The sequence below is a fragment of the Chloroflexota bacterium genome, assembly GCA_026708035.1.
Taxonomy (GTDB): domain Bacteria; phylum Chloroflexota; class UBA11872; order UBA11872; family UBA11872; genus JAJECS01.
Genome location: JAPOVQ010000010.1, coordinates 1 through 115,343, shown reverse-complemented (window position 1 = coordinate 115,343; position 115,343 = coordinate 1). Strand labels below are relative to the sequence as shown.

Here is a 115,343-nt window from a genome sequence, read left to right as displayed (position 1 = left end):
CCACGCCGCGTGCAACACCGACACCAGCCGCTCAGGCAACCACGGCGGTGGCAACCGCGACGCCCACACTCGAGCCGTGTGCGCCAACGCCACGCGAGATGATCGTCCCGGTCGAGCGGGTGATCGATGGCGACACCTTCGTGGTGACGCATGATGGTCGATCCGAGCGAGTGCGACTGCTGGACGTGTGGGCACCGGAGCTGAACGAGCCGGGCGGCGACTTCGCGAAGAGCTTCGCTCAGTCGCTGGTGGATGGACATTGGGTGCGGCTGGTGATCACGGCTGAAGGCAACGGGCGAGATAGCTTCGGTCGGTTCCTGGCGCACGTCTACCTGGCGGATGCTCGGCACGTGAGTGCGCTGATTGTCGGGCGGACGGACGCGACCGCGACGAAGGACGGTTAGCCGGCGGCCAGGTGCGCGTGATACCTTATGGGTATGCCTGCGACGAATATCGATTTGATTGTGGCCGCCAACATCAAGGTGGCCCTGACGCGACGCGGACGGTCCGCCTATGCCGTGTCGGTGGCCCTTGGGCACGCGCCAAATTGGCTGGGGCGTGTGGTCAACGGAGAGCGGGGCATCACGTACGCTGGTCTCCGCAGTGTTGCGGCTGAGCTTGGCGTATCGGCTGGGTCGTTGGTTAACCCGTGAGGCGCTAGCTGGCGGCCAGGCCCTCGGTGCGGTTGTGGCGGGCGGACCGCTTCCGAATGGTGGGGCGCAGGCTGGGCTCAGCCTCGTTGGCGGGCTCGGTCGTCTTGGGCTCTGGCACCGGCTTTTCGGCCGTGGCCGCCTGCACGATTTTAAACGCCAGCACGTTGATGTCCGGCTCGGGCTGCCGCATGACGTGTCCCCACGCGCCTACGTGACGCCATGCTAGCATCGCCCGCGCGAAGACCCGGGAGGCGAGCGGCCTTCATCGGTTGATGGGAGCATCCGATGGCGGCTAATGTGACCGTGGAATAAATCGTGCAGGGTCTGGACGACAGGTTTGTGCCGAGGGACGAGTTCGTTCACCTGAGCCATGTCATCTATTTCATTGCTGGCATGGCACTCGTGAACGCAGTCATGACGGCCGTCGTTCTGATCGTCCTGCTGGCCCGCTGGTCCGGGCGGTGTCCGGCGGTCGCGTGAGGGATGCCTCGATCTCTTGAGCGTCTTTCAGGAGCATGAGCAGAAGCGGGTGGTCCTGCTCGCGTAGGTGGTCGCGAATCCGCTGGTCGGTCTCCCGGAGTTTGCGCTCAAGCTCGTCGATTGAGCGCTGGTCGAGATTCCGATCGTGCGTTAGCATAAGGCATCTCCTAGGTAGAGACGCAGCACTCGCCGGAACCTCGCCTAGCGTCACTGCCGAGAGCCAGCCGGAGCTGATGACACCGAGTAGCAAGGTTCGATCGCGAGGGTAGCACCGCCCATCCGGGCGGTGCTGCTTATGCCGGCTGTTCGGGCATAATGTGAACCGAAAATCCGAGGGCGTACGACATCTATCGGCTGGACCGAAAAACGCGTGCGCACGTGCTCTCGCCTATGGCCGAGGGTATGGCCGTTTGGGCAATCTGCCGGGTGACGGGCGTGTCCAAGCCGACCGTGCTGAAGCTGCTCACGGACGTGGGCCCCGCGGCCGCCGAATTCCAGGGAAACGTCCTGCGAGATCTCTCGCGTGAGCGCATCCAGGTGGATGAGATCTGGAGCTATGTGGGCAGGAAGGCCTGGTAGGTCCCGCAGGAGCGCCAGGGCGAGTTCGGCATCGGTGATGTCTGGACGCTCACGCCGATGTGTCCCGACACGAAGCTGACACCCACCTGGCTGGTCGGGTGCCGGGACGGTGAGAACGCGCGGCGCTTCCTCGTGGACATCGCCCGCCGCATGCGAGGGCGCATCCAGCTGACGACGGATGGTGCTGAGATCTACCGCGAGGCCGCGTGGGACGCATTCACTGGCTTCGTGGACTACGCGATGCTGCAGAAGCTCTACGCCTCGCCGAAGGAGGCCGGGCGACGGTACAGCCCGCCCGTCTGCGTCGGGACCCAGACGGAGGTCCTTCAGGGCGAGCCGGATCCCGCGCACATCAGCGCGTCGCACGTTGAGCGCCAGAACCTGACCATGCGGATGAGCATGCGGCGGTTCACGCGCCTGACGAACGCGTTCAGCAAGAAGGTCTACAACCTGAGCTGCGCGGTGGCGCTGCATTTCATGGTGACGAGTTTCGTGCGGCCGCACGGCACGCTGACGGCGGCAGCGAACGGGCGCCCGACCACGCCGGCGATGGCCGCGGGCGTGGTGACGCGCCCGTGGACGCTCGAGGATGTGGTCGAGCCGTTAGAGGCCCGTGAGGAGACAGCCGTCGACGTCTCCAAGCGACGCCGAAACTTTCGCTGATCAAACTTGCCCAGTACCAGCAGCGCCACCTGCTTGACCCAGGCGGGTCGTGCCCGTACTCTTCTCATGCGGTTGAGAGCACACGATGACAATGGCACAAAGGCTCCTCTGTAGGACGACTATGTTGCAAAGGCGAGCCAGGGGAGTTGCCCTTTGGACACTGCTGTGGGCGTTAGTTGCCGGAGTGGCACTGGCTGTGGCGACAAGCGAGGCTGGTGCGCAAAGTTGTCCAGACGGGCAACGCTACGACTACTGGAAGAAGACCTGTGTAAACAGGAGTAACGGGCAGCCTGCACCCGCCGCTACACCCAGGCCCGCCACTACGCCCCAACCGAGGACGGCGCCGACGTCTTGCCCAGCCGGGCAACGCGTGGATTACTATAAGAAGAAGTGTGTGGATGACGGGTCCGTGCCCGAAGACAACCAACCTGCACCGACCGGATCAAATCCGACGCCTGTTCGAGGGAACAAGTGTGACGATCATGTCGTTACAAAGCGCGTAGGCGAAGGGAACTATAGGCTGCATCTAAAATCCAGTACTGAGTTTTGCTACTCCGGCGGCCTCATTGTCAAGAAACCTGTAGTCAAGACGACTTGCAAGACTGATCTAAAAGATCAATTCCCAAATCAATGCAAGACTGCTTACTTTCACAATGGTGACGTTAATGAGCTTCACGAAGTCGAGATAACGTCACACGGAATCAGATCGTTCGGGTGGCGTAATGGCAGCAGGATTCACGTCGACAAGACTACGTACACGCTAGTGCTCATCAAGAAAATAAGGTTCAACCCGGCTTGTGACTCCGTGCCTGATACGGATCTTCCTATTGGTGTGGACCAACGCACTCCAAATGCCCGAGAAGCTTGTAGAGCAGCCTTGACACACCACTCGACTACTGTAACGCACGTATCCTTCTACAAGTGGCAGAGGGGATCTGGCCAAAAGCATCCGGATTGACGCGCAGCACAACAGAGCTAATGAGGTCATGACGAGACGATGGCTTGCCTGAGCCGCTCCGATGGATGATGGCAAGCTGGCTGTTGATAGTTCCTGTGCTGCAATGGTGCACATGGTCGTCTGGTTCGCAAATGTCCGAGGTCGGGATCCTATGAAACCCCTGAACAACTGGTGTGCATGAGTACCGTGCGTTGGTACTGTGCCGGGATCATCGGTTGGGGTGCCGCGCCGGCTCGATCTGCTCTTCAAACCCGTCGCCGGGGCTTGATCGTCTCTCGAGCGGGGCGCGTTGCGCTCGCTTACGCCGGCTCGGCACTCGCCGCCAGAATCAGATTGGCAAGTCCGAACAACAGGTACAGCCGGGTGCGATGCTTGGCCAACCCCCGATACGGCACCTGCGCCTAGCCGAAGTGCCGCTTCAAATAGAGGAACGGATGCTTCACTTTCGCTCGGATAGACGCCTTGCGCTGCCACGGCCGCAGGGCCACCTGCCATTCGGTCGCCCGGTGTGTCCGGTGACCCAATTAGGGTTCGAGGGGCCGTCCCATGGCTGACCTCGACTCGACCGAGCTGCACATCCGTGACACGCCGCAGTATTTCTTCGACACCGGGATGATCGAGGAGATCCAGAACATCACCCGCACCGTGCATACGCCGGCGATGTTCGAGGGCAACCCGCTCCTGGTCCAAGACAAGCCGTGGGAGCATCACGTCAATTTGCATGCCGACGACTACAAGGTCTGGCGTGACGACGACGGCGTCTTCCACCTCCTCTATTCCGACTTTGACATCGACCAGGAGAAAGCCGTCCGCATGGGAGGCACTCTGATCGACTACGACATATCCCGCTTTCGAGTCTGCTACGCGCGCTCGGAAGACGGATACACCTGGGTGAAGCCGCCCATGGGGATCACGCACGAAGACGGCCACGACACCAATATCGTGATGGGCGACCGAACCCACGGCAACGTTTGGGGACTGGCGCCGCTGGACGACCCGCTGGAGACGGATCCGGTGCGCCGCTACAAGGCGATCTACGAGATTGGGCCGCCGGGCTTTCGGGTGGCGGACGAGCTTCCGGGGGCCAACGTGCGGCGGGCCTATTCGGCGGACAGCATCCACTGGACGACGTATGACGAGCCGCCCATGTTCGAGGGCTTGGGCGCGAAGCAGGGCGACAGCATCTATCCCTTCTTCGACCCCGAGACGCGGACTTACAACATCCTGACGCGGCACCCGTGGCTGGAAATGGCGCCGCGTCCTCGCATGGGACTGGTGGAGCGGGCCATCGCCGGCGGCTCGACCACGGACCCGGCGCACGGGTTGCCGAATCGCCGCGGAATGCGCCGCATATTCCAGGCGCAGAGCCGGGACTTTCACCACTGGAGCGAGCCGCGGCTGGCGCTGGCGCCGGACCCAGAGCTGGACAATCTGGACGACTCGTTCTACAGCATGCGGCCCTACCGTCTGGGGAGCCACTGGGTGGCGTTTCTGGGAGTGCTCGCCATGACGGAGTACAAGCTGCATCCGCAGTTGGCCTTCAGCCGGGATGCGCGCAACTGGGACCGCCTGCGGCCGAGTCACACGTGGATTCCCGGCGGAGGGCCCGGCGCGTTCGACGAACTGGTCGTGGCGGCGCCACACATGGTGGACGTGGGCGATGAGTCGTGGTTCTACTTCGGGGGCGCCGGCGCCCTATCCGCGCGGGATCGCAGCCCCTACGCGCTAGGATTGGGCAAACTGCGGCGGCATGGCTTCGTGTCGGTCGGGACGAACGACAAGCACGTGGGCATGCTGCTGACGGAGGCGTTCATCGCGCCGGGCGACCGGCTGGTAATCAACGCTTCCTGCGGGCCGCAGGGCTATATCAAGGCGGAGGCGGCGGACGTAGCCTACCGGGTGGTGGAGGGCCGATCCGCGGATGACTGCGACATCTTCACGGGAGACTCAATCTCCCACGTCGTGACCTGGGGCGGCGATGCGACCCTGCCGCTGCCGGAGGGGACCGACTCGGGGACGGTGTATTCGACCTTTATCCCGCACCGGCACCTGCGATTCTACATGCACGACGCGCAACTCTACTCGTTTCAGATTACCAGCTCCGACGGCTGAGCCGCCGCCGGCGCTGACGAACTCGTGACCAGCGAACGGTTTGTCTGGATCGCCTGGGGGTTCGTAGCCGCGGCGATCGCCGTGCTGCTGACGTTTGGCGTACGTTCGGCCGGCTGGGTCGTGCCAATCTTCCTGATCGTGACCGGGCTGGTTGGGATGATCCTGGCCGTGGGCGTGGCGAGGCGTCTGCGGGCTTCATGGCCACTTCACGTGGTGACGGGAGTCTTGGGCGCTGCAATTGGTCTAGCGGTGCCGCTGGCCTTCTTCGTGACAATCGACACCGATCACCCCGAGCGAACCATCTGGGGGCGCGGCTGGTATCAGAACATCTTCGGTTCGCGGTCCGAGTACGTCGTGACGGCCAAGCGCATCCATCCGCACGACGAGGATCTTGGGTGCGTGAGCTATCGCATAGCGCCCGACGAGGAAACCGAGACCTGCTTCCGCCTGCAAGAAGACCTCGCGGGCTTCGCGGACAACCAGCCACTCCCCACGGACTTCCTCTCGTGCCATGGCTGGTCGCGGGGCGTATACCTCGGTTCGGTAATGCGACGGCGGAGCACATACGACGCGATCAACGTCGGAGATTCCCTTCCCGACTGTTGGCGGCAGGGCATTGCCGGCGGGTAGGTCCGGGTCTGCATTGCCCCAGCCGGGGCGCGGCGCCTTCGAAATCGCGCTATGTTCGATGCCCAGCCGCCGCGCAGCCGGGCCATAGGAAATCGAGTTCGCCATGACCATCACCGCCGTCAAGACTTGTCTGCCCTGGGGGCGGGCCGCGCGCCGAGACCATCGTCAAGGTCGAGACCGACTCGGGCCTCGCGGGCTGGGGTTGCTCCGGCATGTCGGCGCGCGAGTGGGCGGTCGAGGGTGCCGTGAGGCACAACCGCGACTTTCTGGTCGGGCGAGATCCGATGCAGATCGGCGCTCTGTGGCAGGGGCTCTATCGCAGCCAGCATTTAGAGAGCAGGCGGGTGCTAACCGCGGTGACCTCGGCGATCGACATCGCCCCGTACGACCTCTAGGAAACCTCCGATTTAGTCGCGGGTCGCGGCCCGTGGGCGGGGCCTATGCTCAGGGGTGACGGATAGCCGGTGAGGGCCCCGATGCACCCAAAACACACATTTGCCGACGTGGAGTATGACGGGCAGCCGCGCCAGACGCGGCGGGAGCGCTTTCTCCAGCGCATGGACGCGCTTCTGCCGTGGGCGCGGCTGGAAGAGCGCATCCGCCCCGTCTATCCCACCGGCGAGCGTGGGCGGCCGCCCTACCCGCTGGCCCTGCTGCTGCGGTTTCACTGCGTGCAGCTGTTCTACAACCTGAGCGACCCGGCGATGGAAGACGCGCTCTACGACAGCGTGTCGGTGCAGCGGTTCGTGGGACTGACGGCGCGAGACCCGCGGCCCGATGAGACCACCATCCTCCATTTTCGGCACCTGCTGGAACGGCACGACCTGGGTGCGGGGCTGCTGGCGGAGATCACCCAGCACCTGGCGTCCCAGGGGCTGCGGCTGCGCGAAGGGACGATCGTGGACGCGACGATTCTTGACGCGCCGGCGTCGACGAAGAACCGCGCGCAGGCGCGGGACCCGGAGATGCATCAGGTGAAGAAGGGGAAACAGTGGTACTTCGGGATGAAGGCGCACATCGGGGTGGACGCCGAGACGGGACTGGTGCACAGCGTGGCGACGACGGCGGCCAACGTGGCGGACATCACGCAAGTGCCCCAGCTCCTGCACGGCGCCGAGACGCGCGTGTGGGGCGCTGCGGGCTACGAGGGGGTCGCCCGGCGTCCGGAGCATCGGGGGCGGGCGATCGATTGGCAGGTGGCGGTACGCGGGGGGCAGCGGCGGCGCTTGCCGCCCGGCAGCGCTGCCGCCCAGGCGGAGCAGCGCAAGGCCTCCATCCGGGCCAAGGTGGAGCATCCGTTTCTTTATGTGAAGCGGCACTTCGGCTACGGGCAGGTGCGGTATCGCGGGCTGGCCAAGAACCGGACCCGCCTGTGCCTGTTGTTCGGGTTTGCCAGTCTGCTCCTGGCGGCCCGCGCCGCACCCGTGTAAGTGGGCGATCTGCGCCCGGCGCAGGGACGATCACGCCCCCGCGACAGGATTGAAGAGCAAATCGAGCTGGCGCGTCGCCCCCGGCAGCGATTCCGGCCCCGCCCAAGCGCCCCGGCGCTCAGGCACCCCAGTTGTTCAGAGGTTTCCTAGGGCAAGGCGCTCAGCGTGCCCGTATATGAGCTCCTGGGAGGAAAGCATCGCGATTTCGTCCCCGGTTTCGCCACCGCTTCCGCGCCGTACGGCCCCAAGCTGGTCGAAGACTTGCTGCACCTGCATGCGGACGGTTGGCCGGCGATTCGCCTGGGCCTTGACACCGCGGATGCCGGTGAGGACGGGCGGCTCTTCGAGCCGCGCGAATCAATCGGCCTGACGGCGGAGTGGGTGATTCGCGTGCGCGAGGCCCTGAGGCAGTTACAGGTGCTGGGTCTCGACTACCACCACCGCCAGACAGTGGACGAAGCGGCGTCATTCCATCAGCGTCCGACCCGCGCCGCGCTCGACTCTCCGGAGGAGCCGATCCGCGACCAGACGCCCGAAGCCTACGAGACGCTGCGCTCCATGACGAGGTGCCCTTCGCCATCGGCGAGGAGTTCGAGAGCAAGTTGCAGGCGCTGTCCTAAATCGAGCGCGGGCTGGCGAACTTCATGCGCATCGACATCTGCAACGTCGGCGGATTCACGGAAGCGATGAAGGTCGCCGCCTGGTGCTAAGCGCACTACATTGACGTAATGCCACATAACCCGGTCGGCCCGCTGTGCACGGCCGCGTCGGTGCACTTTCTGGCGGCCATTCCCAACTGCGCCTGGCTGGAGGTGCGCACGCCTCCGCGAGCGGCCAGGGGGAACGACAATTCCGACGCGACGCCCGAGCGCCGTGCGATCCATCGCAAGCAGGTCGAGCTGGATGGGACCTGGTATCAGTTGCCCACCGGATCGGGGTTGGGCATCGAGGTTGACGTGGCTATCGCCGGGAGCCAGGAGCTTCGCCCCTGGAATTCGACGCTGCTCCACCGCCGCGACGGCTCATGCACGAGTCTTCTAGGCCGGCGGACGCTTAGGCGGGCTGCGCCCTAGACAGACGCGCGGACGAGCCGGACGCGCGGGTCGATATAGGTGTAGAGGATGTCGACAAGGAGATTCATGAGCGTGTACAGGAGCGCCGCGAGTATCACCAGTCCCTGAACGACCGGATAGTCGCGCTGGGTGATGGCGGAGATGAGCTGGAGCCCAAGTCCTTGCCGGGTAAACACTATCTCGATGACGACCGTGCCGGTGAGCAGGCCGCCAAACGCCAGTCCAGCGACGGTAACCACGGGGATCAGTGCGTTGCGCAGCGCATGCAGCCAGATCACGGCGCGCTCGCGCAGGCCCTTGGCGCGCGCCGTGCGAATGTAGTCTCGCGACAGGACGTCCAGCATGGAGGAGCGCATCAAACGGGCCAGGATCGCCGACGCGGCCGTGCCCAGCGTGATCGAGGGCAAGATGAGCTCCTTGCCGTGGCCGTTGGAGATCACCGGGAGCATGCCTCTGCCTTCTTCCGTTTGCCAGGCAATAGCGAAGATCAGCAGCAGCACGACGCCCAGGAAGAAACTCGGAATCGAGACGCCGAAGACCGCAAAGCCCTGCGACGCGTAGTCGACCCACGTGTGGTGACGTATCGCGGAGATCACGCCGGCGCCAATGCCGATGAGAAACGCAATTCCCATCCCTGCCATCGTGAGTTGAATCGTGGCGGGCCAGTGGTCCGCGATGATTTCGTTGATGGGCCGTTGCGATCGAATCGACTTGCCGAAGTCGAAGCGGACGAAGTCCCAGAGATAGATGAAGAATTGGTGGACGATGTGCTTGTCGAGATTGAATTCTTTGCGCAGGGCGTCGTAGGCGCTCTGTTGCGAGGGCGTGACGACGAACGACACGGTGCCTGACGGATCCTGGCCGCCGAGATAAAACAGATCAACCGGGTCGCCCGGGATCAGGCGCAGGAGGATGAACGTCGTCACCAGCACTCCCAACACGACCGGAATCGTGTAGAGGACGCGTCGGATGATGTAGCCACCCATGCCTGCGCCTGATCCCTTTAGCTACCCAGTTGCGTGCGCCAAGTCCTTTCGGCTAGCCAACCCGCTTGTCGTACCAGTCGCTCCAGATCGGCAACGCGAAGTTCCCGACGTAGAGGTTCCCGCCGACGATGTCGGTGTTGGCGATCCAGCTGAGGAACTCGGTGACGAACGGAATCATCAAGGCGTTGTCCATGATGATGTGGCTCGCACGCTGCCACAGGTCGATCCGCTTGGCCTCGTCGAACTCGACCCGGGCGCCGTCGAGCAGCGCATCCAGCTCCACGCCTGGCGTGGCCTCTCCGGGCGGGTCCGTGTACATCCAGCGCGAGTATGCGCGCCCCGGCAGCCCGTAGACGGAGGTGTGGAAGCGGTCCCACAGCACGTCGCCGTCCGGCCCGCCGACACCCACGTACGCCGCGTGAAAGGCGCCGTTCTGCATCTGCTCGTTGAACGTGCTGCCTTCCATCTTCGGAATCTGCACCGAGATGCCGAGCGACTTCTCGACGTCGAGCTTGAACAGCTCGCGCACCGGAAAGCCGGTGTCCGGGAACACGATCTCGAGCAACTCGCCATCCGAGTTGTAACGGAAGCCGTCGTCGCCCAGCGTCCAACCGGCGGCGTCCAGCCGCGCCTGCGCCTTCTGCACGTCGAAGGTGTAGAGGTTGTTGACCTCCGGGTTGTAGCCCTTGACCGCCTCCGACGTGAGGCAGTTGCTGACGACTACCGGCGGAACGCCGCCGTTGGCGCGCACGGTGACCGTGCGGCGGTCAATGCCTTCGATCATCGCGCGGCGGACCTCGACGTCGTCCGTCGGGAACAGCTGCGTGTTGATCGGCATGTACTGCGGCATGCCCTCGTTCAGGATCCCCAACACCCGGAAGCTCGGGTTGGTCGAGATGCGCTGCACGTGCGGGAACACGAAGTGGAGCAGGAAGCTGACCTCGCCCGCCTCCATCGCGTTGATCCGCGCCGTGCTGTCGTTCGACAGCACCTTGCCGACGGCCCGGTCTGCGTATGCCGGACCCTGGTTGGCGGAGTACCAGGGAGCCCAGCCGTACTTTTCGAATCGCGTGCCGACCAGCTCGACGTTGTCGGTCCAACTCTCGAACTTGAAGGGACCGGTCCCGATCGGGTTGAAGTCGAAGTCTTCGCCCATTTCCTTGGCCACCAATGGCCACGGCCGATAGCCGCGGGTAAGGGGCTTGTGGAAGAGCGCGTTCGGAATCTTGGTGAAAAAGTCGACGGTGAAGTCGTCGACCTTCTCGACCTTGTTGAGCTCGTTGGCGAAGCCGACGATGCCTCCACGCACGATGCTCTCGTCGAAGATTTCTTCGAAGTTCGAGATCACCGTGTCGGCGTTGAACGGCTCGTCGTTGTGGAAGACCACGTCGTTGCGCAGGCGAATGCGCCATTGCGTGCGGTCGTCCTGAACCTCGGAGCCCGCGGCCAGGAGCGGGGCAAAGTCATTGCCCGCGCCGAGCACATAGAGCGGCTCGTGGATCATGTTGCCGATCTCAACCGACGCCCGGCTGGCCGCGCGCAGCGGGTGATAGCTGTTCGCGTTGCCGAACGTCGGGTAGCTCACCTCGCCACCGACCGTTGGGTTGTAGGGGCCCAGCGGAATGACCTCGGGGTAGCTGAAGATGTTGATGCCGGGCACGAGCTCTTGGGCGCGCTCGATCAACTTCTCCTCGACGACGACCTTCTCGACGAAGACCTCTTTGATGACTTCCTTCTCGACGACCTTCTCGACCTCGACCTCTTTGATCGTCTCGACCGGCACTTCCTTGATGGTCTCGACCGGGACTTCCTTGATGACGACCTTCTCGACTTCGACTTCCTTGGTGACCGGAACTTCGACCGGGACTTCCTTGATCACCTCTTTAACTTCGGTGACCGTGACCGTGACCGTCTTCTCGACGACCTCGGCCTCGCCGCACGCGGCCAGCGCGGCCGCGCCGACGCCGCCGGCTAAGGCGGCCAACCCCCCGCGCATGACCTTGCGCCGGGTTACCAATCCACTACTGCCCATCGGACACCTCCCCTGTGCACGACACGTCGTTTACCGGCTGAGAGCGTGATTCAGGCTAAAACCTTTTCGGCGGCGACATTTTAGCGCGCCCACGAGCTTGCCTGCGGGTCGAGCGCCTCGCGCAGGCCGTCGCCAACCATGTTGACCGAGAGGACCGTAACGGCGATGGCCGCCCCGTTGAAGGTGGACACCCACCAGGCGGTGCGCAGGTAGGCGCGCGAGAGATTGAGTTCGCTGCCCCATTCCGGCGTCGGCGGGTCGGCGGCCAGGCCCAGGAAGCCCAGCGCGGAGGCGGCGAGAATGGCGCCCCCGAGGCCCAGGGTCATCATGATCAGAATCGGGCTGAGCACGTTCGGCAGGATGTGGCGCAGCATGATGCGGGTGTCGGACATGCCCACGGCGCGTGCCGCGCGCACGTAGACCAACTCGCGCGCGGCCAGCGTGGCGCCGCGAACGACGCGCGCATAGCCGGGAATCCCCGCCAGCCCCAGGGCCACCATGGCGTTCACAAGACTGGGGCCGAGCGCCGCCAGAATGGCAATCGCGAGCAACAAGTCCGGGAAGGCCAGCATCAGGTCGATGATCCGGCTGATCACCTGATCGACCCAGCCGCCGAAGTAGCCGGCGGCGAGACCGATCAGCGTGCCGGCGATGCCGGCGATGCCAATCGCGAAGAATCCGACGCGCAGCGACACGCGTGAGCCGCGGACTACCCGGCTGAACACGTCACGCCCGATGTCGTCCGTGCCCATGAGGTGGCCGTCGGTCAATGGCGGCAGCCACTTCTTGGTCTGCAACTCATCGAAGCTGTAGAAGGTTTCCTCGGGCTCGATGGCGATCACGTCGGCGAAGATGGCGCCGATGCTGATGATGACCAGGATCGTGAGCCCGAGCACGGCTGCTTTGTGGCGCCAAAAGCGGCGAAAGGCCATTTGCCACTCGCTGCGCGGCGGCCGCAGTTCAAGTGGGTCTTGCGCTGTCGCGCTGGTCGGCTCACTTAGGGCGCCCGTCGACACACCGGCTCTCCCCGCCTGTCTACGCAGGTGGGCTTCGCCTCGGATACCATCAACGGTTCCGGCTGGCTCGGGCAGGGCAACGCCACGGATGCACCGATAAGCGAAATACACCCGATCGACTCGCCGAAGGCGAGCCGTCACCTCAGGGCGGAACGTAAGCCATGGCGTGCCGTCGTGTCAATCTGGCAGGCGGTGCGCTTGCGCGGGTGACCGGCTATCTGGAATGCCGAACCCTCTACGCCGGACCGGATACGTTCCTGCCCGAACGGGCGCTTCTCATCGATGCAAGCGTGAATCGTCACGCGGTATTGCGGTTCGAAGATGTTTGGTGGCAGCCGTATCTGTGGAAACAGCGCCATGTGAAGCGAAGAAGAATCCAACGGGAATCGCACACTTGAAGGTCATATACGGGAGTTGACAAACGGGGCGGATGGTGCGGCACTTCGCCTATCGAACGGGAGGACGACCGATTGCAACCAACACACCAGGCAAGGCCCACCGCGAAGACATCACGCTGATGCAACTCGCCGAGATGTTTCCCGATGAAGATTCGGCCCGTGAGTGGTTCGAGTCCCGCGTGTGGCCGGATGGTCGGCGCTGCCCGCGCTGCGGCAGCACGCGCACGCGCGAGGCGTCCCGCCCAACCATGCCCTACTGGTGCTCCGACTGCCGCAGCTACTTCAGCATCAAGGTCGGGACGGTGCTGGAGAATTCCCTCGTCCCGCTCCGCAAGTGGACGAGACGCACGTCTGCGGCAAGCGCCGGAACATGCCCAAGGCGACGCGCGCGCAGCTTACGGGCCGCGGGCCGGTCAACATGACGGCCGTCGTGGGCGCGAAGGATCGCCCGTCCAACCGCGTGCGAGCGCAAGTGGTGGCGCACACCGACGCGGTGACGCTTCAAGGCTTTGTCGACGCGGTCGCCGCCCCTGGCGCGACGGTCGACACCGACGAGGCGCCCGCCTACGGGGCCTGCCGTTCCCCCACGAAACCGTCAAGCATTCAGCCGCCGAGTACGTGCGCGACATGGCGCACACGAACGGCGTTGAGAGCTTCTGGGCCACGCTGAAGCGGGCGCACAAGGGCGTCTATCACGAGGTCAGCCCCAAGCACCTGCATCGGTATGTGGCCGACTTCGCGGGCAAGCACAACCGGCGCGAGCTCGACACAATGGCGCAGATGGGCGAGATGGTCACTGGCCTGCTGGGCAAGCGGTTGCGCTTCGCGACGCTGATTGCGCCCAACGGGCTGCCCAGCGGGGCACGGAGCTGGGGAGATGGGGGCTAAGCAACCGGAGCGGTCGGTCACCGGTTGGACATTTGATCCCGATACTGAAAGACGAGCCAGTCGAGCATTTGCACAAGTACTCGCATCGCTTGTTCCTCGTGTAGGAGCATCTGTGGCAGGTCGCGCCACGGGCTCTCCACGAACCAGTGTACGCGAGCCAAAGCGTTCTCGGTCGTCCTCTGATCCATAGGCAAGCTGTCGAGTTTGGCGAGCGTCGCGCCTTGCGCCGTGAGCATGGCCGTCCATGCGAGAAGTGGGACTTGCCCTTCGTCGGTGTAGTCGATCTCGAACACTGCGGCCCCCTTCCCGTCGCCAAATGGCCGAGCTTCGCGTTCTGCCGCCGCAGCCCTGAGAGCGTGTACTGGATCGACATGAGCCGATTGCACGGGCCGCAGAGCAAAATCCGGTTGGTGACGTGGTTCAGCCCGCCGTCGGATCGCGGCGTGTTGTGGTCGAGTTCGAGGTAGCGAGGGTCATCGAACGTATGATCGCAGCCCTGGCACGTCGGCCCGTGCTGGTCGAGCAGGTGCGCGTACATCTCGGCGCGCGACCAGCGCGGCCCCTCCGGTTCCGGCACCCGCAACTTGACGCGCAGGTAGGGTGCGGCCGTCGCGCCGTCCCAAGTGTCCATGCGGATCCAGCGGCGGCCCAAGCGTTCGGCGGCGACCGGCGTGGTGGCGCACCCAGCGAACGGGTCAAGCACGATATCACCCTCGTTCGAGGATGCTTGGATTATCCGCTCGTAGAGGGTGATCGGCCTTTGCGTCGGCCAGCCGATCCATTCTGAGTGGCTGGGCGAGAGTGTGGGAATATCCCACACCGTGTCAGACGGCTTGCCGCCCTTGAGGTAGTAGCGCTTGCCGTTGGACCGCATGTAGCGGCACCCCCCCGTCGTTACGGTGGCTGTACTTCGCCAGCATCGCGTTGCTCCGCTGGACATTGAATGTGCCCCCCATGTACGCAAAAGAGCAGGACATCGTGCTTCGCGTTGAATCGCCGTGACTTGGACGTCATGCCGCGATAGCACCAGACGATCTCGTTCCTGAATCTCCGCCACCCAAAGATCGCGTCCATGACGGCCTTGAGGTGGTGGGAGGTCGTGGGGTTGCAATGCAGGTAGATCGAGCCGGTCGGTTCTAGCACCCGGTGCATCGCCAGCAGCCGCACGGCCATGAAGCACATGTACGCGCCCATGCCGTCTGAGTGCGCGTAGCGAACCGGCTCGATGGCCTCTATTAGGCATGGGGCAATCGTCGGTGAGCTGGTCGACACAGTCGGGGTGCACGTCGCGCTCCCATGACCACCGGTCCTGGAACTTCGCACCGGCGGACAGGCTATCGGGCGTCGCGTGGAAGTCGCGACCCTTGTAGAACGGCGGGTCCGTGGCGATCAGGTCCACGGTCTCGGAGTTCATGGCACGGAGAGACGCCAGATTGTCGCCGTGGTAGAGTGCGTGACTTGAGAAGTTAGGGGCGGGCATGGTGGCGGAGGCGTCGTACGCTTACCGGCCCATGTCAACTCCCGTATGAGATTTCCCCACGCAAGATCAGCTCGGCTGGGGAGTTCTCGCGCTCGCCGCTGGCCAAGTGCCGGGACCTCCAGTCGCTGGGTCGGACGCAGTTCGCAGACCGGGCATTCCCTGAGGGCTGGGCGGTCCAAGCCGTGCTGCGCCTCGCCTGCACCCGCGTAGCCAATGCCCTCGATCCCCGCAAGGGCGAGTTCCTGCAGCGCTGGGTGGCCGGCGAGTCCATCGCGCGCATCGCCGCGTCGGCCGGTATGGGTCGCCGCCACCTGTCGCGACGCTGGCGACCGCAGGTGCTGGCGGCCCTCGATGCCGAGATTGCCAATTTGCTGCGCGAGCTGCGCGCCACTGGCGGGCAACTGGAGCACGAGGCATCCGAGAGCATCCAGGGCCCTCCGGCGGCCGCCGGTGACCTCCCCCGGGGTCGACGGTGGATCGGGACGCGGCGCGAGTACTCGCGCCGCTCGCACTCGCAATTCACGGCAACAGGCGACGCCACAGTCCGCGACCCATCCGGACTAGCTAGACTTAGCCGGAATTCACGGCGCGACGTGTACCACGAACTCCCCTAGCCTGGCTGGTTTGTCCCACAGGGGCGCGGAGACCGAGTAAGGCCCTCCTCTGCGAGTGGTGCCGAGGGCCGGACTCCAACCCGCACAGTCCGGAGACCACTAGCCCCTCAAGTCTGGGCGCGCACTGCTATGCCCATCGGTAGCTCTACATCCGCCAGCTGGGATGGCTTCGTAGACCGGGATTGGTAGCGCACCGAAACGAACGTGCGAGTTCCCGGCGGTCGAGCCATTACCCAACACGCATGACTGGCAAGCCAACTCCTTCACACTACGCCATGCTTATCGAGGTCAGGTGTGCCTGACAGCATCTCTGCGGGGAATCCTCGCCCAGATCCGAAAGATCCTCTCGCCTGCACGTCACCAGCAGTAGCCGCCGCGTCGCATAGCGAATACTGATTGGATGGGGGGCACGGCTGCTGTTCCGGCTGCTCGGTCTCCTCGGCGGCCTTGCCGCCCCGTCTCTCCACGTTTACGGAAACCTGGATAGGCGTTCCGGAACATCCCGGGCACGCTTTCCCTGTCGCGACACCCGCGCAACGCAAAACCGCCGCGGGCCCGCGACACGGATTGATGGGACCGGGTGCCGGGAGGTCGCCCGGTCCGAGTGAGTAGGACGCCGGAGCGCCGGGAGGTCGCCCCGGGCGTCGAAGTTTGAGGTCGGCGTATTGAGGCGCCGGCGGGACGGCCACGGGAGGGTGGCCCACGGCCCGCCGGCGATGGGATCCGGCGGGTCTTCGTGCCCTCAATGGGCAAAGGAGAAGCGTCATGATCCCAGGTTTAGGGCGTCTGCTGCCTCAGGCAGCACGGCGCATGGGGCGGCGTGGCGGGCCGGTGACGGCCCCCACGACAGTGTCAAACGCGGTCGGCGACTCGATACCGACTGCTGGTCGCGAGCGGCCCGAAGCGAGCCTCGGGCGGCAGGTGCCGTATGGGGAGCGGCCGGCGCGCAACCGGCAGCTGACTCTGCTGGCGGAGCTGCTCGGCGCCGACTGGCGGCGGGAGTTGCCGGTGCGCTTCGGCGTCGCGGTGAGCGATATCACCCGACGGCAGGCGGCGGCTGCGATCCGCCAGTTGACGGGTGGGGTGCGCCCAGCGCACGTCGCGCGCGGCACCTGGCACCGGGTGGCGGTGGATCCGGACTGGATCGATCGCCCACGCGGGGCACGTCGACAGGTGAGCCGTGCGACGGCGCCATTGGCGGCACCGGCTACCGCTTCCGCGACGGCGGACGTGCTTCCCATTCAGGTGAAAGCCCTGCGGTTGCTCGGCGATCGCCTGGGACTGGACGTCGCGACCGCCGCGCCGGCGCGGTACGGCTGCGACCTCCGCCGGCTGGACCGGCGCACCGCGGCCGCGTGGATCGCGGAGCTTACGCAGCGGGCCCTGATGGAACCGGTGGGCGCCGCGCTGAGCTGAGCGCCCGGATTCGATAGGCCCCAAAGGGGCGGCGCCCGCGCGGGTGGTGCCGGCTCTCGGGGCCGGACCCGCGCGGGCGTTCCACGTCCGAGGAGGACGGGAGGTGCCCGATGGGACGTCAACTCAACGTCCATGGCTGGGAGATCAGGGAGCAACTGCTGTACGGCAAGGACGTCACGGCGCTGGCGCCGTGGCTGCACGCGAACGAGCCGTTGCCGGCTCAGGCCCGGAGACGCGACGCCGGCCCGGCGCCGTGCGCGGTGCCGCTGCTGGAGGCCGTCGTGATGGGCCTGCAAGGGGATGTGCTCGAGGCGCGGACGCGGCTGGCCGACGGCGATGGGCTGTGGCTGCGGCGGCGGCCGCGACGGCATACACGGGGTGAGCGGGTCATCAGCTTCGCCGGCCCGGCGCTGGCCGGGCTGCGGCGGGTTGATGCCGATTTGGGGCTGGTGGCGCTGCTGGAGGCGTTCGCCAGCCGCGAGTCCGCGATCGACCTGCTGGACGCCTGGGAGGCCTTGTTGGCGGCCTGGCAAGCCGCCGAGGGCGAGGTGGACGAGTCTCTTGCCGTACCGCTGGCGCGGGTGGCAGATGAGCTCTGGTACTGGCTGCTGTTCCGCGACCAGACGCCGGCGCCGGTCAACGACCGGTTGCACCGGCTGGTGATCGAGGTGGCGTGCGAGGCGCGACCCGACCCGACCTCGGACGACCTGGCGCCGCTGCTAACCGACCCGGAGGCCCTGACCGCCTACCGGGCGACGGGACTGGTCGTGCCCAGCCGGTTGCCCGAGGCTCTGACGCGGCGAGTGGAGGGCGCCACGTTCTGCGGGCCGCAACTCGGCCAATTGGTCCTGGCGGTGGAACGCGGCCTGCACGCCATGCTGGTAGGCCCGCGGGGCACGGGCAAGTCCCTGTGCGCGACCGAGGCCGCGCGCTACGGCCACCGCGAGCTGCGGACCGTCGAAGGCCACGAGGCCATGCAGCCGGTGGACCTGCTGGGCGGCTACGTGCCGGACCGGTCGGCTGAGGCCGACCCATTCACGGTGCAGGCAGAGATCGCCTGTCGCCTGGCGGCGGGCGGCGACCTGGAGACCGGCAGCCCCGCGGCTCGCTATGCCTGGGCCGACGGGCCGTTGACGCAGGCCATGCGGCAGGGGCAGGTGCTCTTCGTGGACGAGGCCAACCGCATGCCCGGCAAGACGCTGAACGTGCTGCTGGGCGCGATCTCGCGCCGGGCGCTGGTGCTGACCGAGCACGGCTCGCACGAGGTGCGGGCGGTGGACGGGTTCATGGTGCTGATGGCCATGAACCAGGGCCAGGGGTACCTGGTGAACCCGATCGACGCGGCGCTGGCGGACCGGTTCCCGGTGACGCTGGAGTTCGACTACCTGGAGCCGAAGGACGAGGCGACGCTGCTGCGCCGGCGCACGGGCCTGCCGGCGGCGGTGGCCACCTGGATGGTGCGGGTGGCCCAGGAGACGCGCGCCCTGCGGCGCACGCGGCAACTGCCGGCGGACATGACGCCGCGGGGATTGCTGGCCTGGGGCGAGCTGGCGCGGGAGCCGCTGCAGGGTCCGGGGGACGCCGGACGCATCCTGGCGGATGCGGCGCTGATGTCCTGGCTCCCCGGAGTGGCCGGTCGCGACTCCGACGGGCGGGTGACGAGCGAGACGCGCGACCTGCTGCTGCAGATGGTGGCCAATCACCGACCGGTGGGCGTCTGACCGAGGCCGCGAACCCCCAAGTGTCCCGAGGCCTGCGCCACGTGCGGCGCGGGCCTCGCACGTTACCCAAGGAGAAGGAGGGAGACCGATGGCGGTGCAGTGGTATCAGTGGCCGAGCATCGAGCGTCAGCTCGTGACCTACGGCAAGTCGTTCCTGGGCCCCTACGCCTTCGCGGTGGAGCTCGAGGACAACCCGATCATCTGCCCGAGCGGCGTGTGCGACTTCGCCCGGCGCACGATCACGGTGAACCCGCGGGCCCACCCGGGCCCGCCGCGGACCCAGTACCTGCTGACGCGCGGCTTGCTGGTGCACGAAGTGGGCCATGCGCGCTACACCACGCCGCGCGACGGCGCCACCCCGGTGGTGCAGCAGGTCACGAACGTGCTGGAGGACGAGCGCATCGAGCGGATCATGGGCGGACAGTTCTGGACGGTGCGCCGGGCGCTGACGGCGCTGACGCGACAGTGCTACGGGCGCGTCCTGCCGCTAGGACAGCCGCGCGGGGAGTTGCAGGACCCGGACGACCCGCGCTGGGTGGTGCTTGCGGCGCTGCAGTGGCGCTGGGCCCGACGGCTGGGGCTGCCGCTGAACGGGCAACTGTCGGCGCTGAACCGGCGGCGCTGGCGCCAGGTGCAGCCGCTGGTGGAGCAGGCGTGGGTGGCGCCGGACACGGGACGGGTCTACGACCTCGCGGAGCAGATCGTGGCCATCCTGGATTTGGAGCAGACACTGCCCGAGCAGGTGCCGCTGCCGGGGGCGCCGAACCGCGGGACGCGGGTCGATCCGGCCGAGCCGCGGCCGGGCGGCGGGACCGACTGGAAGGATCCCGGCAAGTCAGCGGCGGACGACGACGAGCTTCCGGCCGAGGTGGCGACGGCGGGGTTCGGCCCCGAGCGGTTGCTGGCGCCGCCGGGCGCGCTGCTGGCGGCGGCGGAGCCGCTGGCGTCCGAGTTGGTGGCGCGGCTCGCCCTGCCGGAGGTGGCGCGCACGCCGGAGTGGACCGACCGCCATGGGCGGCTGAGCCTGCGGGCGGCGATCCGCAGCCAGGACGCCACGCCCTTCGTGATGCCGGCGGAGCCGGAGCCCGATCCGCAGTCCGTGGCGGTGGGCGTGTTGCTGGACCGGTCAGGTTCCATGGACGGGGCGCGGATGGCGGCGGCCCGGGTGGCGGCGGCCACGCTGCACCTCGCCTGCGCGGAGCTGGACGTCTGGCACGGGGTGGTCGCCTTCGAGGGCGCGGAGTGGATCCTGCGGTCGGGTGACGCGTCGGAGCGGGCGCTGGCCCGGCTGGCGGGACTGCCGGCCAACACCGGCAGCGCCATGAGCCCGGCTTACGAGGCGATCCTCAACGAGATGACCGCGCGTCCCGAGACGCTGAAGGTGCTGGTGATCATCCACGACGGCGAGCCGCACGACCCGCCCGCCGTGCAGCATCTGAACCACTGCGCGGCCGAGGCCCGGATCGAGGTGTTGGGGCTGGGCGTCGAACTGGAGGCCGGCAACCGGCGGGAGATGCGTCGGCTCTTCGGGGAGCGCTTCATCGACTGTCCGTCGGCGGCGGCGCTGGCGCCCCTGCTGGCCGGGGTGGTCAACACCCTCAGGCAACGCTGAGTTGGAGGCCGACGGGTAGCGACGGGCAGCGACGGGTAGCGACGGGTACCGGCGTCCCTGCCGGCGGCACGAGACCCAGCCGAATCAGCCGTCCCCAGGAGGTATCGCATCGCGACGCCCCCCTGGCGCCGTCTTCCCCGGCGGCCGGCCGACGAGGATCACCTTGCCCGGCAAGTGCGACCGCGTGCACCAGGAGCTCGCCGTGGCACCGGCAGCCCCCAGCCCGTGGGCTGCGGCACGGACCATCGACGCCGCGGATCGACCGCACGAACCCCCGGGGATTTCAGCAAATCCTGGCAGCAAGACCCTGCCCGTCAAGACCTGAGGGCTCACCGCTGCACTACCACTGCCACAGCCCGGCGTAGCACGGAGCCGTCTCAGATCTCGGAGGCGGCCCCATTGCTTTATTCAACCCACAGCCAAGGAGGCCGACATGACCGAAATGACGACAGACACCCGCGACGAGATCCTGCTGGACGCGCTCAGATTCAACCTGCGTCTCCTGCGCGAGTTGGCCTTGCGCTACGGCGTAGAGGCCCAGCCGGCACGCAACCAGGACGACCGGCCCACCATTGACGCCCCGATGACGTGCGGCAGCTCCTGGCGCCCGAGATGGCCGGACTGGCCCAGGAGCAGATGCGGGTGCTGCTCCTCGACAGCCGGCGCCACGTGGTCGGCCAGCGCGTCATCTACCAGGGCAATGTCTGCGCCATCATGGTCCGGCCGGCGGAAGTGCTGCGGCCGGCGGTGGTCGCGGCAATTCCCCACCTCATCATCTGCCACAACCATCCCAGCGGTGATCCGACGCCGAGCGCGGACGACACCGCGCTGACCCGAAAGCTGGTGGCGGCGGCCGATCTGCTGGGGATTCAGATCGTGGACCACGTCGTCATCGGCGGTGACCGGGTCGTGAGCCTGAAGGAAGATGGGCTGATGTCCTGACGGCATGTTGCCGAGTTGCCTGCGGCCGAGTGGGCGCCCGGTCCGAGGATCGGGCGCCCAACGGTCGCGTCGGGAGCGCATCGTGCGCGGCGAAGCGTCCGGCGGAGGCATCGGCGCGAGGCTCGGAGGCCGACGGCACCTGTGCACTCCGTCACGTGGGCGAGCCTGCTTGTCCTCGGGTTCTCGGCAGCCGATGTGGTTCCCGCAAGCGCCAGTCCGGGCGGCGCCTACGGCGGGCACGCGCGCTCGTTTTCTTTGTTTGCTCGCCGCGGGCGGTGTCGGCCGCAGTTCGACGCGGCGGTGCCTGCGGGCAAGTCAATCACGCGCGGACCTGCCGGTCGTGGTGAGGCGGTGCTCTACCGACCCCGCGGCGGTCGCGCGTGGCGATGGCTCGGGGGTACCGCGAGGCGCCGGAACCGCTGTGGCACGCGGCCGGCGCCGACGACTGCGGGCTCGGCCCAAGGTAGCCCGAGATCGGCTGGGTGACCGGCTTCCGGTGCGCCGGGTGCGGGTGGCGAGGCGCGAATGCCTCCTCGCAGGCGACGGGCGCCGGTTGAGCGGCCGCCTGCCGCGGATGCCGGGATGACGACCGGCGCCCGAGGCACCGGTTCGACGGCGTGGCCGGCTGCTGGGCAAGCGCCCGCACGTCGCTTTTTCGCATTTCTACGGAAACCTGTGCTGCCCCTCGGGCTGCCGGCCCGCACACTGGTGGGGTGACTGTGGTGCAGCCCACGACATGAGCCGCGGCCCGCCGCCGGACGACGCGGAGCGGCACGGGCGTCCGGCACTAACCGCCGTCCCAGCGGCCGCCCGGGACCGGACGCCGCCCGCGCTACGACGGCGCCGCTGCAGCGGCTGCGGCGAGCTGCTGCTGCCGTCGCAGTGCTGGGTGCGGAAGGCCGACGGCTGGTGGTTTCACTACCAGTGCCACGCGCTGGCGGGCACGACGGGACGGGCGCAGGCGCTGGGGTGGTGAGGCGGCGGCGCTCAGCGCGGCGTCGCACCCAGGCCCAGCCGGTCCAGGGGCGAGAAGTGGGTGTGCCGCTCCTTGATGTGCTGCTCGCCGAACACGTAGCGCAGGCAGGCCTCGATCGAATCCCCCGACTGGTGCCCCAGGATCAGTCGCAGGCTGCGCTCGTCGCCGCCGGCGCGCGGGTAGCTGACGGCGAAGGTGTGGCGGAAGGTGTGCGGCGAGATGCGCCGCCCGCTGACGCCGGCGCGCGCGGCCGGGCGCTCGAGCATGCGCTTGAGCCCGCGGCAGCTCAGTGGCCCGCCCTTCTCGCTCTCGAAGAACCGGGAGCAGATGCCGCGGCGCTCCAGGCCCTGGTAGGCCGCCAGGGCGTCGATCACGCGCGGCCCGATGGCGACGCGCCGCTGGCGCGCGCCCTTGCCCCAGACGCGCACCCAGCCGGCGTCGAGGTCGAGGTCGTCCGGAGTGAGCCGCAGCAGCTCGCCGGCGCGGATGCCGGTGTCGAGCAGCAGCAGGGCGATGGCGAGGTTGCGCCGGCGGCTGCGGGTCCAGCTGGCGGTGGCGCTCACCAGGGCTAAGACCTGGGCGTCGCTGAAGGGCTCGATCTCGGGCTCGGGGGGGCAGCGGCAGGCAGTAGCCGGCGAGCTGGTTGAGGTCGAGATAGCCGTCGGCCACGCACCAGGCGGCGAAGGTCTTCACGGCGGCCACGTTCTTGCGGATGGTGGCGGGGCTGAGCGGCTTGGCGGGGGTGGCGGTGAGCGCGTTGGCGTAGGTCATGGCGCGCATGGCCTCGACGAAGCGGTCGATGGTGCCGGGGCGCAGGGCTTGGTAGAGGGAGGCGTTGAGCGGCTGCGAGGGGCGGCGGCGATCCGGTGGGGCGAGCAGGCCGGCGGCACCGAGCCAGCGGTGGAGGGTGGCCAGGCGCTCCTGGTAGTGCGGCGCGGTGGCCGGGGCGCGGGTGGCGCGACAGTGGCGCAGGAAGAGCCGGATGGCCACGCGGAGGGCGGCTTCGGCGGGTGGGGCGTCCGGGGTTGTCACCTGGCCGGGAAAAGCACAGCGCAAGACAGGACTCGTTCAGAGGAACACCAGAAACTCTGTGTCAGGTGGTCTTTGGTCGGGGCGGTGAGATTTGAACTCGCGACCTCCTGAATCCGAGTCAGGTGCGCACACCACCCCAGGGAGATCCAGCGCAACTCCGACGAAGCCGAGGTGACAATAGCGCGCGATGGAGTCGGGAATTCCAATTGCGGCAAGTCATCGGTCACGCAATGATTGCTGAGTGCGATTCCCGGCTCATGCGGGTCGGCTGAATGAATTTTCGGGCCCGCGGAGCCGACCAATGTGACTGCCGGAAACCCACCACACCATAATTTGATGCGTTTCGCTCGAGGTCTACAGGTGGGTGCCACAGCGCTGACAGCAAAATAGTTGGTAAGGACGAGGTCCCCGGTTCAATTCCGGGTGTGGGCTCCAACGCAGGTTTGCAGGTTTGGGAGCCTTGGTCCTGCGTCTAAGGCGAATCAAGTTGGGCCTGCCACAGCGCTTGGCCACACCATAACTGTGGTACTTCTTTGGTGTCTTCGTTGCCATTCGCGACACTCCGAACCGTGGGCCTTGAGTGGCGGCGCCGGCTGCCGAGAACAAGTCGTCGGGCACGCGCTACACCTACCTGCGGACCGTGCGTCTGTTCGTGCGGATCCTGGAGGGCCGGGACATGCCGCACGACATCGCGGCGATCCGGCGGGGCATTGCGAGGCCTTCGTGCCGGACCAGGTGGGTCGCGCGTCGGGCTCGGCCCCAATGACGACGAGGGTGAGCTCGAGACTCTTTCACCGCCTCGGATGCGCCTGCAGAAGACCTCGGAGCACGTGCCGGACGTCCCCGAGGTGATGGTCCAAGGCGCCCGAGAAACCCGGGCCCAAAAGCCTTGCGGATACTTGGATTGTCGCTTGTTGCACGGTCGCTGATCGTCCGACCGTGCGATGGCTGAACCTCGAGTTCAAAGCAGCGCGTCGGGCTGCCTCGGTATTGCCGCGACGATCGCCGACGTGCCGTGTCTCATTACTGCGGCGGCCGAGACTCGCCATCGAAGCCGGATTCCGCCCGCGTCCCGCCGACGAACCACCGCCACGGATCACGGACCGCAATTCCCCACCGTCACGCAAGTGGCCGATACGCGGCAGTTCCGCACGGGCCGCGTCCGCCGCCTCTGGTGTGTCGGGTTGATCCGACACATCCGCATCCCCAGCCATACGCGGCGGGAAGACCTGCACGTGCTGCTTGATGTCGGGCAGCCGGGGTCGTCCAGCCGCCGAGACGCGACCTGGAACGCTTGATCGGCGATGCGCCGGAGAACTCACTGTGGCTGGGAGGACTCCGCGCACGGCGGCGGTTGCCGTCGTCGGACCCACAGCCCGGATGCTTGGGGTCTCGCGAGCTTTGCCCAGCGGCTGAGAATCCCTGCCGCTCCTGTAATTCGCCGCGCCAAGTGCCACCCCGAATCAGCCACCGGGGCCGAAGGATGGCCCAGATGTTGGCAGGACGTTGGCAGCCTGGGTCGCGTGGAGCGCGGAGCATCCGCTGCAATGCAGCCTGTCGACTGGCCCCAACGAGGAAGAGGGGGAATCGCCGAAGCTGCCATATCCACAGGCCGACAGGGCACACGCAATGAGAACGGCCGTGAGCGCAAGAGTCCAAACTCACCAGCGGCGCTGGTGACGGCTAGGTGGACTGATCATTGGCGGCGTCGCCATTGGAGGATTCAAGGATGAGTGCTTGCGTGGCCGGATGCTGCGTCACTCACACGGCCTCCTGGCGAGATGATCGAACGTCGAATCTAGTACTGAATTCGTCACTCTGCGGTATGCGGATGCCGTCATTTCTCGTCCAAGTCACCACGGCGACTTCACATCGGTGCTGTGCAGATTTGCACGGATCAGCTCGCCTGGGGCCCGGCCCATCGATGCTCGTGACGCCCGAATCAGCAACAAGCTGACAGTGAACGAAATGGCCGGAGAAACCTACAGGTGGAGCAGGCAGTGCAAAGAGGCCGGCGGCCCGAGCGCTGTCAACGCCACTCGGCGGCCCAGGGAAGTAGCGTCGCGCGGCGGAGTCGCCCGGCTGCCAGATCTGTCGGCTCGTGAGCTTTCGGGGTGGCTGATACGAGCCTATTGACACCGCCGAAGCGAACTGAGCCGCGGTGTGCAGAGGGTCACTTTGAGTCCGTGATTTCGGCGAAGAGCCTGCCCACTACTTGATACGGGGCGCGAATCCACCGGGTAAGGCAGCCGACGCTGCGAGGTGCCCGACGGTGGCGGTTCGCCGTGCGGCGCCAAGGTGTCAATATAGCCCGCTTCCGCGTAACGCGGACGTTGACACCGAGTAAGCTTGGTGACAATCTTTCGGCACTCAACGTCTATTGTGAATGAATCTTCGTAATGGAAGCTCAGGCAGAATATCGTGGTGAGCTTCGCTGTACTTTGAAGCGGCCGTGAATTGGGGACCTGGGGCATCGACCGATCTACTGGTTTGGGCATCACGCTGGAGAAGAGGACCTGCGCGGGTGATTGCGCGCAATCAGCTGGCTCCATTCTGCGTTGGCAGCCAAACCCTGGGGCACCGGACGACCAGCCCAAATCGCGGCCCAGCTTTCTTACCAGTCACGGGCATCACCGTTCGATTGGAGAGCAGTTTCGCGGGTGGCTCGCCTGAGAGCCCCGTATCCGTCTTTCAGCCATCTCGCGGGCCCCATGCCGGGGGACGGGGACGTCAGTGCAAGAGACGTTAGCCGACTCGGACTGCGGGATTGCACGTGCGTATCGTGAAGTCGGCGCTGGCTGACATGGAATCGGAGCCTTGCCGCATGCTGGCATCCGCCCGCCGACGGTCTATGGGGCCCGTCCGATGGGTCGCACTTCTCGCAGCGGCCGTGCTGGCTGTTGCGGGCTGTGATGGCTCGCAGGCGACTGGGAATGTGCCCGGCACGTCCACGACCACCGGGCGCGTGGGCGCCGCCACCCATCCGCCGCCACCCGATAGGGCCGTGCTCACCGCCATCTTCGACGCCACCGATGGCCCGAATTGGAGTCGCAAGGACAAGTGGCTGAGCGAGGCGCCAATCGGTGAATGGCACGGCGTCACCACCGACGCCAATGACCGCGTGATCAGCCTGGTACTCCCGACGAACAATCTAAGCGGACCGCTGCCCGCCGAACTGGCCCAGCTCGGCGAACTGCGAGAGATCAGTCTGAGCTTCAACGCCTTGACGGGGGAGATTCCGGCTGAACTAGGGCATCTTGATCGCCTGCTGAAACTCAGACTCCGTGCGAACCAGCTGGCTGGGGAGATTCCGGCAGACCTCGGCCTCCTGAGCAGCCTGCAAGAGCTCGACCTCTCGGGGAACGAGTTGAGCGGACATATCTCGCCCGAGTTAGGCCAACTTGCTCACCTGCAAGAGTTGAATCTCCGCGCGAACGAGTTGAGGGGAGAGATACCCGCGGAGGTAGGCCAACTCGCCAACCTGCAGGTACTCAGCCTTGGCGAGAACTTCCTAAGTGGAGAACTACCAGCCGAGTTGGGCCAACTCTCCAACCTGAGATTCCTGGTTCTTACCAGAAACAAATTGGAGGGCGAGATACCAGACGAATTCGGTCAACTCGCCAACCTCAGAACCCTCCAACTTGGAGGGAACTTCCTGACGGGAGAGATACCAGCGGAATTGGGACGTCTCGCAAGCCTGGAATTGCTCAACCTCTGCGAAAACGATTTGAGTGGCGAGATTCCGGTCGAGCTTGGCCAGCTCGCCAACCTGCTTACGCTGGACCTCTCATTTTGCCGGCTGAGCGGCAAGATTCCCGCCGAGTTAGGTCAGCTCGCCAATCTGCAAACCTTGATGCTCTGGGGAAATAGGCTGAGAGGGACGATACCCGCCGAGTTGGCGCGGCTTGGCAACCTGCAGCTCTTGACCCTCCCCAGCAGCCCTTTGTTGACGGGATGCATCCCGGTGGCGCTGCGAAGGATTCCTGGGAACAACTTTCAATACCTGCCGATCACCTTCTGCGAGTGAGGTGTCGGGATTCTGTCGACGGCGATTGATCTCGTGGTCGCGGCGTCGGAGGGTCTAGTCGAGGGTAGCGGCGAATGTCGAGTGCGCGGACGGGTTCGCAGTCGCATTGCCTACAGAGCTACGGGCGCGATATCGGCGATGCGACTCGCTCCCACGCGGCTGCGGCCACAATGGGAACGTCGCCCATCCATTTGGCAGATTCTGCTTGCGGCCGGAGGCCCGGGCCTCAGCTAGCGCCGCACACGGGCAGACCAAGCTCGCCGAGGTCGTTGGCCTCAACCTCCTGCGACTCGCCGGGGATGCAACCAGAGAGTTGGTTGCTCCCGCCGAGCATCAGCACCACCAGGTTGGAAAGGTAGCCCAACTCAGTTGGGATCTTCCCACTTAGCCGATTGTCGTCGAGCCGCAGCGAACTCAGGAAGGAGGGCCGATTAAGGCGAGAGAGGGACAGGCGACCCAGTTCAGGCGGGATTGCTCCCTGGAGCCGATTGCCATTGAGCCACAGAAATCTCAGGTGGGTCTGTCGGCCCAGCTCGGGCGGGATCGACCCGCTCAACTCGTTATCCGCGAGAATCAGATGGGTCAGGTGGGGCAGGCGCCACAATTCAGATGGTATCTCCCCACTTAACTGATTGCCGGCGAGCAGCAGATATCTCAAGTTGGCAAGACTGCCCAGCTCGGACGGGATTGCTCCGCTCAACTGATTCCTGCTCAGATCCAGCAGCGCCAGGTTGGCAAAGCTGCCCAATTCGGACGGAATCGCTCCAATGAATTGGTTGTCAGCCAACCACAGCTCTTGCAACTCGGAAAGGTTGCCCAGCGCGGATGGGATCTCCCCGAGCAACTGGTTGCCATTGAGAATCAGCCTTGTCAGATTGGATAGGGGATTATATCGGATAGTGCCCACGCCACCTAGCGCACCTGGTCGCGGCGCACGGGGCGCAGCCGCACCGTCCGCGTGACGGCGCGCACCAGGTCCTCCGGCGTCGTGCCCTCGGGGAATGCCAGCAGCTCTTCTTTCTCGGCTTTCGTCGGCTGATACGTCGATTCCACCACGCGGACCACGGGCGGCCGTCGCTTCCGGCGTCGGCGTGTGCTCATGGGCGGACCCCTTGCGCAACGAGCCGTGCGATGAACGCTTCCTGCGACTGCGTGCCCTTCACGGCGTTGCACGCGGCGCATAGCAACTGGAGATTGTCGAGCGCGTCACTGCCGCCCTTGCGGCGCGCGATGATGTGGTCGACGGTGAAATTGCGGAACGGGAACAGCACGAGACAGCCCGCGCACACCCCCTCTTGACGGCCATACAACCGGTGCTTGTGGGTGCGGTAGTTGGGCACGTCGCCTTGATCGGTGCGGCGCGGAATGTCGGTGCGGTGCACCACGTCGTCGAACATCGGGCCGCGGTCATCGCGTAGCCGCTTGAGCACCAGCCGCGCGGCCAGTGGCGACAGGTCAATGCCCACCCACTGCCGATCCAGCCGGTCGGCGGCCACCAGCGCCGTGGCGCAGCCGCAGAACGGGTCGAGCACGACGTCGCCTTCGTTGCTGCTGGCGCGGATGATGCGGTCGAGCAGCGCCAGCGGCTTCTGCGTGGGGTAGCCAACATGCTCCCGCGAGCGATTATTCACGTTCTGGAGGTCACCGATGAAATCGGATACCGCCTCACCCTTCGAGGCGGCCAGATAGCGCTTCAATCGGGGGTAGCCCTCCGAGGTCCAGTCAATCAGCCCCGCGTCCGCGAGGGCATCGAGTCGCTCGTGAATGCCCGCGAGCCGCGCGTATCCAGGGATGACGTGCGCGTCAATCCACGCCGCGTAGCTGCCGGTCTTCGGCACGCTCCAGCATCGCCCGCTCGTGCCCGGATCATACCCGCGCCACGGCTCGCCCGATGGCCCGCGCGATTGGCCGGGGCCGGTGAGGTTGTCAACGCGATAGCGGCCCCGGTCATCGGTATGGCGATAGTCGCGCGCTACGTAGGTCGCGCTGAGCGGGAGATACTGGCGATTCCAGGTCATCGCGTCGCGCCCGTAGAACAGGAGCCGGTCCGAGACGCTGGCGAATCGCTGGGCGTCACTATGCGCACTCGTCCGCTTCCAGACCAACTCATTGCGAAATTGCCCCCCCCGAATATTGCATCCAGAAGTGACTTGAGATAGTGCGAGGCTGTGGGGTCGCAGTGCACATACAGCGAGCCGTTGGCCTTCAGCACGCGCCGCATTTCGAGCAGGCGGGCCGCCATCATGATCAGGTAGGACTTCATGCCCTTGCCGTGGGCCAGCCCTGCCGCGTCGATGATGCGGTAGAGCGCCGGTTCCTGTTCGGCGATCAGCCCATGCCACGCCTCGTCCACGTCGTCCAGCGTCCACGTGTCCTTGAACGCCGCGCCGGCAGCTTCGGAGCCGACAGGCGCGGCATAGTCGGCCTGCGAGTTGAAGGGCGGGTCGGCGTAGATGAGATCCACCGACTCGGAGTTCATCCCCCGCATGATGTCGAGGTTGTCGCCCGTCCACAGCGTCCGATTGCGCCAGTTCGGCGTCATGACCGCCGCGCCCCACTGGACAGCCCGTTCGGGGCGATCAGCGCGTCGTAGGTGAGCCGCCGGCCGTCCATGTCGGCCACCAGCCCGCGCAGCTGGTCGCGCGTGTCCGCGCCGCGCACGTTGTGCTTGCCCGCGAACTCCTGGACGTAGCGGTCGAGGTGCTTCGGGCTCATCTTGTGGAACACGCCGTCGTGCGCCCGCTTGAGCGCGGCCCAGAAGGATTCCAGGCCGTTGGTGTGCGCCTGGTCGCGCACGTACTCGCCGACGCTATGCCGGACGGTCTCATGGTTCGGCAGCCCCGCGTACGCCGTGGCCTCGTCGGTGTAGATCGTCGCGCCAGCCGCCGCGTGCTCGCCGACGAAGCCCTGGAGCGTGGCGCGCGTCGTGTCCGGCACCACCTCGGCGCGGACCTGATTGGTCGCCCGATCCTTGATGCCCGCCACGGCGGTCTTGCCGACGGTGCCGCGGCCAGCGTCCGCGAGTTCGGCGCGTTGCGCGTTCGACATGTTCTTGCGCTTGCCGCCCACGAACGTCTCGTCCACTTCCACCGGGCCGGCCATCGGCTCGTCGGATGCCTGGGCGAACGCTTGCCGCAGCCGGTGGGCCATGTGCCACGCGGACTTCTGGGAGATGTCCAGGTCGCGGTGGAGCTTCATGCTGGACACACTCTTGAGCGACGTGAGGCTCAAGTACATGGCCATCGCCCACTTCTGGTAGCCGATGTTCGAGGCTTCCATGACCGTGCCGGTCTTGACGGAGAACCGCTTGCGGCAGCCCTTGGCGCGGCAGCGGTAGGGCATGGTCTTGTGCTTGGCGCCGGAGAGCACGTTGTCGGAGTCGCAGGCGGGGCAGCGCGGGCCGTCGGGCCAGCGGGTGGATGCGAACCAGGCCTCGGCGGTCGCGTCGTCGGGGAACATCCGCATGATCTCGACCAGGGAAATGCCCTTGCGGTAGTGCTGGCCCGGTGCCTGCTGTGCCATCGCTGCCCTCCTATATCGTGCTAACAGATTACACAATAGTGCCCATGCTGTCAAGGGGATGGGGCTGGTATCCTAGAGCATCATGATGAGCGCCGATGACCGCCAACGGCAGATTGCCGACTGGATCGAACGTCGCAGCCACGCGCTTGACGAGGTCGAAGAGGTCGAGGAGCGCTTGCGGCAGAATCTCGACGTGCTGAAGGGCCTGGTTACGTCGCTACATGACCTCTACGTCGGGCCGGATCGCGTCGTGCTCGACCTGCAATTGCACGCCATCGCGATCAGCGATACGGATATCACCCACGGGAAGCACACGGCCACAACCGATGCATTCGAGTGTGCGCTGGCGGACCTCCGCCGGTTGCAGTGGCTTCGCGAGCACATCGTGTGCATCGAGAAGAACCTCAAGGGGAAGGGCATCAACCACCCGTAGCCGCCCCTCCCCGTGGGCACTATCCGATATAATCCCCATTGGATAGGCGACTCAACTCGGGGGAGATCGCTCCCGTCAGCTGATTCTCATGGAGCAGCAGTTCCTTCAGCTTGGCAAGGCGTCCCAACTCGGCGGGGATCGCCCCGGTCAACTGGTTCCCATAGAGATGCAGCACTCTCAGATGGGAGAGCCGGGCCATTTCGGACGGTAGCTCGCCGCGCAGCCGGTTATCACCGAGCTGCAGCCACGTGACCCGCTCGCCGGCGGTGGTGACTCCATACCAGTCACCGATTGGCGCCTCGCTCAGCCAGTTGTTGTTGTTCGACCAGTTCGGACCGTCGGTTGCGTGGTAGAGCGCGACGAGCACCGTTCGGTCAACCGACGGTGCGGCGGTGGGCGTCTGGGCCGGTGTCGCGATGCTCGAGCTTCCGTTGGCTTCGCAGAATGGCAAACTCAGCGCGTCGAGATCACTGAGCGCTACAACTCTCAGTCGCTTGGGGATACACCCGCTGAGTTGATTCCCAGAGAGCAACAGCCGTGTCAACCTGGCGAGGTTCCTCAACTCGGGCGGGATCGCTCCATCGGGCAACTCGGGCGGAATCGTTCCACCCAACTGATTGTCGCTCAGGTCCAATGCTGTCAGTCTGCCGAGACGGTCCAGTTCGGGGGGGATCGTCCCCGTGATTTGGTTCTCATTGAGCAGCAGACGCGTCAGTTTGGAGAGATGGCCGATTTCGGGCGGAATCGGCCCACGCAACTGGTTGTTTCCGAGATTCAGTATCGCCAAGTTGGTAATGCGACCCAGCTCGGGCGGTATGGGCCCACTCAATTGACTACGCTCAAGCGTCAGGATCTCCAGGTCGGCGAGATCGCCCAACACGGGTGGGATTTCCCCAGTCAATTGATTCCGACCGAGCGCCAGAGTCTTCAAGTTCTTGAGACGCCCGAGTTCGGTCGGAATTTCCCCGCTCAGTCGGTTTGCCTGTATCTGCAGCCTTGCCAGATTGGTGAGGTGTCCCAAACCGGCGGGGATCGTCTCCGTCAACTGGTTTTGCTGAAGATAAAGTACTTCTAGGTCGGAGAGGCGACTCAGCTCGGGCGGGATCGCCCCACTGAGTTGGTTCTCCTGGAGATGTAGACGTCTCAGCCTGGAAAGGTCTCCCAACTCGGCGGGTATCGCTCCGGTCAACTGGTTCCCATAGAGCCACAGGTGCGTCAGGTGCGTAAGTCGGCCCAGTTCAGGCGGGATCTCCCCGCGTAGCTGGTTGCCATAAGGCCACAGCATGCTGACGCGGCCGGTGCGATCGGTGGTGACGCCATGCCATTCGCTGATCGGCGCCTCGCTCAGCCAGTTGTGGTGGTTTGTCCAATTTGCCCCGTCGGTCGCGTTGTAGAGCGCTTCAAGCGCCTCCCGGTCGACGTCGGAGGCGGCGGCCGTGGTCACCTCAGCCGGCGGCGGCTGGGCCGTGCCGCGGTGGCCGGCAGCCGCGTCACACGCCGCCGTCGCGACTGCGACAACGAGAATCAGCATCGCCACGCAGGGACGAAGAGTCATTCGCGACAACTCCTACAGCGATGATCACACGTGAAACCGAGCGCCGGACTTGACGCGCTCCAGTATGGCGATACCAGCATGATTGGCCCAAGCCGCAATGGGCACTTCATATCGAGGCGCTACAGAAGTGCGCGTGCATATCCGCCCTTGGGGCGGACCATGAATGCCCGAGACGTCCAAATCAACCTCTGAGGGGTCGCGCATGAAATGGCCCGCGAACCCTTCGGGTGGAGCAGATTCTGGTGGCCCGGATCCGCGAAGTCTCTTCTGAGGACCAGGCGACCCAGCGACGACCGGCAGGTTCGTGGTGCCGCTGATCCAAGGCGTATTGGAGACGCGGAATGCGCAACCGAAGGCCCCACCTGGGGGCGCATCGCAAACAAGAACTGAGCCGGGGCGGCCGGCGTTGACTGCGGGCCAGCAGCGTGATAATAGCCACTCGCTTCAGTCTATTTGTGAATAATTTTTCGTAATGGAAGCTGGGTTGGCATCCGTGGGCGGCTGCGCAGATTGAGTTTGCGGCAAGCGATGCCAAGGTCGGCGTTCGGATCTGAGAGGGCAGGCGCAGGCAAAGGGTTGACGTCGCGGGTTGACGTCGCCGCGTGCTGGCTCACGCATCTGCCACCCGCGGCAACGATGCCGGGACCTTTGCCATCGACGCTAGCTCGGGCGCCATCACGGTGGACGGCGCGCTGGACTACGAGACCACCACGAGCTACGCGCTGACGGTGACGGCCAGTCACGGGGTGAGCACGTCGACGGTCGCGGTGGCCATCACGGTGGACGACGCGCTGGACTACGAGACCACGACAAGCTACGCGCTGACGGTGACGGCCAGCCACGGGGTGAGCACGTCGACGGTCGCGGTGGCCATCACGGTCACGGACGTCGTGGACACCCGTCCGGCGAAGCCGACGAATCTGACGGCGACGGTGAATACCGCCGGCTCGATCACCTTGAGCTGGGACGACCCCGGTGACGATTCGATTACGGGCTACCAGATCCTTCGGAGAAGGTCCACCGAGGGCGAAAAGACGCTGCTGGTCTACGTGGAGAACACGGGCAGCAGCAGCACCACGTACTCCGACACGAGCGTGACGGATGGCGTGCGCCATGTCTACCGGATCAAGGCGATCAACGCCTTCGGCCTCAGCGAAATCTCCGACTTCGTGCGCGTCGAACCCTAGGTGTAGTGACCCCAGAGCATTAGTGTTGGAGCGTCAAGGGTTAGGCCAAGGTGGGGCCACAGGTGTTCTGGGATTCGCGCAGCGCGTTGCAGAGGATGAGCGCTTGCGGGTGAAGGCGACGAGCGCCACCCAGGGTGACTTGGCGGCCGTGAAGAGGCGAAGTGGACATTCGCACCTGACGGCGGTGGACATACCCACCACAGCGACTCTCCGGTCCGGCGGCGATCGCTGAGCGCGAATTCTGGCCTACGCGGGTCGGCCGAAGGTGTTTTCGCGCCCGGGGAGCCGACCAAAGGGACCACCGGGAACCCACCACACCATAACTGTTCAGGGTGGTCGTTGCCCTCGGAATCGCCCTGGCCGCCGGTCTCGCACGCTGTGGGGCCGTTGCGACGCGGACGGTGGCTACCCGTCGCCGCATGCCGACCGTCAAGAGCGTGCAGGTCGCTCTCGGGCGGCCGGCCGCAGTGGACCAGCCGCATTGCAACCCGGCAAGCCGTTCTGCCGCCGCGATGATCAACAACTCGCCCGAGCTCATCAGCCCCACGGCTGCGGCGCCTCGGGGACGCCGACGCGAGACTCGTGGACACGACCTTCACTGTCGGGAGGCCAGGAGCCTCGGGACTCATTTAGAGCCTCGTTCACCTGAGAAGCGGGCAGCGAGATTTGGGCTCACGGGTCCGCCGGCGACGAGCCGCTTCGCTCGCCGAGTTTGCCCGGCTCACGTATGATATCGGTGGGGAATAGTCTGGGGAGGAATTATTAGTATGCGTAAGCTCAGCCGCAGAAAATTCATGACCATGACCGGCGGGGTCGCCGCGATGTCCGCGTTGGCTGCATGCGGCGAGGCGGAGGTCACCGAGAAGACCGTGACGGTGACGGTCACCGAAGTTAAAGAGGTCATCAAGGAAGTCCCGGTCGAGACCGTGGTGAGGCAAGAGGTCATCAAGGAAGTTCCCATTGAGACGGTGGTGACCAAGGAAATCATCAAGGAAGTCCCCGTAGAGGTCGTCAAGGAGGTTCAGGTCGAGACGGTTGTTACGAAGGAGGTCGTCAAGGAAATCCCCGTCGAGCGCATCGTCATCAAGGAAGTGCCCACGCCATCCCGATTTTCGGAGGCGCCGATGCTGGCGGCCAAGGTCCAGGCGGGCTCCCTGCCCCCCGTCGATAGCCGCCTGCCCAAGGACCCGTGGGTTATCGAGCCGGTCGAGCAAGTCGGGAACTACGGCGGCACGCTGCGGCTGGGCGGCATTCGCCGCTCGATTGAGATTGGCTACGGGGGCGACGCCAGTCTCATGGCCTACGCCATGACGGGAACCGAGCTGTTTCTCGACCTAGCCAAGAACCTCGATGTCTCGAGTGACTTGCAGACGTTCACCTTCGAGATTCGGGAAGGCCACAAGTGGTCCGATGGTGCGCCGTTCACGGCGGACGATTTCATGTTCACTTACGAGGACTACTGGGGCAACGATCTCGCCAACCCGAGCGGTAGTCTCCAGCACGGCGCCGAGAGGATTGGGCTCCGCGAGATCGTCAAGGTCGAGGACACGGTCGTCGAGTTCAAATTCGACCGGCCGGCGCCTCAGTATCTGGATCGCATGGGACGGTACTCCGGTGATCCCTGGGTGTTTTCACCGCGGCACTACCTTGAGCGCTTCCATGAGAAGTACAACTCGGACGCGCAGCGACTCGCCGAGAAAGCCGGTTTTGAAACCTGGGCCGACCATTTCAAGTCCAAGTTCTACTACGGGCCCAGCACTTCGCTGTCGCGAGAGGACGCAGCCTTCCGTCCGGCTCTCGGGCCATGGGTCAACGTCGGCGCCTCGCCTGAGGTCACGCAGTTTGCGCGGAACCCCTACTATCACGCGGTCGATACCGCGGGAAACCAGTTGCCCTACATCGACTACGTCAACCACTTCTGGATCAAGGACAAGGAGGTCTACCAGATCAAGGTCACGGCCGGTGAGCTTGACTTTGCGCAGTTCGTGCTCGACCTCAAGAACATGGAGCTCTATCGGGCGGAGGAGGACCGCGGGGGATACCGCACGGTGGTCGCTTCCAGCTTGCGAACGTCGGCCATGTCCTTGTTCCCCAACCAGACCTACAAGGATCCGGCGATCGCTGCCATCTTCCGGGAGAAGGACTTTCGGGTCGCGGCTTCGGTGGCCATTAATCGCGAGGCCATCAACGAGACCTTGTTCTTTGGCCTGGCGCGGCCGTTCACGCCCTACCTGCTTGAGTCCTACAGCTTCTTCAAGCCGGAGTGGGGCACGCTCCATACCGAATACGATCCCGACCAGGCCAATCGCCTGCTCGATGGGATAGGGCTGGACAAGCGCGACAGCGAGGGCTGGCGACTCCGGCCGGACGGTGAGCGGTTCAGCATCTTGCTGACAGTCTCCGACCAGGAGGGCCCCAAGGAAGACATCGCCACGCTGGTCATCAAGGACTGGCAGGCGGTGGGCCTCCATGCCGAGTGGCAGTTCGAAGAGGAAGCGCTCTTCCGCGAGCGTGCGAGGACGTTCACTGAAGTGATGATGCCCCAGGACATCAGCGAAGCGGCGGCCTATTTCACCCGCTGGGCGTCGTGGCACTACGGCATGGACACCTATGAGAGCTATTGGGCCGGCAGTTGGGCCCAATGGATCCAAACCGACGGCGCGGAAGGCGAGGAGCCTCCGGACTGGGTGAAAGAGGCCAAGAATCTGCGCGAGCAATGGCGCCAGGCAGTGCCGGGCTCAGCCGAGTACGACGATCTCGGCGTGAAGTTCTGGTCCTACTTCTACGACCAGTACCCAATCATCGGCACGGTCGGATATCCGCCGCAGCCGACCATCGTCAATCAGAATCTGCGCAACGTGCCGACGGGCATCAACTTCGCTGCCGCGATTAACTTCGTGCGGCCCTACGGCTTCCCGCAGTTCTACTACGACCGGTAGGGTCGGTCGGCTAAAGAGCCTTGCCGCGGCCCCCGTCCTTGGAGATCCAAGGGCGCGGGGCCGCGACAGACGCGACGCCGCGCGCTGTGCCCACGAGCGCAGCGCGAGACCGTTGGCGGCGCTGCCGGTGGCGTCAGGGGGGCGCGAACATGAGCGGCGTGATCGATCCCCAGGGGCGGTATAGGAATCGCCGATCTCAAGCGGCGCTGCCTATGGCCGGCCAACGGCCATTGAGGCGGGCGTTTGCCCGGGCGTCGTTCGGCTTCCGACCCGGGTTGTACAGACGCGGCGCATGGATCGACGCCAGTCTGCCGAACCCCCTGCGCCGCATGCTCGACTTCGTAAGGCGCTCTAAGGGAGCGCCGTGAGGGCCTACCTCGTCCGGCGCATCGGCTACATGGTGCTCGCCTGGTGGATTCTGAGCGCGTTGATATTCATCGTTATCCAGCTGCCTCCGGGTGACTATCTAACCACCCACCTTAATGCGCTCAAAGCTGAGGGATTGACCCTCCACGAAGCCGAAATCGAAAACCTTCGTATCTACTACGGATTAGACCGAACGCCAGTCGAGCAATATGTGAATTGGATCACGCGGTTTATTCGCGGCGACATGGGACGTTCATTCGGCAGCTACGGTGGCGGATCGCGCCGCACCGTCCTCTCGATCCTGCAAGAAGTCGTACCCCCGACGATGCTAGTGACGACTGTTTCTCTCACCTTGACCTATTTGATCGCAGTGCCAATTGGCATATATTCAGCCACTCATCAGTACAGCCTCGGCGATTACGCATTCACAGCCGTTGGGTTCATTGGCCTAGCTACCCCAAACTTCATGATCGCACTCATGCTTATGTATTTCCTCTTTCAAGTGTTCGGTGTCAGTCCAGGGGGGCTCTTTTCGCCCGAATATCTCCTTGCGCCATGGAGCCTTGGGAAACTGTGGGACATGATCAATCACCTTTGGGTCCCGGTGTTCGTCGTTGCCACCGCAGGAACGGCCGGGCTTATTCGTGTGATGCGAGGCGTGCTTTTGGATGAGCTAGGCAAGCAATACGTCATCACTGCGCGGGCCAAAGGCGTTCCCGAACGACGACTCCTGTTCAAGTATCCGGTTCGATTGGCATTGAACCCCATCATCAGCACCGTGGGATGGACCTTGCCGGCAATTGTCTCGGGCAGCGCCATCACCGCGATCGTGCTCAACATCCCGATGACCGGAGCGGTGCTGCTGGTCGCATTGCGCGTTCAGGACATGCACCTGGCGGGCAGCATCCTGATGGTTGAGGCCGCGCTCACGATTTTCGGAACGCTCCTTTCGGACGTGCTGCTGGTAGTCGTTGACCCTCGAATCCGCCAGGAACGAACAGCTGTCTGAAATGGGAGTCTCGACGGATACCGAGGTTGCGGCTGAGCGGGCGGACATTCGTGAATTCACCGACGAGGAACGCCACTTCACGGCCGGCCAATGGACCCTCATGTGGCGCAAAATGCGGCGACATAGGCTGGGCATGTTTAGCCTGTGTCTATTGGCGATTGCCTATTTTTTTGCACTGACCTATGACTTTTGGATTCCATATAAAGAGACCTCGGACCACGGATTCCTGAACTCACCGCCTTCCCGCATCCACTTCTGGGATAGCGAAGGCAACTTCCAGGGACCGTTTGTCTATGGAATCAAGTCAGAGCTGGATCCGGTGGAGTTCAAGCGGGTCTACGAAGATGATCTTTCCACGATAAACAAGATCGTCTTCTTTCAACGCGGTGAGCCATACAAATTCTGGGGCCTTTGGGAGATGGATCTCCACTTCTTTGGTGTAGCGGATGGAAAGGTATTCCTTTTCGGGACGGACAGGCTGGGACGCGATATGTTCTCTCGTGTCCTGGCGGGTGCTCGGATCAGCCTTTCCATTGGTCTCATCGGGGTCTTGCTGAGCTTCGTGCTCGGCGTGGTCATCGGCTCGGTGTCCGGCTATATCGGGGGGACGAGCGACATCCTCATTCAACGGTTTATCGAGGTCGTGATCTCGATTCCATCGATCCCGCTGTGGATGGCAATCGGTGCCGCAATCCCGCCGTTCTGGACGCCCATTCAGCGCTATTTCGCAATCACGGTGGTGCTGTCAGTCATCGGCTGGGCCGGCCTGGCTCGGGTGGTGCGGGGCAAGATCCTCGAGTTGCGCGAACACGACTACGTGATGGCGGCCAGAGTTGCCGGCGCCGGGCATATGCGGCTGATCTTCGACCACATGGTTCCCGGATTCATGAGCTATTTGATCGTCAGCCTGACGTTGACGGTGCCGAACATGATTCTCGCCGAGACTTCGCTGAGCTTCTTGGGGCTGGGGATTCGTGAGCCATCAGTGAGCTGGGGAAGCCTGATGCAAGACGCCCAGAACGTACGGAGCATCGCCCTCTATCCCTGGATGCTCATTCCTGGCCTGTTTGTGATCGTGGTGGTGTTGCTGTTCAACTTCATGGGTGACGGCTTGCGCGACGCAGCCGATCCATACACCTAGTCTTGCGCCGCTTCAGCATCCCGCAGGCGCCACACGCTGCCCTGGAGAGTTCCGGCGACCAGCATGTCATTGCCGGCTTGGTCAGGCGCGAGGGTCAAGGTGGTCACTGGCGGCGCTCCCATACCGGCCGACAGCCGGCGCCATATGCGGCCGCGGTCCGACGATCGCAAGACGCCGCGGCTCGTGGCGGCATACAGGGTGTCGTTCGTGGCGAACCGTGCCGAAGCCCTCACGGTGAGGACGGACGAGCGGGCTTCGGTTAGTTGCGTCGCGCGCCAGGACTCCACCTGGCGCCCAGCTGGTGTGATCACCGCGCGACCGGTGGCGACGGCTATGAAGTCGTCCCTGTGGCCATAGGTGAGTGGAATTGCCAGCGAGACCCAGCCGTCGCCAGCGTGTTCGAGGATCTGACGCCACGCGGCGCCGCGATCCGTCGAGCGATACACCGCAACCATTCCCTCACCCGCGGTGGCCGCGAAGAGTGTGCCGTCGAAGGCGTAGTTCGGAGAAAACGCCACCGTTACGACGTTCCGGCCTGCGAAGTGCTCAGCCGACGGCGACCACGACGTGCCGCCGTCGCGCGATAGCGCCAACGCCCCGTCGGCGCCCCCAACCGCGATGGCATGGCCGGCAGGTGCATCCGGTGCGACGGCCAGGCTCAGCGGCATGACGTCCCGTGGCAGACCGGCCACCGGCTCCCACGCCTGCCCGCCGTCGCGGCTTTCCATGAGACTAACTCCAGCGATCGCCCATACCCGGCGATCGGCCGGGAACGTCGGCGAGCAGACCAGTGACGTGACGCTCAACTCGCCGAGGCCCTCGCTGGCGGAGGACCAGGTCAATCCGCTGTCGGTGGATCGCAGCACGCCTTCGGCCGCCGTGCCGACAAGGAGCGTGCCGTCGGACGCAATGTCAGGGGACAACGCCAGCGCCAGGACCGGTCGGCTCGACATGCCAACGTTGGAAGGCCGCCAGGACCCGCCGCCGTCCGCCGAACGCAGGACGCCTCGCTCGTGCAGACCGGCCAGCCACACCAGGCCGTCCGGGCTGACGCAGCTCGTGAGGGCCAGGACCGAACTGGCATCCGCAGCACTCGCCAGCGGCTGCCACGAGGCGCCGCGATCGCGCGACCGCATGAGGCCACGCTCGGCCGTGGCAATCATCAGCGTGCCATCGGCGCCGAAGTCCGCCGACACTGCGATGGCATTGACGCTGGCATCGGCGTCCACGGTCTCGAGCCGATGCAACGCGTTGCCGTCGATTGACCGCCAAAGCCCCCCACCCTCGGTTCCCACGAACAACGCACCACCACTTGGGCTCGGTGCGAAGTCGATGGCCTGAACCGGTTTGCCGGCCGGAAACCCGGCCGCGGCGAACCATTGCCGTGCCTCGGCTGCCCATTGATACAGGCCGGTCGACGTTCCCGCGAACAGCAATCCGCTCTCCTCAGGCCCGAGGTGAGCGGCTAGCGCATTGACTGATAGATCGGCGAGACCAAGGTTGGCGGCGTTCCAGGTGCGCCCACGATTGGTGGTGACGTACACGCCGTCTTGGCTCGTCCCGGCCAGGATCATGCCGTCGCTTGCGTATGTGGGCGAGAACGCCAGCGCGGTGACGTCCGGCCGCTGGCCCCAGAAGTCTTGATCACGCCACGACGTTCCGCCGTCCACCGAAAGGAAGGCGCCAGAGCCGGCGGTGCCGACAATCAGCGTGGAATCGCTGTCGAACGTGGGCGAGACGGCAGCCGCCTGTATGAAGCGGCCGCCCAGCGCACCCACCTTTACCCATGAATGCCCGCAGTCGCGCCCCACGAATAGCCCGCCTAGGGTTCCAGCGATCACGACCTGGCGGCTCGCACCCGGCGGCCCGGCCGCCAGCGCCGTCACCGTGCCGCCCTCGGCCGTCGTCAGCGGCGACCAAGCCTGCGGCGTATCAGGATGCGACATCAGCGGCTCCAGACCCATCCGCACCGTCGTTGATCGACATGCGGAATCCGCACGATGAGAGTACTTGCTGGAAGGGCCGCCAGGCGCCGGGACATTCCGTTCGTGCATACCACGGACTCTGCCGCCAGCCATTGGGACCCGGCCTGCCGGTAGAATCGAGTTCACCGGCGAGTGCAGCGTTGCCGGGCGGTCCGTGACTCGGGTGGCCGACGTGAGGAATGGCATCCGCGCCCTCGGGGCTTTGGCCCTGGCGAGTCTCGTCGTAACCGGCTGCGACTTCTTTACCGAGAGTGAATCAAGCGCCCCGGCGCTGATCGCGGCGCCCCCGAGTTACCTGGACCGTCCCACGGTCCAAGTTGAGCGCGGCCGGATCCAGCAAGACATCCGCCTGGACGGCCGAGTCGCGGCCGAGCTGGAGACGGCCCTCGCCTTCGACGTCCCAGGGATGCTCAAGGTGGTCCACGTGCGGCGGGGCGACGAGGTGCGGGCCGGAGCGGTGGTGGCGGAGCTGGACACCAGCGCCAGAGCGGACGACATCACCGCGGCGCAGGCCAACCTCGAAAGCGTCGAGCAGCGGCTCACCGCCGCTGAATCCGAGCTCTTCGAGCAACAGGCGGCGGCCGAGGAGGCATTTCTGCTGGCCCAGGGTCAGGTCTTCGCCCGACAGCAAGCGCTCGACACGTTGCTCGCCGGACCTTCGGCGGCAAGCCTTGCCACCGCCCAGGCGGCGGTTGCCACGGCAGAGGCTGCGCTTGCAGGTCGCCACGCGGAGGTGCGCCGCATCGAGGAGACGCTGCCGGCGGCCATCGACGCCGCGAGAGCCGACGTTGAATTCCATGAGCTGCGGCAGATGAGCGCTCAGGACGAGTTTCGGCGCCTGCAGGGGCAGAGCCCGCCGGCTTCCGCCGAAGCGCTGGCAGCGGCCGAGCAGGCCGTGGCCGCCGTCACGCTCGCCTTGGCCGGCGCGCGCTACGAACTCTCCCTGCTCGAGCGTCCCGAGGGCCCGCCTACGCTGCAGGTCGCGCGGGCCTCGACGGCGGGCGCGGAGGCGTCGCTCGCCAGCGCCGAAGCCGAGTTGGAAGCCCTCCGGGCCGGAGCGGACGACGCCACGATCGAGCACGCGCGGACCCTCCGGCAAGCTGCCGTTCTCCGGCGCGATGCCGCCCAGCGATCCCTAGCTGCAATCGAGAATGGCGAACACGGAGCGGCTCACGAGGTTGCGACGCTGCGCGAAGCCGCCGCGGCTGCCCGTTCGAAGCTGGCGGAGTTGAGAGCGCCCACTGCTGACCATCAACTCACGGCACCGTTTGACGGCGTGGTGACGTACGTGCCTCGCGTGCCGGGTACCCAGGTGCAATCCGGAGAGGCGATCGTTGAGATGGCCGACGCAAGCACGCTGGTGGTGCGCGCGGGCGTTCCTCGCGGCTATCAGCCCCAGCTTGCGGTGGGGCAGGCGGTGGACGTGGTCGTCGGCGGACTGGAGGGAGTGGTCTTCCGAGGTCGGGTTGCCGTGCTGCCGCATGAGATCGGCGCGCCGGGCGGCGGCACCGTACGTGTCGACGAGGCGAAGATCACCGCGGACTGGACCGATGCGGACGTCGAGATCGGGATGCGCGCGGTCATGACGATCACCCTGCAGGTCAAGGATCGCGTGCTGAAGGTCCCTGTCACGGCCGTCCGTACCGTGAACTTGCGCCAGTTCGTCGAGGCGCTCATCGACGGGCGGCGGCGCAGCTTGCCGGTGCGCACCGGCATTCGCAGTGACTCCGAGATCGAAATCATCGACGGCGTCGAGGAAGGCGCCGTCATCTTCGAGTCCTACTGACCGTGACCTTCATGCGGGCGCTCGCGGCGCTTGTTCTCCGGCGCCTGCGGAGCAGTGGGCCGGCAATGTTGATCGTGGCCGTGGGCATGTGGGTCAGCGTGGCCCTGGTGACCGCGGTGCCGCTCTTTGCCGCGGGCTTCAGCGATGCCTTGCTCAGACGCGAGATCGAGCACGCCCGCCTCCCGCTGGCGTCCAGCGTCGTCGTGCGCCACGCGGAAGGCCGAACCCGCCAGCCGGCGATGGGGCGAGAGGGGTATCAGCGCGCCTCCGAGGTGTTGAGTACGCAGCTCGCCGATCGCGTCGGACTGCCCGAACGCCAACGGGTGAGCTATCTCGAGTCGGACCGGATGCCCGTCGAAGCGTTTGCGTCGACTGGTGAGCCGCTGCGGCCGTCCTCATTCATTTTCGGATTCCTCGCCACGATGACGGGGATGGCCGACAACGTCGAGCTGCTGGAAGGACGGATGCCGGCAGATGCGGTGCGGACGGCCCAGGACGCAACCGGCGCGCGGTTCGCGCTGCTCGAAGGGATGATGTCGTCGCGCGCCATGGACGACCACGGTCTGCTGCTTGGCGATCACATCGAGCTGACCCACAGCGACGCCCGCGCGACGGGCACGTTTGTCGTGCGCGTCGAAATCGTGGGGCGATTCGTTCCCTCGGACCCCGCCTCGATCTACTGGTTCAAGGAGCCCGGCGACTTCGACCAAGGCGCGGTGATTGTTGACCGCGACGCCTTCGTGAGCGGTCTCCTCGTCCTTCGACCCAGCCTCTACGGTGAGGCGACGTGGTATTCGAACTTCGACCCGGACGCCATTCGCGCCGCCAACTACCAGCAGATCATCGGCGGGTTGCGCCAACTCGACCCGCTGGCGGGGACCGTTGCACCAAACGCGAGGGTGGAAACGCGTCTGGACCGCATTCTGGTCGCCGCGGACCGGCAGCGAACGACGGTCGAGCTCACCCTGTTCGTCCTCAGCGCTCCCGTCGTTGGCCTCGTTCTCTATTTCATGGCGCTCTCGACCGGGATGGTTGTGGACGGCCAGCGGGCCGAGATCGCCGTGCTCAAGAGCCGCGGCGCCAGCACGCGGCAAGTCGTCGCCGTCTATCTCCTCGAGACTCTGCCGCTGGCCGGACTGGCGATCGCCGTGGGTCCCTTCCTGGGCATGGGAATCGCCCAGGCGATGGGCAAGACGCTCGGCTTCCTGGAGTTTACGAATCGGCCCGACCTGCGACTGGAGCTGACGGCAGGCCACTATGTTCTGGCCGCGGCCACCGCCGGGCTGGGCATTCTCGCCATGCTGGCGCCGGTGATCGGCGCCGCGCGTCGATCGATCGTGACCCATCGGCAGCAGGTCGCGCGGGCCCGGCGCGGGCCGTTCTATCAACGGTTCTTTCTGGACCTCGGGCTGCTGGGGCTGGCTCTCTATGGGTACGCCACGCTGCGCAGCTGGGATGCCCTGCCGGACCTCGGTCCCGAGGCCCAACCCTTCGCACAAACTCTGCTGGTGCTCATCCCCATGGTCTTCATCCTGGCGGGCGCTCTCGTCTTCCTGCGGCTGGTCCCCTGGATCGTCCGCTGCCTGACCTGGGCTGGATCGCGCATGGATGGCGTGGTGTTGTTTCTGGGTCTGCGGCAGATGGGGCGGCGCGCGGGTCCATTCACGGGCCTGATTATCCTGCTGATGTTGACCTTTGCCACCGGGACGTTCAGCGCGTCGATGGCGGCCACTATCAACCGCAATCTGGAAGACAGCGCGTATTACCGAATTGGCGCGGACGCCTTCTTCGAGGAGTACGGCGAATTCGACGACGACCAGCAGATATGGCACATGCCCCCGATCGAGGGGCATCTGGGCGCCACCGCCGGCGGCGCTCCCGCGGTGGACCGGGCAGCTCGCCTCTGGCGTGATGAGGCGGTGGTCAGGCTGTCGGGTGGACCGCTGGCCTACTCACGCCCGGTGACGCTCTACGGCGTGGACCCAGGTCCGTTTGCCCAAACGGCGTGGTGGCGCCGCGATTTCGCACCCGCGTCACTCGAGGCGCTGATGAACGCAATGATCGCCGACGATCGGGCCTTGCTGGTCGATCGGCGTCTCCTGGCGGAGCTCCCCGATCTGCAAGTGGGTGACCCCGTCAACGTCGATGTTGGCAAGGATGAACTGGGGTTCTTTGTGGCGGGCGTCATCGACACCTTCCCCACCCACTTTCCCCATGAGGGATTTTTCGTGGTGGCGGACCTCGGGCGCCTGGAACGGTCCTTGGGTGAATCACCGTGGAACGTGTTGGCGCGACTGCGTCCCGACGTGGGAGCCGGCGAGCTCGTAGGCGGTTTGCGAGAGCTGGGATTCCGCGTGACAAAGGCATTCGATGCGCGCGAGCTACTCGCGAGCGCCCGCGACGATGCCACGCGGATCGGGACTTTCGGGATTCTCACGGCAGGCTTTGTGACTTCCGTGCTGCTGACGGTGGCCAGCCTGGCGGCCTACGCCCTCATATCGTTCCGGCGTCAGCTCCCGGAATTCGGAATTCTGCGCGCCATGGGTATTGCGCGGCGCCAGATGGTGGCGCTCATGATGTTCGAGCACGGATTCCTGGTGGTGCTCGGGACGGCGGCCGGCACCGCGCTGGGGATCATCACGGGCGCGCTGTTCACTCCCTTTATGCAGCTTCACGGGGAGCGCCTGGATAGAACGCCGCCGTTCGTGGCCATCACGGCGTGGGATGACCTGGGCAAGCTATTCGTTGTGCTCGGCATCGCGCTCGCGTTGCTGCTGGCCGTGACCATGCGGCGGCTGTGGGGCATCCGCACGCACGCCGCCATCAAGTTCGGGGACGAGTAGGCCTCGAGTCTTCCCGTGCTGAGCACCAGCGGCCCCTGGCGTCTATGTCGGTACCGGCCATCGACCGTGGAGCCACCGCGGCCGCGATCATCCCTCAGTCCATTGACAGCCCGGCAAACTTTGCCGCGTTGACGCCGAGCACGAGCCGCTTGTCCTCGTCCGACAGGAAGTCCGCGTGCGTGGAGACCATGGTGAGGTTTTGCTTGTAGGTGCAGCGGCCGTCCGTCCACGGCCAGTCCGTACCCCACATCACCCGCTCCACGCCCGCGCCCTTGACGAGTCGTTCCAGTAGGGCAAGACCGTTGGCGTAGGGGTATTCCCACTCCGGGCCTTCCATGCGGCCGTTGGTCCAGGCCATCTCGTCGCCGAAGAAGATCGTGACGGCGGCGATGTCCGTGTAGAGGTGCTCGTGCCGGTTCAGCAGCTGCACGAACGGGTCAAGCAGCGGGAACGGCGGTCGGCAGTTCGCCAGCCACAAGTCCCCCCAGGTAAAGCAGCCCCAATGCGTCAGCAGGAATTTGACCGTGGGGAAATCGCGCGCGACCGGCTCGAATAGATCCAGGAATTCCTGGTAGTCCGACACGCAGGCGCGCAGGCGCGGGTCGTTCCAGCGCTCCCAGGCCATGATGATCGGCACGTCGCGCTCGGCGCATAGCTCGTAGACCTTGCGCAGCCCGGGATCGGACGGCAGGTGGCCTCGATAGGCCGGAAAGATCTTGAGTCCGACGGCCCCCGCGTCGAGGTCCTCCCGGATGCGGTCGAGATACCCCGGTCGATCGGGATTGATGTGATCGGTGAACCAGATCAACCGATCGGTGTTTCCCGGCAGGGCGTCGAGGAAATACTCCTTGGTGATGCGGTTGGCGGTTGGGTCGTTCCAGGCGTCGCCCAGGTCCGGCCAGATGTCCTCCGCCGTGTAGCTGATGAAGAAGCACTTGTCCACGCCGGCGTAGTCCATCTCGTCGAGCAGCAACTCGGCCGACATGGGGTGCCAGGTGTAGTGCATCCGAACGCCACGATCGTTGGCGTGGGCCTTCTCCAAGATGTGGACTTGAGTGTCGATAATCATCCTTCCCTCTTTTCTCGGGCGTGCGGGTGGCGCGTCTCGACGGCGCCCTCCGCGGCTATGTCCGCTGTATCGTCAGATCGTCCCTGGCCGGCTCTCAGCGCGCGCGTCTGCGCCTCATCGATCCGCCCGGTGCTGCGGTCGACGCACACCGCATACGTAGATTCAGCCTCAGCCGGCGTGATGTAGCCGCGACGGACGTCGTCCATCACCCGGCCGATCGCTCGCTCGCGAGGGTCGCCGTAGCCGCCGCCCCCGCCGGTGAAATAGACCACGCGCGACCCGGTCGGCAGTGCGTGGTTGGTGCACTTCTGCACCCGCTCCACGCGGTCGTCCGGATGGTGAATCTCGATGAAGCTGCCTTGTGCCGGCTGGCCGCCGTGCAACCCCCAGGGCCGACACTGCGAGCGCTCGAAGTTCGCAACCAGGCGCACGTCGGCCAGCAGCCGAGTCGAGCGCCGGACGCCAAGTCCGCCGCGGAACGCTCCGGGCCCGCCCGACCCTGTTCGCAACTCGTAGGCCTCCACTATCACCGGGAACTTTCGCTCGGAGACCTCGACCGGGTTGTTGCGAATGCCCCCCATCACCATGGCGTCCTCGCCGTCGGCGCCCGGCCGGGCGCCCCATCCGCCGCCGGCTTCGTCCACCATGGCGAAGAAGCTGCCGTCCGCCGGATGTTCACCAAACACGTGCGCGCCGCAACTCCAACCGTAGTTGCCGGCCACCGGGTGCGCCGTGACCGCCTGGGTGGCGGCGCGACGGATGCAATCGACCAGCGTGCCCGCCGTCTTGAAGCCCCAGAACACGGGTGCCGGCCGCTGGGCGTTGAACACCGATTCGTCAGGCACGTGCGCTCGAACGGGTCGGAAGTGCCCCTCGTTCGACGGCTCATGCGGGCTCGTCAGACTCTTGAACGCGATGCGGCAGATGGCGTTGGTGTAGTTCGGGTTCATGTTGTAGGGCCCGGCGCAAGGGCCGCTCGAACCGGTCAGGTCCACCACCATGTCGGACTCGTCGACGATCAGCGTCACCTCGATGCGGACTGGCACGTCGCGGTTGACGCCGTCGTCATCCAAGAACAGCTCCGCCGAGTACCTGCCGTCGGGGATCTCGTGGACCTTGGCGCGAGCGTAGGCCTCGCCCTGCACCAGCAGCGCGTCGCAGCACTCGCGGTACAGGTCGTAGCCGAAGCGGTCAATCACCTCGACGAGACGCTCTTCGCCCACGATGCAGGCGCCCACCTGTGCCTGCAGGTCGCCGAGCATCGTGGAACGTGACATGCGGCTGTTGGCTGCCATCAGCCGCACGATCTCCTCGTTGAGCCGCCCTTCGACGTGCAGGTGTACCGTCGGAATCACCAGGCCCTCTTGGAAGATCTCGGTGGCGTCGGTGCTCGCGAAGCCGGCCTTGCCTCCCAGATCGATCAGATGCACCCGCACCGCGGTGAATCCGAAGAGCTCGCCCTCGTAGTAGGCGGGCTTGACGATGCTCACGTCTTGCGGGTGCTGCGAGCAGCGATACGGGTCGTTGACGAGGAAGACGTCGCCGGCGCGCATGTGCTCGACCCCGCCCACGTCCTCGATCACCGCCCGCACCGCGTTGGGGAGGTCGCACAGGAAATACGGCAGCCCGTCGGCCTGGGCCAGTGTCTCCACCCGCTCGTTGAAGAACGCGACCGAGAAGTCCAGTGACTCGTAGATGATCGGGCTGAACGCTGATCGCATGATCTTGGTCCGCATCTCGCCCGTCACCGAGATCAGCGCGTTGCGGATCAGCTCGATCGTCACGGCGTCAGCCGCCATGCGTGCCCCCATCCGTGTCGACGATCAACAAGCCGTAGGCGTCGACTGTCAGGCTCGCGCCCGGAGGAATCACGGTGGTGCTGCTGGCCTCGGTGACGATTGCCGGACCGCTGAGTGCGTGACCGGCGCGCAGATCGCCGCGATCGAAATGCGGCGTGTCGCAAAAGGCGTCCTCGAAGTAGACCGGCGACCGGCGATTGGGCGTTGGGCGCGAACCGGGCTCGGCGGCCTCGATCGGCTTCAGCTCAGGCCGGTCGGCTGCGCCGCGCGCGGCCAGGCGCAGATTGACGATCTCAATCGGCTCGGCCAGGTCGTAGCCGTAGACGCGTCGATGCGCCTCGTCGAACGATTCCTTGACTGCACTCGGGCCAATCTCCGGCGGCACGGGCAGCGTCAACGTGTGCTCCTGTCCCCGGTAGCGCAGGTCCAACTGACGGACGAACTCGTGCGAGTCCTCGAGCACGTCTTGCCGCAAGAGCAGGGTGCGGCCGCCGGCCTCCAACTCGGCGAATTGCGACTCGATCTCGCCCATCGAGCCCGGCTCGACGGCGAGTACCACGGTACGAACCAAATCCTGCCGGAAGTCGGCGAACAACATGCCCCACGCGGAGAACGTTCCCGGCGCCGGCGGGACCACCACCTTCGAGACGCCGATTTCCCGCGCGATGCCGACCGCGTGCATGGGCCCCGCGCCGCCGAAGGCGAGCAGGCTGAAGTCCTTGGGCGACAGCCCGCGGCCGATGGTGATGTCGCGCACGGCATTGGCCATGTGGTTCGTCACCAGCCGCACGATCCCTTCGGCCGCTTGCTCGACGTCCATGCCGAGGGGCCGAGCCACCTCGCGCGTCACCGCGTCCGCGGCCAGATTGGGCCGGATCTCGAGGCCGAGATGGGCAAACGTATCCGCGCTGATGCGCCCCAGCGCCAGGTTGGCGTCGGTGACGGTCGGCTCGCGTCCGCCGCGTCCATAGCACGCCGGGCCCGGCCGGGCGCCCGCGCTCTGCGGACCGACCCGCAGGGAGCCGTCGATCTCCACCCGCGCCAGCGAGCCTCCGCCCGCGCCGATGGCGTTCACCTGCAGCATGGGCACCAGCACGGGCAGCCGCTTGATCTCGCTGTCAGTGGTCAGCCCCACCTCGCCGTCGATCACCAGACTCACGTCGCAGCTGGTGCCGCCCATGTCCAGGCTGATCATGTTGGCGTCGCCCAGCCGGCGCGCCACCTGCGAGGCGCCGATCGCGCCGCCTGCCGGGCCGGACAGCAGCGTCTGGATCGACCGGGCCCTGGCCAGCGCCGCATCCATGATGCCGCCATTGCACTGCATGACGTATAGCGAGCGGCGATACCCGCGTCGGGCCAGTTGGCGCTCGAGATCCTCCAGATAGGCCGTGATCAACGGCTGCAAGTAGGCGTTCATCACCACCGTGCTGGTGCGCTCGTACTCGCGCCATTCCCCGCTCACTTCGTGCGAGAGCGAGATGCTCACCCCGTTGATTTCCCGTTCCAGGATTCGCCCGATCCCCAGCTCATGCGCCGGATTGGCATAGGCGTGCAGGGTGCACACCGCCACCGAGCGCACCCCGCGCTCCTTGAGCGCCCCCGCCACGGCCTCGACCTCGGCGGCGTCCAGCGGAGCGAGCACCCGACCAAACGCGTCGATTCGCTCGTCCACCTCGAACACCATGTCCCGCGGCGCCAGCGGTCGGGGCTTCTCATAGACATAGCTGTACATATCGGGCTTGTCCATGCGCCCGATTGCGTAGACGTCGCGAAAGCCCCGGGTGGTCACCAGCCCGGTCGGGACCCCCTTGCCCTCGAGAATGGCATTGAGACCGACCGTGGTGCCGTGAACGAAGAACTCGACCGAGTCGAGCTCCACGCCGGCGCTCGCCAGGCACGCCAGCACGCCGTCCGCCAAGGCGTCGGGGCTCGAGGACGACTTGGCGACCCGCAGCTCCCGCGTCTCGTGGTCGAACAGCACCAAGTCGGTGAAGGTGCCCCCGATGTCGACCGCCAGCCTGCGTCTCATGTTGGCGCCGCCTCGCGCTCGGCCTCGGCGTAGAGGAAGCAGGCGACCCGGTGGCCCGGCCTGGTTTCCAGCAGCGAAGGCTCCTCGTGCCGGCAACGGTCCATCACGAACGAGCATCGCGTCTGGAAGCGGCACCCGCTGGGAATGTTGGCGGGGCTGGGCGGTTCGCCCGGCAGCAGAATACGCTCGCGTTTGGTGAACGGGTCCGGGATCGGGATCGACGCGATCAGCGCCTGCGTGTACGGGTGAAGGGCGTCGTCAAAGATCTGCGCCGTGGCTCCGGTTTCTACGATCGCCCCGAGGTACATCACCGCCACGCGGTCGCAGGTGTGCCGCACGATGGTGAGGTCGTGGGAGATCAACAGGTACGAAACCCCGGTTTCATCCTGGACCTGCTGGAGCAGATCGACCACGGTGAGCTTCAAGGATGAGTCCAGGGCCGAGGTCGGTTCATCCAGCACGATGAAGTCGGGCTCGGTCGCGAGCGCCCGCGCGATCGCCACCCGCTGCTGCTGCCCCCCGCTGAGTTGATGGGGATACCTGCTGCGGTGCATCGGCTCGAGCCCCACTTGGCCCAGGAGTTCGAGCACGCGACGCGCCGCGTCCTCGCCGCGGGCCAGGGCGTGGACGCGCAGCGGCTCGGCCAGGGTGGCTCGCACCGTGCGCATCGGGCTCAGCGATTGGCCCGCGTCCTGGAAGACGATCTGCATCCGCCGACGCAGCTCGCGCAACCGTTGGCCGGTCGCCTGGGTCACGTCCTCGTCCCCGAACGCCACCGATCCGGCGGTGGGCTCGAGCAACCGCAGGATGCACCTGCCCAGGGTGGACTTGCCGCAGCCGCTCTCCCCCACCAGCCCAAAGGTCTCGTGGGCGCGAACCTCGAACGTCACCCCGTCCACCGCGCGGACCGGGCCGTCGCGTCGGAGCTGATCGGGCGCGCCTCGGAGCTCGCGCTGCCCGTGCGACGAGAAATACTTGAACAGCTTGGTGACGCTAAGGAGCGGCGAATTCACGGATAACCGTCTCCTGACAGAGGACGTGGTGACCCGGCGCCACCTCGAGTCTCGGGGGTTTCGCCGGCCGGCAGGCCGGCAGCACGTACGCGCAGCGGTCGGCGAATCGGCAGCCCGGCGGCGGGTGCAGCAGGTTGGGCACGACCCCGGGTATGCGTTCAATGTCCGACAGGGGGCTGTCGCGATCGACGCGCAGGGTCGAATCCAGGAGGGCGCGCGTGTAGGGGTGGCGGGGATCGCGAAAGACGGCGCCGACCGGCCCCACCTCGACGATGTGCCCGGCGTGCATGACGCCTACGCGATCGCACATCTCGGCAATCACGCCCATGTCGTGGGTGATCAACAGGATCGAGGCGGCGTGCTCCTCCTTGAATCGCCGCAGGTGCTCCAGGAGCTGCGCGCCCACGGTCTCGTCCAGCGCCGTGGTCGGCTCATCGGCGATCAACAGCCGCGGACGCGACGACAGCATCATCGCGACCATCACGCGCTGGCACATGCCCCCGGAGAGCTGATGCGGGTATCTTGTGAGCGCCGCCTCCGGGTCGGGCATACCGAGGTCGCGCAACATCTGCACCGACCGGCGACGGACTTCACCGCGGCCAATATCGTGATGGGTGCGCAAGGCGCGGGAGAGCTGCACCGCCACCGTGCGCACCGGATCGAGGGAAGCCCGCGGGCTCTGGAAGATCATGCCGATCTCGCGTCCACGGATGGTGCGTACCACGCGCTCCGGGAGCTCACGCAGATTGCGACCGCCGAATGCGATGTCGCCGCCGACGATGCGCCCGGGGGATGGCACCAGCCCCAGGATCGAAAGCGCGGTGATCGACTTGCCGGAACCGCTTTCGCCGACCAGACCGAAGATCTCGTTGGACCCGATCTCGAAGCTGATGCGGTCCACGGCCTCGAGCGTGCCTTCGCGGGTGCTGAAGTGCACCTGCAGCTCGGAGACTCGGAGCAGGGGGCCGTTGGCACTCATTGGCGGCGCCGCCGGGGGTTGAGCACGTCCAGCAAGCCGTTGCCCACCAGGTTGAACCCGAGCACGGTGACGAAGATCATGAGCCCGGGAAAGAGGGAGATCCACCACTCGCCCGTGCGGACGTAGGGCGAACCCTCACTCACCATGATTCCCCACTCGGGCGCCGGCGGTTTGACGCCGACGCCGATGAAGCTCAGTCCAGCCGTTTCCAGGATCACGTAGCCAAATGTCAACGTGGCTTGCACCACCAGCGGCGGCAGGGAGTTGGGCACCAGGTGAACCGCCAGGACACGCAACGGTGAGCTGCCGATGGCGCGGGCAGCTTCCACATAGAGACTCTCCTTGCGGTGGAGAATCTCGGCCCGCGTGATCCGCACCATCGGGGGAATGGCAATGACCGTCAGCGCCACCACCAGGCTGAGCATGCCGCCTTGCTGGATCGTCACCGCGATGCCGATGGCCAGGATCAACGGCGGGAAGGAAAACACCACGTCCATGGCTCGCATGACCAGTTCGTCCGCCACCCGACCGGCGAACCCGGCCAGGGCGCCCAGCACCACGCTCATCACGAAGGCGACGGACACCACAATGCCCGCCACTGCCAGGTCGACCCGCGCCCCATGCACCACCCGCGAAAAGATGTCCCGGCCAAACTGATCCGTGCCCATCAGGTGCTGCGCCGACGGTGGCTGCGTGGTGTTGAGCAGGTCGCCGCTCACTGGATTGGCCGGCGCGATCAAGGGCGCGAAGATGGCGAACACCACCACGATCGCGATCAACGTGAGACCGACGACCGTGAGCGTGTTCTGGCTCACCTGGTACCACACGGTGGCAATGCGCCGGCCCGACACACCGAGAGCACCGCGTCGTCGGCTCGGGGAGAGTTCGGCGATGGCCACGTCAGCGCACCCGGATCCGCGGGTCGATGGCGAAATAGAGCATGTCAACGGCGAGGTTGATCAGTGCGAACAACACTCCGACGATGAGGACCAGGCTCTGGATGGGCGCGAAGTCGAGCCCAATCACGCTGCGGTACAGATAGAGCCCAATACCGCTCCAGGTGAAGACGATCTCAACCAGCACCGCGCCCCCAACCAGATATCCCAGTTGCAGGCCCACCATGGACACCACGGGGATCAGCGCGTTGCGCAGCGCGATCTTGAGCACGACCTGCGTGCGGGAGAGGCCCAACGCCCGCGCCGCCCGCACGAAGTCCGAATCCAAGGCCTCGATCATGGCGGCGCGCGTCATGCGCGTGATCGGCGCCAACGGCAGGATGCCCAACGTGACGGCCGGCAGCACCAGGTAGAGCAGGCTGGATCTCAGGGCCTCCCAATTGGCTGTCAGCAGACTGTCGACCACGTAAAGACCCGTGATCTGCGCGGGCGCATCCACGTCCGAAGCCAGCCGACCCAGCGGCGCCGGCAGGACATGCAGTTGCGTCACGAACGCGATGATCAGCAGCAAGCCGATCCAGAACACCGGCGCGGAGATGCCCAGGATCCCGAGCAAGGTCGCCAGGTGATCGAACGGGCCGTTGCGCCGCAACGCGGCCGCGACCCCGAGAGAAACGCCGAGCACCACCGCCAGGAGCAACGCCGCGAGGGCCAGCTCGATGGTCGCCGGAAACCGTTCGACGAAGTCCTCGGCCACCGGATTGTGGGTGCGCCACGAATCTCCGAGATCCCCCCGAAACACGTTGCCCATGTAGGTGACGTATTGCTCCGGCAGGGACTTGTCGAGACCCATCTCGGCCCGCTTCAGCTGCACGAGCTCCTCCGTGGCGAAGACCCCCAGCCGCGAACGGGCAGGGTCGCCGGGGAGCACGTGCACCAGGAGGAATGCGACGATCGAGATGCCGAAGACGACCAGCACCAGCAGCGCCAGCCGTCGCGCCAAATATCGTCGTCGCGTCATCGCGCTCGCATCTCCTGATCTCGCACCCTTCCACGACCGCAGTCAGCCAATCTGTTCAAGCCGCGTCGCTACACGGCGCTGCCGGCAACGCCGGGGACGGGCGAGGGCCTTCCCCCGAATTGGCAAGACCCTCGCCTGGATGACTTCCCCGAATCGCGCCTCAGCTCGTCACTCGGATGTCCTCGAACCGCGGCCAGACATCCATGATGCGGACGTCCTCGACGCTGTTCGTGCTGACCACGTGTGAATCGACATCCAGGAACGGCACGCGCGGCGATTGGTCGGCGATGCGCTGCTGGATCTCGGCGACTTGCTCGAACTTGCTCGACGCATCCAACTCCGCCACGGCAGCCGTGATCAGGTCGTCGGTCTCGGACGTGCCCCACCGGCTCCAGTTGGACCGCGAGTCGGACTTGTAGCCGAAGATCATGAAGTAGGCCGCGTCGAAAATCAGGGGCGGCCAGTTCATCGTCGCCGCGACGCACTGGGCTTGCTGGGTCCCGTCCTCGCGCAGGTCGCAGCCTTCCAAGACCGCCGCCGATGAGAGCCTCTGGATCTCCATGTTGACGTTGATCTTGCTCAACTCGCCCGCCAGCACTTGCAGCGCCTGCCCCTGGATGGCCGAACTTTCGTCCTGGCTCACGGTGAAGCTGAAGCCGTCCGAGTGGCCGGCGTCCTGGATCAGCTGTCTGGCCTTGTCCAGGTTGTACTCATACTGCTGGTAGTACGGCTGGTAGCCAAAGCAGATGGACGGCACCGGACCCTCGGCGGCGCGGGCGAAACCAAAGGTCAACTGGTCGACGAGTTGCTGCCGCGGCAGGGCGTGGTTGAGCGCCTGACGCACGCGCACATCGTCGAAGGGCGGCTCGCTCATGTTCAGCGCCAAGTAGTGATGCTCGCTGCCCGGTGCGTGGTGCACGGTGAAGGCCGGATCGTCGTCAAACTCCTTCAAGTCCTTCAGCAGCAGTTGCTCCGTCATGTCGATGGCCCCCTCGCGCAGCAGCAGCGCCCGCTGGGTGGCATCGGTGATGACGGTGCCCTCGATCGCCCCGACGGCGGGCCGGGCCGAGTAGTCGGAACCGCCCCAGTAGTCCTGCCGGCCGCGCAAGAGGAAGCGCGTCGACTCGAACTCCTCGACAATCCAGGGGCCGGTGCCGATCGACGCAGCGCCCTCCACGGTCGCCGCCCACTCCTGCGCCCAGGGGTCGTTGCTGGTCGCGTGGGCCTGCAGCGCCTTGCTGTTCATGATCGGCGCATAGGGGCCCATCTCGGTCGCCGACAGAATCGTGAACGAATTCGCCCCGGGGTTGAGGTGCATCTTCACGGTCATTTCGTCAATGACTTCGGGCTTGGTCTCTGCGGTGAAGTTGCCGATCACGCCCAGAATGAAGGCCGGGATTCCGGGAATCGTGAGCGACCGCTCCATGCTGTAGGCCACGTCCTGTGCCGTCAGCGGCGTACCGTCACCGAAGGTGATTCCCTGACGTAGCCGGTACGTGACCGACCTGGCGTCGTCGGCAATCTCGTAGCCCTCGGCCAGCCACGGAACCACGGAGTTGTGGTCCTTCGTGCGAGTTCCCTTGCTCGTGGCCTTGTAGCCGTAGCGCGTCAGGTTCTCGAGAATGTTGGCGATCACCGCTCGGCTCGGCTCCGAGTTCGGGTCGGCCTGGTTGTCCAGGGAGCCCATCTCCGCCGAAGTGCCGAATCGCAGGACCTGCTCCTCGGCGCCTCCGGGGACCATGACTTCAACCGGAACTTCCTTGATGACCTCGACTTCCTTGATCACTTCCTGCGTTACGACCTTCTCGACGATTTTTTCTTCGCCGCAGGCAGCCAAGGCGGCAGCCGCTCCCATCCCAGCCGTTCCGAGAATCGCGGCTCGAAGGGCCTGTCGTCGTGACATCAATTTCGCGTGCATCTCCAACCTCCCAATCAACGCCGTCGGGTGTGCCCGACCCGCATCAGGGGTAGGAAACTCTCGCTGCGCCATGATTCTTGGTGCGCATGAAAATGCTCGTTCTATCCGCCGGCGGGCGGCTGGCAGAGCGACCGAGTTTGCCCCCTGGCACTCCCTCGATCTTGCCGAGAGTCGTCGAACCTCAGGCATTGGTCGTTGGCACAATCCCGAACATCGGCCATTTACCTCTCAGGATTCGCTATGGGCGCCTCCTTCCAGCACTAGCGACTGCTCCGTTGATTTGGTCGAGTCAGTCCGCCGGCCGGCGCGGTCCGGCACGCCGCGTCCCGACTCCTTTTGGAGCCGATCCATCGCGCGGCGAATGTCGGACTCGGTGCGCAAAAGGTGTCGCGACATCGCATCCGCGGCCGCGTCGGCGTCCTCGCGGATGATGGCGGCGACGATTTCACCGTGAGCGTGGGTCGCGTAGGCCACTGGGTCCGATTCGCTGCCCAGGGTCGACAGCCGGATTACGGTCCGTAGCAGCGGAAACAGCGGTGAGAGCGCGCGATGCAGGAAGCGATTCTCCGTGGCCTCGAGGATTGCCGCGTGCAGCTCGATGTCTCGCTGGTTAAAGAGCGCGGGATCGTCGCCGATCGCCGTGGGGATTGCCGCCAGCGCCTCATCGATTCTGCGCTTGTGTTCCGGCACGGCGTGACGCGCGGCAAGCGCCGCCGCCTGGACCTCAACCGCGCGTCGTGCTTCGAGCATCTCGTCCACCAGCGCGGGAAACTGCGGACTCTCGTGAAACGCCCCGGTGACCCCAGGGTCCAGAACGTTCCAGTCGTGCGCCTCGCGCACGATCGTGCCTATGCCGTGGTGAACTCCCACCAGGCCGCGCGCGGCGAGGACCCGAAGAGCCTCTCGGACGACCGCACGGCTGATTCCGAACTCGTCCCCCATGATGGGTTCGGGGGGCAGGAAGTCGCCGGGGGCCAACTCTTCCCGCACGATGCGGCCGGTATACGCCACAACCACTTCGTCATGCAGACGGGATCGAATTGGCCGCGCCATCTCGAGGTCATTAGGTCATCAGATGACATGCGGAATATAGTCTCAGAACTATTCGCCTGTCAATTATTTCGGGTACGAGGCAATAGCTCCCACCAGCCAGGGTCGCGTAGAGCGTCCATTCGTGGCAGCTGTTGGGTTGAATCCACGGTCGCTGAGGTCGCGGCCAGTTGCCGCCGGGTCGCCGGCACGCCCTTGCGCGTCGCGAACGCGGCGACTACCCGAGGGCCCGGGAACGCTCCACGCGCTGATTCCAGGGAGTTCGCGCGCGGATCCCACGCCGAACGGAAAGCATGGGTTGGGGCGAAACGACGCCTGTCAGCGATCGTGCTTCCTGACCCGGTGCAGCATGTCATCGATGGGGTCGGGTTGGCGCCAGCGGTAGACGAGATTGACGACGAGGGCCGCGAGGGAGCAAACGATAAAGGCCACGGTGGCGATGTTGACGGCGCTTAGGCCCTCCATTGCCCCGTCGAGCAAGGAGTGAGGCGACCGACGGCAAAGCTTCGGACTGCGGGTGAATGGGGGTTGTTTGCCGCCGGCCGCCCATTGGCTGGCGGCGTCGGATCGATGTCGGCACTTCGTCTCCGCGAATGCGGGAGAGTCGTGCGGACCCCACGGATGCCGCGGAGGCCGATTCGAACCGCCCGTCGCAAGCCTTCGGAGTTCATAATCTGCGTTGCACCGCGTCTGCGAGTGCTTGATTCAGGGACCTGTCTTAGATCTCCCGAGACCAGTTGTTTGCTGCTCCGCACGAGGTAATCTGTTAATCGGCATTTACAGTTGACACTATACTATTGTTAGGTATTCATGTTCGAGGTGTCAACGCGGTCAAGCAACCGGCCAATGTGAAACGGCCGGTCGTCCCCGAGACGACAGGTCGACGAGATCGGGGCTGCGACCGATAGCGCCACCAGGCGTGGTTGGGCTCAGTGAAGGGCCGCCCGCTGGCGATTCTTGCCGCCCTCGCTCTCGATGTGATCCGTTCATAAAGATTGGAAGCTATGTATACTTCTTGATACGAGATTGGGGTCTCGATGACGCGATGACCGCGGTGGCGACGCTGACGTCCGCAACGCCTGACTACACGATGGGCTACGGCGCGGGAGCCGTTGACGCCCTGGGTCGCGCGACGGCGGAGTCCCACGCCCGGCATCTGTTGCCCTATCTCCGGCCAGGCCTTCGCGTGCTGGATTTCGGGTGCGGGCCGGGCACCATTTCGGTGGGCCTGGCCGAGGCGGTGGCGCCCGGCGAGCTGCATGGCGTCGACATGGAAGAGTCCCAGGTCGCCCTGGCGAGATCGACAGCGCGGGTGAAGAAAGTGGAGAACGCGATATTCCAGGTTGGGGATGCGACCGACCTTCCCTTCGAGGATGGCTACTTCGATGTGGCCCACTGCCATCGCCTGCTCATTCATGTCCCGGACACGCACGCGGTGCTCGCCGAGGTGAAGCGCGTCCTGAAGCCCGGCGGGATCATTTCGTGCCGGGAGATGATCTGTGAATCGAGCTTCATGTATCCCGATTTCGGTGGCACGCGGCGATCGTGGGATCTGTTTGAAGACCTCGTCGCCGCCGACGACGGGCATCCCCAGATGGGCAAGGAGATGAAGGGCCACATCGTGGAGGCCGGATTCGAGAACGTCCGCATGTCCGCGTCGTTCAGCACCTACAGCACGCCCAAAGAGATCGCCGTCATCTATGACCTCATCGACCGATTCCTCCTCTCCGAGGAGATCGTCGAAGCGGCCATCAAGTACGGCGCCTTCTCGCGGGGGCTCTACAGCGACATCCGGTCCTCCTACGGCAAGTTGAAGAGCCATCCCGCAGCCTTCTGCGGCCTCGCCTACGGGGAAGCGATCGCCAACAAACCATTGCGATGAGCAGCGCATCCGTCTCGCTGACGCCAAGTGCGTGGAGTGCGCCGCCGCCGGCAGCGCGTCAGGGCGGATAGCCGACAACAAGAGGGGACCGTTACACGATGATGACCGATGGGACATCTGCGACACCCGACTACACCATGGGATTCAGCCAGGAAATGCTGGAGTCCCTGCGGCGCTATACGGCGGAGGCCAGCGCCGCGTATTTGCTGCCATATCTCCGGCCCGGCCTGCGCGTGCTCGACTTCGGCTGCGGACCGGGCACCATCTCGGTGGGTCTGGCCAAGGCCATCGATCCCGGTGAGCTGCACGGCGTCGACATGGAAGCGTCGCAGATCGAGTTGGCCCGGGCCGTCGCCGCATCACAGGGGCGGGAGAACGCGATCTTCCACGTTGGCGACGTGACCAACCTTCCCTTCGATGACGACTCTTTCGATGTCGCCCACTGCCACAACGTGCTCATGCACATTCCGGACACGGGCGCCGTGCTGACCGAGGTAATGCGGGTGCTGAAACCCGGCGGCCTCATTGCCTGCCGGGAGATGATCTGCGCGTCCTGCTTCAACCAGCCAAATTTCGGCGTGCTCCGGAGTTCGTGGGACATGTTCGAAGACCTGCTCGCGGCCGACGACGGGCATCCCCAGATAGGGAAGGAGCTCAAGACCCACTTCGTCGAGGCCGGGTTCGCGCACATCCAGATCACCGGATCGTGGGACGTCTACAGCACGCCGGCGGACGTCGAGTTCATCTTCGGTTTCGCCAATCAGTGGTTCCTGTCGCCCGAAATCACGGAGGCGGCCATTAAGTACGGGGCGTCGACCCCCGAGCTGGTCGAGCGGATTCGCGAGGCCTATATCCGTTGGAAGGACCATCCCGGGGCTCTTTGCAATCTTGCGTTCGGCGAGGCCGTCGCCAGCAAGCCGTAGCCGCGACCAGGCCGAACGCGAACCGACGGAGGCCGTGATCCGGGCGGCGGCACTGTCAGGTCGCGCGGGACTCCTCAGGGAATCGGCGCGAAGTGTCGGCGACGGTCGCGGTGCTCGACCTAACGGACCTAACGGCGGCCCGAGGAGGGCTCGGCCGCACCCAGGACTGCGATGTTCTTGGGACGGCGCCTGTTGGCGCTACTGGGACTCGAGCATGGCCACATAGTTGGTCTGCATTTGGGCGGTGAGGGCCTCGACCATGAGCAACTCTCCCTCGTCGCATCCCTCCAAGAGCCTGAGCAGGTAAGTCTGGATGCGCCCGGCGAGCTCCACAACCAAGCGCCTTCCCTCCTTGGTCAGACTGAGCATGACCGTGCGCCGGTCATGGGGCAGCCGACGCCTGATCAGGAGATCCTTCTCAACCAACCGCGTCACGATGCGGCTGATCCGCGACGCGTCGACGGGCAGCACTTGCGCCAACTGCGTCGCGGTGCACTCTCCAGTTTCCGCGCAGTACTGCAAGAGGTTGAACTCCACGGGTTGAAGATCGTGCGGCGCCGCCTCATCGGCCAAGGCCTTCATGATCGCGGTGCTCAGGCGAATCGTCCGCAATCCCAAGGACGGCGGCTCGCCCGGCCGGTGGTCATGACCGCCGGGTGCGGGTTGCTGCAGGTCTGTCATCCTCTAGTCAACCGCGCGAGATTATAGAACGTTGAGCATGCCGGCCCCGACGGCCGGCGACCGTGGACGCCTAGGGGCGTAGCCGTCGGGCGGCGGCCGGCCAGAAGGCTCGGAATCGAAATTCTGCTCGACGTCGGCGGCATCGCCCGACTCACGGAGCGCCCGAGCATCTCCCGCGCCTGACCGACGGAAAGTCCAGGCGCCTCCACCTCGAGCTGCCCGCATTCGGTTGCCGTCCGCTGTTGGCGGCGACTGCTTCCGCCATCACCTGGCCGCTGGGCCAACGCTGTGCGCCAACGACGATGTTGCGCTTGCAATGGATGCCTTTCTCAGTATTTGCATTTGACAAATACTGTGTAACACATGCACTGTCTCCCGCATGTATTGCTTTTCACACCGATTGCGGCGAGCAATCGTTGATCAGGTCATCCGTTGCCGATCGGCAATGGAAACCGGTGACGCAGGGGGGCGAGCGAGCGTATGAGTGGACGGAGTCTGGGGGGCCGAGCCCTTCACGTGGCGGTGATCGCCTGCATTCTAGCCGCGGTGGCCTGGGCGCTTCTGGTGTCCTTCGCCCCGCCCGCAGTCGCCGCGCAAGAGACAACGACCGAATCGAACACGACTCCCACACCCGAGCCCACGCCCGAACCAACGCCTGAACCGACCCCCGAACCAACGCCCGAGCCCACCCCCGAACCAACGCCCGAGCCCACCCCCGAGCCCACGCCCGAACCGACTCCCGAGCCGACTCCCGAACCGACGCCCGAGCCGACGCCCGAGCCGACAGCCACACCCACGACGAAGTCGACGCCTGAGTCCACGGCCAAGACTGAGCAGCCGCCCTACTTCCCGGTCGCTTTGAGCCGATACGACTTCGACAAGGGCGAGGACATCGGCACGCAGACGCTGCCCGAAGCCGCCGGCGGGGCCGGTGGCTTCACTTACGCCCTGTCGCCGGACCCGCCCGCGGGATTGTCCTTCGACCCGGCCAGCCGCGGCCTCACCGGAACCCCGAGCGAGCGCGGCGAGCACTCCATGATCTACACCGCCACGGACGCGAACGGCGCCCAGGTCGCTGTGTCGTTCCGGATCGTCATCCGTGCGACGGCGCTCCAGGTGCAGGGCGCCTCCGCTCCGGAGAAGCCCGGCACGCCGACTCTGACACGGAAGACGTTCAGCGAGCCCACCGACCCGGCGCTGGACGTGACCTGGACCGCCCCGGCCAGCGGCGCGACTCCTACCGGCTACGAGGCGCAGTACCGCAAGAAGGCCGCGGAAGGCGACGATCCCGCGGAGTGGACGGCGTACAGCGGCACGCTGGGCGCCACGGCGACGAGCCTGACGCTGTCGGACCTGGAGGCGGGCGCGACCTACGAGGTGCAGGTGCTCGCGCTGAACAACGAAGCGCGCGGCCCCTGGTCGGACACCGGCTCGGGCCGGTCCAACCGGGCGCCGGCCGCGACCAGCGCGTTCTTCAATGGCGGCACCTTCTCGGTCGGCACCAAAGTTGACTACCGCGAGACCGGAAACGGCGCGCTGGGGGTCATGTTCGCCGACGCCGACGGCGACGCGCTGACCTATTCCGCCGCGGCGCAGCATCCGGCCTTGGTCGGGATCAGCCTGTCCGGCGCCGCCGGGCAGGCCCATTTACGGGCCACCCTGCTCAATCAGGGCTCGTCGAACGTGACCTACACGGCCACCGACCCTTACGGCGGGTCGGTGACCCGCACCGCGACCATCGGCATCACCGCGGAGGAAAGCCGGGAGATTGCCGAGAATTCCGCCGCCGGCGCGGCGGTCGGGAACCCGGTGACGGGGACGCCCTACAACGGTGTGGCACTTAGCTACACCCTGAAGGGCAACGCCAAGGACTCCGGAAAGTTCGTGATCGACTCGGCCAGCGGCCAGATCAGCGTGGCGCAGGGCGCGACGCTGGACTACGAGACCGACGATTCCCACCGGGAGACCGAGACCTGGAACGGCCAGGTGATCGCCAAGTTCTACCGGGGCGAGGTGCATTACACGGTCGACGGCCACGCTGCCGTCATCAAGGTCGACATCAAGGTGACGGATGTCGAGGCCGGCAAGCCCGGCGCACCGACGGTGAGTCGAACCGAGTACAGCGAGCCTTCGAACCCGGGGCTGGACGTGAGCTGGACGGCGCCGTCGTCGGTTGCCGGGGTGACGATCAGCGGCTATCAGGCGCAGTACCGCAAGCAGGCCGCGCAGGGTGAGGACCCCGCCGATTGGACGGCGTACAGCGGCGCGCTGGACGCCACGGCGACGAATCTGACCCTGGCGGACCTCGAGGCGGGGGCGACCTACGAGGTGCAGGTGCGGGTGCAGAGCAACGAGGGCGCCGGCCCCTGGTCGGACACCGGGACCGGCCAGTCCAACCGCCCGCCGACCGCGACCAGCGCACTCTTCAATGGCGGCACGTTCTCGGTGGGCTCAACTGCCGATTACAACGAGACTGGGAACGGCGCGCTGGGGGTCATGTTCGCCGACGCGGATGGCGATGCGCTGACCTATGCGGCCGCCGCACAGCATCCGGCCTTGCTCGGGGTCAGCCTGTCCGGTGACGCGGGGCAGGCCCAATTGCGAGTGACGCTGCTCAATCAGGGCTCGTCGAAGGTGACCTACACCGCCACCGACCCATACGGCGGGTCCGTGACTCGCACCGCGACCATCGGCATCACCGCGAAGACCAGTCGGGAGATCGCCGAGAACTCCGCCGCCGGCACGGCGGTGGGGAACCCGGTGACGGGGACGCCGTACAACGGCGTGGCGCTGAGCTACACGCTGAAGGGTAAGGCGAAGGACTCCGGAAGGTTCGTCATCGACTCCGCGAGCGGCCAGATCAGCGTGGCGCAGGGCGCGACGCTGGACTACGAGACCGACGATTCCAGCCGGGAGACCGAAACATTCAACGGCCAGGTGATCGCCAAGTTCTACCGGGGCGAGGTGCACTACACCGTGGATGGCAACGCCGCCGTCATCACCGTCAACATCAAGGTGACGGACGTGGAGGCCGGCAAGCCCGACGCGCCCACGCTGGCGCGCACGGAGTACAGCGAGCCGACCAACCCGGGGCTGGACGTGAGTTGGACGGCGCCTGCGGCCAACGGACTGACCATCACCGGCTACGAGGCGCAGTACCGGAAGAAGGCCGCCGACGGTGAGGAAGCCGCCGATTGGACGGCGTACAGCGGCGCGCTGGGCGCCGCGGCGACGAGCCTCACCCTGTCCAACCTCGAGGCCGGCGCGACCTACGAGGCGCAGGTACGCGCGGTCACCAGCGGGGAGGGCGAGGGCCCCTGGTCGGACACCGGCTCCGGCCGGGCCAACCGGCCGCCGCGCTCCACGGAAGCGCCCAACCTCCAACCTAGCTATGTCCTTCTGTGGGGCGGAGCCGACTCCGTCAGGACGCTCAACGACAAGTTCGCGGACGACGACAGCGACACGCTGACCTACTCGGCCTCGGCCCAGTATCCCGGCGTGCTCAGGGTCGGTATCGAGGGCGAAAACTCCGACAAGCTGCGGATCCACGTCCTCAATCCGTCGACGTCAACGGTCTCCTACGGGGTGACCGACGGGTACGGCGGCTACGCCTCGAAGACCATCGACGTCAGCGGCTCCGCCGAGGCCATCAACGGCGCGGATCTAAGCCGAAGCGTGCCCGAAAACTCCGCCGCCGGAACGGCGGTTGGCGACCCGGTGACCGGGACGCCCTACGACGACGGTGACGATCAGACCGACGATGCGCTGACCTACACGCTGACCGGCGAGGCGGAAACGTCGAACGCCTTCACCATTGACTCGGCCACCGGCCAGATCAGCGTCAAGCAGGGCGCAACCATCGACTACGAGGCCAAGAGCTCCTACACGGGGCGGGTGAATTGGACCGTCCAAGAGCAGGAAGCCTTCGCCGACGTCACCATTGAGGTGATTGACATCGAGGCCGGGGCCCCCGGCACGCCCACGGTGACGCGGACGGCTTTCAGCGAGCCCAGCAATCCGGCGCTGGACGTCACCTGGACGGCGTCGGACGCCAACGGCGCCACCATCACCGGTTACGAGGTTCAGTACCGCACGAAGGTCGTCGATGGCGCGACGCCCAATGCGTGGACGACCTACACCTACACCAACTCCGGCGGCGACGTCACGAGCTCGCTGCCCGCGACGGCCACCAGCGTGACGCTGCCCGACCTCGACGCGGGCGCGACCTATGAGATCCAGGTGCGCGCGCTCACCAACATGGAAGGTCCCAGCCCCTGGTCGGACACCGGGTCGGGCCATGCCAACCGGCCCCCGCGGTCCACGGAAGCGCCCAATCTCCAACCGAGCTACACCCTGTTGTGGGGCGGAGCCGACTCCGTCAGAACGCTCAACGACAAATTCGCGGACGACGACAGCGACACGCTGACCTACTCGGCCTCGGCCCAGTATCCCGGCGTGCTCAGGGTCGGTATCGAGGGCGAAAACTCCGACAAGCTGCGGATCCACGTCCTCAATCCGTCGACGTCAACGGTCACCTACGGGGTGTCTGACGGGTACGGCGGCTACGCCTCGAAGACCATCGACGTCAGCGGCTCCGCTGACGCCTTCAACGGCGCGGATGTGCGCCGAAGCGTGGCCGAGAACTCCGCCGCCGGGACGGCGGTGGGCGACCCGGTGACCGGGACGCCCTACGACGACGGCGACGATCAGACCGACGATGCGCTGACCTACTCACTGACGGGTGAGGCGGCGACGTCGAACGCCTTCACGATCGACTCGGCTAGCGGGCAGATCAGCGTCAAGCAGGGCGCCACCATCAACTACGAGGCCAAGAGCTCCTACACGGGGCGCGTGAGCTGGACCGTGCAGGAGCAGGAAGCCTACGCCGACGTCACCATCCAGGTGATCGACATCGAAGCCGGCACACCCGGAACGCCCACGGTGACGCGCACGAGGTTCGAGGAAGAGTCCAACCCGGCGCTGGACGTCACCTGGACGGCGTCGGACGCCAACGGCGCGAGCATCGTTGGCTACGAGGCGCAGTACCGCAAGCAGGTCGCCGACGGTGAAACTCCCGAGGAGTGGACGGCCTACACCGAGCCCATATCCGGAAAGGTAGTGGTGCTGAAGCGGGCCAGCCTTGCCCTAACCGATCGGGAGGCCGGCGCGACCTACGAGGTGCAGGTGCGGGCGCTCACGTCCAAGGAAGGCCCCAGCCCCTGGTCGGACATCGGATCGGGACGGGCCAACCGTCCGCCGGCTGCCACTGGGATCTACATAGCAGATCAAACTGGATTGAACGCGAAGCTCTATTTCGCCCCCAAGCGCTGCATGCCCGCTTTTTTCAGCGATCCAGAAGGGGATTCGTTGAGCTATGCGGTGTCCGTGGAGTATTCCGGCATAGCTCGCGTGTGGCTGGAGACTAAAGGTGGACAACAGTGCATGGTAGGCGGCTTCAATAATCCAGGTACGTCCATCTTCTACTACGAAGCACACGACGGATATGGGGGCCACCTCGTTCGCACCGTAACAATGACGGCCATTCTGAATGTGGCGCGGTCGGTTGCCGAGAACTCCCCCGCCGGCACGGCGGTGGGCGCTCCGGTCACCGGAACGCCCTACGACGACGGCGACGATGAAACCGACGATGCGCTGACCTACACGCTGACGGGTGAGGCGGCGACCTCCGGGGCTTTCGTCATCGACTCCGCCACCGGCCAGATCAGCGTCCAGGAAGACGCCAACCTGGACTACGAAACCAAGAGCTCCTACACCGGCAAGGTGAAGTGGACCGTGCAGGGCCAGGAGGCCGTCGCGAACGTCACCATCAACGTGACCGACGTCGAGGCCGGCCAACCCGACGCGCCCACGCTGGCGCGCACGGAGTACAGCGAGCCGACCAACCCGGGGCTGGACGTGGCCTGGACCGCTCCCGATGCCAACGGCACCACCATCGACGGCTACAAAGTCCAGTACCGCAAGCAGGTCGCTGACGGCGAGACCCCCAACGCCTGGACGGCGTACACCTATACCGACGCCAACGAGCGTGTCATCGTCATACTGCCGGCATCGACGCTGAGCGTCACCGTGCCGGACCTGGAAGCCGGCGCGACCTATGAATTCCAGGTGCGCGCGACCACTGCCAAGGAAGGCCACGGTCCCTGGTCGGCCAGCGGCGAGGGGCGGGCCAACCGCCTGCCGAATCTCACCGCCTGGTTCCTCACCGACTACACCGGGACGTGGGGCCGCGAGGTTGCTGGGAGTATCGGCAACGTCTTCCAAGACGCCGATGGCGACACGCTGAGCTACTCCGCCTCGTCAAACCTCCCCGGCGTAGTCAGCGTTCGCATGGACGGGGCAGACATCTACTCACTCATCCGCAATCCGGGTACGACCACCATCACCTACGGCGCGCATGACGCCTACGGCGGATACGCGTCGCGCACCTTCAAATTGACCGGAACCGCGAATGAAACCCGGAGCGTCGCCGAGAACTCCGCCGCCGGCACGGCGGTGGGCGACCCGGTGGCCGGGACGCCCTACGACGACGGCGACGATGCGACCAACGATGCGCTGACCTACACGCTGACCGGCGAGGCGGCCACGTCCGGGGCTTTCGTCATCGACTCCGCAACCGGCCAGATCAGCGTCCAAGAAGACGCCAACCTGGACCACGAGACCAAGAGTTCCTACACGGGCAAGGTCGAGTACACGGTCAACGGGTATGCGACGGCCATCAACCTGACCATCAACGTGACCGACGCCGAGGCCGGCAAGCCGGACGCGCCCACGGTGACGCGCACGCAATTCGACGAGCCGACGGCCCCGGCCCTCGATGTGACCTGGACGGCGCCCGACGCCAATGGCGCCACCATCACCGGTTACGAGGTCCAATACCGCAAGCAGGTCGCCGACGGCGAGACCCCCGAGGCGTGGACGGCGTACACGTACACCGACGTCAACGAGGCTGTCACCAGCAAGCTGTCGGCAGCGACGCTGAGCATCAACCTGCCGGACTTGGAGGCGGGCGCGACTTACGGATTCCAGGTGCGCGCGCTCACGGCTCTCGAAGGCGAAGGCCCCTGGTCGGACACCGGGGAAGGGCAGGCCAATCGACCGCCGACGACAACCGCGGACGCTCTGCAGGATCGCGAGATCGTGCGGGCCACCGAATTCAACGAGCCGATCGAGACCGGCTATTTCCTCGACCCCGACGGTGACGCGCTGAGTTTCGCCGCCTCTGCGGAGTACCCGGGCGTGCTCGGCGTCGGAATCTCCGATACGGACATCGGCTCTGGCGAAGAGGCGGCCACGCTCAACGTCGAAGGCATCAATCCCGGCTCGTCGACGCTTACCTACGGGGCGCATGACGGGTACGGCGGGTATGTCTCCCGCACGGTGACGGTCACGGTCACCGACTCCGTGCGCCGGTACGTCGGTGAGAACTCCCCGGCCGGCACGCCGGTGGGCGACCCGATAACCGGGACGCCCTACGACGACGGCGACGATCAGACCGACGATGCGCTGACTTACACGCTGACGGGCGAGGCGGCGGACTCCGGCAACTTCGTCATCGACACGGCCAGCGGCCAGATCAGCGTGGCGGAAGGCGCCACGTTGGACTACGCGACCAAGAGCTCCTACACGGGCCAGGTGAACTACACCGTGCAGGGCCGGCCGGCCGTGATTGACGTCACGATCGAGCTGACGCTCGCGTATACGGTCGCGATCGACCTGCCGGAGAGGTTCATAAAGCTGCAACCGCTCAACGTGACCTTCACATTCGGGACGGATGTGACCGGCTTCGACGCCTCAGACGTCACCGTTGAAAACGGCACGCTGGGGGACTTGTCGGGCAGCGGCGCGGTCTACACCGCCAAGGTGACGCCCGACGGCGAGGGCGATGTCACGGTCACGGTAGCGGCGGACGCGGCCGTCGCCGGCAACGGCGATCTCGCCCCGCGAACGGACACCTCCAAGACTTCGACGTATCTGTGGCTCAGGCTCGAAGGCCCCTCTGGGACCCGCTTGAGCTGGGACTCATTCGAGGTCGTGGCCACGTTCTCCCAGCCGCCCGGCGACGACTTCAGCTTCAGGCCTTGGAACTCGGAGACCCCCGTACCCGTCAGCGTCGAGGGAAACACCGCGACCTTCACCCTGACGCCCGAGTACTACGGATATCGATGGGGCACCTGGCCCTACCGAACCCGGATTTGGGTCAACTGGCGCGGGCTCGGGGCGTACTTCGAGGTCTACTCGGACGCCGATCGACCGCGCGTGCATCGCATCACCGGTCCGACGACGACTCAGCGTGGGCCCTTCGGCATACACATTCTGGTAACCGAAAACATTGTCGATTTCGCTGCGGATGACCTGACCGTCGTCAACGGACGGGTGACCGAATTCCGGCAGGTGGGCCAGTGGCGTTACGAGGCGGACATTACCCCCACACGCAGCGGACGGTTGACCGTGAATATTGCCTCCGGCGAGTTCGAAGACTACGCCGGATGGGACAACAGGGCGGCGCGGCAGTGGTCGGTGAACGTCGATCTCTCGCCGCCGGCGCCGGATCGTCCGTCGGTGACGTCGCCTTTGGCCAATGCCATGACCGTGCTCGACGTGGCCTGGACGGCGCCGGACACCGGCACCGGCCTGCCCATCGTCGACTACGACGTGGAGTATCGGAAGCAGGGTGACGACAGCTGGACGGACCGCCCCTTCACCAGCGCGGGGACCTACACGACGCTCACCGGCCTGACGTCCGAGACGGCCTACGAGGTCCGGGTGCGGGCGCGCAACGCCGACAGCGCCGGCGACTGGTCGGCGCCCGGTAGAGGATCCACGATCGGAAACAACAGTCCGCCCCAATTCGTCGCCCTGACCCGAGAGCGCTCGGTGCCGGAGAACTCGCCGGCGGGAACCCTGCTGGGCAATCCGATAACGGCCATCGACCGCGACGGGCACGCGCTCACCTACACCCTGCGGGAGGCGTCGTCCCTCTTCGCCCTGGACGCGGGCACCGGGCAGCTCAGCGTGGCCACGGGGGCGCTCCTGGACCACGAGGCCGGTGATTCCTACACCGTGGTCATCGAGGTCAGCGACGGCCTGGACATCACGTGGGCGGACGACGACCACAGCGTCGACGCCGAAGTGACGGTGACCATCACCGTGGTCGACGTGGCCGAGCCGCCGCACCGACCGGACGCGCCGCGGGCGGAGCCGACCGCCACGGCCCCCGCAACGTCACTGGACGTGGATTGGTCGGACATCGCCGTGCAAGGGGTGCCGGCCACGACCGACTACGACGTTCGCTACCGCGCCAGGGGGCCCAATGACTGGATAGACCACCCCTTCGACGGCGCGAAGCCTGGGACCGTCATCAGCGGCCTCGCGCCGGGCACGGTCTACGAGGTGCAGGTGCTGGCCAGAAACGATGAGGGTGAGAGCCCCTGGTCGGAAAGCGGCACCGGCATCACCGGGCCCGCGCTGCTGACCGCCAGCCGGGAAGTGTCCGAGGATGCGCCGGCAGGCGCCCCGGTGGGCGCCCCCGTCACGACCACCGACGCGCAGGGCCACACGCTCGCCTATGCCATCGTGCAAGACAGGGCGCGCCAGTCGAGTGATGAGCACGCCGAGTTCACCATCGACGGCGCCACCGGGCAGATCCGGGTGGCCGAAGGCACGCGCTTGAACCACTCGGTCGCGCATCAGCACACCCTGACGGTGCGGGCGAGCCACACCCAGCCGGGTCCGTCTGATGATCACATCGTCAACGCCATCATCACCGTGGTCATCGACGTGGTTGCGGTAGATATCCCGCCCTCAGAATCCAATGTCCCGCCAGACTTCGGAGGCCAACCCGGCGACCCCGGGACGATCCGCAAGGTGGCGGAGAACGCGCCGGTCGGCACGCTCGTGGGCGCCCCGGTCACGGCGACCGATGCCGACGGTGACGCGCTGACCTACGCACTGTCCGGCGCGGACGCCTTCGTCATCGATGCCGCCACCGGCCAGATTCGCGTGGCGGACGGCGCGGTGCTGGACTACGAGACCACGGCCTCCTACAAGGTCATGGTCAGCGTGACCGACGGCAAGGACGCGGCGGGCGAGGCGGACCCGTCGATCGACGCCACGGTGGACGTGACGATCAACGTGCTTGACCAGCTGCCGCCGGCCAAGCCGGCCGCGCCGGCGGTGGCGCCGTCGACTGCCCAGCCGACGAGCGTGCTGGACGTGACGTGGACGGCCCCGGCCAACCAGGGCCGACCGGACATCACGGACTACGACCTCCGCTATCGGGCGGTGGGCGCGGCGCAGTGGATCTCCCACACCTTCGTTGGCGTCGGCTACTCGGCCACGCTCCAAGGTCTGGAGCCAGAGACTTCCTACGTCGTTCAGGTGGCGGCGGCCAACGTGGAGGGTCTGGGCCCCTGGTCGGACGTCGGCTTCGGTCGCACGTCTTTGGCGGAGCCTGGTCAGACCGTGCCCGGCCCGACGCCTGCGCCCACGCCTGGGCCGACGCCGACACCCACGCCTGGCCCGACGCCGACTCCTGGGCCTCAGCCCACGCCCACGCCTGAACCGACACCGACGCCCGGGCCGCAGCCGACTCCCACGCCCGGGCCACAGCCGACGCCTACGCCTGGGCCGCAGCCGACGGCCACGCCTGAGCCAACGCCCACCCCGCAGCCGGACCTTTCGCCCACGCCTGGGCCCACACCCACCGCGCCGCCCGCCGGCGATCCGGACGACCCCACCAGCCCGAATGGCCCTGGGAACCCCGGCAACCCCGGTGGCGATCCGGGCAATCCGGGACCGGCGAGCCCGCCGGACGGTTCCGGCGATAGCCCCACGGTGACCACGCTGCAATCACGCGCCGCATCCAACGCCGAGGGACAAACGCGAGCCGGCTTTGGCGTGTACGCGCCCGAGCGAGGCGCGGCGCCGAATGCGGGATTCGCGGTGGCCAATGCGAACGTAGGCGTGCTGCCGGGCGTCGTGGCGTGGACGCCCGAAACGACCCTGCTCGTCAGCGTCACCTGGACGGGATTTCTCTCGGTGCTGGGGCTCCTTGCGTCGGTGCTGAAGTGGAAGTACCAGATGTCCCTTTGGGCGGCGATGCTGGGTGCCCTGGCGGCAGTATTCCTGTTCGTCCTGCGACGCAGGAAGAAGGACGACGACGACGAAGCGTCCGGGACGGTGGGGACGCTTCGACCGGCCATGTAGCGGTCGCCAAGGGATCGTGACCTTGGTGAGCGCGAAAGTCCGAGTTAGCGCTCAGCGGGCGCGGGGGCGCGGGAGTCTTCCCGCGCCCCCGCGTTTCACATGGTGTGGGCTTGCCCACGGGACCACGACGGCCAAGACTCCGGGTGTCCCGGCCGAGCAGTTCGCCCGCCTGCCCGCGGTCTAGGCGCTCCGGCACGGTCTGATCGGCCGGCGTGTCGAGAGCCGCTACGGCTTTGCCAGGCGGTAGCCGACTCCCGACTCGGTGAAGATGTAGACGGGGTCTCTCGCGTTGTCCCCGAGCTTGCTGCGCAGGCTCTTGACGAACGACCGCAGCAGCGGCTGATCGGCCGAATGGCCCGGCCCCCAGACACTTCGGAGCAACTCGTCGTGCGAGAGGACCCGTCCGGCATTGTTGGAAAGCTCCGCCAGCAGCTTGAATTGGGTGGGCGTGAGCGTGATTGGACGGCCCGCCTCTGTGACGGTGCGTTCCAGATAGTTGATGGTGAGGTTGCCAATGCGGAAGGGCTCTACCGCCTGGGCCTGGCGGTAGACGGACCGCTTGTGCAGCGCCGCCCGGATGCGTGCCACGAGCTCGGTTGGCGCAAACGGCTTGACCAGATAGTCGGCGGCGCCCATTTCGAAGGCTTGGGCAAAGTCCTGTTCCCGGCCGCGACCGGACAGGAAGATGACCGGAACTTCGAACACGTTGGGAATGCGCGTGATCAGCTCGAATCCGCTGGTGCCGGGCAGCATCAGGTTCAGCAGGACCAGGTGCGGCTGCTCGGCCTCGATGAGGCGGTCGAATTCATCCGGTTCGCTGGTGACGGTGACCGAGTAGCCGGCTTCCGAGAGAACATTGCGCACGTAGCGCAACACCTGGGGATCGTCGTCGACGGCGAGGACGCGTTCCCACCCGGCGGACGCTCCGGGCGCGGTCGCCGTGGCGGGGCTCGCGGACGGTTCGGCCATCGTGTCGACCGCGGGCAGCGTAAACGTGAAGCGGGTGCCCCGGCCCTCGCCGTCGCTCTCGGCCCAGATGCGCCCGCCGTGCGCCTCCACGATGCCGCGGCAGATCGCCAGGCCGAGGCCGGCCCCCTCGACTTCCGGACCATGCTCGAAGTCGATCCGCGAGAACTTGCTGAACAGGCGGGGGAGTTGCTCGGCTGAGATTCCCCGTCCCTCGTCCGCGACTCTCACGGCCACGTACGGGTCCTGAAGCGAGGCGGTGACGCGTATCGCGGACCACTCGCGCGAGTATTTCGATGCATTGGAGAAGAGGTTGTAGAGGACTTGGCTCGCTCGCTGGCGATCCAGCGGGATCCGGGGGAGGTCCGGTTCGACAGACACTGCGACGCTGTTCCGGTAGCCGCTGCTGAGGAAGGCGTCGCGCGCGCCGTGAATGACGTCGGCGACGTCCGTGGGTTCGGGCGCGACCGACAGGGTGCCGGCTTCGATCCTGGCCAGATCGAGCAGGTTGTTGATGAGGTCCCGCATGTGGTCGGCTTGTTCCTCGATGATGCGAAAGAACTGCCGCGTCTCCGCGGGGTCGAGTGGGACCGAGGCGCTCCGAGCGGTTGCGGCCGATCCCTTGATGGAGGTCAAGGGCGTGCGCAGCTCGTGACTCACCATGCCGAGGAACTCGGCGCGCAGGCGCTCCAGCTCCTCCAGCGGCGTGATGTCCTGAATGGTGGCCACGACCGACACAATCTCCCCGTCCTCCGAACGGATTGGGGTCGCGTTCACGAGCGTCGTCACCGTTTGGCCATCCGGGCGGTGAATGACGATCTCCTCGGCGCGCACGGTTTCGCCGCTGCTGAGGGCCCGAACCACGGGCACTTCACCGCGGGGAATCTCCCGTCCATCGATACGCCGAGCGCTCAGCAGCGAAACCATCTGCTCATAGTTCTGGTTCTGTAAGTTCATCCCGCCGGCCATGCGGCGCGCTTCTTCGTTGAACTGCACGATCTCCCGCGTCGTCGCGTCGACGACCAGCACCCCCACGGGCGAGGTGTCGACCAGGGCTGCCTGGTCGGCCTTCGCCCGCTGCTCGTCGCCGTAGCGCCGGGCGTTCGTGATGGCCGTTGCCGCCTGGGCGGCGAACATCTCGAGGGTCTCTTCGTCCTCGAGGGTGAAGTCCAGGCCGTGATTCTTCTCGCCGATGAATATCGTGCCGACCTGGTTGCCCCCCTCACCGATCTGAGCGCTCAAGAACGTGCCAATGTGCGGAGTGAAATCGGGAAATCCGGCCAGCTTGACGTGGGCCACGAAGTCCCGCGTGCGCAGGGGCTTCTGCAGTCCGCTGAGGTATTGCAAGAGCGCCGGGCCATCCGCGAACGCCAGCGTCTGCTCAATTTCGTCGGCGGTCATACCCGAGAAGACCAGGTCCTGGAACTCGCCCGAGTCGTCCATGGTGGTGATTGCGGCGTAGCGCGCCTCCGTGAGCGATCGCGCGCTATCGGCGACATCCTGCAGCACCGCCTCAAGCTCCAGGTGTTGACTGATCCGAAGGATTGCCTCGGTAAGCCGGGAAATCCGAGATCGTAAGCGCTCGTTTTCGGACCTTAAGTCTTCGCCATCCTGCAAGGCTGCACCTCGGGACGCTTGCCACCTCGCCAGCGACAGTCTGCCATGCCGTCCGTGGATGAACACGCCATATGGTTCTCGCGGTGTGATGAACCGCACAGAATTCACCGTCGCCGCAAGCTGCGCGAAGAGGTCCGCGTGTACCGGTGCAATCCGCCGTTGGTGCGGTGCGATTGACCGCACGCGCTTCATTACGGCCTGCCACTCGGACGACGTCTCGGCGTCGACCACCTATCCGCGACAGCGATTGAAGCTGTCGCTCACGAATTCAGGGGAAGGCGGATCGTGGCGGTGACGCCGTGTCCGGGCCCGTCGCTTGCCAAGGCGATTTCGCCTCCATGGGCTTCGACGATAGCTCGGGCGATGGCCGATCCCAAACCCGTGCCACCCGCCCCACGAGTTCGAGCCTGATCAGTGCAGTAGAAGCGGTCGATGGTGCCGGGGCGCAAGGCCTGGTAGAGGGAGGCGTTGAGCGGCGGCGATCCGAGGGGGCAGGCCGGCGGCGTCGAGCCAGCGGTCGAAGGTGTCCAGGCGCTCCTGGCAGTACGGCGCGGTGGACGGGGCGCGGGTGGCGCGGCAGTGGCGCAGGAAGGGCCGGATGGCCACGCGGAGGGCGGCTTCGGCGGGTGGGGCGTCCGGAGTTGTCATCTGATCGGGGATCGGCGAGCACGAATGAGAGTCCCCGAACAAATGACAACTGAAAAACCCGTGTCAGGTAGTCGTTGATCGGGATGGCGAGATTCGAACTCGCGACCTCCTGAACCCGAGTCACCTGCGCACACCACCCGGGGGACATCCAGCGCAACTCCGACGAAGCGGAGTTGGCAAGAGCGCGCGATGGAGTCGGGAATTCCCATTGCGGCAAGCACCGGTCACGCGATGATCGCTGCGCGCGATTTCTGGCTCATGCGGGTCGGGTGAATGTGTTTCCGGGCCCGCGGAGCCGACCAAAGTGACCGCCGGAAACCCTCCACACCATAATTTGATGCGTTTCGCTTGGGGTCCCCAGGTGGGTGCCACAGCGCTGGGAGCGAAATCCTTGGTTAGGACGAGGTCCCCGGTTCAATTCCGGGTGTGGGCTCCAGCACACGTTTACAGGTTTGGGAGACCGATGCTCGTCGCCTGCGGCGGGCCAGCCTGCCCTTTCACAGCGCATGTAGACACCTTAACCGTTGAGTGTCTTTTCGCCGATTCGCTAGACCCGCGCCTGCCAGGTCACTGAGGGCACGCCATGTGGCCTCCGCCAGCCTTCGCAGGGGCGGGCGGTCGCGATCATGTGGCCCGGGTGGGTGACGATCGTGACTCTGGTTTTGAGGCCCCGACTGGCCTATTCCGGGAAGTGGCACGCGACGCGCGCACCGTCGACCGGATCGAGCTGGGGAAGCACGGTGCGGCATTTGTCCTGTGCCTTCCAGCAACGCGGATGAAATGGGCATCCGGGCGGAATGTCCGCCGCACTGGGCACTTCGCCTGCTAGCTCTATGGGGACGTCGGTCCGCTGGCGGGTGCTGGGAACCGCCGAAAGCAGCGCGACCGTGTAAGGGTGCCGCGGATGCTCGAATACCTCGTCGACCGGGCCCGATTCGACGATCCGGCCCAGGTACATGACCGCGACGCGATCGCACAAGTAGCGCACGACCGCCAAGTCGTGCGAAACGAATAGCATTGCGAGATGCCGGCGCTCGCGGATTCGCTCCAGCAGCCGCAGGATTTGCGCCTGCACCGAGACATCGAGAGCGGAAAGGGGCTCGTCGGCGACGAGAACGGCGGGCTCCAGGGCAATGGCGCGCGCCAGGGCCACCCGCTGCTGCTGACCGCCGCTCAGCTGTCCCGGATAGCGGTCGCCGAGATCACTCGGCAGCCCGACTTCTTCGAGCACCCGGCCGACGTGGTCATTGACCAAGCGGGGAGCCACCACCCCGCCGGCCTTAACCGGCAGACTCACGATGTCACGCACACGGCGCCGCGGGTTGAGCGATCCGGTCGCGTCCTGGAACACCATCTGGATCGACCGCCGGTGCTCGTGGTTGGCGGTTCCGGAGCGAGCGCGCACGTCGCGACCGCGAAACAGCACGCGGCCTTCGGTAGCCGTCTCGAGTCTAACGATGATGCGGCCCAGCGTGGTCTTGCCGCAGCCGCTCTCGCCGACCAAGCCCAGGGTCTCTTCGGCGTGGATGTCGAGGCTGACCCCCGCCAAGGCGCGAAGTCGCCGCGCCGCCCCGAAGAAGCCCCGATGCGGCAGGTCGAAGACCTTGACCACGTCTTGAACTTGGAGCAAAGGCTCCGGACTCACGGCCATCAGTACAGGTGGCAGCGAACGGCGTGTCCGGGCTCCACGTTACGAGGCTCAGGATCCTCGATCGGGCATCGGTCGAAGCGCTGGGCGCAGCGGGGCTCGAACGCACAGCCGCGGCTTTCGACCGTCAGGTCGGGCGGGAACCCCTCGAGCGGAATGAGATCGTGGCGCTCGCCCTTGACTTCGGGCACACAGGCCAGGAGCGCCTGCGTATACGGGTGGAGGGGCCTCGCGAATAAATTGTCGGTGGCGCTAGATTCGGCAATCTTGCCCGCGTACATCACCAGTGTTTGGTGGCAGTTCTCCGCCACGAGGCCCATGTTGTGAGTAATGAACAAGACGGCCATCCCGAGCTCGCCGCTCAGGCGATGGAGCAGTCGGATGATCTGGGCCTGAATCGTGACGTCGAGCGCGGTTGTCGGTTCGTCGGCGATGAGGAGCTTGGGTCGATTGGCCAGCGCCATGGCGATCATGGCGCGCTGGGCCATCCCGCCGCTGAATTGGTGGGGATACTGATGCAGTCGCCGCTCGGCATCCGGAATCCCGACGCGCTGCAGCAGGTCCAGGGCGCGCTCTCGGGCCGCGCGGCGACCGATGCGATCGTGTTCGAGGATCGCTTCCTGGATCTGGAAACCGATGGTGAGCACGGGATTGAGCGAGCTCAGCGGATTCTGGAAGATCATGGCGATCTCCTTGCCTCGAATCCGGCGCAGCGTCCCGATGGGCGCACCGACCAGGTCGTGTCCCTCGATCAGCACCCGTCCGGCCACGATCTCGCCCGGCGGCCGGATGAGGCCAAGAATCGAAAGCGCGGTGACGCTCTTGCCGCAGCCCGACTCGCCGACAATGCCCACGACTTCACCGCGACGGATGGAGAACGACACGCCGTTAACCGCACGCACGAGTCCATTCTTGGTGTGGAATTGCGTGCGAAGGTTCTGGACGCGCAGCAGCACTGAATCGTTGTCGGCACGCTCGGCGGAATGGGCCGCCGTGGGACTCAATGCCGAGTCTGTCCCGGCCACTGTTCCAACCACTGGCATCACGCTAGCCCGCCGCGCCTATCGCCTCATCGTCCCGCCGGGTATGCATCCGAGTCATCTCCCCACAGGAACCGGCACGCGGTCCCACCCAGGATCATGGCCGACTCCTCGGGGCTGAGAAACGGCGCCTCGCGAATGGACCTGATGAGCTCCGGGTATCCCACATGCCCCAAATACGGCCAATCGGTGCCAAAGATGATCCGGTCGGCGCCGAGTCCTTGCGTCAAGACTTCAACGATCCGCAGCGCGCTGCGATAGGGATACTCCTCGCTTGCCGGGATGACGTGTTGATAGGCCGACAGTCCGCAGAACAGGTTGGGGTGCGGCGCGATCATGTCGATCGGCCCTTGCAACAGCTCGTAGTCGATTCCGGCTTCGGCGAGTGATTTGGGCTCGGCCTCGCCATATTGAATGCTCTTGAGCTCGTTCGGTCTGAGAATTGGAGTCCCGTAGTGCGTGATTTCCATGCGCACGTCGGGATATGCCTCCGCCACCGTATGGACGGTTTCGGCGAATTCCGCGAATGAGCGGTACTTTCCGACAAGCCGCGGCGCAAACCACGGGAAGTGCAGATACCAATAGGAAAGATCGATGATGCACGGCACCTTCCGGTCCGACATCAGCTCGAAGATCGGCCGCCACCCCGGCTCGTCGATGGTCGAGTTGGTGAAGGCGGGCAGTATTTTGAGTCCCGTCGCGCCGTTGTCGAGATCGCGCGCCGCCCGTTCCACGTAGCCCGGCACGCGCGGATCGATGGAGTCGGCAAATAGGAAGAATCGATCTTTGTGCGCTGCCCAGTCGCGCCAGTAGCAGGCCTTGTTGATGAAGGGATCGAAGCTGATCAGGATGTCGTCACGGACGTCAGGGTGAAAGTGCTCCATCACGTCGATGATCGTGGACGTGAGCAGGCAGGCGTAGTCGATGCCGGCCTGGTCCATCTGCGCGATCAGGTCGTCAACGCCCCCGCCCCAGCGGGCGCCGCCCCATTTATGCGCCACCCCTTCGTAGCCGGGTTCCTGCCGGTCGATGAGATGGGCGTGGGTGTCGATGACTGGAGTCATGCTTGCAACTCGCTTCCGCACCATTCGATGGCCATGGCCGCCACGAACTGGATCACGGGCACCATGCTCGGCAGCTCGATGTATTCGTCCGGAGCATGGGCCCCGCCGCCGCTGCCGGGGCCGAGAATCAGCGCCGGCGTGTACTTGTCGAAGCTGAAATGCCGGATGTCGCACCAGGCATTGACCGTGATCCAGCGCACGGGGATTCCGGCGACCTCCTCATGGACGCGGGCGAAGGTCTGGTAGAAGGGGTCGTCCTCGCGCAGCAGCCAGACCGGTTCGGTCGCCAGCCCCTCGAACTCGATCTCGGGCGGGTGGTCGCGCAGCCACGGATCTTGCTGAGCGAACTCGTCGATTGTTTGCCGAATCTCCTGCCGAGTCGACGCGAGCGAGTCCGGGGGGTTGAATGCCATGCAGCACTCAATCTCGCATTTGGCCGGGATGTTGGAGTACCACTCCCCGCCGCGGATGCGACCGACGGAGAAGTGAAGCTCGTTCTCGATCGCGTTCCAGCCGCCAGGAAGCGGCGCGGCGCGTTTCCGATCCCGCAGTCCGCGAAGCGATTCGGCAACCTGCATGGCCAGGTGGATGGCGTCGGTCTCACGATCCCACCGCACTGGCGACCCGCCGCTGCCATAGACGCGAATGACGAATTGCACCTGCCCCGAATGGTTGGTGTAAGCCCGGCCCAGCGGGGAACCGTCGACCATCCAGGCCGCGTCCGCCGTGTATCCGCGCGCCATGCAAGCCAACGTGCCATTGGCGGCCGCCTCTTCGTCGATGGCGCTCTGCAGAATGATGTCGCCGGCCGGCTCGAATCCCGCCTCCTGCAACGCGCGCACGGCGGCCAGGATGTCAACGATCCCGCCCTTGTCGTCGATGGCGCCGCGCGCATACATGCGGTCGCCCACGACCGTCGCCCCCCACGGATCGTGGGTCCAAAGCTCGACGGGTTCGACCGGGACGGTGTCGATGTGCGCATTGAGGATCAGCGAGCGGCCGCCCCCGGCGCCCTTCCACACCCCCACCACGTTGGGACGGTTCTCGTAGGACCACTTGGAGGGCGTCCAGCCCGGCAGCGACGCTAGAGCCTCCGGGTCGCAGTCGAACACGTCGACGTCGAGGCCGAGCTCCGCAAACTGCTCGGCCACCCAGGCTTGCGCGGCCGCCTCCGAGCCCGTCGGGCTTGGGATGGAAAGCAACTCGCCGAGCAGGCCGATAGTTTCGGGATGCAGGGCCTCAACGCGCTCGAGAGCCGCCTGACGCACCGCCGCGCGCGATCGGTCTCTCATTTCCCGACGCCTCCTCCCACCAACCGGTTCATCTTCGCCGGCATCCTCCCCGCGCGCTCGCAATCGCCCATTCGAGGCCTACCGAACTCGTTCCTCGCCCAGCGTCCGTTGCAGGGCGTCCCCCAGCACGAAGAACACAAACGAAACCAACGCCACCAAGACACTCGGAATCAATGCGAGGAAGGGGGCCCGAAAAATGTGGCCGCGCGCTTCGGCGATGAGCGTGCCCCAGTCCGCATCCGGCGGTCTGACGCCCAGACCGAGAAAGCTGAGCCCGGCGATTGCCACAATCATCCAGCTCATCTGGATGGTCATGAGCGCTACTGCCAGCGGCAGCACGTTTGGAAATATCTCGTACCGGATGATCCGCCAGCCGCCGAGCCCGGAAACCTCTGCCGCCTCGACAAAGGGGCGCTGCTTGATCGAGAGCACCAGGCTGCGCAGGGTCCGGGCCGTCCCCGGAGTGCCGCCGATCATCAGGGCGATCATGGCATTCCGAATATCCGTTCCCAGCACGGCGACCATGAGGATTACCAGCAAAAGGAACGGGAACGCGAGCAGCACGTCGATGATCCGCATGAGCACCGAATCCACCCAGCCCCCGAAGTAGCCACTCGTCATGCCGATGACAAGGCCGGCGACCATCGCTCCGAAGGCCGGGATGAGCCCCGCCATGATCGAGAGCCGGCCGCCGACGATCAGCCGGCTGAGGTAGTCGCGGCCCAGATGATCGGTTCCCAGCGCATGCCCATTCGACCATAGCGGCAGGTATCGCTGCGACAGCACGACCTCCGTTGGATCGCCCGGCGCGATCCACGGAGCAATGATGGCGAACACCATCATCGCCGCGGCAACGGCCAACAGGACCGAGATCCATCGATTCGCACCGACCCACGCGGCAAGGGCGGCGGTGTGACCGGCTCCGGGCAACCTGACGCGGTTGCCGCCGTGCACCGCCGAATCCACCGGATCAGGCCCGCGCATAGCGAATCCTCGGATCGATGAGGCCGTAGGAAAGATCGACGAGGAGATTGACGACGGTAAAGATCACGAGGATGAGCAGCGTGATGCCCTGCACGATTGGGAAGTCCCTCGCGAGGATGGCGTTTACCAGCCCGCGCCCGAGACCCGGCCAAGCGAACATGAACTCCACCAGCACCGATCCGGAGAGGAACCCGCCAAACATCAGTCCGGTGTTGGTGACGATTGGAACCATCGCGTTGCGCAGCACGTGGACCAGAAACACGCGGCGCTCGGACAGCCCCTTGGCATAGGCGGTGCGCGCATAGTCGCCGAGGAGGGCGTCGGTGATCGCCGCTTTGACGATGCGCCCGAGCACGAAGCCGGGCACTGTGGCCAGCGTCACCGCCGGCAGCACCAGGTGGCGCAGCCGGTCGAGTAGGCCGGAATCCTCAACCGATTGCATACCCAAGACGGGCAGCCAACCGAGATTGACCCCGAAGATGATCATCAAGATCAGCGCGAGCGAGAACGAGGGGATGCTGATCATGACCACCGAGAAGCCGGACAGCGCATAGTCAGCCACCCACATGCGGCGATGCACGAGCAGGGCGGCGACGATGCCGATCCCAGTTCCGGCCAGGACGGCGATGATCCAGGCCGTTGCGCCCAGGACCGCTGTATTGATCGCCCGCATCCGCATGAATTCACCGACGGATTGCGGTTGGACGATTGAGTCTCCCAGGTCGCCGCGGATCAACTGCCCGACCCAGTACAGATACTGAACGGGCGCCGGCAAATCGAGGCCGAATCGCTCGGTATACCTGGCAACCAACTCGGGATTGGTCACGCCCTGAGTCCCCAGCATTAACTGGATGGGATCTCCGGGAATCGCTCGCAGGGCGCCGAAGACCAGGATGCTTCCGCCGACAATCACCAGCAGCGAGGCTCCGAGGCGTCGCAGGAGAAAACCGGTCATCGACCGTCAGCGTCCCGCCCGCCGCACGGCGATGGGCGCATGGGTCCCGGATGTCGCGAGCGAACCATATCCCACCCTAGACGAGTCCCAGCGGTGCGTCCTCGCACCCTCCGGGGACCCTCGAAGGGCCCTGGGAGGGTCGCGTAGGGAGATGGACCTCCCCAACGAAGACGGGGATGCCTACCGATCGAGCCAGACGCGCTCGAGCTCGTTGACCCGATAGGGTCGGTAGAAGAGACCGTGGACATCGGACTTGATCAGCACCGGGAATCGGCTTAGCACGCCCCATTGCATGATCGCTCCCTCGGCAATGATCTGCTGTACCTCCCGGTAGGCGGCGGCGCGGGTCTCTGGGTTCATGTCCTTGCGAGCTTGCGTCAAGAGTTCGTCCACCCGCGCGTCGCAGAACTGCGCGAAGTTCCAGCCTGCGCCCGCTTTTTCGGCCGGCGGGCGTTCCTCGCACAGGTAGGTCGGGTCAAGCAGGAAGCTCGGGTCCGGCAGCGCCGTATTCCAGCCCAGCGGATAGAGTTCGAGCTTGTCGGGGTTGCGAATGCCTTCCACGTCGTCGAACACCACCGACGGGTCCATGATCCAGAATTCCGTCTCGATCCCGATGTCCTTCAGGTTCTGCTGCATGAAGAGGCGGTTGTCGTCCACCGGAGTGCCGGCCGCCAGCCAGGCGGCAATGGTGAAGCTGGCGCGCTTGCCGTCGCTCTCGCGCACGCGTACGCCATCGGGGCCCAGCTTCCAGCCAAGGTCCTCCAGGATCTGCCGGGACTTCTCCGGGTCGTACTCGTAGGTCGGCACGTCCCCGTTATAGGCAAACCCGTGCGGGTACCAGGGAGTGGGCAGGTAGTCGTTGAATGGCTCCAGCTCCTTGATCCGGGTCTTCCAGTCGTACGCATGGGCCAGCGCCTTGCGAAATTCAGGGTTGTCGAACGGATCGATGGCGTTGTTGGCCGACAGGTAGAAGTAGGTGTTCGTGGCGAACAGCTGCAGCCGGAACTTGGCGTCGTCCCTGAGTTCCAGGATGTCCGGCGTCAACGCAAACGGGAACACATCGAGATTTCCGGCCCGGAACTCGGCGGCCGCCGCCTGGGCGTCCGGAATGATGCGGTAGATGACCTTGTCGAGAAACGGGGCGTTGTCAGGGTTCCAGTAGTCCTCGTTGCGGACCAGGCTGAGTTGAACGCCCGGCTCAAAGGCGTCGAACTTGAACGGCCCGGTACCCACGGGGTTGAGATCGATGTCTTCCCCAAACTGCTCGATGGCGGCCGGGCTCGTCATGTAGGTGGCCTCGGTCGTCAGCCGCCAGTGGAGAATCGGGTCGGCGTCGAGGCCGGAGAACACCCGCACGACATCGCTGCTCACCTTCTCGGCGTGGCTGAGCAAAGCCCAGTTGGTGTAGGGATACACGCCCGTCGCGTGAAATGGATGTTCGGCGTCGAAGACGCGGTTCAAGTTGAAGACCGCGGCATCCGCGTCGAAGTCGGTGCCGTCTTGAAACTTGATGCCGCTGCGGATCGTCAGGTCGATGAACGTGCCGTCGGGCGAGATCTCGAAGGCCTCGGCCAGCCAGGGGACTGGCTCGACCTTCTCGAAGTCGAATTTGAGCATCGTCTCGGAAATCATGAAGGCGATGCTCTTGTCGACTTCGGCGAGCGCCTGCGGCCCCTCAATTCCGCCTACCTGCGGGTCTCGCGTATGGCGCAATATCAGGGTGCCGCCGCGACGTACGTCAACGGGCCGCTCGACCTCGCGAGTGACGACCTTCTGGACTTCGACCTCGCGGATGACTTCCTTCTCGACGACTTTCTCGACCTCGACCTCTTTGATGGTCTCGACCGGGACTTCCTTGATCACCTCCCTGGTGACGACCGTCTCGACCGGGACTTCCTTGATCACCTCTTTGGTGACGACTGTTTCGACCGGGACTTCCTTCACCACCTCTTTGACTTCGGTGACCGTCACCGTCACGGTCTTCTCAACGACCTCGGCCTCGCCGCACGCCGCAAGAATGGCGGCCAACGTGGCGGATCCGCCGCCCAGCATGGCTGCGCGAAGCAGTTGCCGACGCGTCATCCCAGATTCAACTGCACGTCCCATTCGAATCCCCCCTATGCACCCATTTGCGGATTGGGCCCCTGCCCCAGCAGGCGCCCGCGGCACGCGGCATTTCACCGCCAAATGAACAATTCCACGTCGATTTACCACAGGCCGAATAAGTATCAGGCCAAACGTTCTGACCCGTCAACGGAGGGCGGGCTGGCGGAGCATGCCGACGCGGGGGTGGCGTGAGGCGCATAGACCGCCGGTGTTTTCATTCCTCGGTTCCGCGCGACACGTCCAATCGTGACTGCTGCGCAGAGGTCCGGCCGACCCTCTTGGCCTCGATCCCAAGCGGACCGCTACCCGCCTGCCATCCAGGCTGGGGCGCACGTGGCTGCGCTGCGGACGCGGTGCCAGGCGTCGGGTGCCGGACCGCAATCAGGGCCGGTGCTGGCGCCATTGCACACCGGATGGCGCGCCCCATGGAGTTGGAATATCCGGTTGCGGCGAGATTCCGATCACGCGGAAATCACTGCGCGCGACATCCGGCCTCCGGGAGTCCGCTGCACGTCAATCCGGGCTAACCGGGCGCCAGAAGAGTGACTGTCCGAACCGCTCCACACCACTATTTGACGCGTTTCGCTCGGGGGCCACAGGTCCTTTCCACAGCGCTGGGAGCGAAATCCTTGGTAACGACGAGGTCCCCGGTTCAATTCCGGGTGCGGGCTCCAGAATTCGAAGCGAAGGGGCCGGGCGACGTTGCAGCGGCCGAAGATCAGCGGTGGCGGCGCGACGGTCGCGGGTCGTCGCCGTGCGTCCACGATCAGGATGTCTGGATCAACCGTGTCGACGGACTCTTCAGCATCCTGGGTTGGCCGACACTGTATTGCCCGCAGCCAGCGCTACGCTGCAGACTCGGCATCCAACACGCACCCCGGCGCATCGACACGGCCCGGTCGGACCGCAGACCACCCGCCCGAATTCAGGCGGCTCCGTTCGCTTTGTGAACTAGAAGTGGTCGCGTCTGGCGTTGACTGCGCGTGCCGTGCAGGAGCGCTTGCAGCGACCGCCTAGTCCCGATTGCCCCGGCCTCGCGTCCTTCACCTGCTCGGTATCGATTGCTACTGTTGCGCTTCGGGTAACTGACGAGAACGTTGAGTTTACTACTGAAGATTTGCCAACGGTGGCCGAGTCTCAAATTGGAAAGATAGCTGCAATTCGGAGTTCGAATCTGGTCCTGGACAATCGATGCGTCGCGATTCTCGTACTCCATTGCCATGGTCGTTGAAGTCTATGCAGAGTGCATCGTGCTCAACCGGCGGTTGCGGCTTCTTGCCTTAGCTGCAGGGTCTTTGGGTACCTTTTTCGATAGGTATGTTCAGACCTTTTCTCATATAGACGAGCGCAGTAGAATAGGACTGTCTAGTCTGGCCGGGGGAATCGTACCGCGCCGCAAGTTAGGTCTGGGCACGTTGCCTTGTCCGCGAGTTGGATTTGTGGCGTGAGTCGAACGTCTACTTTATCAGTGACTCGCGAAGCACCGGTCAAAACCGCGAATAATACCGAGCGCAGCGGTGGTTAAGCTGAAGGAATATCCTGTCCATATTCGATCGTGGCTTGAAGGCAATGCGCGAACTCACCCAGATGAAATCAGGCATGCCGCAACAATAGCGGTTTGGGCGAGGTGGACGTTCGCGCTTGGTTGCGTTGTGCTGCTTGCATATCGGCCTTCTCACGAGACCTATCCGTACGCGCTTCTTGCAGGACTTCTGACCGTGTTTGTGGGGTTCAATGCCGGGTTGCACGGTGGGATCCTCTTGCGAAGGACAATTACGTGGCGCTGGATGTTTGCGGCAAGCGCGATTGACGCGATCTTGATCTCGAGTGTAATTTTCGTGGGAGGAGGATTCCAGCACTTCTTCTTTGTAGCTTACTATCCGGCTCTGGCGCTCATTGCGGTGGCGTCGACATCGATTGTGGTATGGGTCATTTGGACGACCCTCGTGGCGATATTGTATTCAGTGATCAGTGTTTATGCAGGAGATGGTCTCAATCTAAACTTGGGTGATGAGAAGGTGCTATTCGCTCGGATATTGGCAATGTATATCGTAGTGATCACAGTGAATCTGATCAGCCGGATCGAACGAATGCGCAGGCGCGCGGCAGTGAGGAGCGAACGTATTCTCTTTGAAGAGCGTATGGACGTCTCACGAACGATCCACGATACGACAGCGCAGTCGGCGTATATGGTGAGCCTGGGGATCGAGACGGCTCTTGATCTCGCTGATAAATCAAACGAGAGGTTGATGTCTACGCTGGAGGCGACGTTGGCTCTCGCCAAATCTGCCATGTGGGAGTTGCGGCGGCCACTAAACATGGGAGGAATATTCGAGGGCAAGATGATCAGTGATGTGTTGGCTACGCATATTCGCACGTTCACAGCCATCACGTCTGTACCTGCCAAGCTTGAACAGGATGGGGAAGAACCGTCGTTGGATGTTGAGACTCGCTCCGTTCTATTTCTGATTGCGCACAATGCGTTGACGAATGCATTTCGTCATGCCGAAGCATCGAATGTGACGGTCGATCTGGAGTTTTCGCGCGGGCGAGTTCAGCTGATGGTGGTCGATGATGGCAAGGGGCTTCCGGACGACTTTGAGGAGCGTGGGCATGGAATCTCGAATATGCGCCTGGATGCTGAACGCATTGGCGGGGCGCTTTCAGTGAAATCTGGTGAAGCTGGTGGCGGTACGTCCGTCATCTGTCGCGTTCCGAGAGAGCGTGCTATGGAGGGGGATTGACAAGTTGCAAGCGAAAGAGATCACGGTGCTGCTTGTTGACGATCATCCGATCGTCCGACAGGGACTGCGCGAAATCCTGGAGCACTCATCCGGTTTCAGGGTCGTTGGAGAAGTCGGGGACGGTTCGGAGTCGGTGAAAGCGGCGGTCGAGCTGGTTCCCGATGTCGTCATCATGGACGTGCTCATGCCGAACATGGATGGCGCCGAAGCATGTCGGGAGATCATGAGCGCTCTACCCGATACTCGTGTACTGATCCTGACGGCTTCGACGGAGGAGGAGGCGGTGATCAACGCTGTTGCCGCCGGTGCTACCGGATATCTACAGAAGTTCACGGGGAAGGAAGACTTCCTGTCCGCCGTTCGCGAAGTTGCTGAAGGCGGCTCGCGGTTGCCGATCGAAATCGTTCGCCGGGTATTTGCCGATCTGCGCAGTCCGTCGCCACCGGCCAGCCCGGTGCAATCGCAGGAGCTCACGGCGCGCGAGCGTGAAATACTCACCATGTTCGCGCACGGCAAGGCGTATGCCGAGATTGCCAAGGCTCGAGGCAATAGTCCGCTGACCATCAGGAACGCCATGTATCGGATACAGGAGAAGCTGGGCTATAGCTCGAAACAGGAGATCGTCGTCTGGGCTGTGCGGAACGGATTGCTCGATGAACCGGATACGAGTCGTGCGGACGTTCCCCATAGGAACTGACGAGGAAGACCCGGCGGTTCGAATTGGGCGTCGTGATCGTCTGATTCTGCCGCTGGCTAGGTGGGGGTTGAAAGGCTTCGAGTGAGCGCGACCGAGAGGGCGTTTGGTCCCAGGTGGGTACCTGGCACTGGTCCCAAGCGGGAATCAATGATCTGGTACCGAGGGACGAGGCGGCTCAGTTCGTTGCGGATGGGCGTTGCTCCGTCTCGACCCGTTGTGTAGCCGAGATGGAGCATTCGAATTGGAGCCAATTCACGAACTATTGACGTGAGCCGTGCGACCGCGCGCTTGCGCGTGCGGGGACGATCAACGGGGTGAACCTCCCCATCGCGAACGCACACGGTGGGTGTGAAATTCAGCACCGCGCCGACCGCGATCCCTGGCCCCCGGCCCTTGATGGACTTGATGTCAAGCCAATAGCCGGCAAAGCCGGCGACCTGAAGGTCTGGGACCGCCTGCTGGCGCACGGAAACGGCCACAACACGTCGGACAAGCCACGCCTGGCTCGATACATCATCCCGCGGCGGGCGGAAGAAGACGATGAGGAGCTGCGGCGATTGCGCATCGAGTCGTGGCGGGAGCGCAGGCCAGCAGAATCGTCAGGCGGTGGGCCCGGTTGGCCCCGCGATCCTTGTGACTGGGAACATCGGACCCAATCGCCTGCCGTTTCGACCGATCTGGGCAGGAAACTGCTCGGCTTGGATGAATGGGAATGACCTTATTGCCGCGGGTCGGAGTGGCCCTACGCTGGGAGTCCTTCAACACGGCTCGCCGGAGGTTCCGCTACTGTCAGGAGTGTAGTCACTACACCTAGGGATCCCGGCGTCGGTGGATCGAGAGGCCGGGTGTCCCGGGGGAACTGGATTTGGCGGTGGTGAGCGTATCGATCATTTCAGACATCCGTCAGGTGCGGGTGAAGGGGAGCACAGTGGTGGGACGCGAGCGCGCGGCCGGTGCCGCGTGGTCAGGCGATGCGCCGCCGGCCGCTACGGCTTTGCCAGGCGGTAGCCGACTCCCGACTCGGTGAAGATGTAGACGGGGTCTCTCGCGTTGTCCCCGAGCTTGCTGCGCAGGCTCTTGACGAACGACCGCAGCAGCGGCTGATCGGCCGAATGGCCCGGCCCCCAGACACTTCGGAGCAACTCGTCGTGCGAGAGGACCCGTCCGGCATTGTTGGAAAGCTCCGCCAGCAGCTTGAATTGGGTGGGCGTGAGCGTGATTGGACGGCCCGCCTCTGTGACGGTGCGTTCCAGATAGTTGATGGTGAGGTTGCCAATGCGGAAGGGCTCTACCGCCTGGGCCTGGCGGTAGACGGACCGCTTGTGCAGCGCCGCCCGGATGCGTGCCACGAGCTCGGTTGGCGCAAACGGCTTGACCAGATAGTCGGCGGCGCCCATTTCGAAGGCTTGGGCAAAGTCCTGTTCCCGGCCGCGACCGGACAGGAAGATGACCGGAACTTCGAACACGTTGGGAATGCGCGTGATCAGCTCGAATCCGCTGGTGCCGGGCAGCATCAGGTTCAGCAGGACCAGGTGCGGCTGCTCGGCCTCGATGAGGCGGTCGAATTCATCCGGTTCGCTGGTGACGGTGACCGAGTAGCCGGCTTCCGAGAGAACATTGCGCACGTAGCGCAACACCTGGGGATCGTCGTCGACGGCGAGGACGCGTTCCCACCCGGCGGACGCTCCGGGCGCGGTCGCCGTGGCGGGGCTCGCGGACGGTTCGGCCATCGTGTCGACCGCGGGCAGCGTAAACGTGAAGCGGGTGCCCCGGCCCTCGCCGTCGCTCTCGGCCCAGATGCGCCCGCCGTGCGCCTCCACGATGCCGCGGCAGATCGCCAGGCCGAGGCCGGCCCCCTCGACTTCCGGACCATGCTCGAAGTCGATCCGCGAGAACTTGCTGAACAGGCGGGGGAGTTGCTCGGCTGAGATTCCCCGTCCCTCGTCCGCGACTCTCACGGCCACGTACGGGTCCTGAAGCGAGGCGGTGACGCGTATCGCGGACCACTCGCGCGAGTATTTCGATGCATTGGAGAAGAGGTTGTAGAGGACTTGGCTCGCTCGCTGGCGATCCAGCGGGATCCGGGGGAGGTCCGGTTCGACAGACACTGCGACGCTGTTCCGGTAGCCGCTGCTGAGGAAGGCGTCGCGCGCGCCGTGAATGACGTCGGCGACGTCCGTGGGTTCGGGCGCGACCGACAGGGTGCCGGCTTCGATCCTGGCCAGATCGAGCAGGTTGTTGATGAGGTCCCGCATGTGGTCGGCTTGTTCCTCGATGATGCGAAAGAACTGCCGCGTCTCCGCGGGGTCGAGTGGGACCGAGGCGCTCCGAGCGGTTGCGGCCGATCCCTTGATGGAGGTCAAGGGCGTGCGCAGCTCGTGACTCACCATGCCGAGGAACTCGGCGCGCAGGCGCTCCAGCTCCTCCAGCGGCGTGATGTCCTGAATGGTGGCCACGACCGACACAATCTCCCCGTCCTCCGAATGGATTGGGGTTGCGTTCACGAGCGTCGTCACCGTCTCACCATCCGGGCGGTGGATGACCATCTCTTCGGTGCGCACAGTCTCGCCGCCGAGCGCTCGCTCCACGGGCAGTTCAGCGCGCGGAATCTCTCGCCCGTCCAGGCGTCGAAAGGTGAACAGCGAAAGGGCCTGTTCGAGTGAACGGCCCCGCCCGAGCAAGCCACCGCCGATGCGGCGCGCTTCCTCATTGAACTGCACGATGTCCCGCGTATTGGCGTCGACGACCAGCACCCCTACGGGCGAAGTGTCGACGAGGGCCGCTTGGTCGGCCTTGGCCCGCTGTTCGTCGCCGTAGCGCCGGGCGTTTGTGATGGCGGTCGCCGCCTGGGCGGCGAACACCTCAAGGGTCTCCTCGTCTTCAAGCGTAAAATCCTGGCCACGTTTCTTCTCGCCGATGTAGATGTTGCCGATCTGGTTGCCCCGATCACGGATCTGAGCGCCGAGAAACGTGCCAATCGGCAGCTTGAGGTCGGGAAACCCGGCCAGGCTGATGTGGGCGACGAAATCCCGGGTGCGCAGTGGCTCTTGCAATCCGCTGAGGTAATGAAACAAGGCCGGGCCATTCGGAATCGCCGAGAATTCTTGGATTTCGATTGCGGTCAGACCCGAAAAGACCAAGTCCTGAGCTTCGCCGGCGTCGTCCTGGGTGGTGATCGCGGCGAAGCGCGCGTCGGTAAGCGATCGCGCGCTATCGGCGATCTTCTGCAGCACCGTCTCGAGCTCCAGGTGCTGACTGATCCGGAGAATTGCGTCCGTGAGCCGCGAAATCCGAGATCGTAGGCGCTCGTTTTCGGACCGTAGGTCTTCGCGATCCTGCAAGGTTTTTCCTCCGGACGCTGTCCACTTCGTCAGCGACAGTCTGCCATGTCGCCTGTGGGTGAACACGCCAAATGGTTCTCGCAGCGTGATGGCCCGCACAGTGTTTGCCGTCTCCGCGAGCCGCGTGAAGAGGTCCGCGCGTACCGGTGCAACCCGCCGTCGGTGCGGTGCGATTGAATCCCCGGGCTTCGTCACGGCCTGTCAATCGGACGATGCCGTGTCGTGGGTCAACTATCCACGACTCGCGGTCGAGGCTGCCGCTCACGAGTTCAGAGGTAAGCGAATCGTCGCGGTTGCACCGTGTCCGGGCCCGTCGCTTGCCAGGGCAATTTCGCCTCCATGCGCTTCCACGATGGCTCGGGCGATGGCCAATCCCAAACCCGTGCCACCCGCCCCACGACTTCGAGCCTGATCGGTGCGGAAGAAGCGGTCGAAGACATGGGGCAGGTCCGCCGCCTCGATGCCGATCCCGTCATCGGCGATCGAGATCACCAGCGACTCGTCGCCATCGAGCTCCGCCCCGAGCACGATGCTTCCGCCGGCGTCGGTGGCATGCAGCGCATTGGCCAGGACGTTTCCCAGTGCCTGGCTCATGCGCATTCGATCGAGGTTCAGGTCTGGGAGGCCGCCGGGCATTTGCAGCGAGAGCTTCACCTGCCGAGCCTGCGATTGCGGCTGCCAGCGCTCCACCTCCGCGATGAGCAGCTCGAGAGTCGAACTTTCCTCGAGCAAAAGCCTCAACTCCCCGTAGTCGGTTTCAGCCAGCCAACTCAGGTCGGTGGCCAGTCCGCGCAGCCGGTCGACTTCCTGGATGATCTGGTCGGACGCGCGCTCCGGCGTCTGCAGTCCGTCGCGGAGCCCCTTCGCCTCCAGCTGGATAACGCTCAGCGGCGTGTTCAGCTCATGGGAAACATCGTTGATCAGTCGCCGGCGGAGCTCGCGTTGCGATTCCAGGGCGGCGGCCATCCGATTGAAAGCCGCGCTCATCCGACCCAACTCGTCCGAGGAGGTGACGGGCAGCTGCGCCGTATTCCCATGGGCAATGCCCTGCGTTGCCTCGGTCAACGCCGTCACCGGCGCCGTGACTCGCTTGGACCACCAGGCGGCCAGCAGAATGGCAGCGCCGGCAGTCAGCGTGCCTCCGATGAGAGAGATGGAGAGGAGCGTAGTGAGAAACCCATGTGACTCGGTCGATAAGAACTCGCGATCAACATCCACATTGACGTAGCCGACGATCTCATTTGTCGCTACATCGAATACCGTTTCACGACGTCCGCCCAGGTTTGGGGCGAAGGTTCCAGGCGACAACTCGGCTGAGGTGTCCTTCACCACCCGGCCATCGACGTCGGCGACGACAATTCGAATCCGGTCGTGATCGGAAGGCTCGACGTGCTCCCCTCTGCCCACTCGCGATCGCGCCTGTTGCGTAGTGTCCAGGTAGAGAAACCCGGCCTCGATCAGCGGCCGGTCCACCGTTTCCCAGTCTCCGGCGGCGGTGAATTCCCGGCTCAGATTCTGGGCGAGTTGCCGCGCCTCATCATCGCCAATCTCGTCTACGAAGACTCCCAGTCGAGCCTGTGTTGCGAAATACGCCACGCCAATGTTGGTCAGGATGGCAAGGATGATCACAGCGACCATGGCCCCCATGATTCGCCAACGCAGCGACACTAGTCGTCCTCCACCACGAATCGGTATCCGGCGCCGTAGACGGTCTGAATCGGCTGGGCGCCGTCTCGGCTGATCCTCTGCCGGAGGCGCGAGATCTGGCTATCGATGGCCCGGTTGAATCCCTGAAAACCGTCGTTGAATGCCAAGGCGATCAGCTGATCGCGTGTGAGCACCTGGTTGGGGTGACGCATGAACGTTGCGAGCAGCGCAAACTGCGCCTGGCTCAGCGTCACGGGATGTTCATCGACCGTCACGCTGCGGGTTGACTCGTTCAGGGTGATGTGGCCGCATGTCAGAACTCGCTGCACCCGGCCCTTGGCGCGTCGCAGCACGGCCTCGGCGCGCGCGATGACTTCCTCGGGATCGAAGGGCTTGACAATGTAGTCGTCGGCTCCAGTCTCCAACCCGGCAATTCGGTCGGCAGGGGCTTCTCGTGCCGTCAGCATGATGATGGGCACGTCCGACTCTCGTCGCAGAATGTTGCACAGTTCCACGCCGTCGAGGTGGGGAAGCATGAGATCGAGGATGATCAGCTCCGGAGCCAGATTTCGGGCCAGGTCCAGACCGGCCCGGCCGTCATGCGCCACCTCAGCGGCGAATCCGGCACGCTCGAAATACACCTTGACCCAGCGCGCGATCCTGGCATCGTCTTCGATGATCAAGACTGTGCCGTTCATCACCAATCCTCTGGGGCGCCGTCTTTCCATCGCAGCCTAGATGGAGGCGGTGCCATGCACGGGCACCGCCTCCATTTTGTGGAAGACTCCCTAGGTTCCGCCAGACCTCGGCATCTTCCGTGGGCCGACTCGGATGGACGCTAGCCGCCTCGGCTCCCTTCACCGCCCGAGCCGTGCTCGCCGCCGGACTCTCCGCGGCCACCGTGCTCGCCGCCGCCCTCGCCGCTCGAGCCGCCAGCCTGTTGCACGCCCTCGCTTCCGCTGCCGACCTCGGCGTGCGCGATCCAGCCGGTGAACGATGCCGGCGTTGACGGCAGGTTGACCGTTGCCACCTGGCCTGGCACCAGGTCGATCGGGGTCGTCGGACCCAGCTCGGTGCCGTTGGACAGGTGCACTTCGATCCTCACTCGCGTCAAGACGTTGGTGGTCGTGTTCTCGACCGTGCCCTTGAAGGCGTTGCTTGCCGCGTCGTAGTTGAGGATCAGCCGGGCGCCGCCGCGGATGGCGTCGAAGGTCTGGTCCGGCGTCAGGGTATTGGCCCCGCTGCCTTCTTCGCCACCGCCTTCGCCGCCGGGACCGTGACCCTCGCCGCCGGCGCCTTCACCGCCCTCGCCCCCGGTGTGAGGCACAGGGCCGGCGCCGCCGCAGTCGAACACCTCGAGGTGAACCACGTAGCCGTCGAAGGCGACGCCCGCGAGGCTTGGCTCGCTGGCCACCGAAACGCTGGACGTTGCCTGCTGACCGGGGCTCAGATGCCCGATCACATCAGGACCAAGCTCGCCCACGGTCGTCGTCCCCTGCTTCAGGTGCGGTTCCGACTGCACGTAGCACTGAACCTGCGACAGCGTGTTCTGCACCGTGAACTGGACCGACTGGGTCGCCGGGTCGTAGCGGGCGGAAACCGCCAGCCCGCCAAGAACACCGGTCCACGGCTGGTCGAGCGGCGTGATCGGGCTCGACATCGCGGCTTCCATAGCCGCTTCATTGCCGGCGCCGCCACCCTCGCCGCCGGGACCGTGACCCTCGCCGCCGGCGCCTTCCGCACCGCCTTCACCGGCGCCTTCGCCGCCCGACGGGCCGCCCTCGGCTCCGCTGCCGACCTCGGCGTGCGCCACCCAGCCGGTGAACGATTCCGGCGTCGACGGCAGGTTGACCGTCGCCACCTCGCCCGGCGCCAGGTTGATCGGCGTCGTCGGGCCCAGCTCGGTGCCGCTGGACAGGTGCACTTCGATCCTCACCTGGTCCAGGACGTTGCCGGTCGTGTTCTCGATCGTGCCCTTGAAGGCATTGCTGGCAGCGTCGTAGCTGAGGATCAGCCGAGCGCCGCCGCGGATGGCGTCGAAGGTCTCGTTCGGCGCCAGCGTGTTCGCGCCGCTGCTTTCCTCACCGCCCTCACCGCCGCCCTCGGCGCCACCGCCCCATTCGCCACCGGCGCCATGCTCGCCGGCGGCTTCGCCGCCCGACGGCCCGGCCACTTGACCTGCGGCCACGCTGCCGGTCGCCGGGCCGTTGGCGGCGCCGGCGCCACCACAGCTGATCAGGACCCCTGCGCCGAGCAGGGTGCCCAGGATCGCCCCAGCCGGAACAAACTTCGTCATCAACTCTTTGAAGCGCATCTCCTCGCTCCCTTCGTGAATCATCCTTCACGCTGATGACGATAGGGGCGAAATGTCGCAGGAATATGTCATCGATCGACGTGACCGGCCGATGCGGAGAGTCAATCGGGTCAGACCAGAGAGGTCTGGTCGTGGCGGCGGATAGCCGCGATCCCCGGTGCCGGCTCCGGCGCGAATCCAACCGGCGCTACCGCGTCTTTGCGACTGAACTCCCGAGGCGCGTGCAATGCCCCCGGATGACGGCGTGCGGTCTCAATTTGGGGAATCGTCGAAGCGCCGCCTACTCTACTGTGGGCATTTCGCCGGAGGTTTCGCGCAGTGGTTGAATTCGTGAGTCGCAGGGCGCGAGCCGATGGTTGACATAATCGAAGCCAATGACTGACATCAACGCCTTCGTCGAACTGCGCGAGGCGCTGCCTGCCCTGCGCCACTACCGTTGCCTGAATTCCGGCGGCGTGGCGCCCACGCCTCGGGTCACGCTCGACTTGCAGCAGGCTTTCTACGACCGCGAAGCGGTCATGACGACCACGAATCCCGAGCTGTATCAGGTCTACACGGCGGAGCTGGCCGCGCTGCGCGGTGAGATTGCCGCGCTGATCGGCGCGGATTCGGACGAGATCGCGCTTATCCGCGCAATCTCCGAGGCCATCTCATGGGTCGCCGCCGCGCTCGAGTTGCAGCGAGGCGACCGCGTGATCCTCACCGCCGAGGAGCACCCGAGCGGCTATCTGCCTTGGCTCACGCTGCGGGATCGCCTGGGTCTGGAGCTGGTCGCGATCGAAGTCGACGGCGACGACGACTCGTTCCTGCGAGACCTGGAGGCGGTGCTGACGGCCAACACGCGCGCGATCTGCCTGAGCCACGTCACCACCGAGCGCGGCGTCGTGCTGCCGGTTGACGCCGTGTCCGCCCTGGCCCGGGAACGTGGAATCGTGACCGTGGTGGATGCCGCGCAGTCCTTCGGCGCCCGTCCCACCGACGTGCGCCAGCTTGATTGCGACGTCATGGCCTTCCCGGCCTTCAAGTGGAGCATGGGTCCATACGGCATCGGCGCCATGTACGTGCGGCGCGATGTTCAGGAACGTCTCCACCCATCGGGAAGCGGCGGCGGAGCGGTCACCGAGGCCGAATTCCCTCCGGGCAGCTTTGGTTTTCACCCGACGGCAGAGCGCTATGAGTTTGGTGCGCGGCCGTATGCGCTGTATGCCGCCTGGCGTTCCTCGATTCAGCTGGTGAATGACCTGGGTTTGGAGGCCATTCAGCAGCGCAGCGCCGTGCTCGCCGCCGATGCCCGGCGTGCATTTGGCGACGTGCCGGGCGCGCAAATCAAGACGCCCGACCAGGGCGCCGCTCGATCGGGGATCTTCACGGTCGGCCTTGAGGGCGTGCCAGGAATGCCGCTAGCCGAGCACTGCCTCAAGACCCACCGCATCCTGTGCCGGGCTGCCTATGGCTTTACCGCCGTGCGATTTTCCTTCCACGCCTTCAACGACGCCTCGGACATCGAGGCCGCCGCGAACGCGCTGGAGGACTCTGCCCGTTAGATCCGCTGAAACGCAGACCTTGACTGTTGTGGCGATTGGCCGCGGTTGCGAACAGCCGCGCATCCGTGCGGTCGTTTCGGCCGGCGGAATGGATGCGGCAAGTCGAGCCTGTGCGGCGCGCAGGTCCAAATGCTGCTGATACGATTCGCCGGAGCTCAGGAAGCGTCGACTAGCCTCGTAGCCTCCGAATCACGCCCGATGCATCGAGCTGGGTGAAGAATATGCGATACGAGCCGGCCGAAAAGCCTCCCTTCCGGCAGGCCCTTGGTGCGGCGCTCCTTATATTCGTACCCAATACGATCAGCATCATCCTGCTTACGACATTCGTCGTTCGAGCTTCCGGCGAATCGGATAGCTATCTGGCCTGGGTCACGTTTACCGGGCTGGCAATCTCCGGCTTGAGCATGGTTCTGCATGCCTTCCCGTATCGCCATATGGGCTCGGGGGGGCTGGTTGTCACGAATTTGAACGTCCCGCTGCTGGCGATGTCGGTCTTGGCGCTCGCCGAAGGCGGTCCGGGCCTGCTGGCAACCCTGGTCATCGCGTCGACGCTCTTGCAATTCGTCCTTGTTTCGCGCCTCTCGTCGCTGCGACGAATATTCACGCCCACGGTCAGCGGAATCATCATCATGCTCGTGGCCGTTTCCGCTGTTCCATTTATCGTGGACCGGACGATCGCTCAATCCCAAGATCAGACGGCGGTTGTCGTCATTCCGGGAGTTGTCGCGCTAGGCGCCGGCCTGTGGGGCGCCGTGCAGGTCTCGGCCGCGCGGCGTGTGTGGACGCTGCCAATCGCGGTTGCTGCGGGGTTGGCCGTGGCCATTCCCATGGGACTGTATGACAGCGGGCCGTTGGAGGAAGCTTCCTGGTTGAGCTTTGGGGACCTTGAATGGCCACAGTGGGAGTTCGACTTCGGAGCAAGGTTTTGGTCAATGTTACCGGCGTTCTTGATCGTAAAGCTCACGGCGTTCCTCAAGGTCGTCGGCGATCTTTCAGTCATCAAGCGCGCCTCATTTCGTGAGCCGCGTGCGCTGGACTTCAGGACGATCCAAAGCGGCCTGAACGTCTATGGGGGCACGACGCTGCTTACCGGGCTCCTGGCCACGTTGCCCGTGTCGGCGCCATGGTCGTCCACTGCCGTGTACATCGGATTCACCGGCATTGCCGCCAGGACCGTCGGAATCTATCTCGGCGTGCTCACGCTCCTGATCGCACCGTTTGGGAAGGTGATTGCCGCTCTCGCCGCAACGCCGAACTCAGTCGTGAGCGCCGTCTACATCATGGTGTTCGGGCTGCTCTTTATCGAGGGCGCGAAGTGGGTGTTTTCTGGTCCCTTGAACAATAGGAAGTCCGTTATCACGGGCGTGTCGCTGGTGCTCGGCCTCTCGGCAGGCAGCATCGGCCAGCTGAGCGAAGGCATTTGGAGTGAACTCGTCGGAAATACGGTGATCCTCGGCGCGGTAACGGCGATCGTCATGACTGCGGTCACGGAGTTTCGTGGGCTCTGGCCACGCAAGCTGCACGCGGACTTGTCCCATGCGGCCTTGGCGGACATTGGCGCGTTCTTGGGTCGCTTTGCGTCACAGAACAAATGGAGCGATTCGGCAACGACGCGCCTCAACCTGGCGGTTGAGGAGGCGGTGCTCACTCTGCTGGAGCAAGGCGACGACGGTGAGACCGATCACGGGCGCCGACTGGTGGCCTCGGTGCACGCGGACGGCAACGCCGCCGAGGTCGAGCTGGTGGTCTATTCGCGGGAAGACATCGACGGCAACATCGAAGATCAGCTTGCCCTGGTGAGCGACCACGCGGGATTTGACGACGCGCAGCAGCTGTCGACAAGGCTGCTGCGGCACTTTGCGTCCTCGGTCCACCATCGCAAATACCATGGCGTCGACGTGACCACCTGCCGCGTCGAGCAATAGGCGCCTGCCGCCGCGGCCGCAAACACCGCGGATAGCGATCGGCCTCCTCGGGACTCGGCCTTCGGCAAGTCCCCCGACGCGTGTCTGCCCCACCTAGGAGACCTTGGCTAGTCCCATTCGTCGTTCCGGCGAAAGCCGGAATCCAGTCCGGTCGAGTCTGAAGGAGCGCCGGATGTTTGGCGTCGGAGGGTCTAAAGCTCGCCCCTACCGGATTTCGCAAAGGCTTCTTGATGGGAAAGGGTCGGAGCTTGCCCGTACTTGATTCGGGGGCCAGGGTGATTCGAGGCTTGGGCAAGGGTTGATGACCAACGATGCACAGGTCTCCATTGCACGAGAAAGCACCGGGCCGGCGGTGTCGACCGCCGGCCCGGTGCTCAATCGGACGCTCGACCGCGCCGAGCGTCCGCCTAGGCGCTACTCATCGTCGAAGTACGCCGACCCGAAGATCAGGCCGTCGTGTCGAATTACCCACGCGTGCGCCGCGCTGCCCGTGCCCTGCGCCGACGGACGCAAGATGTGGAACCAGCGTCCCTCCTCGGTCACGCCGGCAATCTGTTCGCCGTAGTTGAACACCACGCCGTCGAGCCCGCGCGCCCGCAGCAGCTTCACGTCGGTGCCGATCCGCTGCGGCAGCAACGGGTGCACCAGGTAGAGGTCGTTCTCGTCGACGAGGAACAGGAACGAGGCGCCGTCAAAGCTCTCCGAGGTGTTGTAGTGGGCAACCGTTGCCTCCAGGCCGTCGGCCTCGTAGCGATCGATCGCCGCCTGCACGTAGGCCATCGTGTGCGCCTCCGGGTCCTCGGCCGCCGGGTAGTAGCCCGAGGCGAAGATCCGTCCGTCGTGTCGGATGGCAAAGGTGACCTTGGGGGCTTCCTGCAGCGTCACCGGGTGCGGCCACAGGTATTCGACCCAGATGCCTTCCTCCGTCGCCTCCGCGATCGCCTTCCCGAGCTCAAACCCGTCAGACCCGACAACGTCCTTGATGTCGGTGCCGATCAGACGCGGGAAGAGCGGATGGATGAAGTAGATGTCGTTCGCATCCATCGCGAACAGGTAGAACTGCCCTTCGAAGGCCGCCGTGCTGTTGTAGAAGTTCGTCATCGACTCCAGGCCGTCGCGCTCGTAACGCGCGATGGCCCGCTGCACGTACTCGACCGTGTATTCGCGCGGATCCGCGTTGAGCCAAGCCGGTGGCTCTGCCATGGGATCCGGCGTGTAGTAGCCGGAGGCAAAGATCAGACCCTCGTGCCGAACCACCCAGGTGGTCTTGGGCTCTTCCCGACCCGTCACCGGGTTGGGCCACAAGTACTCGACCCAGTGCCCCTCGGCAGTGGCTTTGGCGATCTCGATCCCGAGCTCATAGCCGTTGGATCCCACGACGTCCTTCACGTCCGTGCCGATCAGGTGGGGAAAGATCGGATGGGCGAGATAGATGTCGTCGGCATCCATCAGGAACAGGTACAGCTCGCCGTCAACGCTCTCGCGGCTGTTGTAGAAGTCGATGGTCGCGTCCAGGCCTTCCGTCTGGTAGTGCCCGATGGCGTTGCTCACGTACTCGCGAATGATTCCCGCGAGGTTCGCCCGGACCGAGAAGTGTCCAGATCCAAAGACGACGCCGTCGTGGAGCACGAAGTAGCTTCGCTTGGAATCGCGCTGGCCGGTCGCGGGATTCGTCTGCAAGTGATTGACCCACCCGCTATCGGCCACGCCGCGGACAAGCCGGGTCAGTGAGTGAGCGGGTGGCAGCGTCACCCCAACCAGGTTGCCGAAGATTGGCGCGACTAAGACGGTCAAGCTTGATCGGTCGACCATGAGCAGCGAGCGATCGCCCTCGATGCTCGCCTCGCTGTTGTAGAACTCGACGGTGGCCGCCAGGCCGTCCTCGTCGTACTTGGCAATGGCCGCCGAAACATACGCCATCGTCTGCGCGTCTGCCTCGGCGTCGGCGCCAACGGCCATCGATGCCGGCTCCCAGGGGAACCGCTCGATGCTCAGCCGCTGCTGCAGACCCCGCGGGTGGTTTGCTGGCGCGTAATCCGGTCGCTCGGATCGTGATTCTCGTTCTCCAGGCAGTCGCCAACGGCGTCCGGAATGGCGGCCTGAAGCGCCTCGAAGCCAAGCACGAACTGGCAATCCGGGTGGCCCGCCGAGACCCGTCCGGCGCCAAACATCGTGAACGCCATGGCGAGCAACGCCGCGACGGCTGCCATTGACATCAAGCGAAGCGCCGTCTGGGCGCTTGCTGGCGTGAGTACTTCGGCGACAGACCCCTTCGTCGGCACCATGTTCGAATCCCCTCTGAGCAGCCGTCGTAAGGCTGCTCTCGCCCGCGGCGGATGCGGGCGCCAGAGTACTACAGAAATGAGGTCTCGAAAGGCGTACTTCGGCGTGCGGCCGATGCCGACTGGGTCAATGCCTCGGCTTGATTCTGGACTTCTGCCGGCCTTGCCAGACCAGCCGAAGCTGGAAACCAGGCGCGCACCTCGCAATCGTCCGGCCCGTCGGAAGCCCGCTATCCTCGCCCACGGCGAGTGAACCGATGAGGCCGACCGAGAAAGAGAACGCCATGACGACTGAACCATGGGTCGCAAGCGCCGCGGCCCGCCGCCTCTTCGGCGAAGCCGTCGTGATCGACGGTCTCGACACCAGCAACTGGGGCGACGAGCAGGTCTTCCGCGATCTGCGCGACGGAGGAGTGACGGCCGTCAACGCCACCTGTGCGATTTGGGAGGGATTCGAGGAAACCCTCGCCAACATCACCGCCTGGCTGCGCTGGTTCGACGACTCTGCGGACTACATCCGCCCGGTGCGCTGCGTGGCCGACATTCACGCCGCCAAGGCTGAAGGGCGCGCCGGCATCATTCTGGGTTGGCAAAACGCCGCGCCGGTGGGCAATGACGTGCGGCGCTTCCGCCTATTCCACGCGCTCGGGGTGCGCATCGTCCAACTCACGTACAACGAGCGGAACCTCTTCGGCAACGGCTGCTGGGAGCGCCATGACGACGGCTTGAGCGTCATCGGCCTGGCGGCGATTCGCGAGATGAACCGGCTGGGCATCCTCATCGATCTCTCGCACGTGGGCGACCGCACGGTGCTGGAGACAATCGAGCACTCGGAGCAGCCCGTGGCGTTCACGCACGCCAACGCGCGCTCTCAGACCGACTATCCCCGCAACAAGACCGACGAGGCGATTCGCGCTCTCACCAGCTGCGGCGGCATCGTCGGCGCCAATGCGTTTCCGGCGCACCACCGCCATGGCTACGACTCGACGCTGGACGACTACCTGGATGCCGTCGACTACCTGGTGGACATGGTCGGCGACGACCAGGTGGCCATCGGCACGGACTTCTGCATGGGACGATCGCTCGAGTGGTTCGACTGGATCGGGGCGTCGCATGGCCGCGAGCCCTATCTCGATTCAGGCGACGTGCCGCAACCCTTCCGTCTCCTGCAGGGCTTCGCCAATCCGCTGGAATTCGTGAACGTGGCCGAGGGCCTGCTGCGGCGGGGCTACAGCGAAGACGCGGCGCGCAAGATCCTGGGCGGGAATTGGCTGCGGCTCTTCGGCGAGGTCTGGCGCGACGACTGATCGCCGGTGAGGAGTGCCGGCGCTACCAGTGCCCGTTCATGGAAACCGGTTCGCGGTCCAAGCGAAAACGCGTCAGGTCCCAGCGCGTGGCGCCGCGAACGGCGAGGTCCGCCAATGTCTGGCCGATCAGGATGCCGAACTTGAATCCGTGTCCCGAGAATCCCGCCGCCACGATGGCGTTTTCTCGATCCGGCAAGAAGTCGATCACAAAGTCGGAGTCGGGTGTCATGGAATAGGTGCAGGTCTTGCTGTAGACCACCTCCGCCTCACCGAGGTCGGGCATGTGGCGGCGCAGGAAGTCCCGCAGCTTCGCCAGTGCTTCGGGGTCGTCGTGCTCGCGGTCGCGGTCGGGATCGAACGTCGCGCCGATGGTGTCGTCGGCCACCTTCACGCAGCCGCGCCAGTGCACCGGAAACCCGTAGAAGTTCGTGTCCATTACAAAAAATGGCGGCAGTCGGGGATACGAGTAGGCGTCGCGGTCGGGGGGCGTGAGGAAGTGGAGCCGCTCGGCGGTGGACCGAATGGGAATCGAAAGCTCGGGCAGCAGCTTCGGAGTCCACGGTCCCGCGGCAATCACGAAGACCTCGGCTTCGAACGCGCGCCCGTCTCGGGTGATCGCCCGCGTGACGCGGCCGCCTGACTCGCGCAACTCCGCAACCTCGGCGCCGGTCCGCAGGTCGGCGCCAAGCTCCGCGGCCGCTTCGGCAAGCGCCTGCGTCGCGGATCTCGCGGCCACATAGCCGCCCAGGCCCTCCAGCAGGTACCCGGAGTCGATGTTCGTGAAGTGGGGATACCGCCGCCGCACGTCGTCCCCGTCGAGCCACTGCGGCTCGTAGCCGAGCTCGAGCAGCCCCTCGTAGCCCTCCATGAACGGCGGATTGTCGGGCTGGGCCTGCAAGGCGAGGGCGCCCTGCTCGCGGTAGAAGCCGGTGCCCATCCGGCGGTCGAACTCCTTCCACAGCTCCACCGCCGCGGCGACCATTTCGGTGTAGAGCGTCTGCCCGCGGTACTGGTAGCGCACCATGCGGGACTCGTCGGCGGACGACGCCCGCACGTGGCCGGGGCTGTACTTGTCCAGCAGCGCCACGCGCTTGCCCGCCCGGCTGAGCCAATAGGCCGTCGCGCTGCCCATCACGCCAGCGCCGACAATCACGACGTCGTACATGGTCGGCACCGGTCAGCCGTCCGCGGCCCAGGGGCCGATCACGTCGACGCCGCAACCTTGGAGGACTTTGCCCGCTGGCGTGGCCACCGGACGATCAGTTGAAATGAGGCGGATTGCGAATGAGCTCACGCGGCGGCAACTCCAGTTCGATGCCACCGAGAGGCGCAAATCGGGCGCGAATGGAACTGCCGAGGTCCGGATTCGCCGAGGTCGCATCGTCCGGCAAGGACCGCAGCGTGTTCCGGGGCGCTTGCTTGTCGGGCCTCTGATTTTCAGCGGCTCCGATGCGCTGATGCTGCTTCAATCCTTCGTCACGACCGTCTTTGCTCACGCTGGCCTCTCGGATCACCTGGCGGAAGTGTCACGGCCTTCTCCTACGATTGCATTGCAGTCGCTGCCTAGTCCATCCCCATCATCGGATTGCCGCAGTGATTCATGGCGCCCCGGTGTGATAGCTTGGAATGGTCATAATAACCAGTTGGTGAGTTCGTCGTGCGCGAGGTGCGAGCAACCGATGCCAAGGCGCATCTGGCCGAGCTTCTGCGGCAGGTGGAGAGCGGCGAAACCATCGCGATCACTCGTCATGGCACGGCGGTTGCTCATCTCACTCCAGTGCCCATCGGGCAACGCGCCCGCTGGCGGGAGTCCATGGATCGGCTCATGCAGGCCCGCTCGCAATGGCAACCGACTGGAATGTCGAGGGCCGAGATCCAGGCTGCACGTCATGCCGGGCATCGCATGTGAGCACACTCGTTCTCGATGCGTCCGTGGCCTGCGATTGGCTTCTGGACGATGAGCTCGATCCACGCGCCCTGCGCGTGGCAGAGCGTGTATCGCGCGACGGAGCGCTCGTGCCGCAGCTTTGGCATCTTGAAGTGCGAAACGCGCTCGTCACCGCCGAGCGCTGCGGCCGCCTGACGGCGAACGGGATGAGCGACCGGCTGAACGCCCTGCGACAGTTGTCGGTTGTCACCGACGCCGAGCCCGATTTGGACGCGGTGGTGGCGCTTGCACGTTCACATCACATATCGATCTACGACGCCACTTACCTGGAGCTGGCGCGAAGGCATCGCGCGACTCTCGGGACCCTCGATGTTGGCCTCGTAGAGGCGGCCGCCGCGGCAACGGTTCCGGTCGTTGAGTGAACTGGAGGCCCTGGTGTGGCGCGATGACTCAATCCGGCGAAGATTTGAGAGCTTCGGCCCGAATGGCGCTGAATGGGTCTTGTCGCTGATCGACGAGGCCCGCCGCCGGCCTCGCACCAGGATTCTGACGCCTGCGGCTCACGACCGTGAGCTGCGCACGCCGTAGCCAGTTGAATGCCACACTACGCGGCAAGCTGCGGCACGCGCACGCCTGGAGACAACCCTCGCCATGACAACGCCAACCGGCCCGGTCGCCATCGACCCTGACCGCTTGCTCAAGATTTTCGTCGACATCCTCAGCGTCGACAGCTATTGGGGCAACGAGAACCGGGTGGTGGCGATCCTGCAGCCGCTGCTGGAGGACGTTGGCGTGATCTGCTCGCAGGACGAGATCGGCAACCTCATCGGCAAGTGGCCGGCCAAGGGCAAGCCGTCGGCGCCGATCATGCTCAACGCCCACATGGACACGGTGCAGCCCACGCCCGATATGCGTCCGGTGGTCAAGGACGACGCCGTCTACTCCGACGGTTCGAGCGTGCTCGGAGCCGACGACAAGGCCGGCGTGGCCGCCATCATCGAGGCGGTGCTGGCGGTCCATGACGCCGGAGCGGACCACGGCCCGATCGAAGTGGTCCTTACGGTGGGCGAAGACGTGGGGCAGTTTGGGGCCGATGCCTTTGACCCGAACGACATCGAGTCGCGCGTGGCATTCGTCCTCGATGCGGGCGGTCCCGTCGGCGATCTCGTCACCCACCAGGCCGGCTCGTTTGGCTTCGAGGCGGTCTTTCACGGCAGGGCCGCGCACGCGGGCATCGCCGCGGGTGACGGGATCAATGCCATCGCCATGCAGGCGCGCGCGGTGGACAACATGCCGTTGGGGCAGGTGGACGACGTCACGGTCGCCAACGTGGGCGTGGTTTCGGGCGGCCAGGCCGCAAATATCGTGCCGCCGGAGTGCAAGCTCGTCGGGCAGGCGCGCAGCCTCGACCAGGACGCCCTCGAACGGCAGATGGCGGCCATGCGCAAGGCCTGCGAGGACGCCGCGGCGGACCTCGGAGGTCGCGTGGACTACACCCAGCGGGGCCGCTTCAAGGCCACGAGCTTTGCCGACGACCACCCGGCCATTCAGCTTGCCGACACCGCCATCGCCGCCGCCGGGCTAACGCCGCGTCATATCTCGACCTACGGCGGCAGCGACGCGCAGAACTTCAACGAAAAGGGCATTGCGACGGCGATCTTGTCAGTCGGGTATCTCGACGTGCACTCGGTCGCCGAGTCGATGCCGCACGACGAGCTCCGGCGCCTCACCGACGTGACCGTGCAGCTCATTCTGAATGCATAGCAATCCGCGGAGCTGAGATTGCCATGAAGCTTGCCTACAACACGCTGGAGTTTGGATCCACGCCGGACCTCGAGCGCATGCTCGCCGAGATCAAGCAGACCGGCTGGGACAGCTGGGAGGTGCGGCAGTCGCTCGACTGGCTCGGCTCGGCGAAGCGCGTGTCCGAAGTCTCCTCTGCAGCCGGACTGCCGGTGGCCGGCGTGTGCGGGCGGGACTGGAATTTCGCCGATGATCCGGCGGTCTTCGAAGCCAACTGCCGGCGCATCGAGTTCACGGCGGACGTCGGCGCGGACGCCTTCGTGATCATGGCGCCGGAGCGGCCCGAGAATCGTCCGCCGTCCACCGATGAGATCAACCGCTTCGCGGCGGCGGCGGAAGCGTTGCGGAAGTTCGGCGCCGACCGGGGCGCAACCGTCGTATTTCACTTTCACACCGGGCAGCTCGTTCAGACCGAGCCGGAGATTCGTCAGGTCCTGGACGCGGCCCCCGACCTCGAGCTGTGCATCGACGTGTCGCACGCGCAGCTCATCGGCTGGGACGCGTGCGAGTGCCTGCGCGAGTTCGCCCAGCGGCTGTCCTACGTCCACCTGCAGGACTACCGCGGCTGGCGCTACGTCAACGTCGGTGGCGGCGACCTGTTTCCCAGTATTCCGGCGATCTTCGACACCCTCGACGACATTCAGTTCGACGGCTGGGTCGTCTGCCACGGCGGACGCCTGGTGGATCAGCCGCCGCGCGAACGGGCGCGCATCTCGCGCGAATACCTGCGGAGCATCGGGCGGTAGCCGCGCCGAGGCTGGCGCCTAGCGGGTGAGGACCACCCGCAGTCGCCAGATGGCCAGCACGTAGAACGCTGCCGCGTAGCCGAGCAGGATGCCGAGGAACGGCAGCACGTCGCCCACGCCGCCGTCTTGGATCGCCAGGACCTCGAATGCCTCCAGCGCCCAGGCGTGCGGCATCACGTGCGCCACGGTCCACACGGCGGGGGCAAATAGCTCCATCACATAGAGCGGCATCATGCAGCCGCCGAGGGCCGCGGTGCCCAGTCCCAGGAACACGCCCACCGGCGCCGCCTGTTGGTCGTTGCTGAACAGCGCGCCCATGAGCATGGCGGCCCCGCTGCCGACGAGGCCGAACGCGAGCACGATCAGAACGGCGCTGAGCGGATCGCCCCAGCGCACGCCGAAGATCAGCATCGTGCCCAGCATGATGTAGACGCCCTGCACTAACGCGACCCCGAATCGTCCCAGGCCCTCGCCGAGCAGGATGGTGCGCACGGTCGTGGGCGTGGCGAACATGCGGCGCGCGATGCCCAATCGCCGCGTCTGCACCAGCGCGGCCGACCCCGCAAGCGAGGTGAGAAACATGAAGAGCATGAGCTGCTGTTGGGCGCCGAGATCGAATTGCCCCCAGCTGCGGCGGCCGATGAACGACTCTCCGGCAACCGTCGACTCGACCTGCACGCCGGCGGTTTCGCCGGTCACGGCGGACGCCTGGGCCACCGCTTGGTCATAGGGAATCCCGGCCTCCTTGGCGACGAATCCGGCAATGCGCGGCAGCGCCATCTGCTCCGCCAGCAGCGCGTCGATGGTGCGGCGGATGCTCAGCGAATCCTGTCCCGGGCGCGCGATGAAGTCGACCTCGACCGCGTTGCCGGTGCGAATGGCGTCGTCGTAGTCGGACGGAAGGATCAGGCCGGCCTCCAACTCGCCGCGCTCGACGGCGCGAACCACGGCGTCGCGATCGTCGTGCCTATTCACCTCGAATCCCTCGTGCGCCTCGAGGCCTTCGACCAAGGCACTCGTCAGGTCGCCGGTTCCCGGAGCCACCAGGCCCACGCGCGGCTCGAATCCGCGTCCGAACACCGAGCCCAGCACCAGGATGAGCAGCATGGGGAGGATGAGGACGAAGAACACGTTGCTGCGCTCGCGCGCGAAGCGACGCAGATTCGAGCCGGCGATCGCGAGCGCCTTCATGGATTGAGCCTCCGCCGGAGCAGCGCCAGCGCGATCCCCGAAGTCACGGCGGTGAACACGAGCAGCGCCGCGATCGCGGGCACGATGACGCCGATCGAGCCGCCGGCCAGATCGCCCAGCCCCTGGAGGAACCAGGCGTGCGGCGCGGCATAGCGAAGGCCTGCGAGCACACCGCCGGCCTGATTGATCGGGAAGAACGTCCCGCCGAGGATTCCCAGCACAACGGCGGCGATGGACGAGAACACCGCGCCCTGCTCCGACGTTCGCGCCAATGCGCTCACCATGGCCATCACGCCGATGGCCGACGCCGTGGCCGCCACGACCAGCAGCGCCACGCCGACGGGATTGCCCCAATCGGCGCCCAGAATGAAACTGGTGCCCACGATCAGGATCAGCATGCTCACCAGGCCCAGGCCAAACGCCGTGATCGCCTTGCCGAGGATGATCGACCACTGCGGCAGGGGCGCCGCCAGCAAGCGGCTCAGCGTGCCCGCGTGGCGCTCTTCCAGCAGGCTGTTGACGCCGAACGTCACCGTGAAGAACAAGAAAAACGTGGCGAGCCCGGCGGCATAGAACGTCGTGTTGTCCAGCTGCTTGATGGTCGCGGAGACGTCCCGCACCGAAACCGGGCTAGGTGTGTCCCCGGCACGCTGCGCGATCGCCGCCGCGTCGGCCAGGCGCGCGGGATCCGACGAAACCACGGTTACCACCGCTCCCTGCACGTAGTCGAGCTGCCGGGCGTATTCCTGGACGATCGCCAGGGCCAGGGTCGACGCGAGGGTCGAGTTCACGTTCTGGATGACGCGGAGCTCCGACGGCCGGCCGGTCTGCACGCGGGCGGAGAACTCAGCCGGAATGATGATGGCCGCGTCCACGTCCTGGTCGGCGCGTTCGCCGTCGCCCTCAACCAGGCGCGTGGCCTCTTCCGCGCTCGCGGTGCGCACCAGGTTGACGTTTCCGTCTTCCGCGAGACCACCGAGCACGCCGTCCACCAGCGGGGCCGCGAGCGGCCCCTGATCGATGTCGGCCACGGCGAACGTCGCCGTGAAGTCGGCGTCGCTGATGGGGTTGAAGACGAAGCCGAAGATGGCCGCCAGGCCGAGAGGGGCGGCGATGGCGAACACGTACACCGAGCGGTCCCGGGCGCGCTGCCGCAGATCCTTCGCCGCGATGACCAGGGCGGACCGCATGCCTAGTCCCGCAGCGAGCGCCCGGTGAGATGCAGGAATACGGCTTCGAGATTCGGCTCGTCGATCTCAACGCCCGTGATCGACACGCCGGCCTCGTCCAGCGCCGACAGCATCGCCGTCAGCGAGTTGCCGGCTTGCTCGACCAGCACGTCGATGCCGCCGTCGACCACGTCGACCTGTTGCACTCCGGCGATGCACCCAATGGCCTCCGCGCCGGCGTGCAGCGAACCGCTGGCGCTCAGGCGCACGCGGTCGTGCTCGCGCACGATCTGGGCCAGCTCCCGGCGCGTGCCCTCGGCCTTGATCTGCCCACGATCGATGATGCCGATGCGGTCGCAGAGCCGCTCGGCTTCTTCCATGTAGTGCGTCGTGTAGAGCACCGCCAGACCCTGGCGGCCCAGCTGCTCAATGCTCTCGAGAATGGCATTGCGGCTCTGCGGATCCACGCCGACGGTCGGCTCGTCGAGCACCAGGAGGCGCGGGGCGTGCAAGAGCCCGATGCCGATGTTGAGCCGGCGCTTCATCCCGCCGGAGAAGGTGTCGGCGCGATCGTCTGCACGGTCGCTGAGCCCGATGATCTCGAGCACCTCGTCCACGCGGCGACGCAGCTCCGCGCGCGGCATGTCGTAGAGGCGGCCGAAGAACCGCAGGTTCTCCCGCGCCGTCAGGTCCGGATAGACGGCGATGTCTTGCGGAACCAATCCGATCTTGGCCTTGAGGCTCGTGGTGCCGGGATCGAGGGGCTCGCCGTCCACCAGCACCTGGCCGCCGTCACGGCGCATCAGGCCCACCGCCATGGAGATGCTGGTGGTCTTGCCCGCGCCGTTGGGGCCCAGCAGGCCGTAGGTCTCGCCGGCGGCGATGTGAAAGCTCACACCATCCACCGCCGTGAGTTCGCCAAAGCTCTTGCGCAGGTCGCGGCACTCGAGCACCGGCTGGCTGTTGTCCGTGTCACTTCTCCCGCTGCGCCACGCGGCGCAATGGTATCCGGCCGGTGCCCGCGGGCGTCGCGAGGGTCCTCCGTGTAGGGGGCGCCCCTAGTGGGCGCCCGGCGGCGGCGACCAGCGAGCGTCGCGACGCTTTGGCGCGGCCCGCCCACTAGAATCCGCCGCCCCTCTCTCTGTGAGCAACCAATGCCCGGATTGTTCGATCCGTTGCGCGTCCGCGGCGTCACGCTGCGCAACCGCGTGGTGATGGCCCCAATGGACCAGCTGGCGGCCGTGGACGGCGGTGCTGCCGGCGACTGGCACGTGGTGCACTACGGCTCGCGCGCGGTCGGGGGCGTGGGGCTGATCTTCACCGAGGTCACGGCCGTCGAACCCCGGGGCGTGATCTATCCGGTCAATCTGGGCCTCTGGGACGACGCCCAGATCGAGCCGCTGCGTCGCATCGCGGCCTTTTGCGCCTCGCAGGGCGCTGTGATCGGCATCCAGCTCGGCCACGCCGGGCGCAAGGCCTACTACGACGAGCGCGGGCACTCCGGGCACCGCCTCGTGGCGCCGAGCCGGTTACGGTTCGATGCCGGCTGGCGCGTGCCGATGAGTCTCTCCGTTTCAGAAATCCAAGGCGTCGTTGCGGCCTTTGCAGCCGCCGCGCGCCGCGCGGTTGAGGCCGGATTCCAGGCGATCGAGATTCACTCCGCGCACGGATATCTGCTCAGCGAGTTTTTCTCGCCGCTCACCAACCAGCGCGACGACGAATACGGCGGCGGAATCGAGCATCGCGCTCGCATGCCGTGCGAGGTCGTCGCCGCCGTGCGAGAAGCGATTCCGGACTGGATGCCGATCTCGGTGCGCATCTCCGGCACCGACTTCGTGGACGGCGGCAACACCGCCGACGACATGGCCATTGGCTCGCGGTGTCTGCGGGAGGCGGGCGCCGACCTGATCCACGTCAGCGCCGGCGGCGTCACGCCCAGCGTTCCCAAGGTCTATCCCGGCTACCTGTTGCCGGCGGCCGAGACCATCCGCCGCGTGGCCGGAGGGCCGGTCATCGCGGTGGGGCTGATCGAGAACGCCCGGATGGCCGACGAGGTCGTGCAAAGTGGTCGTGCGGACTTGGTCGCCCTCGGCCGCGAGCTGCTGCGCAACCCCTACTGGGCGCTCCACGCCGCCGCGGAGCTCGGCGTCGACGTGCCGTGGCCGGGCACTTACGTCCAGGCGAAGCCCAAGCCGACGGCGGGCTAGTGCCCAGTGGGCGCCGGAGCCCCGTTGCGGCGCACGATCGGCGCCTCGGTGGGCTCGATGGCGACGTTGACCAGGCTGGGCAGCCCCGAGGCAAAGGCGCGCTCGAGCGCGGTGTCCAGTTCTGACCGCTTCGTCACGTGCTCGCCGTGGCCGCCCAGCGCCGCGACCGCGAGGTCGTAGCGCGTCGGGAGCAGGTCGCAGGCGAAGATCCGGTCTTCGCCGTACGTTCGCGCCTGCAGGCGGCGCTCGGCGTTCCACCCGGCGTCGTTGCCGACGATCGCGACGAACGGCAGGTTGTGGCGCACCGCCGTGTCGAACTCCAGCAGGTGGAATCCGATCGTGCCGTCGCCCTGGATCGCGACGACCGGCGCATCTGGGTCGAACAGACGGGCTGTGAGCGCGAAGGGAATCGAGGTGCCGATGGATCCAGCCGGGCCGTTGACGACCCGCCGCCGGCCGCTCAGCAGCGCCTGGGCCCATTGGCCGAACTCGCCGCCGTCGATCACGACGATGCCGTCATCCACCCACGGCCCGATCGATTGGCAAACCTCGATCGGATGCAGCGGGCCCTGAGGTGGGGACTGCCAGGAGTCCCAGGCCGCCGGACGGTGGGCCACGGCGGCTCTCACGGCGTCGCGCCAGCTTTCGTGGCGTGCGCTTCCGGCGGCCGCCGCGATTTGGCCTGCCGCCTGTCCTGGATGCGCCTGTACGGCAATTGCGAGTTGCTGCGGCGGGCGCACGTTGCTAGTCGTGCGGTCGAGCTCGGCGACATCGGCGTCGACCTGCGCGAAGCAAGCGTCGGCGGCGAAGAGTGGCGGCGCGCCAAACTGCAGCGAGTGATCCAGGCGCTTACCCAGCAGCAAGACGACGTCGGCTTGCGCCAGCACCTCGGCGAACGCTCCCAAGCTGGGATCGTTCACGCCACGCGGGCTCTCGGTTGCCACGACCGGGACGCCCGCCGTCGATTCGAGCTGCTCGAGGTAGTCACTCGCCGGCGGCCGCATCATGGCCGGACCGGCCAGAATCATGGGGCGTTGGGCGGTGTCGAGTAGCTCGCCGATGCGATGCTGACCGGCCTCGGTCAGTGTCGGTAGCTCTGAGTTTGCAAATGCATCATCGCTTCGTGGGACTTGCGCTTCGAGCACGTCGCTGGGAAGGCTGACCGCCACCGGACCGGGTCGACCGCGCACGGCAAGGTCCAACGCGCGGCGCACGTCGCCGCCGAGCGATGCCGAGTCTTCCGCCGTCCAGGCGGCCTTGGCGAGCGGTTGTGCAAGCTCCGCCTGGGGCATTTCCTGAAAGGCGCCGCGGCCGTCGTCCGCACGCGCGCTCTGGCCGCTGAGCACCACCAGCGGCGACTCGGACTGCCGCGCGACGAACAGCGCCGACAGCCCGTTTGCGTGACCGGGACCCGCGGTCAGCAGCGCCACGCCCGGTCGGCCGGTCAACCGGCCCCAGGCGTCGGCCATGTGCACCGCCGCGGCCTCGTGGCGCACGTGGATGATCTCGAGCCCCGCATCGAGGCACGCGTCGTAGATCGAGAGAATCTGGTTGCCCGACAGCGAGAACAGGCGCTCGACGCCCGATTCGATCAGCGCCGCCACCAGGTGAGACGAGCCCGTATTGGAAGAGCGACTGGACATCGAGCGGCCCTCCCGAGTCAGCAGTTGGGCTGGCGATGGTACCCGCGGACGCGAACCCTGGACGCCGACCGCAAGACCCTTTCGGTCTATCCTGCGACATCGGCGACGCCGTCGCAGCGGGGAGCGCTCGGATGGGCGAGATGTTCAACGGTCCGATTGCCGGCTCGTGGGACGACCTGCGGCCCTATACGGGGCTCGCGGCGGCCGAGCGGATCGTAGGTGAGCTGCGGCGCGCCGCCTACATCGTCAACTACAACCAGCTGGACGTGAACTACACCGGGACGGTCGACTTCCAACTGCGCCGCGACCTCGTGCTGCTCTGCCCGCAGACCGCCGAATTCCTCTATCGCTCCTATACGCCCGAACGCACGACCTACGTCGCCGGCTCGCGACCCGAACTGGAGGACGTCGTGCGCCGTGCCACGACTGGGGCCGAAACGCCGGCGGACAAGGCGCTGGCGCTAATGCGGTTCTGCCGCGACGTGCACCAGGAGGCCGGCCGCGAGCCGTCGCACGACGTCTACGTCTACGGCGGCACCGAGGAGGAGCTGATCGCCAAGGGCGAGTGGCTCTGCGAGGGACTTTCGCGGCTTTACGTGCCGCTGTGCGAGGTCGCGGGTATTCCGGGGCGGATCATTTACCACGTGATCGGCGGGCACGTGACGGCGGAGGTCTTCGTCGGGAGCTGGGCCTACGTCGATCCCCGCATGGGGGTGTATTTCCACAAGCCTGAGGGCGGCTTCGCCTCGGCGTGGGACCTGATGAACGACCCCGCGATCATGGATCGACAGGGCGACGCAGTGAAGCGCGACGTGAGCTACCAATCGACATGGCAGGAGCGCGTGGCGCGCTGCCGAGACCTCTTCTTTCACCCTCACGAGGTGAATGGCTTCATCAACTACCGCCTCGCCGACGCGCCGCGCTTCGACTATGCCCAGACGACCTCGGAGCAGGCGACGGTCGCCGGCCTGTGGACCATCAACAAGGAATACCGGGCGCTGATTGAAGCGGTCTTTGGCGTGGAGGTCACGGGCTTCGGCTAAGCGGCGCTCAGGCCGGGTCCGCGTCCCACTCCAGGATCACGCCGAGAGCGTCGCCCGGTCGTTCTTGCAGCAGTGCAAAGGCGTCGCCGGCGCGGTCGGCGGGAAAGCGGTGCGTGGTCATGGCCGCGGCGTCTATCGCGCCGGACGCGAGCAACTCCATCCCCGTCCGCGCCGTCCAGGCATCGTTGGGGCGCCCGTAGTAGCCCCCGAGCAGGCGCCGGCCTTGAATCTTCGAGGACGGCAGCGGCAGGGGATCGGGCTCACAAAGTCCGATGAGATGGAGGAGTCCGCCGACTGCCAGCATGTCCAGTGCTTGGAGGAAAGCTTTGGCGCCCTCCCTGCCGCCGACGGCATAGATGACGATGTCCGCCCCGACGCCGGCCGTGATGCTCCGCACCGCTTCGACCGGGTCTTCACGGGCCGCGTTGATCACCACGTCCGCGCCCAGGCGGTCGGCCAGCTCGCAACGCCGCTCCAGGGCGTCCACCGCCACCACCGGACCGTGGCCCGCCGCCTTGTGAACCTGGAGCATCAGACTTCCAACCAATCCCTGCCCCAGGAT

Annotated in this window: 85 protein-coding genes and 5 pseudogenes; 41 read left to right on the top strand and 49 right to left on the bottom strand. The window is 65.7% G+C overall.

Annotation, left to right across the window (positions count from 1 at the left end; genetic code table 11):
• Window positions 1–47: 47 nt before the first annotated feature.
• A complete protein-coding gene (locus OXG33_04300) occupies window positions 48–404 on the top strand; it encodes a thermonuclease family protein (protein MCY4113146.1) in 357 nt (118 codons plus the stop codon).
• A gap of 253 nt (window positions 405–657) precedes the next feature.
• On the opposite strand, the gene OXG33_04295 is transcribed toward OXG33_04300, so the two are convergent.
• Window positions 658–843 carry a hypothetical protein gene (locus OXG33_04295; protein MCY4113145.1) on the bottom strand — a complete coding sequence of 62 codons (186 nt, stop codon included), beginning with the start codon at window positions 841–843 and terminating at the stop codon, window positions 658–660.
• Between the two features lie 125 nt (window positions 844–968).
• Between OXG33_04295 and OXG33_04290 the strand changes: the two genes are divergently transcribed.
• From OXG33_04290 to OXG33_04280, 3 genes are all read left to right on the top strand, one after another.
• The gene (locus tag OXG33_04290; GenBank protein ID MCY4113144.1) at window positions 969–1,133 is read left to right on the top strand and encodes a hypothetical protein; all 165 of its coding nucleotides are present in this window, start codon (window positions 969–971) and stop codon (window positions 1,131–1,133) included.
• 402 nt (window positions 1,134–1,535) lie between these two features.
• Entirely contained in the window at window positions 1,536–1,712 is a 177-nt protein-coding gene (locus OXG33_04285; GenBank protein MCY4113143.1) for a hypothetical protein, read from the top strand.
• A gap of 57 nt (window positions 1,713–1,769) precedes the next feature.
• Window positions 1,770–2,375, top strand: a complete 606-nt coding sequence (locus OXG33_04280; protein ID MCY4113142.1) for a hypothetical protein — start codon at window positions 1,770–1,772, stop codon at window positions 2,373–2,375.
• Window positions 2,376–3,632: 1,257 nt separating this feature from the next.
• On the opposite strand, the pseudogene OXG33_04275 reads toward OXG33_04280, so the two are convergent.
• Window positions 3,633–3,797, bottom strand: a pseudogene (locus tag OXG33_04275) (IS5/IS1182 family transposase).
• An 82-nt stretch (window positions 3,798–3,879) separates the two neighbouring features.
• Between OXG33_04275 and OXG33_04270 the strand changes: the two are divergent.
• The 6 genes from OXG33_04270 to OXG33_04245 all read left to right on the top strand — a co-directional run bounded on the left by OXG33_04270 (window position 3,880) and on the right by OXG33_04245 (window position 8,578).
• Complete coding sequence (locus tag OXG33_04270; protein MCY4113141.1) at window positions 3,880–5,445, top strand: hypothetical protein; 1,566 nt, start codon at window positions 3,880–3,882, stop codon at window positions 5,443–5,445.
• Between the two features lie 24 nt (window positions 5,446–5,469).
• On the top strand, window positions 5,470–6,075 hold the full coding sequence (locus OXG33_04265; protein ID MCY4113140.1) for a hypothetical protein: 606 nt from the start codon (window positions 5,470–5,472) through the stop codon (window positions 6,073–6,075).
• A 212-nt stretch (window positions 6,076–6,287) separates the two neighbouring features.
• Window positions 6,288–6,470, top strand: coding sequence for a hypothetical protein (locus OXG33_04260; GenBank protein MCY4113139.1), 183 nt, complete (start codon window positions 6,288–6,290; stop codon window positions 6,468–6,470).
• A gap of 81 nt (window positions 6,471–6,551) precedes the next feature.
• Window positions 6,552–7,505 carry an IS5 family transposase gene (locus tag OXG33_04255; protein MCY4113138.1) on the top strand — a complete coding sequence of 318 codons (954 nt, stop codon included), beginning with the start codon at window positions 6,552–6,554 and terminating at the stop codon, window positions 7,503–7,505.
• Window positions 7,506–7,670: 165 nt separating this feature from the next.
• Window positions 7,671–8,195 carry a hypothetical protein gene (locus OXG33_04250; GenBank protein ID MCY4113137.1) on the top strand — a complete coding sequence of 175 codons (525 nt, stop codon included), beginning with the start codon at window positions 7,671–7,673 and terminating at the stop codon, window positions 8,193–8,195.
• A gap of 38 nt (window positions 8,196–8,233) precedes the next feature.
• The gene (locus OXG33_04245; GenBank protein MCY4113136.1) at window positions 8,234–8,578 is read left to right on the top strand and encodes a hypothetical protein; all 345 of its coding nucleotides are present in this window, start codon (window positions 8,234–8,236) and stop codon (window positions 8,576–8,578) included.
• Here OXG33_04245 and OXG33_04240 read toward each other — a convergent pair.
• The 3 genes from OXG33_04240 to OXG33_04230 all read right to left on the bottom strand — a co-directional run bounded on the left by OXG33_04240 (window position 8,575) and on the right by OXG33_04230 (window position 12,528).
• Window positions 8,575–9,564 (bottom strand): ABC transporter permease, encoded by a 990-nt coding sequence (locus tag OXG33_04240; GenBank protein MCY4113135.1) that lies wholly within the window; start codon window positions 9,562–9,564, stop codon window positions 8,575–8,577. The genes OXG33_04245 and OXG33_04240 overlap by 4 nt on opposite strands.
• Before the next feature lie 52 nt (window positions 9,565–9,616).
• The gene (locus tag OXG33_04235; protein MCY4113134.1) at window positions 9,617–11,596 is read right to left on the bottom strand and encodes an ABC transporter substrate-binding protein; all 1,980 of its coding nucleotides are present in this window, start codon (window positions 11,594–11,596) and stop codon (window positions 9,617–9,619) included.
• Window positions 11,597–11,676: 80 nt separating this feature from the next.
• A complete protein-coding gene (locus OXG33_04230; GenBank protein ID MCY4113133.1) occupies window positions 11,677–12,528 on the bottom strand; it encodes an ABC transporter permease in 852 nt (283 codons plus the stop codon).
• 852 nt (window positions 12,529–13,380) lie between these two features.
• Between OXG33_04230 and OXG33_04225 the strand changes: the two are divergent.
• A pseudogene (locus OXG33_04225) lies at window positions 13,381–13,898 on the top strand (IS1595 family transposase).
• Between the two features lie 17 nt (window positions 13,899–13,915).
• Here OXG33_04225 and OXG33_04220 read toward each other — a convergent pair.
• The 3 genes and pseudogenes from OXG33_04220 to OXG33_04210 all read right to left on the bottom strand — a co-directional run bounded on the left by OXG33_04220 (window position 13,916) and on the right by OXG33_04210 (window position 15,170).
• On the bottom strand, window positions 13,916–14,191 hold the full coding sequence (locus OXG33_04220) for a hypothetical protein (GenBank protein MCY4113132.1): 276 nt from the start codon (window positions 14,189–14,191) through the stop codon (window positions 13,916–13,918).
• Between the two features lie 344 nt (window positions 14,192–14,535).
• Window positions 14,536–14,772: pseudogene (locus OXG33_04215) on the bottom strand (site-specific DNA-methyltransferase).
• Window positions 14,773–14,792: 20 nt separating this feature from the next.
• Window positions 14,793–15,170: a DNA methyltransferase gene (locus tag OXG33_04210; GenBank protein ID MCY4113131.1), complete on the bottom strand. Its 378-nt coding sequence runs from the start codon at window positions 15,168–15,170 to the stop codon at window positions 14,793–14,795.
• Between the two features lie 390 nt (window positions 15,171–15,560).
• On the opposite strand from OXG33_04210, the gene OXG33_04205 reads away from it, so the two are divergent.
• The 6 genes from OXG33_04205 (at window position 15,561) to OXG33_04180 (ending at window position 22,659) form a co-directional block, all read left to right on the top strand.
• A complete protein-coding gene (locus OXG33_04205) occupies window positions 15,561–15,992 on the top strand; it encodes a hypothetical protein (GenBank protein ID MCY4113130.1) in 432 nt (143 codons plus the stop codon).
• Between the two features lie 765 nt (window positions 15,993–16,757).
• Window positions 16,758–17,408: a hypothetical protein gene (locus tag OXG33_04200; GenBank protein ID MCY4113129.1), complete on the top strand. Its 651-nt coding sequence runs from the start codon at window positions 16,758–16,760 to the stop codon at window positions 17,406–17,408.
• A gap of 110 nt (window positions 17,409–17,518) precedes the next feature.
• On the top strand, window positions 17,519–19,129 hold the full coding sequence (locus tag OXG33_04195; GenBank protein ID MCY4113128.1) for a MoxR family ATPase: 1,611 nt from the start codon (window positions 17,519–17,521) through the stop codon (window positions 19,127–19,129).
• Between the two features lie 88 nt (window positions 19,130–19,217).
• The gene (locus OXG33_04190) at window positions 19,218–20,741 is read left to right on the top strand and encodes a hypothetical protein (GenBank protein MCY4113127.1); all 1,524 of its coding nucleotides are present in this window, start codon (window positions 19,218–19,220) and stop codon (window positions 20,739–20,741) included.
• A gap of 588 nt (window positions 20,742–21,329) precedes the next feature.
• The gene (locus OXG33_04185; protein ID MCY4113126.1) at window positions 21,330–21,683 is read left to right on the top strand and encodes a hypothetical protein; all 354 of its coding nucleotides are present in this window, start codon (window positions 21,330–21,332) and stop codon (window positions 21,681–21,683) included.
• Window positions 21,684–22,419: 736 nt separating this feature from the next.
• Window positions 22,420–22,659 carry a hypothetical protein gene (locus tag OXG33_04180; protein MCY4113125.1) on the top strand — a complete coding sequence of 80 codons (240 nt, stop codon included), beginning with the start codon at window positions 22,420–22,422 and terminating at the stop codon, window positions 22,657–22,659.
• Between the two features lie 11 nt (window positions 22,660–22,670).
• Here the strand turns inward: OXG33_04180 and OXG33_04175 are convergent, their stop codons facing one another.
• Window positions 22,671–23,258, bottom strand: a complete 588-nt coding sequence (locus OXG33_04175) for a tyrosine-type recombinase/integrase (GenBank protein ID MCY4113124.1) — start codon at window positions 23,256–23,258, stop codon at window positions 22,671–22,673.
• Between the two features lie 1,377 nt (window positions 23,259–24,635).
• On the opposite strand from OXG33_04175, the gene OXG33_04170 reads away from it, so the two are divergent.
• Together OXG33_04170 and OXG33_04165 are read left to right on the top strand one after the other, a co-directional pair.
• Window positions 24,636–24,989 carry a hypothetical protein gene (locus OXG33_04170; GenBank protein MCY4113123.1) on the top strand — a complete coding sequence of 118 codons (354 nt, stop codon included), beginning with the start codon at window positions 24,636–24,638 and terminating at the stop codon, window positions 24,987–24,989.
• A 1,637-nt stretch (window positions 24,990–26,626) separates the two neighbouring features.
• Window positions 26,627–27,718, top strand: a complete 1,092-nt coding sequence (locus OXG33_04165) for a hypothetical protein (protein ID MCY4113122.1) — start codon at window positions 26,627–26,629, stop codon at window positions 27,716–27,718.
• Between the two features lie 226 nt (window positions 27,719–27,944).
• Here the strand turns inward: OXG33_04165 and OXG33_04160 are convergent, their stop codons facing one another.
• The 5 genes and pseudogenes from OXG33_04160 to OXG33_04140 all read right to left on the bottom strand — a co-directional run bounded on the left by OXG33_04160 (window position 27,945) and on the right by OXG33_04140 (window position 31,240).
• Window positions 27,945–28,625, bottom strand: coding sequence for a leucine-rich repeat domain-containing protein (locus OXG33_04160; GenBank protein ID MCY4113121.1), 681 nt, complete (start codon window positions 28,623–28,625; stop codon window positions 27,945–27,947).
• A 5-nt stretch (window positions 28,626–28,630) separates the two neighbouring features.
• Window positions 28,631–28,819: a hypothetical protein gene (locus OXG33_04155; GenBank protein MCY4113120.1), complete on the bottom strand. Its 189-nt coding sequence runs from the start codon at window positions 28,817–28,819 to the stop codon at window positions 28,631–28,633.
• Window positions 28,816–29,115: an HNH endonuclease signature motif containing protein gene (locus OXG33_04150; protein ID MCY4113119.1), complete on the bottom strand. Its 300-nt coding sequence runs from the start codon at window positions 29,113–29,115 to the stop codon at window positions 28,816–28,818. The genes OXG33_04155 and OXG33_04150 overlap by 4 nt, the downstream gene beginning before the upstream one ends.
• A 93-nt stretch (window positions 29,116–29,208) precedes the next feature.
• Window positions 29,209–30,197: pseudogene (locus OXG33_04145) on the bottom strand (site-specific DNA-methyltransferase).
• Window positions 30,198–30,256: 59 nt separating this feature from the next.
• Window positions 30,257–31,240: an IS1595 family transposase gene (locus OXG33_04140; GenBank protein ID MCY4113118.1), complete on the bottom strand. Its 984-nt coding sequence runs from the start codon at window positions 31,238–31,240 to the stop codon at window positions 30,257–30,259.
• Window positions 31,241–31,325: 85 nt separating this feature from the next.
• Here OXG33_04140 and OXG33_04135 point away from each other — a divergent pair, with 85 nt between their 5' ends.
• Window positions 31,326–31,673 (top strand): hypothetical protein, encoded by a 348-nt coding sequence (locus OXG33_04135; protein ID MCY4113117.1) that lies wholly within the window; start codon window positions 31,326–31,328, stop codon window positions 31,671–31,673.
• A 19-nt stretch (window positions 31,674–31,692) separates the two neighbouring features.
• Here OXG33_04135 and OXG33_04130 read toward each other — a convergent pair whose 3' ends face one another.
• Entirely contained in the window at window positions 31,693–33,228 is a 1,536-nt protein-coding gene (locus OXG33_04130; GenBank protein MCY4113116.1) for a hypothetical protein, read from the bottom strand.
• A gap of 602 nt (window positions 33,229–33,830) precedes the next feature.
• On the opposite strand from OXG33_04130, the gene OXG33_04125 reads away from it, so the two are divergent.
• The 4 genes from OXG33_04125 (at window position 33,831) to OXG33_04110 (ending at window position 39,870) form a co-directional block, all read left to right on the top strand.
• The gene (locus OXG33_04125) at window positions 33,831–34,415 is read left to right on the top strand and encodes a cadherin domain-containing protein (protein MCY4113115.1); all 585 of its coding nucleotides are present in this window, start codon (window positions 33,831–33,833) and stop codon (window positions 34,413–34,415) included.
• 767 nt (window positions 34,416–35,182) lie between these two features.
• Entirely contained in the window at window positions 35,183–37,354 is a 2,172-nt protein-coding gene (locus OXG33_04120; protein ID MCY4113114.1) for an ABC transporter substrate-binding protein, read from the top strand.
• Window positions 37,355–37,718: 364 nt separating this feature from the next.
• Complete coding sequence (locus OXG33_04115; protein MCY4113113.1) at window positions 37,719–38,729, top strand: ABC transporter permease; 1,011 nt, start codon at window positions 37,719–37,721, stop codon at window positions 38,727–38,729.
• Window positions 38,730–38,829: 100 nt separating this feature from the next.
• A complete protein-coding gene (locus OXG33_04110) occupies window positions 38,830–39,870 on the top strand; it encodes an ABC transporter permease (GenBank protein ID MCY4113112.1) in 1,041 nt (346 codons plus the stop codon).
• Here the strand turns inward: OXG33_04110 and OXG33_04105 are convergent.
• The gene (locus tag OXG33_04105) at window positions 39,867–41,816 is read right to left on the bottom strand and encodes a hypothetical protein (protein ID MCY4113111.1); all 1,950 of its coding nucleotides are present in this window, start codon (window positions 41,814–41,816) and stop codon (window positions 39,867–39,869) included. The genes OXG33_04110 and OXG33_04105 overlap by 4 nt on opposite strands.
• Before the next feature lie 211 nt (window positions 41,817–42,027).
• On the opposite strand from OXG33_04105, the gene OXG33_04100 reads away from it, so the two are divergent.
• Together OXG33_04100 and OXG33_04095 are read left to right on the top strand one after the other, a co-directional pair.
• Entirely contained in the window at window positions 42,028–43,641 is a 1,614-nt protein-coding gene (locus tag OXG33_04100; protein MCY4113110.1) for an efflux RND transporter periplasmic adaptor subunit, read from the top strand.
• Window positions 43,642–43,652: 11 nt separating this feature from the next.
• Window positions 43,653–46,484, top strand: a complete 2,832-nt coding sequence (locus OXG33_04095) for a hypothetical protein (GenBank protein MCY4113109.1) — start codon at window positions 43,653–43,655, stop codon at window positions 46,482–46,484.
• Between the two features lie 94 nt (window positions 46,485–46,578).
• Here OXG33_04095 and OXG33_04090 read toward each other — a convergent pair whose 3' ends face one another.
• From OXG33_04090 to OXG33_04045, 10 genes are all read right to left on the bottom strand, one after another.
• On the bottom strand, window positions 46,579–47,553 hold the full coding sequence (locus tag OXG33_04090) for an amidohydrolase family protein (GenBank protein ID MCY4113108.1): 975 nt from the start codon (window positions 47,551–47,553) through the stop codon (window positions 46,579–46,581).
• Complete coding sequence (locus OXG33_04085) at window positions 47,550–49,352, bottom strand: hydantoinase B/oxoprolinase family protein (GenBank protein ID MCY4113107.1); 1,803 nt, start codon at window positions 49,350–49,352, stop codon at window positions 47,550–47,552. The genes OXG33_04090 and OXG33_04085 overlap by 4 nt, the downstream gene beginning before the upstream one ends.
• Complete coding sequence (locus OXG33_04080; protein ID MCY4113106.1) at window positions 49,342–51,381, bottom strand: hydantoinase/oxoprolinase family protein; 2,040 nt, start codon at window positions 51,379–51,381, stop codon at window positions 49,342–49,344. Before OXG33_04080 ends, OXG33_04085 begins: the two co-directional genes overlap by 11 nt.
• Window positions 51,378–52,394, bottom strand: a complete 1,017-nt coding sequence (locus tag OXG33_04075) for an ABC transporter ATP-binding protein (protein MCY4113105.1) — start codon at window positions 52,392–52,394, stop codon at window positions 51,378–51,380. The genes OXG33_04080 and OXG33_04075 overlap by 4 nt, the downstream gene beginning before the upstream one ends.
• On the bottom strand, window positions 52,375–53,373 hold the full coding sequence (locus OXG33_04070; GenBank protein ID MCY4113104.1) for an ABC transporter ATP-binding protein: 999 nt from the start codon (window positions 53,371–53,373) through the stop codon (window positions 52,375–52,377). The genes OXG33_04075 and OXG33_04070 overlap by 20 nt, the downstream gene beginning before the upstream one ends.
• Entirely contained in the window at window positions 53,370–54,272 is a 903-nt protein-coding gene (locus OXG33_04065) for an ABC transporter permease (protein ID MCY4113103.1), read from the bottom strand. Before OXG33_04065 ends, OXG33_04070 begins: the two co-directional genes overlap by 4 nt.
• 1 nt (window position 54,273) lies before the next feature.
• Complete coding sequence (locus OXG33_04060; GenBank protein ID MCY4113102.1) at window positions 54,274–55,290, bottom strand: ABC transporter permease; 1,017 nt, start codon at window positions 55,288–55,290, stop codon at window positions 54,274–54,276.
• 160 nt (window positions 55,291–55,450) lie between these two features.
• Window positions 55,451–57,193, bottom strand: a complete 1,743-nt coding sequence (locus OXG33_04055) for an ABC transporter substrate-binding protein (GenBank protein MCY4113101.1) — start codon at window positions 57,191–57,193, stop codon at window positions 55,451–55,453.
• 243 nt (window positions 57,194–57,436) lie between these two features.
• Window positions 57,437–58,219 (bottom strand): FCD domain-containing protein, encoded by a 783-nt coding sequence (locus OXG33_04050; GenBank protein ID MCY4113100.1) that lies wholly within the window; start codon window positions 58,217–58,219, stop codon window positions 57,437–57,439.
• A gap of 357 nt (window positions 58,220–58,576) precedes the next feature.
• A complete protein-coding gene (locus OXG33_04045; GenBank protein MCY4113099.1) occupies window positions 58,577–58,723 on the bottom strand; it encodes a hypothetical protein in 147 nt (48 codons plus the stop codon).
• Between the two features lie 580 nt (window positions 58,724–59,303).
• On the opposite strand from OXG33_04045, the gene OXG33_04040 reads away from it, so the two are divergent.
• Together OXG33_04040 and OXG33_04035 are read left to right on the top strand one after the other, a co-directional pair.
• Window positions 59,304–60,140 carry a methyltransferase domain-containing protein gene (locus tag OXG33_04040; GenBank protein ID MCY4113098.1) on the top strand — a complete coding sequence of 279 codons (837 nt, stop codon included), beginning with the start codon at window positions 59,304–59,306 and terminating at the stop codon, window positions 60,138–60,140.
• A 98-nt stretch (window positions 60,141–60,238) separates the two neighbouring features.
• Window positions 60,239–61,063: a class I SAM-dependent methyltransferase gene (locus tag OXG33_04035; protein ID MCY4113097.1), complete on the top strand. Its 825-nt coding sequence runs from the start codon at window positions 60,239–60,241 to the stop codon at window positions 61,061–61,063.
• Window positions 61,064–61,261: 198 nt separating this feature from the next.
• Here OXG33_04035 and OXG33_04030 read toward each other — a convergent pair whose 3' ends face one another.
• Complete coding sequence (locus tag OXG33_04030; protein MCY4113096.1) at window positions 61,262–61,744, bottom strand: MarR family transcriptional regulator; 483 nt, start codon at window positions 61,742–61,744, stop codon at window positions 61,262–61,264.
• 516 nt (window positions 61,745–62,260) lie between these two features.
• On the opposite strand from OXG33_04030, the gene OXG33_04025 reads away from it, so the two are divergent.
• Entirely contained in the window at window positions 62,261–72,970 is a 10,710-nt protein-coding gene (locus tag OXG33_04025; GenBank protein ID MCY4113095.1) for a fibronectin type III domain-containing protein, read from the top strand.
• A 225-nt stretch (window positions 72,971–73,195) separates the two neighbouring features.
• Here OXG33_04025 and OXG33_04020 read toward each other — a convergent pair whose 3' ends face one another.
• The 9 genes and pseudogenes from OXG33_04020 to OXG33_03980 form a co-directional block, all read right to left on the bottom strand.
• Window positions 73,196–75,745, bottom strand: coding sequence for a response regulator (locus OXG33_04020; GenBank protein MCY4113094.1), 2,550 nt, complete (start codon window positions 75,743–75,745; stop codon window positions 73,196–73,198).
• Window positions 75,746–75,813: 68 nt separating this feature from the next.
• A pseudogene (locus OXG33_04015) lies at window positions 75,814–75,984 on the bottom strand (ATP-binding protein).
• A gap of 896 nt (window positions 75,985–76,880) precedes the next feature.
• The gene (locus OXG33_04010; GenBank protein ID MCY4113093.1) at window positions 76,881–77,846 is read right to left on the bottom strand and encodes an ABC transporter ATP-binding protein; all 966 of its coding nucleotides are present in this window, start codon (window positions 77,844–77,846) and stop codon (window positions 76,881–76,883) included.
• A 5-nt stretch (window positions 77,847–77,851) separates the two neighbouring features.
• Window positions 77,852–78,751 (bottom strand): ABC transporter ATP-binding protein, encoded by a 900-nt coding sequence (locus OXG33_04005; protein ID MCY4113092.1) that lies wholly within the window; start codon window positions 78,749–78,751, stop codon window positions 77,852–77,854.
• A 167-nt stretch (window positions 78,752–78,918) separates the two neighbouring features.
• Window positions 78,919–79,953, bottom strand: coding sequence for an amidohydrolase family protein (locus OXG33_04000; GenBank protein MCY4113091.1), 1,035 nt, complete (start codon window positions 79,951–79,953; stop codon window positions 78,919–78,921).
• Window positions 79,950–81,245 (bottom strand): ArgE/DapE family deacylase, encoded by a 1,296-nt coding sequence (locus tag OXG33_03995; protein ID MCY4113090.1) that lies wholly within the window; start codon window positions 81,243–81,245, stop codon window positions 79,950–79,952. Before OXG33_03995 ends, OXG33_04000 begins: the two co-directional genes overlap by 4 nt.
• Before the next feature lie 78 nt (window positions 81,246–81,323).
• Entirely contained in the window at window positions 81,324–82,229 is a 906-nt protein-coding gene (locus OXG33_03990) for an ABC transporter permease (protein MCY4113089.1), read from the bottom strand.
• Complete coding sequence (locus tag OXG33_03985; GenBank protein ID MCY4113088.1) at window positions 82,216–83,184, bottom strand: ABC transporter permease; 969 nt, start codon at window positions 83,182–83,184, stop codon at window positions 82,216–82,218. Before OXG33_03985 ends, OXG33_03990 begins: the two co-directional genes overlap by 14 nt.
• 180 nt (window positions 83,185–83,364) lie before the next feature.
• Window positions 83,365–85,266: an ABC transporter substrate-binding protein gene (locus OXG33_03980; protein ID MCY4113087.1), complete on the bottom strand. Its 1,902-nt coding sequence runs from the start codon at window positions 85,264–85,266 to the stop codon at window positions 83,365–83,367.
• Window positions 85,267–86,807: 1,541 nt separating this feature from the next.
• On the opposite strand from OXG33_03980, the gene OXG33_03975 reads away from it, so the two are divergent.
• The 3 genes from OXG33_03975 (at window position 86,808) to OXG33_03965 (ending at window position 89,447) form a co-directional block, all read left to right on the top strand.
• Window positions 86,808–88,034, top strand: a complete 1,227-nt coding sequence (locus OXG33_03975) for a histidine kinase (GenBank protein MCY4113086.1) — start codon at window positions 86,808–86,810, stop codon at window positions 88,032–88,034.
• A 4-nt stretch (window positions 88,035–88,038) separates the two neighbouring features.
• Window positions 88,039–88,731, top strand: a complete 693-nt coding sequence (locus OXG33_03970) for a response regulator transcription factor (GenBank protein MCY4113085.1) — start codon at window positions 88,039–88,041, stop codon at window positions 88,729–88,731.
• 314 nt (window positions 88,732–89,045) lie between these two features.
• Window positions 89,046–89,447, top strand: coding sequence for a hypothetical protein (locus OXG33_03965; protein ID MCY4113084.1), 402 nt, complete (start codon window positions 89,046–89,048; stop codon window positions 89,445–89,447).
• Between the two features lie 270 nt (window positions 89,448–89,717).
• On the opposite strand, the gene OXG33_03960 is transcribed toward OXG33_03965, so the two are convergent.
• From OXG33_03960 to OXG33_03945, 4 genes are all read right to left on the bottom strand, one after another.
• Complete coding sequence (locus OXG33_03960; GenBank protein MCY4113083.1) at window positions 89,718–92,138, bottom strand: response regulator; 2,421 nt, start codon at window positions 92,136–92,138, stop codon at window positions 89,718–89,720.
• A 195-nt stretch (window positions 92,139–92,333) separates the two neighbouring features.
• Complete coding sequence (locus OXG33_03955) at window positions 92,334–93,740, bottom strand: HAMP domain-containing sensor histidine kinase (protein ID MCY4113082.1); 1,407 nt, start codon at window positions 93,738–93,740, stop codon at window positions 92,334–92,336.
• Window positions 93,740–94,417 carry a response regulator transcription factor gene (locus OXG33_03950; protein ID MCY4113081.1) on the bottom strand — a complete coding sequence of 226 codons (678 nt, stop codon included), beginning with the start codon at window positions 94,415–94,417 and terminating at the stop codon, window positions 93,740–93,742. The genes OXG33_03955 and OXG33_03950 overlap by 1 nt, the downstream gene beginning before the upstream one ends.
• A 140-nt stretch (window positions 94,418–94,557) precedes the next feature.
• Window positions 94,558–96,057: a hypothetical protein gene (locus OXG33_03945; protein ID MCY4113080.1), complete on the bottom strand. Its 1,500-nt coding sequence runs from the start codon at window positions 96,055–96,057 to the stop codon at window positions 94,558–94,560.
• A 350-nt stretch (window positions 96,058–96,407) separates the two neighbouring features.
• Between OXG33_03945 and OXG33_03940 the strand changes: the two genes are divergently transcribed.
• Window positions 96,408–97,577 carry an aminotransferase class V-fold PLP-dependent enzyme gene (locus OXG33_03940; protein MCY4113079.1) on the top strand — a complete coding sequence of 390 codons (1,170 nt, stop codon included), beginning with the start codon at window positions 96,408–96,410 and terminating at the stop codon, window positions 97,575–97,577.
• A 221-nt stretch (window positions 97,578–97,798) separates the two neighbouring features.
• Window positions 97,799–99,502, top strand: coding sequence for a hypothetical protein (locus tag OXG33_03935; protein MCY4113078.1), 1,704 nt, complete (start codon window positions 97,799–97,801; stop codon window positions 99,500–99,502).
• Window positions 99,503–99,916: 414 nt separating this feature from the next.
• Here OXG33_03935 and OXG33_03930 read toward each other — a convergent pair whose 3' ends face one another.
• Window positions 99,917–101,461 carry a cache domain-containing protein gene (locus tag OXG33_03930; protein ID MCY4113077.1) on the bottom strand — a complete coding sequence of 515 codons (1,545 nt, stop codon included), beginning with the start codon at window positions 101,459–101,461 and terminating at the stop codon, window positions 99,917–99,919.
• A 32-nt stretch (window positions 101,462–101,493) separates the two neighbouring features.
• The gene (locus OXG33_03925; protein ID MCY4113076.1) at window positions 101,494–101,718 is read right to left on the bottom strand and encodes a hypothetical protein; all 225 of its coding nucleotides are present in this window, start codon (window positions 101,716–101,718) and stop codon (window positions 101,494–101,496) included.
• A 350-nt stretch (window positions 101,719–102,068) separates the two neighbouring features.
• On the opposite strand from OXG33_03925, the gene OXG33_03920 reads away from it, so the two are divergent.
• Window positions 102,069–103,091 carry a membrane dipeptidase gene (locus OXG33_03920; protein ID MCY4113075.1) on the top strand — a complete coding sequence of 341 codons (1,023 nt, stop codon included), beginning with the start codon at window positions 102,069–102,071 and terminating at the stop codon, window positions 103,089–103,091.
• A 22-nt stretch (window positions 103,092–103,113) separates the two neighbouring features.
• Here OXG33_03920 and solA read toward each other — a convergent pair whose 3' ends face one another.
• Both solA and OXG33_03910 read right to left on the bottom strand, forming a co-directional pair.
• Window positions 103,114–104,256, bottom strand: a complete 1,143-nt coding sequence (solA, locus tag OXG33_03915) for an N-methyl-L-tryptophan oxidase (protein MCY4113074.1) — start codon at window positions 104,254–104,256, stop codon at window positions 103,114–103,116.
• Between the two features lie 94 nt (window positions 104,257–104,350).
• Window positions 104,351–104,587, bottom strand: coding sequence for a plasmid stabilization protein (locus OXG33_03910; GenBank protein MCY4113073.1), 237 nt, complete (start codon window positions 104,585–104,587; stop codon window positions 104,351–104,353).
• 161 nt (window positions 104,588–104,748) lie between these two features.
• On the opposite strand from OXG33_03910, the gene OXG33_03905 reads away from it, so the two are divergent.
• The 4 genes from OXG33_03905 to OXG33_03890 all read left to right on the top strand — a co-directional run bounded on the left by OXG33_03905 (window position 104,749) and on the right by OXG33_03890 (window position 107,528).
• Complete coding sequence (locus OXG33_03905; GenBank protein ID MCY4113072.1) at window positions 104,749–105,000, top strand: type II toxin-antitoxin system prevent-host-death family antitoxin; 252 nt, start codon at window positions 104,749–104,751, stop codon at window positions 104,998–105,000.
• Window positions 104,997–105,401 (top strand): type II toxin-antitoxin system VapC family toxin, encoded by a 405-nt coding sequence (locus tag OXG33_03900; GenBank protein MCY4113071.1) that lies wholly within the window; start codon window positions 104,997–104,999, stop codon window positions 105,399–105,401. Before OXG33_03905 ends, OXG33_03900 begins: the two co-directional genes overlap by 4 nt.
• Before the next feature lie 229 nt (window positions 105,402–105,630).
• Window positions 105,631–106,743 (top strand): M20/M25/M40 family metallo-hydrolase, encoded by a 1,113-nt coding sequence (locus tag OXG33_03895; GenBank protein ID MCY4113070.1) that lies wholly within the window; start codon window positions 105,631–105,633, stop codon window positions 106,741–106,743.
• Between the two features lie 23 nt (window positions 106,744–106,766).
• Complete coding sequence (locus OXG33_03890) at window positions 106,767–107,528, top strand: sugar phosphate isomerase/epimerase (GenBank protein ID MCY4113069.1); 762 nt, start codon at window positions 106,767–106,769, stop codon at window positions 107,526–107,528.
• A gap of 18 nt (window positions 107,529–107,546) precedes the next feature.
• Here OXG33_03890 and OXG33_03885 read toward each other — a convergent pair whose 3' ends face one another.
• Genes OXG33_03885 through OXG33_03875 form a run of 3 tightly spaced genes read right to left on the bottom strand, consistent with a single transcriptional unit; the run spans window position 107,547 to window position 110,841 of the window.
• Window positions 107,547–108,719 carry an ABC transporter permease gene (locus tag OXG33_03885; protein MCY4113068.1) on the bottom strand — a complete coding sequence of 391 codons (1,173 nt, stop codon included), beginning with the start codon at window positions 108,717–108,719 and terminating at the stop codon, window positions 107,547–107,549.
• Window positions 108,716–109,909, bottom strand: a complete 1,194-nt coding sequence (locus OXG33_03880) for an ABC transporter permease (GenBank protein ID MCY4113067.1) — start codon at window positions 109,907–109,909, stop codon at window positions 108,716–108,718. Before OXG33_03880 ends, OXG33_03885 begins: the two co-directional genes overlap by 4 nt.
• 2 nt (window positions 109,910–109,911) lie before the next feature.
• A complete protein-coding gene (locus OXG33_03875) occupies window positions 109,912–110,841 on the bottom strand; it encodes an ABC transporter ATP-binding protein (GenBank protein ID MCY4113066.1) in 930 nt (309 codons plus the stop codon).
• 201 nt (window positions 110,842–111,042) lie between these two features.
• Between OXG33_03875 and OXG33_03870 the strand changes: the two genes are divergently transcribed.
• Window positions 111,043–112,095 carry an NADH:flavin oxidoreductase/NADH oxidase gene (locus OXG33_03870; GenBank protein MCY4113065.1) on the top strand — a complete coding sequence of 351 codons (1,053 nt, stop codon included), beginning with the start codon at window positions 111,043–111,045 and terminating at the stop codon, window positions 112,093–112,095.
• Here OXG33_03870 and OXG33_03865 read toward each other — a convergent pair.
• A complete protein-coding gene (locus tag OXG33_03865; protein MCY4113064.1) occupies window positions 112,092–113,738 on the bottom strand; it encodes a thiamine pyrophosphate-binding protein in 1,647 nt (548 codons plus the stop codon). The genes OXG33_03870 and OXG33_03865 overlap by 4 nt on opposite strands.
• 140 nt (window positions 113,739–113,878) lie before the next feature.
• Between OXG33_03865 and OXG33_03860 the strand changes: the two genes are divergently transcribed.
• Complete coding sequence (locus OXG33_03860) at window positions 113,879–114,781, top strand: hypothetical protein (protein ID MCY4113063.1); 903 nt, start codon at window positions 113,879–113,881, stop codon at window positions 114,779–114,781.
• A gap of 7 nt (window positions 114,782–114,788) precedes the next feature.
• Here the strand turns inward: OXG33_03860 and OXG33_03855 are convergent.
• The coding region (locus OXG33_03855; GenBank protein ID MCY4113062.1) for a zinc-binding dehydrogenase at window positions 114,789–115,343 on the bottom strand (555 nt) is incomplete at its 5' end.

Coding starts and splice junctions, on each gene's coding strand:
- OXG33_04260 (MCY4113139.1), top strand. CDS start 6,288: ATGTCGGCGCGCGAGTGGGCGGTCGAGGGTGCCGTGAGGCACAACCGC.
- OXG33_04135 (MCY4113117.1), top strand. CDS start 31,326: ATGAGCGCCGATGACCGCCAACGGCAGATTGCCGACTGGATCGAACGT.
- OXG33_04040 (MCY4113098.1), top strand. CDS start 59,304: ATGACCGCGGTGGCGACGCTGACGTCCGCAACGCCTGACTACACGATG.
- OXG33_04295 (MCY4113145.1), bottom strand. CDS start 843: ATGCGGCAGCCCGAGCCGGACATCAACGTGCTGGCGTTTAAAATCGTG.
- OXG33_03880 (MCY4113067.1), bottom strand. CDS start 109,909: ATGCGGTCCGCCCTGGTCATCGCGGCGAAGGATCTGCGGCAGCGCGCC.
- OXG33_04080 (MCY4113106.1), bottom strand. CDS start 51,381: ATGAGACGCAGGCTGGCGGTCGACATCGGGGGCACCTTCACCGACTTG.
- OXG33_03865 (MCY4113064.1), bottom strand. CDS start 113,738: ATGTCCAGTCGCTCTTCCAATACGGGCTCGTCTCACCTGGTGGCGGCG.
- OXG33_04140 (MCY4113118.1), bottom strand. CDS start 31,240: ATGGCACAGCAGGCACCGGGCCAGCACTACCGCAAGGGCATTTCCCTG.
- OXG33_04255 (MCY4113138.1), top strand. CDS start 6,552: ATGCACCCAAAACACACATTTGCCGACGTGGAGTATGACGGGCAGCCG.
- OXG33_04245 (MCY4113136.1), top strand. CDS start 8,234: ATGCCACATAACCCGGTCGGCCCGCTGTGCACGGCCGCGTCGGTGCAC.
- OXG33_04045 (MCY4113099.1), bottom strand. CDS start 58,723: ATGGAGGGCCTAAGCGCCGTCAACATCGCCACCGTGGCCTTTATCGTT.
- OXG33_04150 (MCY4113119.1), bottom strand. CDS start 29,115: ATGTTCGACGACGTGGTGCACCGCACCGACATTCCGCGCCGCACCGAT.
- OXG33_04190 (MCY4113127.1), top strand. CDS start 19,218: ATGGCGGTGCAGTGGTATCAGTGGCCGAGCATCGAGCGTCAGCTCGTG.
- OXG33_04170 (MCY4113123.1), top strand. CDS start 24,636: ATGGCTGAACCTCGAGTTCAAAGCAGCGCGTCGGGCTGCCTCGGTATT.
- OXG33_03890 (MCY4113069.1), top strand. CDS start 106,767: ATGAAGCTTGCCTACAACACGCTGGAGTTTGGATCCACGCCGGACCTC.
- OXG33_04060 (MCY4113102.1), bottom strand. CDS start 55,290: ATGACGCGACGACGATATTTGGCGCGACGGCTGGCGCTGCTGGTGCTG.
- OXG33_03860 (MCY4113063.1), top strand. CDS start 113,879: ATGTTCAACGGTCCGATTGCCGGCTCGTGGGACGACCTGCGGCCCTAT.
- OXG33_04085 (MCY4113107.1), bottom strand. CDS start 49,352: ATGGCGGCTGACGCCGTGACGATCGAGCTGATCCGCAACGCGCTGATC.
- OXG33_03920 (MCY4113075.1), top strand. CDS start 102,069: ATGACGACTGAACCATGGGTCGCAAGCGCCGCGGCCCGCCGCCTCTTC.
- OXG33_03885 (MCY4113068.1), bottom strand. CDS start 108,719: ATGAAGGCGCTCGCGATCGCCGGCTCGAATCTGCGTCGCTTCGCGCGC.
- OXG33_03925 (MCY4113076.1), bottom strand. CDS start 101,718: ATGTCAATGGCAGCCGTCGCGGCGTTGCTCGCCATGGCGTTCACGATG.
- OXG33_04030 (MCY4113096.1), bottom strand. CDS start 61,744: ATGACAGACCTGCAGCAACCCGCACCCGGCGGTCATGACCACCGGCCG.
- OXG33_04195 (MCY4113128.1), top strand. CDS start 17,519: ATGGGACGTCAACTCAACGTCCATGGCTGGGAGATCAGGGAGCAACTG.
- OXG33_04235 (MCY4113134.1), bottom strand. CDS start 11,596: ATGGGCAGTAGTGGATTGGTAACCCGGCGCAAGGTCATGCGCGGGGGG.
- OXG33_04270 (MCY4113141.1), top strand. CDS start 3,880: ATGGCTGACCTCGACTCGACCGAGCTGCACATCCGTGACACGCCGCAG.
- OXG33_03990 (MCY4113089.1), bottom strand. CDS start 82,229: ATGCGCGGGCCTGATCCGGTGGATTCGGCGGTGCACGGCGGCAACCGC.
- OXG33_04130 (MCY4113116.1), bottom strand. CDS start 33,228: ATGACTCTTCGTCCCTGCGTGGCGATGCTGATTCTCGTTGTCGCAGTC.
- OXG33_03935 (MCY4113078.1), top strand. CDS start 97,799: ATGCGATACGAGCCGGCCGAAAAGCCTCCCTTCCGGCAGGCCCTTGGT.
- OXG33_03940 (MCY4113079.1), top strand. CDS start 96,408: ATGACTGACATCAACGCCTTCGTCGAACTGCGCGAGGCGCTGCCTGCC.
- OXG33_03985 (MCY4113088.1), bottom strand. CDS start 83,184: ATGACCGGTTTTCTCCTGCGACGCCTCGGAGCCTCGCTGCTGGTGATT.
- OXG33_03980 (MCY4113087.1), bottom strand. CDS start 85,266: ATGACGCGTCGGCAACTGCTTCGCGCAGCCATGCTGGGCGGCGGATCC.
- OXG33_03870 (MCY4113065.1), top strand. CDS start 111,043: ATGCCCGGATTGTTCGATCCGTTGCGCGTCCGCGGCGTCACGCTGCGC.
- OXG33_04070 (MCY4113104.1), bottom strand. CDS start 53,373: ATGAGTGCCAACGGCCCCCTGCTCCGAGTCTCCGAGCTGCAGGTGCAC.
- OXG33_04180 (MCY4113125.1), top strand. CDS start 22,420: ATGAGCCGCGGCCCGCCGCCGGACGACGCGGAGCGGCACGGGCGTCCG.
- OXG33_04280 (MCY4113142.1), top strand. CDS start 1,770: ATGTGTCCCGACACGAAGCTGACACCCACCTGGCTGGTCGGGTGCCGG.
- OXG33_04110 (MCY4113112.1), top strand. CDS start 38,830: ATGTGGCGCAAAATGCGGCGACATAGGCTGGGCATGTTTAGCCTGTGT.
- OXG33_04090 (MCY4113108.1), bottom strand. CDS start 47,553: ATGATTATCGACACTCAAGTCCACATCTTGGAGAAGGCCCACGCCAAC.
- OXG33_04035 (MCY4113097.1), top strand. CDS start 60,239: ATGATGACCGATGGGACATCTGCGACACCCGACTACACCATGGGATTC.
- OXG33_04285 (MCY4113143.1), top strand. CDS start 1,536: ATGGCCGTTTGGGCAATCTGCCGGGTGACGGGCGTGTCCAAGCCGACC.
- OXG33_04200 (MCY4113129.1), top strand. CDS start 16,758: ATGATCCCAGGTTTAGGGCGTCTGCTGCCTCAGGCAGCACGGCGCATG.
- OXG33_04095 (MCY4113109.1), top strand. CDS start 43,653: ATGCGGGCGCTCGCGGCGCTTGTTCTCCGGCGCCTGCGGAGCAGTGGG.
- OXG33_04055 (MCY4113101.1), bottom strand. CDS start 57,193: ATGTCACGACGACAGGCCCTTCGAGCCGCGATTCTCGGAACGGCTGGG.
- OXG33_04155 (MCY4113120.1), bottom strand. CDS start 28,819: ATGAGCACACGCCGACGCCGGAAGCGACGGCCGCCCGTGGTCCGCGTG.
- solA (MCY4113074.1), bottom strand. CDS start 104,256: ATGTACGACGTCGTGATTGTCGGCGCTGGCGTGATGGGCAGCGCGACG.
- OXG33_03930 (MCY4113077.1), bottom strand. CDS start 101,461: ATGGCCGTTGGCGCCGACGCCGAGGCAGACGCGCAGACGATGGCGTAT.
- OXG33_04120 (MCY4113114.1), top strand. CDS start 35,183: ATGCGTAAGCTCAGCCGCAGAAAATTCATGACCATGACCGGCGGGGTC.
- OXG33_03950 (MCY4113081.1), bottom strand. CDS start 94,417: ATGAACGGCACAGTCTTGATCATCGAAGACGATGCCAGGATCGCGCGC.
- OXG33_04020 (MCY4113094.1), bottom strand. CDS start 75,745: ATGAAGCGCGTGCGGTCAATCGCACCGCACCAACGGCGGATTGCACCG.
- OXG33_04000 (MCY4113091.1), bottom strand. CDS start 79,953: ATGACTCCAGTCATCGACACCCACGCCCATCTCATCGACCGGCAGGAA.
- OXG33_03945 (MCY4113080.1), bottom strand. CDS start 96,057: ATGATTCACGAAGGGAGCGAGGAGATGCGCTTCAAAGAGTTGATGACG.
- OXG33_04240 (MCY4113135.1), bottom strand. CDS start 9,564: ATGGGTGGCTACATCATCCGACGCGTCCTCTACACGATTCCGGTCGTG.
- OXG33_03895 (MCY4113070.1), top strand. CDS start 105,631: ATGACAACGCCAACCGGCCCGGTCGCCATCGACCCTGACCGCTTGCTC.
- OXG33_04105 (MCY4113111.1), bottom strand. CDS start 41,816: ATGTCGCATCCTGATACGCCGCAGGCTTGGTCGCCGCTGACGACGGCC.
- OXG33_04230 (MCY4113133.1), bottom strand. CDS start 12,528: ATGGCCTTTCGCCGCTTTTGGCGCCACAAAGCAGCCGTGCTCGGGCTC.
- OXG33_03995 (MCY4113090.1), bottom strand. CDS start 81,245: ATGAGAGACCGATCGCGCGCGGCGGTGCGTCAGGCGGCTCTCGAGCGC.